At 49.0% G+C, this 115343-nt stretch carries 101 protein-coding genes and 6 pseudogenes (2 of these 107 running past the window's edge); 44 read left to right on the plus strand and 63 right to left on the minus strand.

Features of this window, described 5'->3' with window-relative positions; genetic code table 11:
• From AC6I8W_RS25615 to mdtJ, 10 genes are all read right to left on the minus strand, one after another.
• Positions 1–581 carry the beginning of a type VI secretion system Vgr family protein gene (locus tag AC6I8W_RS25615; RefSeq protein WP_497839365.1) on the minus strand. It extends 1771 nt beyond the left edge of the window, so only the first 581 of its 2352 coding nucleotides appear in the window; the start codon lies at positions 579–581; its stop codon lies beyond the left edge, outside the window.
• Entirely contained in the window at positions 578–3232 is a 2655-nt protein-coding gene (tssH, locus tag AC6I8W_RS25620; RefSeq protein ID WP_497839366.1) for a type VI secretion system ATPase TssH, read from the minus strand. The genes AC6I8W_RS25615 and tssH overlap by 4 nt, the downstream gene beginning before the upstream one ends.
• A 174-nt stretch (positions 3233–3406) precedes the next feature.
• Positions 3407–3898: a type VI secretion system effector Hcp gene (hcp, locus tag AC6I8W_RS25625; protein ID WP_024558534.1), complete on the minus strand. Its 492-nt coding sequence runs from the start codon at positions 3896–3898 to the stop codon at positions 3407–3409.
• A 4-nt stretch (positions 3899–3902) separates the two neighbouring features.
• Positions 3903–5615: an OmpA family protein gene (locus AC6I8W_RS25630; protein WP_497839367.1), complete on the minus strand. Its 1713-nt coding sequence runs from the start codon at positions 5613–5615 to the stop codon at positions 3903–3905.
• Positions 5612–6301: a type VI secretion system protein TssL, short form gene (gene tssL, locus AC6I8W_RS25635; RefSeq protein WP_497839368.1), complete on the minus strand. Its 690-nt coding sequence runs from the start codon at positions 6299–6301 to the stop codon at positions 5612–5614. The genes AC6I8W_RS25630 and tssL overlap by 4 nt, the downstream gene beginning before the upstream one ends.
• Complete coding sequence (gene tssK, locus AC6I8W_RS25640) at positions 6298–7638, minus strand: type VI secretion system baseplate subunit TssK (protein ID WP_497839369.1); 1341 nt, start codon at positions 7636–7638, stop codon at positions 6298–6300. Before tssK ends, tssL begins: the two co-directional genes overlap by 4 nt.
• Positions 7639–7655: 17 nt before the next feature.
• Positions 7656–9203, minus strand: coding sequence for a type VI secretion system contractile sheath large subunit (gene tssC / locus AC6I8W_RS25645; protein ID WP_497839370.1), 1548 nt, complete (start codon positions 9201–9203; stop codon positions 7656–7658).
• 33 nt (positions 9204–9236) lie between these two features.
• On the minus strand, positions 9237–9734 hold the full coding sequence (tssB, locus tag AC6I8W_RS25650) for a type VI secretion system contractile sheath small subunit (protein WP_497839371.1): 498 nt from the start codon (positions 9732–9734) through the stop codon (positions 9237–9239).
• A 701-nt stretch (positions 9735–10435) separates the two neighbouring features.
• Positions 10436–10765, minus strand: a complete 330-nt coding sequence (gene mdtI, locus AC6I8W_RS25655) for a multidrug/spermidine efflux SMR transporter subunit MdtI (RefSeq protein ID WP_497839372.1) — start codon at positions 10763–10765, stop codon at positions 10436–10438.
• Positions 10752–11105, minus strand: coding sequence for a multidrug/spermidine efflux SMR transporter subunit MdtJ (mdtJ, locus tag AC6I8W_RS25660; protein ID WP_497839382.1), 354 nt, complete (start codon positions 11103–11105; stop codon positions 10752–10754). Before mdtJ ends, mdtI begins: the two co-directional genes overlap by 14 nt.
• Before the next feature lie 673 nt (positions 11106–11778).
• Between mdtJ and AC6I8W_RS25665 the strand changes: the two genes are divergently transcribed.
• A complete protein-coding gene (locus AC6I8W_RS25665) occupies positions 11779–12225 on the plus strand; it encodes an SgcJ/EcaC family oxidoreductase (protein WP_497839373.1) in 447 nt (148 codons plus the stop codon).
• An 84-nt stretch (positions 12226–12309) separates the two neighbouring features.
• Here the strand turns inward: AC6I8W_RS25665 and AC6I8W_RS25670 are convergent, their stop codons facing one another.
• Genes AC6I8W_RS25670 through AC6I8W_RS25685 form a run of 4 tightly spaced genes read right to left on the minus strand, consistent with a single transcriptional unit; the run spans position 12310 to position 18457 of the window.
• Positions 12310–14037 carry a polyurethane esterase gene (locus AC6I8W_RS25670; protein ID WP_497839374.1) on the minus strand — a complete coding sequence of 576 codons (1728 nt, stop codon included), beginning with the start codon at positions 14035–14037 and terminating at the stop codon, positions 12310–12312.
• A gap of 28 nt (positions 14038–14065) precedes the next feature.
• Entirely contained in the window at positions 14066–15391 is a 1326-nt protein-coding gene (locus AC6I8W_RS25675) for a TolC family outer membrane protein (protein WP_497839375.1), read from the minus strand.
• A 41-nt stretch (positions 15392–15432) separates the two neighbouring features.
• Positions 15433–16761, minus strand: coding sequence for an HlyD family type I secretion periplasmic adaptor subunit (locus tag AC6I8W_RS25680; protein WP_497839093.1), 1329 nt, complete (start codon positions 16759–16761; stop codon positions 15433–15435).
• Positions 16748–18457 (minus strand): type I secretion system permease/ATPase, encoded by a 1710-nt coding sequence (locus AC6I8W_RS25685; protein WP_497839094.1) that lies wholly within the window; start codon positions 18455–18457, stop codon positions 16748–16750. Before AC6I8W_RS25685 ends, AC6I8W_RS25680 begins: the two co-directional genes overlap by 14 nt.
• Before the next feature lie 855 nt (positions 18458–19312).
• Here AC6I8W_RS25685 and AC6I8W_RS25690 point away from each other — a divergent pair.
• Positions 19313–20653 (plus strand): gluconate:H+ symporter, encoded by a 1341-nt coding sequence (locus AC6I8W_RS25690; RefSeq protein ID WP_497839095.1) that lies wholly within the window; start codon positions 19313–19315, stop codon positions 20651–20653.
• A gap of 644 nt (positions 20654–21297) precedes the next feature.
• On the opposite strand, the gene AC6I8W_RS25695 is transcribed toward AC6I8W_RS25690, so the two are convergent.
• The 8 genes from AC6I8W_RS25695 to AC6I8W_RS25730 form a co-directional block, all read right to left on the minus strand.
• The gene (locus AC6I8W_RS25695) at positions 21298–22038 is read right to left on the minus strand and encodes a carbonic anhydrase (RefSeq protein ID WP_497839096.1); all 741 of its coding nucleotides are present in this window, start codon (positions 22036–22038) and stop codon (positions 21298–21300) included.
• Between the two features lie 490 nt (positions 22039–22528).
• A complete protein-coding gene (locus AC6I8W_RS25700) occupies positions 22529–22705 on the minus strand; it encodes a hypothetical protein (protein ID WP_497839097.1) in 177 nt (58 codons plus the stop codon).
• A gap of 633 nt (positions 22706–23338) precedes the next feature.
• On the minus strand, positions 23339–24034 hold the full coding sequence (gene aqpZ / locus AC6I8W_RS25705) for an aquaporin Z (protein ID WP_497839098.1): 696 nt from the start codon (positions 24032–24034) through the stop codon (positions 23339–23341).
• Between the two features lie 336 nt (positions 24035–24370).
• The gene (locus AC6I8W_RS25710; RefSeq protein ID WP_497839099.1) at positions 24371–24706 is read right to left on the minus strand and encodes a hypothetical protein; all 336 of its coding nucleotides are present in this window, start codon (positions 24704–24706) and stop codon (positions 24371–24373) included.
• 1156 nt (positions 24707–25862) lie between these two features.
• Positions 25863–26177 (minus strand): hypothetical protein, encoded by a 315-nt coding sequence (locus AC6I8W_RS25715; protein WP_497839100.1) that lies wholly within the window; start codon positions 26175–26177, stop codon positions 25863–25865.
• Between the two features lie 246 nt (positions 26178–26423).
• Positions 26424–26639 (minus strand): YgdI/YgdR family lipoprotein, encoded by a 216-nt coding sequence (locus tag AC6I8W_RS25720; protein ID WP_497839101.1) that lies wholly within the window; start codon positions 26637–26639, stop codon positions 26424–26426.
• 94 nt (positions 26640–26733) lie between these two features.
• Positions 26734–28974, minus strand: a complete 2241-nt coding sequence (locus tag AC6I8W_RS25725; RefSeq protein ID WP_497839102.1) for an autotransporter outer membrane beta-barrel domain-containing protein — start codon at positions 28972–28974, stop codon at positions 26734–26736.
• 994 nt (positions 28975–29968) lie between these two features.
• The gene (locus tag AC6I8W_RS25730; RefSeq protein ID WP_497839103.1) at positions 29969–30328 is read right to left on the minus strand and encodes a hypothetical protein; all 360 of its coding nucleotides are present in this window, start codon (positions 30326–30328) and stop codon (positions 29969–29971) included.
• A 1723-nt stretch (positions 30329–32051) separates the two neighbouring features.
• Between AC6I8W_RS25730 and AC6I8W_RS25735 the strand changes: the two genes are divergently transcribed.
• The 4 genes and pseudogenes from AC6I8W_RS25735 to AC6I8W_RS25750 form a co-directional block, all read left to right on the plus strand.
• A complete protein-coding gene (locus AC6I8W_RS25735) occupies positions 32052–32588 on the plus strand; it encodes a fimbrial protein (protein ID WP_497839383.1) in 537 nt (178 codons plus the stop codon).
• 242 nt (positions 32589–32830) lie between these two features.
• Positions 32831–33330: pseudogene (locus AC6I8W_RS25740) on the plus strand (transposase); the annotation flags it as partial.
• Between the two features lie 50 nt (positions 33331–33380).
• Positions 33381–34409 carry an IS110 family RNA-guided transposase gene (locus AC6I8W_RS25745; RefSeq protein ID WP_497839104.1) on the plus strand — a complete coding sequence of 343 codons (1029 nt, stop codon included), beginning with the start codon at positions 33381–33383 and terminating at the stop codon, positions 34407–34409.
• 186 nt (positions 34410–34595) lie between these two features.
• Positions 34596–35210: pseudogene (locus AC6I8W_RS25750) on the plus strand (integrase core domain-containing protein); the annotation flags it as partial.
• Between the two features lie 54 nt (positions 35211–35264).
• Here the strand turns inward: AC6I8W_RS25750 and AC6I8W_RS25755 are convergent.
• Positions 35265–35389, minus strand: a pseudogene (locus AC6I8W_RS25755) (IS3 family transposase); the annotation flags it as partial.
• A gap of 529 nt (positions 35390–35918) precedes the next feature.
• Here AC6I8W_RS25755 and AC6I8W_RS25760 point away from each other — a divergent pair.
• The 5 genes from AC6I8W_RS25760 to AC6I8W_RS25780 all read left to right on the plus strand — a co-directional run bounded on the left by AC6I8W_RS25760 (position 35919) and on the right by AC6I8W_RS25780 (position 41821).
• Positions 35919–36452 carry a fimbrial protein gene (locus AC6I8W_RS25760; RefSeq protein ID WP_497839384.1) on the plus strand — a complete coding sequence of 178 codons (534 nt, stop codon included), beginning with the start codon at positions 35919–35921 and terminating at the stop codon, positions 36450–36452.
• A 68-nt stretch (positions 36453–36520) separates the two neighbouring features.
• Positions 36521–37273, plus strand: a complete 753-nt coding sequence (locus AC6I8W_RS25765; protein WP_497839105.1) for a fimbria/pilus periplasmic chaperone — start codon at positions 36521–36523, stop codon at positions 37271–37273.
• Positions 37248–39812 (plus strand): fimbrial outer membrane usher protein, encoded by a 2565-nt coding sequence (locus AC6I8W_RS25770; RefSeq protein WP_497839106.1) that lies wholly within the window; start codon positions 37248–37250, stop codon positions 39810–39812. The genes AC6I8W_RS25765 and AC6I8W_RS25770 overlap by 26 nt, the downstream gene beginning before the upstream one ends.
• A 4-nt stretch (positions 39813–39816) precedes the next feature.
• Complete coding sequence (gene stbD, locus AC6I8W_RS25775) at positions 39817–41142, plus strand: fimbrial usher protein StbD (protein WP_497839107.1); 1326 nt, start codon at positions 39817–39819, stop codon at positions 41140–41142.
• Positions 41108–41821 carry a fimbria/pilus periplasmic chaperone gene (locus AC6I8W_RS25780; RefSeq protein ID WP_497839108.1) on the plus strand — a complete coding sequence of 238 codons (714 nt, stop codon included), beginning with the start codon at positions 41108–41110 and terminating at the stop codon, positions 41819–41821. Before stbD ends, AC6I8W_RS25780 begins: the two co-directional genes overlap by 35 nt.
• A 103-nt stretch (positions 41822–41924) precedes the next feature.
• On the opposite strand, the gene AC6I8W_RS25785 is transcribed toward AC6I8W_RS25780, so the two are convergent.
• The 4 genes from AC6I8W_RS25785 to AC6I8W_RS25800 all read right to left on the minus strand — a co-directional run bounded on the left by AC6I8W_RS25785 (position 41925) and on the right by AC6I8W_RS25800 (position 45649).
• Positions 41925–42413 carry a FidL-like protein gene (locus tag AC6I8W_RS25785; RefSeq protein WP_497839109.1) on the minus strand — a complete coding sequence of 163 codons (489 nt, stop codon included), beginning with the start codon at positions 42411–42413 and terminating at the stop codon, positions 41925–41927.
• Positions 42410–43207: a winged helix-turn-helix domain-containing protein gene (locus AC6I8W_RS25790; RefSeq protein WP_497839110.1), complete on the minus strand. Its 798-nt coding sequence runs from the start codon at positions 43205–43207 to the stop codon at positions 42410–42412. Before AC6I8W_RS25790 ends, AC6I8W_RS25785 begins: the two co-directional genes overlap by 4 nt.
• A gap of 1175 nt (positions 43208–44382) precedes the next feature.
• The gene (locus tag AC6I8W_RS25795) at positions 44383–45003 is read right to left on the minus strand and encodes a helix-turn-helix transcriptional regulator (protein WP_497839111.1); all 621 of its coding nucleotides are present in this window, start codon (positions 45001–45003) and stop codon (positions 44383–44385) included.
• 25 nt (positions 45004–45028) lie between these two features.
• Positions 45029–45649 carry a hypothetical protein gene (locus tag AC6I8W_RS25800; protein WP_497839112.1) on the minus strand — a complete coding sequence of 207 codons (621 nt, stop codon included), beginning with the start codon at positions 45647–45649 and terminating at the stop codon, positions 45029–45031.
• Between the two features lie 1414 nt (positions 45650–47063).
• On the opposite strand from AC6I8W_RS25800, the gene AC6I8W_RS25805 reads away from it, so the two are divergent.
• Entirely contained in the window at positions 47064–47306 is a 243-nt protein-coding gene (locus tag AC6I8W_RS25805) for a hypothetical protein (protein WP_497839113.1), read from the plus strand.
• 144 nt (positions 47307–47450) lie between these two features.
• Here AC6I8W_RS25805 and AC6I8W_RS25810 read toward each other — a convergent pair whose 3' ends face one another.
• The 7 genes from AC6I8W_RS25810 to AC6I8W_RS25840 form a co-directional block, all read right to left on the minus strand.
• A complete protein-coding gene (locus tag AC6I8W_RS25810; RefSeq protein WP_497839114.1) occupies positions 47451–48599 on the minus strand; it encodes a mandelate racemase/muconate lactonizing enzyme family protein in 1149 nt (382 codons plus the stop codon).
• 6 nt (positions 48600–48605) lie between these two features.
• A complete protein-coding gene (locus AC6I8W_RS25815) occupies positions 48606–49955 on the minus strand; it encodes an MFS transporter (RefSeq protein ID WP_497839115.1) in 1350 nt (449 codons plus the stop codon).
• A 74-nt stretch (positions 49956–50029) separates the two neighbouring features.
• Positions 50030–50662 (minus strand): 2-dehydro-3-deoxy-6-phosphogalactonate aldolase, encoded by a 633-nt coding sequence (locus AC6I8W_RS25820; RefSeq protein WP_497839116.1) that lies wholly within the window; start codon positions 50660–50662, stop codon positions 50030–50032.
• Complete coding sequence (locus AC6I8W_RS25825) at positions 50655–51587, minus strand: 2-dehydro-3-deoxygalactonokinase (protein WP_497839117.1); 933 nt, start codon at positions 51585–51587, stop codon at positions 50655–50657. Before AC6I8W_RS25825 ends, AC6I8W_RS25820 begins: the two co-directional genes overlap by 8 nt.
• A gap of 49 nt (positions 51588–51636) precedes the next feature.
• Positions 51637–52308: an RraA family protein gene (locus AC6I8W_RS25830; protein WP_497839118.1), complete on the minus strand. Its 672-nt coding sequence runs from the start codon at positions 52306–52308 to the stop codon at positions 51637–51639.
• Positions 52292–53323, minus strand: coding sequence for a C-terminal binding protein (locus tag AC6I8W_RS25835; RefSeq protein ID WP_497839119.1), 1032 nt, complete (start codon positions 53321–53323; stop codon positions 52292–52294). Before AC6I8W_RS25835 ends, AC6I8W_RS25830 begins: the two co-directional genes overlap by 17 nt.
• A gap of 172 nt (positions 53324–53495) precedes the next feature.
• Entirely contained in the window at positions 53496–54188 is a 693-nt protein-coding gene (locus AC6I8W_RS25840) for a GntR family transcriptional regulator (RefSeq protein WP_497839120.1), read from the minus strand.
• 321 nt (positions 54189–54509) lie between these two features.
• On the opposite strand from AC6I8W_RS25840, the gene AC6I8W_RS25845 reads away from it, so the two are divergent.
• Positions 54510–54902 (plus strand): nuclear transport factor 2 family protein, encoded by a 393-nt coding sequence (locus AC6I8W_RS25845; protein ID WP_497839121.1) that lies wholly within the window; start codon positions 54510–54512, stop codon positions 54900–54902.
• 78 nt (positions 54903–54980) lie between these two features.
• Positions 54981–55373, plus strand: a complete 393-nt coding sequence (locus tag AC6I8W_RS25850; protein ID WP_497839122.1) for a putative quinol monooxygenase — start codon at positions 54981–54983, stop codon at positions 55371–55373.
• A 117-nt stretch (positions 55374–55490) separates the two neighbouring features.
• On the opposite strand, the gene AC6I8W_RS25855 is transcribed toward AC6I8W_RS25850, so the two are convergent.
• The 6 genes from AC6I8W_RS25855 to AC6I8W_RS25880 form a co-directional block, all read right to left on the minus strand.
• Entirely contained in the window at positions 55491–55841 is a 351-nt protein-coding gene (locus AC6I8W_RS25855) for a helix-turn-helix domain-containing transcriptional regulator (protein ID WP_497839123.1), read from the minus strand.
• 132 nt (positions 55842–55973) lie between these two features.
• Positions 55974–57293, minus strand: coding sequence for an ATP-binding protein (locus AC6I8W_RS25860; protein WP_497839124.1), 1320 nt, complete (start codon positions 57291–57293; stop codon positions 55974–55976).
• Positions 57290–58021, minus strand: coding sequence for a response regulator (locus AC6I8W_RS25865; RefSeq protein ID WP_497839125.1), 732 nt, complete (start codon positions 58019–58021; stop codon positions 57290–57292). Before AC6I8W_RS25865 ends, AC6I8W_RS25860 begins: the two co-directional genes overlap by 4 nt.
• 3 nt (positions 58022–58024) lie before the next feature.
• The gene (locus AC6I8W_RS25870) at positions 58025–61153 is read right to left on the minus strand and encodes an efflux RND transporter permease subunit (protein WP_497839126.1); all 3129 of its coding nucleotides are present in this window, start codon (positions 61151–61153) and stop codon (positions 58025–58027) included.
• Positions 61146–62222, minus strand: coding sequence for an efflux RND transporter periplasmic adaptor subunit (locus AC6I8W_RS25875; protein WP_497839127.1), 1077 nt, complete (start codon positions 62220–62222; stop codon positions 61146–61148). The genes AC6I8W_RS25870 and AC6I8W_RS25875 overlap by 8 nt, the downstream gene beginning before the upstream one ends.
• Before the next feature lie 23 nt (positions 62223–62245).
• Positions 62246–62500 (minus strand): EF-hand domain-containing protein, encoded by a 255-nt coding sequence (locus tag AC6I8W_RS25880; RefSeq protein WP_497839128.1) that lies wholly within the window; start codon positions 62498–62500, stop codon positions 62246–62248.
• A gap of 230 nt (positions 62501–62730) precedes the next feature.
• Here AC6I8W_RS25880 and AC6I8W_RS25885 point away from each other — a divergent pair, with 230 nt between their 5' ends.
• On the plus strand, positions 62731–63303 hold the full coding sequence (locus tag AC6I8W_RS25885; RefSeq protein ID WP_497839129.1) for a flavin reductase family protein: 573 nt from the start codon (positions 62731–62733) through the stop codon (positions 63301–63303).
• Between the two features lie 183 nt (positions 63304–63486).
• Here the strand turns inward: AC6I8W_RS25885 and AC6I8W_RS25890 are convergent, their stop codons facing one another.
• Entirely contained in the window at positions 63487–63999 is a 513-nt protein-coding gene (locus AC6I8W_RS25890) for a hypothetical protein (RefSeq protein ID WP_497839130.1), read from the minus strand.
• Between the two features lie 416 nt (positions 64000–64415).
• Here AC6I8W_RS25890 and AC6I8W_RS25895 point away from each other — a divergent pair, with 416 nt between their 5' ends.
• From AC6I8W_RS25895 to AC6I8W_RS25925, 7 genes are read left to right on the plus strand one after another with little or no spacing between them, the layout of a single operon-like run.
• Positions 64416–65948 carry an ABC transporter substrate-binding protein gene (locus AC6I8W_RS25895; RefSeq protein WP_497839131.1) on the plus strand — a complete coding sequence of 511 codons (1533 nt, stop codon included), beginning with the start codon at positions 64416–64418 and terminating at the stop codon, positions 65946–65948.
• 11 nt (positions 65949–65959) lie between these two features.
• The gene (locus AC6I8W_RS25900; RefSeq protein ID WP_497839132.1) at positions 65960–66877 is read left to right on the plus strand and encodes an ABC transporter permease; all 918 of its coding nucleotides are present in this window, start codon (positions 65960–65962) and stop codon (positions 66875–66877) included.
• A gap of 9 nt (positions 66878–66886) precedes the next feature.
• A complete protein-coding gene (locus AC6I8W_RS25905) occupies positions 66887–67810 on the plus strand; it encodes an ABC transporter permease (RefSeq protein ID WP_497839133.1) in 924 nt (307 codons plus the stop codon).
• Between the two features lie 12 nt (positions 67811–67822).
• Complete coding sequence (locus AC6I8W_RS25910; RefSeq protein WP_497839134.1) at positions 67823–68818, plus strand: ABC transporter ATP-binding protein; 996 nt, start codon at positions 67823–67825, stop codon at positions 68816–68818.
• A complete protein-coding gene (locus AC6I8W_RS25915; protein ID WP_497839135.1) occupies positions 68815–69666 on the plus strand; it encodes an ATP-binding cassette domain-containing protein in 852 nt (283 codons plus the stop codon). Before AC6I8W_RS25910 ends, AC6I8W_RS25915 begins: the two co-directional genes overlap by 4 nt.
• Positions 69667–69671: 5 nt before the next feature.
• Positions 69672–71066, plus strand: coding sequence for a M20 family metallopeptidase (locus AC6I8W_RS25920; protein WP_497839385.1), 1395 nt, complete (start codon positions 69672–69674; stop codon positions 71064–71066).
• A gap of 15 nt (positions 71067–71081) precedes the next feature.
• Positions 71082–72014 (plus strand): LysR family transcriptional regulator, encoded by a 933-nt coding sequence (locus AC6I8W_RS25925; RefSeq protein ID WP_497839136.1) that lies wholly within the window; start codon positions 71082–71084, stop codon positions 72012–72014.
• A 90-nt stretch (positions 72015–72104) separates the two neighbouring features.
• Here AC6I8W_RS25925 and AC6I8W_RS25930 read toward each other — a convergent pair whose 3' ends face one another.
• Positions 72105–73121 (minus strand): 1-aminocyclopropane-1-carboxylate deaminase, encoded by a 1017-nt coding sequence (locus AC6I8W_RS25930; protein WP_497839137.1) that lies wholly within the window; start codon positions 73119–73121, stop codon positions 72105–72107.
• 386 nt (positions 73122–73507) lie between these two features.
• Between AC6I8W_RS25930 and AC6I8W_RS25935 the strand changes: the two genes are divergently transcribed.
• Entirely contained in the window at positions 73508–74419 is a 912-nt protein-coding gene (locus AC6I8W_RS25935) for a DMT family transporter (RefSeq protein WP_497839138.1), read from the plus strand.
• An 8-nt stretch (positions 74420–74427) separates the two neighbouring features.
• On the opposite strand, the gene AC6I8W_RS25940 is transcribed toward AC6I8W_RS25935, so the two are convergent.
• Positions 74428–74925, minus strand: a complete 498-nt coding sequence (locus AC6I8W_RS25940; protein WP_497839139.1) for an Lrp/AsnC family transcriptional regulator — start codon at positions 74923–74925, stop codon at positions 74428–74430.
• A gap of 138 nt (positions 74926–75063) precedes the next feature.
• On the opposite strand from AC6I8W_RS25940, the gene AC6I8W_RS25945 reads away from it, so the two are divergent.
• Positions 75064–75276, plus strand: a complete 213-nt coding sequence (locus AC6I8W_RS25945; protein ID WP_497839140.1) for a helix-turn-helix domain-containing protein — start codon at positions 75064–75066, stop codon at positions 75274–75276.
• 55 nt (positions 75277–75331) lie between these two features.
• On the opposite strand, the pseudogene AC6I8W_RS25950 reads toward AC6I8W_RS25945, so the two are convergent.
• The 7 genes and pseudogenes from AC6I8W_RS25950 to AC6I8W_RS25980 form a co-directional block, all read right to left on the minus strand.
• Positions 75332–75439, minus strand: a pseudogene (locus AC6I8W_RS25950) (helix-turn-helix domain-containing protein); the annotation flags it as partial.
• The gene (locus AC6I8W_RS25955) at positions 75426–75776 is read right to left on the minus strand and encodes a type II toxin-antitoxin system RelE/ParE family toxin (protein ID WP_497839141.1); all 351 of its coding nucleotides are present in this window, start codon (positions 75774–75776) and stop codon (positions 75426–75428) included. The pseudogene AC6I8W_RS25950 and the gene AC6I8W_RS25955, both read right to left, overlap by 14 nt.
• Positions 75773–76036 (minus strand): type II toxin-antitoxin system ParD family antitoxin, encoded by a 264-nt coding sequence (locus AC6I8W_RS25960; protein WP_497839142.1) that lies wholly within the window; start codon positions 76034–76036, stop codon positions 75773–75775. The genes AC6I8W_RS25955 and AC6I8W_RS25960 overlap by 4 nt, the downstream gene beginning before the upstream one ends.
• Positions 76037–76163: 127 nt before the next feature.
• The gene (locus AC6I8W_RS25965; RefSeq protein ID WP_497839143.1) at positions 76164–77024 is read right to left on the minus strand and encodes an NAD(P)-dependent oxidoreductase; all 861 of its coding nucleotides are present in this window, start codon (positions 77022–77024) and stop codon (positions 76164–76166) included.
• Positions 77025–77075: 51 nt separating this feature from the next.
• Entirely contained in the window at positions 77076–77381 is a 306-nt protein-coding gene (locus AC6I8W_RS25970; protein ID WP_497839144.1) for an EthD family reductase, read from the minus strand.
• 13 nt (positions 77382–77394) lie between these two features.
• The gene (locus AC6I8W_RS25975) at positions 77395–78345 is read right to left on the minus strand and encodes an alpha/beta fold hydrolase (RefSeq protein WP_497839145.1); all 951 of its coding nucleotides are present in this window, start codon (positions 78343–78345) and stop codon (positions 77395–77397) included.
• A gap of 43 nt (positions 78346–78388) precedes the next feature.
• On the minus strand, positions 78389–79600 hold the full coding sequence (locus tag AC6I8W_RS25980; RefSeq protein WP_497839146.1) for an MFS transporter: 1212 nt from the start codon (positions 79598–79600) through the stop codon (positions 78389–78391).
• Between the two features lie 192 nt (positions 79601–79792).
• Here AC6I8W_RS25980 and AC6I8W_RS25985 point away from each other — a divergent pair, with 192 nt between their 5' ends.
• From AC6I8W_RS25985 to AC6I8W_RS26020, 8 genes are all read left to right on the plus strand, one after another.
• Positions 79793–80398, plus strand: coding sequence for a TetR/AcrR family transcriptional regulator (locus AC6I8W_RS25985; protein WP_497839147.1), 606 nt, complete (start codon positions 79793–79795; stop codon positions 80396–80398).
• Positions 80399–80719: 321 nt separating this feature from the next.
• Positions 80720–81706, plus strand: a complete 987-nt coding sequence (rhaS, locus tag AC6I8W_RS25990; protein WP_497839148.1) for a rhamnose ABC transporter substrate-binding protein — start codon at positions 80720–80722, stop codon at positions 81704–81706.
• Between the two features lie 53 nt (positions 81707–81759).
• On the plus strand, positions 81760–83271 hold the full coding sequence (locus tag AC6I8W_RS25995; RefSeq protein ID WP_497839149.1) for a sugar ABC transporter ATP-binding protein: 1512 nt from the start codon (positions 81760–81762) through the stop codon (positions 83269–83271).
• Positions 83271–84275 (plus strand): ABC transporter permease, encoded by a 1005-nt coding sequence (locus tag AC6I8W_RS26000; protein WP_497839386.1) that lies wholly within the window; start codon positions 83271–83273, stop codon positions 84273–84275. The genes AC6I8W_RS25995 and AC6I8W_RS26000 overlap by 1 nt, the downstream gene beginning before the upstream one ends.
• Positions 84272–85276: an ABC transporter permease gene (locus tag AC6I8W_RS26005; protein WP_497839150.1), complete on the plus strand. Its 1005-nt coding sequence runs from the start codon at positions 84272–84274 to the stop codon at positions 85274–85276. Before AC6I8W_RS26000 ends, AC6I8W_RS26005 begins: the two co-directional genes overlap by 4 nt.
• A 390-nt stretch (positions 85277–85666) precedes the next feature.
• Positions 85667–86695 (plus strand): tyrosine-type recombinase/integrase, encoded by a 1029-nt coding sequence (locus tag AC6I8W_RS26010; protein ID WP_497839151.1) that lies wholly within the window; start codon positions 85667–85669, stop codon positions 86693–86695.
• 222 nt (positions 86696–86917) lie between these two features.
• On the plus strand, positions 86918–87994 hold the full coding sequence (gene fic, locus AC6I8W_RS26015; RefSeq protein WP_497839152.1) for a protein adenylyltransferase Fic: 1077 nt from the start codon (positions 86918–86920) through the stop codon (positions 87992–87994).
• A 212-nt stretch (positions 87995–88206) separates the two neighbouring features.
• Entirely contained in the window at positions 88207–89409 is a 1203-nt protein-coding gene (locus AC6I8W_RS26020; RefSeq protein ID WP_497839153.1) for a multidrug effflux MFS transporter, read from the plus strand.
• A gap of 187 nt (positions 89410–89596) precedes the next feature.
• On the opposite strand, the gene AC6I8W_RS26025 is transcribed toward AC6I8W_RS26020, so the two are convergent.
• The gene (locus tag AC6I8W_RS26025; protein WP_497839154.1) at positions 89597–90646 is read right to left on the minus strand and encodes an alpha/beta hydrolase; all 1050 of its coding nucleotides are present in this window, start codon (positions 90644–90646) and stop codon (positions 89597–89599) included.
• A gap of 171 nt (positions 90647–90817) precedes the next feature.
• Here AC6I8W_RS26025 and AC6I8W_RS26030 point away from each other — a divergent pair, with 171 nt between their 5' ends.
• From AC6I8W_RS26030 to AC6I8W_RS26060, 7 genes are all read left to right on the plus strand, one after another.
• Complete coding sequence (locus AC6I8W_RS26030) at positions 90818–91510, plus strand: heavy metal response regulator transcription factor (RefSeq protein WP_497839155.1); 693 nt, start codon at positions 90818–90820, stop codon at positions 91508–91510.
• On the plus strand, positions 91503–92948 hold the full coding sequence (locus AC6I8W_RS26035; protein WP_497839156.1) for a heavy metal sensor histidine kinase: 1446 nt from the start codon (positions 91503–91505) through the stop codon (positions 92946–92948). Before AC6I8W_RS26030 ends, AC6I8W_RS26035 begins: the two co-directional genes overlap by 8 nt.
• Positions 92949–93013: 65 nt before the next feature.
• Positions 93014–93481 (plus strand): (R)-mandelonitrile lyase, encoded by a 468-nt coding sequence (locus tag AC6I8W_RS26040; RefSeq protein WP_497839157.1) that lies wholly within the window; start codon positions 93014–93016, stop codon positions 93479–93481.
• Positions 93459–94208 carry a carboxymuconolactone decarboxylase family protein gene (locus tag AC6I8W_RS26045; protein WP_497839158.1) on the plus strand — a complete coding sequence of 250 codons (750 nt, stop codon included), beginning with the start codon at positions 93459–93461 and terminating at the stop codon, positions 94206–94208. The genes AC6I8W_RS26040 and AC6I8W_RS26045 overlap by 23 nt, the downstream gene beginning before the upstream one ends.
• 31 nt (positions 94209–94239) lie before the next feature.
• Entirely contained in the window at positions 94240–95289 is a 1050-nt protein-coding gene (locus AC6I8W_RS26050) for an alpha/beta hydrolase (protein WP_497839159.1), read from the plus strand.
• A 125-nt stretch (positions 95290–95414) separates the two neighbouring features.
• Positions 95415–96266 carry an aldo/keto reductase gene (locus tag AC6I8W_RS26055; protein WP_497839160.1) on the plus strand — a complete coding sequence of 284 codons (852 nt, stop codon included), beginning with the start codon at positions 95415–95417 and terminating at the stop codon, positions 96264–96266.
• 107 nt (positions 96267–96373) lie between these two features.
• Positions 96374–97363 carry an aldo/keto reductase gene (locus AC6I8W_RS26060; protein WP_497839161.1) on the plus strand — a complete coding sequence of 330 codons (990 nt, stop codon included), beginning with the start codon at positions 96374–96376 and terminating at the stop codon, positions 97361–97363.
• A 34-nt stretch (positions 97364–97397) separates the two neighbouring features.
• On the opposite strand, the gene AC6I8W_RS26065 is transcribed toward AC6I8W_RS26060, so the two are convergent.
• Entirely contained in the window at positions 97398–98291 is an 894-nt protein-coding gene (locus tag AC6I8W_RS26065) for a LysR family transcriptional regulator (protein WP_497839162.1), read from the minus strand.
• Between the two features lie 149 nt (positions 98292–98440).
• Here AC6I8W_RS26065 and AC6I8W_RS26070 point away from each other — a divergent pair, with 149 nt between their 5' ends.
• Positions 98441–99226, plus strand: coding sequence for an SDR family oxidoreductase (locus AC6I8W_RS26070; RefSeq protein WP_497839163.1), 786 nt, complete (start codon positions 98441–98443; stop codon positions 99224–99226).
• A gap of 29 nt (positions 99227–99255) precedes the next feature.
• Here the strand turns inward: AC6I8W_RS26070 and AC6I8W_RS26075 are convergent, their stop codons facing one another.
• From AC6I8W_RS26075 to AC6I8W_RS26085, 3 genes and pseudogenes are all read right to left on the minus strand, one after another.
• Positions 99256–99447 (minus strand): helix-turn-helix domain-containing protein, encoded by a 192-nt coding sequence (locus AC6I8W_RS26075; protein WP_497839387.1) that lies wholly within the window; start codon positions 99445–99447, stop codon positions 99256–99258.
• 70 nt (positions 99448–99517) lie between these two features.
• Positions 99518–100669, minus strand: a complete 1152-nt coding sequence (locus AC6I8W_RS26080) for a Fic family protein (protein ID WP_497839164.1) — start codon at positions 100667–100669, stop codon at positions 99518–99520.
• Positions 100670–100919: 250 nt separating this feature from the next.
• Positions 100920–101402 (minus strand): annotated as a pseudogene (locus AC6I8W_RS26085) (LysR substrate-binding domain-containing protein); the annotation flags it as partial.
• An 18-nt stretch (positions 101403–101420) separates the two neighbouring features.
• Between AC6I8W_RS26085 and AC6I8W_RS26090 the strand changes: the two are divergent.
• Positions 101421–101823, plus strand: a pseudogene (locus tag AC6I8W_RS26090) (MFS transporter); the annotation flags it as partial.
• A gap of 57 nt (positions 101824–101880) precedes the next feature.
• Here AC6I8W_RS26090 and AC6I8W_RS26095 read toward each other — a convergent pair.
• Positions 101881–102510: a DUF2913 family protein gene (locus AC6I8W_RS26095; protein ID WP_497839165.1), complete on the minus strand. Its 630-nt coding sequence runs from the start codon at positions 102508–102510 to the stop codon at positions 101881–101883.
• A gap of 531 nt (positions 102511–103041) precedes the next feature.
• Between AC6I8W_RS26095 and AC6I8W_RS26100 the strand changes: the two genes are divergently transcribed.
• On the plus strand, positions 103042–103443 hold the full coding sequence (locus AC6I8W_RS26100) for an H-NS family histone-like protein (protein ID WP_497839166.1): 402 nt from the start codon (positions 103042–103044) through the stop codon (positions 103441–103443).
• Positions 103444–103841: 398 nt separating this feature from the next.
• Positions 103842–104450, plus strand: a complete 609-nt coding sequence (locus AC6I8W_RS26105; RefSeq protein WP_497839167.1) for a hypothetical protein — start codon at positions 103842–103844, stop codon at positions 104448–104450.
• Positions 104451–104464: 14 nt separating this feature from the next.
• On the opposite strand, the gene AC6I8W_RS26110 is transcribed toward AC6I8W_RS26105, so the two are convergent.
• From AC6I8W_RS26110 to AC6I8W_RS26140, 7 genes are all read right to left on the minus strand, one after another.
• On the minus strand, positions 104465–105241 hold the full coding sequence (locus AC6I8W_RS26110; protein WP_497839168.1) for a MipA/OmpV family protein: 777 nt from the start codon (positions 105239–105241) through the stop codon (positions 104465–104467).
• Between the two features lie 82 nt (positions 105242–105323).
• On the minus strand, positions 105324–106598 hold the full coding sequence (locus AC6I8W_RS26115; RefSeq protein WP_497839169.1) for a sensor histidine kinase: 1275 nt from the start codon (positions 106596–106598) through the stop codon (positions 105324–105326).
• A gap of 4 nt (positions 106599–106602) precedes the next feature.
• The gene (locus AC6I8W_RS26120) at positions 106603–107304 is read right to left on the minus strand and encodes a response regulator (protein WP_497839170.1); all 702 of its coding nucleotides are present in this window, start codon (positions 107302–107304) and stop codon (positions 106603–106605) included.
• Positions 107305–107444: 140 nt separating this feature from the next.
• On the minus strand, positions 107445–110822 hold the full coding sequence (locus tag AC6I8W_RS26125) for a UvrD-helicase domain-containing protein (RefSeq protein ID WP_497839171.1): 3378 nt from the start codon (positions 110820–110822) through the stop codon (positions 107445–107447).
• Positions 110823–111104: 282 nt separating this feature from the next.
• Entirely contained in the window at positions 111105–112253 is a 1149-nt protein-coding gene (gene galK / locus AC6I8W_RS26130; RefSeq protein WP_497839172.1) for a galactokinase, read from the minus strand.
• 2 nt (positions 112254–112255) lie between these two features.
• A complete protein-coding gene (galT, locus tag AC6I8W_RS26135; protein ID WP_497839173.1) occupies positions 112256–113302 on the minus strand; it encodes a galactose-1-phosphate uridylyltransferase in 1047 nt (348 codons plus the stop codon).
• Positions 113303–113375: 73 nt separating this feature from the next.
• A complete protein-coding gene (locus AC6I8W_RS26140) occupies positions 113376–114485 on the minus strand; it encodes an ABC transporter ATP-binding protein (RefSeq protein ID WP_497839174.1) in 1110 nt (369 codons plus the stop codon).
• Positions 114486–114837: 352 nt separating this feature from the next.
• Between AC6I8W_RS26140 and AC6I8W_RS26145 the strand changes: the two genes are divergently transcribed.
• Positions 114838–115343 carry the start of an extracellular solute-binding protein gene (locus AC6I8W_RS26145; protein WP_497839175.1) on the plus strand. 730 nt of this gene lie beyond the right edge of the window, so only the first 506 of its 1236 coding nucleotides appear in the window; the start codon lies at positions 114838–114840; its stop codon lies off the right edge, out of view.

Raw genomic sequence — 115343 nt, forward strand, 5'->3', positions numbered from 1 at the left:
TTCAGGCGGGTATCAGTGGTAAAGCGGAACCAGATACCCACCTCCCCCAACAGGCGGGTAATAAAGTGCAGGTCGTCCTCGCCGTACTGCATCACCTGCTCACGGCGCGGGTACTCTTTTGCAAGCGAGAACAGAAAATCCTGACCGCGCATGTTATGACGCTCGCGCAGGATTTTTTCCACGATTTGTGGGACCGACATGTCCTGATAAATGGCGTTCTGGTGCGAACGGTCAAGTAGCGCCAGGCGTGGCTGGAGCGTCAGAGCATAATGGGTTTCATCCTTTGAGGTGTTGAGACGTTCAAAGCCGCTCACCACCCCCTGAAGAGTACGCACGGCCTGCTGCATTTTGATGCCGTAACCCTGATCAACCGGGGCCTGCAGCGTCAGGGAGGCTGCTTTCATCAGCATCATTTCTTTGCTGATGGCATGGTCACCGCTGGTAAATTCAATCCGGTAGCGGAACGGCGTGCTCAGGGCTTCATCGCCTTCAAACGCCAGCACATCGAGTTCTGCTTCACATCCCTTCACCGACAACTGGTGATGGTTGTGGCTGAATCTGATCGGGGGATTACTGCTCATGCGTGCACTCCTTGTGTACGGTCAAACTCCAGCCCGATACCCTCTTCCTCACTCCAGCTAAGGCGTAACGACTGTGGTTTCTGTCTGGCGGCCATGTGGATCAGCAGCTGCTGACTCAGAACCGGCAGAATTTGTTGATTGAGCAGGCTGTCGACGTTGCGTGCGCCGGTATCCGGCAGCAGGCAGGCGACGGTCAGCGCGTCATACAGGCTTTCGTCAATATGCGTGGTCAGCCCGTAGTGACGATGCAGGCGTTTGCTGACCTGTGCCAGTTTCATTTCCACAATGGTACGCATCGCAGCTTCGGCTAATGGGCGGTAAATCACTGTCTGGAAGCGAGCCAGCAGCGCCGGCTGGAAATGGTCGCGCAATATCGGGCGCAGCAGTTCGTGCAGGTCGCTTTCGGGAGCGTCCGGGTTTTCATCCAACAGCTGCATCAGGTGATCGCTGCCGAGGTTGGAGGTCATCAGGATGACCGTATTGCGGAAGTCGATTTCACGCCCCTCGCCGTCACGCATAAAGCCACGATCGAAGACCTGGTAGAACAGGTTCATGACGTCGCGGTGAGCTTTCTCCACTTCATCCAGCAGCACCACGCTGTACGGGCGCTTGCGCACTGCCTCGGTGAGGATACCGCCCTGACCGTAACCAACGTAGCCCGGAGGCGAGCCCTTCAGCTGGGAAACGGTATGCGGCTCCTGGTACTCGGACAGGTTAATGGTAATCAGTGATTTTTCACCGCCGTACAGCACGTCCGCCAGCGCCAGGGCGGTTTCCGTTTTGCCGACACCACTCGGGCCAACCAGAAGGAACACACCCTGCGGGCCATTCTCTGACGTCAGTCCGGTCTTCGCCGCGCGCAGTCGCTGGGCGATAGCCTCAAGGGAAACATCCTGGCCGACGACACGCTTACCAATTTCATCATCCAGCGTCAGCAGTTCGGTCTGCTCGTCTTTCATCAGGGAAGACAGCGGCACGCCGGTCCAGTCGGCAATCACGTTGGCAACCGTGCGGGTGTCCACATCCACCTGAACCAGCACATCGCCCTGTTGTGCCTGTTCGAGCTGCTGTTGCAGGGCAGAGATTTCAGCCTGGTTGCTGATATCCTGGCGGCTGGCTATCAGCTGCTGTGCCAGCAGTTTTTCATCGGTGAAGCGAGTTTCCTGCAGCAGCAGGGTGCTTTCCAGTTCCGCACGCTGTTGTTCAATCACACTCAGGCGGTTGCCATGACGGTTGCCGCCGGCGGCGATATCTTCCAGCAACGCCAGCTCTTCCAGTTCGAGTGCGATCAGCTGTGCTTTCAGGCGCACAATTTGTTCAGGTACGGTGTCGAGGCTCATACGCACCCGCGCGGCGGCCGTATCCAGCAGGTCAACCGCCTTGTCCGGCAGCTGTCGACCCGTCAGATAACGACGCGACAGTGTGACTGCGGCACGAACGGCGTCATCGGTGATATGTACGTTGTGGTGTTCTGCGTAGCGGGATTTCAGGCCACGCAGCATCAGACACGCCGTGTCATCGTCCGGCTCGTCCACCTTCACCATCTGGAAGCGACGTTCCAGCGCGGCATCGCGCTCGAAGTACTGCTTGTATTCGGACCAGGTGGTCGCGGCGATGGTGCGCAGTTCCCCGCGGGCGAGTGCCGGTTTCAGCAGGTTCGCGGCATCCGCGCCACCCGCCTGGTTACCTGCACCGATAATGGTGTGGGCTTCGTCGATAAACAGCAAAATTGGTACCGGTGACTGCTGCACCGCGTCGATGACGTTTTTCAGGCGCTGTTCAAATTCCCCTTTCACGCCTGCGCCCGCCTGCAACAGACCGAGGTCAAGGGTTCGCAGAATCACCGGCTTGAGAGATTCCGGGACGTTGCCCTCGGCAATACGCAGCGCCAGGCCTTCGACCAGCGCAGTTTTACCGACGCCTGGCTCACCGACCAGGATCGGATTGTTTTTGCGACGGCGCGAGAGAATGTCGACCATCTGGCGGATTTCCGTGTCACGGCCGAACACCGGGTCAATCTTGCCCTCTTTCGCTTTGGCGGTGACATCGAGAGTGAATTTATCCAACGCGTTCTGTAGCGCCGGGTTCAGTTCACCCTCTTTCAGCTCTGCACCGACCGGGCGGCCAACAAACACCACCTCACTGCCATGCTCCTGGGCCAGTTCAGTCTCAAACTGCAGCTCCGGGCGTTCATCAGATTGTGCATCCAGCAGCGGGCGTAGTCGGGAAAGCTGACTCATCCCGAGTGTCAGCAGTGGCCACAGACCGTCGCAGTGAGCAAGTCGTGGGTTTTCCGTCAGCGCCATCAGCAGGTGCACGCTGCGGATACTTTCCTCTCCGGCAAGTGAGGCCTGCATCCAGGCTTCCTGCATCAGTTTCTGAATATCCGCGGACAGCTGCGGGCGGCTGCGAACCGAACGCGGTTGATTATCCAGCCAGCCGAGTAACGCCTGCCACAGTGCATCCATATCCCACTCGTAGCGGCGGGCCAGCACCGTCAGGTCGCCTTCCCCCTGTTCGAGCAGCTTCAGCAGCCAGTGCTCCGGCAAAATTTCCGCATGGGCACGGGTCTGGCAGAGCGACGCCGCCCCTTCCATCGCACGGGCACAGTAAGGGTTCAGACGTCGCAACAGGATGGCTGGATTTTCCATGAATCTCTCTCTTTGTCGGTTCCTGGACACGCTACCGCCCATCGCTGTTTCCCGTGAAGGGGACCAAAGCGCATACGGTCAGGCTGGCAGTTTGTGGTTTTCTTTGCTGAAAGCTCGTTTCAGACAGGCTCTCAGCAAAAAAACTGCGGACAGGAAACCCCGTCCGCATCAGGCTTACGCGGTGGCGCGTTCGTTCCAGGAGTCGGAATGAATGATGTTGCCGTCTTTGTAGGTCCAGGTAATTTTTTCGTAACGCAGTTCAATGCGCTCAAGGTGGTTGTGCTTCTCTTTAGAAGGATCCTTGATGTCATACATTTCAGGATTCACTTTCACCACTTTCACGTTTTCCAGTTTGGTGTTGAAGTACTCCACTTCCTGGCCCGCGTCGTTGATTTTGTACCACTTGAATTCCGCAGATTTGAGGGTCTGACCGGTGGTCACAGCCTTGTACAGGTACGGACTGGACGAGTCGATTTCCTTGGTAAACAGGAACGGGGTGTGGATACGGGTACCGGTCAGCTTGCCGGTATTGTTGTCGGTCGGGATGTACAGGTTATGTTCCTGAGCGACAACCTCGATGCTGCCTTCACGATCCTGAACGTCCACAGAACCTTTAATGTCCGCGCCGCCATCGTCTTTCAGCCAAAGATAAACAGGAATTGCCATGGAATTACTCTCCATTGTGTTGTGATGCGTCATCATCCTGCGATGACGCCTGGGTGTGGCCCGGTATCTGGCAGGCATCGGCCTGTGGTACCAGACTGATTTCGACACGGCGGTTAAGCGCACGGCCCTCCGGGGTGTCGTTGGTTGCGACAGGACGGCCCTCGCCATAGCCCTGCACCGCAAAACAGCTTTCCGGCACGTCACCGGTGTCACGCATCCAGTCGCGTACCGCTTCGGCACGTTTCAGGGACAGCGTCTGATTGAGTTTTGGATTGCCGGTGTTATCGGTATGGCCCGACACGACAATCAGCCAGCCGGGTTTCGCTTTGATGCCGACCAGTGAGTTGACCAGCATTTTGGTGGAACCTGCCTTCAGCAAGGATTTGCCGGAATCGAACAGCGACATGCTGTCGAGGCGGACAATTTTCGGTACCGGTTTGGGTTTCGGCTGTGGTTCAGGTGGCGGTGGTGGAGGCACATAAGAACGGATCGCATCCAGCACAGGCATTCGCAGACGCTCACCCTGATACAGACCCAAGCCCATCCGCATCGGTACGCCATTGCGCGCCAGGTCATCCAGCTCTGCCGCATCGTCATGCAGGATGGCAACGGCGTCGGCTTTTGGGCCGAAATCATGCATCGGGATACGGTCATAGCGGGCAATATCAAAACTCACACGCTGCAGCAGCTGGCGATTGTTCCAGCCACTACTGAGCAGCGCAGCAATGGCTGCCAGCGTGAAAATCCCGAGCGCACAACGGAAGGCTCGCCCACGCGGCGTCAGGCCTCGCCCTTCGGGTAGCAGCGGCAGGATAAAATCCGGGAAGGGGGATATAACCGTACTGTCCGTTCCCACCGGCTGCCAGCCCGCCACCTGCGGCATCGCAGTGTGACGGGAAAGCCATGCCGTCCAGGCAGACGTGGCCAGACTTCCGGCCAGGATCGGTCCCATTCCCCACAGCACCGCAACAGGTGCAATGACAGGAACATCGGGGTTCTCATCCATAAAGACAGCTTTGACATGCTGATGGAACCAGCTCATCAGGCTGTTCATTAGTACTTGTTGCTGCATCGCAGGCGACCCGCCGGTGGTGACCCATGCAGCGATTGAACCCGGCGCTGAAGACTCACGCCAGACCCTCACCCCTTCCCCCGGGATAGCCGCCTGCCAGAGCAGATCATTCGTCATCGCGCTGCCAACCTGACCATTCAGAACCAGCGGCACAGAATGACCCGTTTCTATACGCAACTGACTGATTTGCCAGCGCAGGGCCAGCAGACGACTGGTAAGCGCTTCGCTGTCGGCGTGTTTCTGCGGACAGACGCTAACCATCACCGACAGCTGACGCCCCCAGTCCGGGCGCAGCCACAAAACCTGGCGGGCGACCTGTTCCAGATCCTGATAGTCTTCCACCCGGATCCAGCAACCCTGCGTCACCGTCAGCACCTGAGATGCCTGCGGCCAGGCCAGCGGCAGATCGCCACAGACCAGCACCACGGGCTGACGGTAAGTGGCTTCCGGGAAGTCATCCAGACGCAGGGTGACGTCATGCTCCGCACGACGCCTGCCGACAGTCCAGAACGCCAGAATAAGCCCCAGCATCGCCAGCAGAACAAGCACAGAAACCAGTCGGGATACCGGCAGGAAACCCAGGCAGACCACTGCACTCAGCAGGGCGGCCCACAGCGCAAGCCCGCGCTGTTGTGCGGGACTCATTTCACAGCTCCTGGCAACAGGGTCAGCAGTGTCTGATCCAGCCAGTGGCTCAGTCCCCACCACAGCGCGGCAACCACCACCACGCTCAGGCCAATACGCACGGGCCATGACGCCAGCCAGCCGCCCATTCCACGCCCGGTACGGCTTTCCGCTAGCACCGGATGGGTTTGTGGATAGCTGAACGGCGTGACATGTTCACTGAGCGCGTTGACGAGTTTCTGCCGCTGCGGATCGTTCAGAGAGCGGAAACTGCCGAGGAACCCCAGCATCATGACCCGCTGGAAGCAGGTCACAACAGCACAGTCAGGCGCCGGTTCACGCAACACATCGCGCATCCGATCGCACAGGGTATCACCGGCATCCATGGTGCCGAGAAAGTGTCCCTGCAGGGGAATGTCATACCACTGCACGCAGGCATCATCCTCCACACCACGACCTTTGACGGCTTCATCAAGCAGCGCACACTGTGCAGTGAGAATATGCTGACAGCTGGCTTCATCGAGTTCGCTCGCTTTCAGCTCACGCTGTACACGTTCGACATCAGCAATGCAGCGCTCCCACAACGTGCGCCCTTCTCCATCCTGAAATTTCGGACCGTGACGGAGGCTTATCACCTGCAGCCAGGTGTCCTGCAGCAGGGTGTCGATATCAATGGACGCGGCCGCGCCGCGTTTTCGCTCACTCATGTTCTCAGTACCGCAAAGAGTTCAAGTTCAGGCTCGCCGAGCATGCCCGGAACGTAAAACATACAGGTGCCACCCTGGAGCATTTCGGTGGCCAGAGGATGAGAGACATCGAGGCTGAAATACTGGTTTTCCAGACGCAGTGGAATGGCGGCCGGCACATGACGCAGCGGCGTCAGAGGCACACCCACCCGTGAAGAATTGACGATACTCCTCACATGATCGGGACTACCGACCTTGCACTGACGCGGGAACTTTTCCTGCAGCTGTGCCACCGGCATTGGCGAACGCACGGAGAGGTAGTAATCCGCCCCTTCACGCAGGCGTGGGTCATGCAGACGGGCCTGCCAGAAGTGAAGCCGGGCATCGTGCTCAAGCTCAATCGCCACCACTCGCGACGGCAGGCTGGCTTCCAGCAGGTCGCCCAGTAAGTCAAACAGCGGCGGAAAGACGTTATTCAGCTGCTCATGCTGCCAGACAGGAATAGCACTCACCTGGTGTTCCAGTGAGAAGGTCAGCAGGCTGCCCGCAAGGCGGGTCAGTTCCGGGTACAGACGCTCCGGTGGACTTTGCGGGTGGCGCTGAAACTGTCCGAGCACGGGTTCTGCGCTGTTCAGGGCATTGAGCAACCAGAACAGAGACACATCCGCCACGGCAAAATCGGCCATGCGCGCGTTACTTTCACGACGCATGTCCATCAGACGACTCAGTCGGGCACGCAGTTGCGTCATCAGTTGTTCCAGCTGGGTCACCAGCCAGTGACTGCCCTGGATGGTAAGGAGCGGTGGGAGAAACGTCTCATCCAGTTTCCATGCACCCTGCGAATCCTGCTGCAGGCGGGCAACCGGGCAGGTCAGGTAATCACTGTTGTTCTGATGGGCAAACCGCAGCGTCAGCTCCGGGCGCATCACTGCAATCTGGCGGGTATCGTCCCCGAAGGTATTGCGGACATCCTGCCAGCGCTGGCGATAGCGAACAGGGCGATCGGCCACCTCATCAGGTTTAAGACAGTTGCCGCCATTCGCCCGAAGCAGCGGAAGTGCCAAAACCACCACCACGTCCTGTGATTCACTCTCAAGTGCCAGCACTGGCGGCAGATCATCGGCATTATCTGTGTCGATAAGCGTGCCGTCGGGGAAACGGATGTACAGATGACGGGCCTGCAGACGGCCCAGTTTCAGTGCATCCGGTTCGAAAGTGGCATCAATCATCCCCCAGGGTTGGGAGAGGCCCAGTCGGGAGATGCATTCCGCAGACCAGGCCGCATACGCGACCTGTTGCTGGAAGTGCTGAGGAGAGACCATCTGGCCCCTACCCCATAACGGTTGTTCCGTTTTCATTGGCTTCCTGCCTTAGCTTACGATTTGGCCTTCGGCATCTGGGAAACCAGTGACAGGTTGACGTCCATACCCTCCACCTGGAAGTGCGGCACAGCGTACAGCTTCACGCGGAAGAAGCCCGGATTATCCTCAATGTCTTCCACCACCACTTTCGCATCACGCAGCGGGTGAGAGGCCTGCAACTCATCGCCCGGGTCAGTCATTTCGGTGACCAGACTGCGAACCCAGGTGTTGAGCTCAAGTTCCAGCAAACGACGGTCTTTCGTCGTACCGATATTCTCCCGCTGAATGAGCTTCAGGTAGTGGGCGATTCGCGACAGCAGGAAGATGTACGGCAGACGGGCATTGATGCGGCTGTTGGCCGTTGCATCGGCGGTTTCATACAGGGCCGGTTTCTGCGTGGAGTTCGCGGAGAAGAAACAGCTGTAATCGCGGTTCTTGTAGTAAGACAGGGGAATAAATCCCAGATTCGCAAATTCAAATTCGCGGGTTTCCGGGATCATCACTTCTGACGGGATCTTCACCTGATTACCGGTGCCCAGGTCATACAGGTGAATTGGCAGATCCTGAACGGCACCCCCTGCCTGCGGGCCACGAATTTGTACACACCAGCCGTTATTGATAAAACTGCGTACCATGTTCGATGCAAAGGCAAACGAGGCGTTGGTCCACAGGTATTTGTCATGATCCGGGCCTTTCACTTCTTCAATGTAGTTGAAGCTACGAACAGGCACGGTGTCCGGGCCATACGGCAGACGCCCAAGCACGCGCGGCATCACCAGACCGATGTAGCGGGAATCGTCCGTCTCGCGGAAGGATTTCCACTTGATGTATTCAGCGCGGTCAAAGTAGTTACCGATATCTTTAATGGCGGCCACATCCTCCATCGAATCCTTCAGGAAGAATTTAGGGCCAGCAGAGCCGATAAACGGCATATGCGCAGCAGCAGACACTTTAGAGATGTTGCGCAGCAGGGCAATATCCTGCGCAGACGCATCAAATTCGTAAGCGGAAATCAGCGCAGCAATTGGTTCTCCACCCGGAGTGTCATACTCATCAATATATGTATGTTTATACAGTCCGCTCTGGATGATTTCCGGGCTGTCTTCGAAATCCTGACGCAGGTCTTCTTTAGACATATCCAGCAGCTCAACTTTCACGTTCTGGCGGAAATCAGTTTTGTCGACAAGAGATTTTAACCCGCTCCACAAACTTTCTACTGCCTGAAAGGCCTCATGGTGCATGACTGCATCAAGCTGACGACTAATCTGGTAGTCCAGCTCAGCGATATGATGGTCAATCAGGTTTTTGTCGAGTTTTTCAATTTTTGAACCCGATTTTGTCAGGCACTCCAGAAATACCTGCATCCCGGCCGTTAAACGTTCATCCGCAGTCGCATCCGACATCGCCTGCGCGTCCTGCCAGATGTCCAGCGCACTCAGCTCAGAGACCGGGTTCAGGTTGATTTTCTCAAACAGGGACGCATAAACCCCACCTGCAGCAGGATGTTCCAGCACCACACTCTCGCCGCCAGTCGCATTCTCATTTTTTACCGACATCAGCATCTTCCTTATTAATCCGTTAAATCATCGTGACCGTTATGGCTGTTTAGGAGCCAGGGCTGAAAGTTCGGCTCTGAGTTCTGCGCTTAAGGCCGGGTCGAGCAGAATTTTTTCCAGCTCCTTTCGGAAAGCCTGATTGTCCAGCAGGTTAGCTTTTAAATCGCGAAGCAGATTGCGCATGGAAAGCATCGCCTTCAGCTGAGGGATCTGCCGGGAAACCTGCTCCGGGGTGAAATCCTTCATGCTCTGGAATGTCAGACTGATATTTTCTTCGCTACCGTCACCAGCAAGCGTGTTTTTAACGGTCAGGTTTACTTTTGGGGAATATTCGGAAAGCACTGAGTCAAAGTTATTTTTGTTCAAGTTAACTTTTTTGCGCTCAGACAGTGGTGCAGACTCCTGGCCATTACTGAAGTCACCCGCCACCAGTAATTTCAGGGGGAGCTCCGTTTTCTTGCTCGCGCCCCCCGTATGCAGGTCAAGCTTTAGATTAATACGTGCCTTTGGCACCTCATTCTGGAAACTGTCAGCCATCTCATCATCCCTCGTTTTATCGCTGTGTATAGTTTTCACACTACATTTCTTTACACTCGATAATAGAATAATGATCGACATAAGATCAAATATACCGATCATTAATCGGCAACAATAAAATTATTAAGAATTTTCTGCTAAATATTAATAGTGAATAGCACTGACATGTCAGTAAAATGTACTACCTTTAGCACACCAAACGGACATTTGTGCCGTAATAGTTAAGGCAAAAGGAAAATTGTTAATGAAATGATCTTTAATTGACCCAAATCAATATATTGACATTAAATATATTCATTCATTTTCAGGTATATAGTTCAGAATAGCTGGAGAGAAAAAATGAGGGGCATAGCAGGAAAACTGAATTTATAATCTTGCAGCCGACGACAATGCCTTTCCACAGCGTTTACGCAGGAATCCCCATGAGGAAGGTACAAAAACTTGGGTTATATCTGACCTGGAGCCCGATTTGCTATCAGGGCAATAATGCTCCGAGTTGGTTGAAGCATGACGGCAGGAAGTGCGTGGGCCCGGAAAACCGCCATACAGGCTGACTGAATCGCCACGGGTTTAACAGACACCTCAGGGTCACTCCATTTTGGCACAAAGTGGGGTCCAAACCTTTAACATCGGGTCGGGAAGTAATTGATACATGAAAGACCCGTTTTACGGGTCTTCCGTTGCCAGGATTGATCAGGCTGTCATGCGAATTTAATCAATACCATACCCATCAATAAAAATCCCATACCTAGCCAACCGGTGCGACTGAGACGTTGTCCAAACAGTATCCAACCTGCCCCGACCGTTGCAACCAGACCAAATCCACCCCACAACGCATAAGCTACTGATAAGTCGATGCCCTTCACCGACTGCGCTAATGCACTAAACGCGGCCAGCACTGCGACGAGGGATAATACGCCATACATGGGGCGGCGAAAACCATCCGAGAATTTAAGAAAAATATTCGCAGCAATTTCCAGCCCAATAGCAAGCGCCAACCAACTAATGTGCAACCAGTTAAATGTGTCCATCGGTGGTCTCCCTGCAATTCACAGTACCCGATTTAATCAGGATGATACCAATGATTAATGTCAGTAATCCGGCGATCTTCATCACCGACAATGCTTCTTCAAACAGGAGTACGCTGAACAAAGTGATAAATAAAATACCGATGCCTTCCCACATCGCATAGGCCACACCCAACGCGATGCGTTTCACTGCGAAAGAAAGAAAAATATAAGACGTCGCAATCATCACTAACATGATGATATAGCCCGAATTATTTTCGTTAAGGCTGGCCCATTTCATCGAAATAGTGCCTGTTATTTCGGCGATGATTGCCAAGGCTAATAATATCCAGTACCACATAATTTCTCCTCAGTGAGAAATGCTCTCAAACAACACTAAAATAGACAAAGTCATAAAAAATAAAAAAGATGAGGAGAAACGATACTAAAGCGCAAAGCGCCAGTGCTGATCGCAGATTGTAATGCAGGATAACGAAGAGATTAACACCATCAGTCGAGCTAACGTTTTTTTCATGATTGTACAACTTATCCACGCTGTTGCTTATCTTCGGTGTGGATTAAAAAGTCCTCAGTGGTTACACACAGATGTATTTTGGCATGTGATTCTAAATATTAATTGTGATTTGCATATCTTTACATTACAAGAAATTAAAGGTCTGGATTTAGCCAGGCCACAAAATGTCATAAGAAAGGTTGTTGTATAATGAAACGTTGCAAACTTACGCGCACATAACATTAAGTGTCAAATGGGAATAGAAAACATAACGGTCTTTCAGGTGATCAACATTGACCAGACGTGAATGAAAACTGGTCTGTGACAATGATAATTAACATTTGTTACGGCGAAAATTATAATAACATGGATTGTTTTACATATTACTTTCAATCTTATGTGTTGTGGTTTGATAACCACTATTCTCATTTGACACCCATTCATTGCATATGCTCTGACATTGTTTAGCCTGCATTTATCGCTACCTGGCTATCATAAGTATTAATCTGAAACGAGGTTATAAATGAAAAAAATCTTACTTGTCGCGTCACTTTCTTTAATATCTGTCCAGGCATTTGCCAATTCTGAGGTGTCTTGCCAAAAAACAAATGAAGACCAGATAGCTAGCCTGTTTGATAAATGGAATGATTCGTTAAAAACCGGTAACGCAAAGACGGTTTCCGAAAACTACGTCAGTGATGCGGTTCTTCTTCCTACCGTATCTAATCATGTACGTCTTACTGATGAAGAACGGATTGACTATTTTGAACATTTTCTTCAGAAGAAACCACAAGGGAAAATAAACAGTAGAAATATCCGTATTGGTTGTAATAAAGCTATTGATACTGGTATTTACACCTTCACCTTTGTTGATAAGTCTGAAGTACGTGCCCGCTATACTTTCACTTATACCTGGGATGGTAAAGAATGGAGAATTTCTACTCACCATTCGTCTGCCATGCCGGAATAATATACAGGAATTAATAAAAATGGCCTCCGCTTCCAGGAGGATCTCCAGTGAATGTAAGCCCGCAGCAATGCTGCGGGCTGTTTATCAGGCAACCATGATATGCATATCCGTTAGCATATCTGCGTTTACACCGACTAATGTCACACTGCTGTCACCAAAGGTAAGTAATGCATCATTGTTTATGAATGAGAGATGATTCAGGTAACTGTCATTGTCCTGAATATAACTGTTAGCCATGAAAACTAAACTGTCGGTACTGGTCATATTGTAAATAGTATCATTGGCAAAATCACCATAGAATAACACCGTATTATCACTCCCGTTCAGATAGATAGTATCATTGCCTGCACCGGTAACAACATTGCTACCCTGTGCGTTACTGCTGATATTACTGCCGCTATCACCTGAGAATAACCAACTATCATCATCATTAGATGCAATCGTATAGTTATTATCGATATTTGCATAATAGCTGCTGGCGTAGCTATATGAACTTAAGCTTCCTTGCAGCCCTGTATCGGTAACGCTATACTGCTGATTAATATTTACATCGAAACTGAAAATACTGAAAAGCGTATGATCGGCATTTACATATTGGATGTTTTCAGCTTTGGTAATGTCACCGGTTGAGTATTTAAAATAAAGTGACCCATTGGTATCGCAACTGAATGAAAAATCTGAGGTACTGCATTCAGTATAGTAAGTGTTTGTTCCTTCTCCACCGTAAATAATATTATAACCGATGTGGTCTTTAAAAGAGTCATCGCCTGCGCCACCGCAGAGATAGTCCGTACCTGAGCCACCTTGCAAAAGATCTGCGCTTTCGGTTCCGATGATAAAAGTAGAACCCGTATGATCAATGGATTTATTTAAATCTGAAACCCATGTGGTCGACCGATTCTCTTCGGAGAGGTTAGAGACAATGATATTGGAGTTTTGATTGGTAAAGTCATAGGCCTCAGAGCTAATGATACGCATGACACCATCATAATAACCATTTCCATTGTGTGCAGCCCAGGCTGATGGATTCAGCAGGGACATAAGGCTGCACTCACCGGTCAAGCCTGCGTAATAATCATTGAAGGTAACGATGTTATTTGTACAGGTCTCAAGTGGCGAATCGTGATTAAAAAAACTTTCAAGTGACAAGCTGTGGCCTTCAAGAACCCTGAACACCGGATCGTTTTCATAACCAATGTTTAAGACAGAATCACTCGCCTGATTTTGGGTGGGTGAGGCAAACGCAACGTAACTGGAATCTTGGAAGAAGCCATCCCAGGCTCCCTCAGAAGCGAGGGTAGCCATACTGTTTACAGCCAGGCCGCCAAGGCTGTGCCCGCTGAAAATAATATCACTGCCGTTTAATCCATTAGCTTGTGCGAGCGTCGCAACGGATGACATCAATTTGCTGTAAGCATTCAGAATGTAGTTATCTGCATATCCATCTACAAATGCCGATAACACATCGCTGACTCCATCCAGTAGAGTATTAGTCAAATCATCAGATGCACCAGCATATGTTCCCGTTCCCCAGAAGCTAACCCCAATGTTTGTCAGATGACCCTGTTCATCGTATTTACCCAGGACACTACATTCTGCACTACTGAATAATAGAGACTCACCATAAAATGCTCCGTATGGATTGCTGCTACCATCGTAATTTAACGTTGAACCATCGAGTATTTTCCAGCCATCATCGCCGGAGAAACTATAGTTACTATCTGTAACCGCTCCAAAGTTTATACTATCAATAGTAAGTGCATCTTTAATTAACTGTGCGTCGTTCTCGCCCTTATATGAAAAAACCGACATAATAACTCCTTCATTTTGCATTATTGAATTACCCGGAGAAATAGCTATCTATCACCGCTAAATCACTATAGGTTATTTCACCGGATTGTGAGAGCAATCCAAACCATGCCTTTATATGCGCATTTTTCTCTTCAGAAAGCTCAAGCCTGCTTTTATATAAATCTTTCTCTGCGTTAAGCAGATCACTGTTTTGTTTTTGTCCCGCAACAATACTTTTCCGAGTCGCTTCAACCTGTTTAAGTGTAGCCTCAACAGCATGAGAATACGCATTTATTTTACTTGGCGCGTTACGGCATTTATTTAATAACTTCTTTATTTCATTTGAGGTTTTTATATATTGTTCATCTTGTTTATATTGTGCCTGCTCATATTTTGCCGTTGATTGACGAAGATGTGCTGAGTCGGCACCACCTGAATAGAGATCCATACTTAAACGAACACCGATACTGTTGGTGCGATATTTCTGGTTGACAGTATTATCACTGCTCGAATCATTTTCTGAGTGCATAGCATAGAGCTGGATACGAGGCAGAAACCCGGCACGATTGACTTCTATCTCGCGACGTTTAGTTTCCACTTCCTGGCGGGCTGTGATCATATCCGGGTTATGTGCATACGCTTTTTTAAGCCAGTAACCATAGTCAGTTGATGCTAACGGCAACAAAAGCGGTTTATCAGTAAGGATCGGAATTCCTTGCAGTTGTGACACATTCAGACCAATCAACGAAGCCAAATTATCGCGAGCGGTCTCCTGGTCATCAATAGCTTCCTGCTCATCAGCGATAGCCATACTCAGTGCAGCATCGGTCTCGACAATATCTGTTACAATCCCGTCTCCCGCTGTAAAACGCTTTTCATTGAGCGTCCGCAGGGCTTGCAAAGTTGTCTTACGAAATGTGGAAAATTCAAGTCGTTGCTGTGCTTGAGTTAACGTAAGCCAAGCGTCAACTAAACGTGTTTGCAGGCTCAAAAGTTCACTGCGATAACGCTCATCCGCTTGTAATTTTTGCAATATACCAATGCGGTAGCGGGAATATGCCTCGTAATCAAATAAAGGTTGTACCAATGTAATCGAAGCAGAATAACTGTCATAATTCTGATGGGTAGTCACATCGGTTTTCTGTCCATAATAATTAGTTTGACGATATTGTTGCTTCTGCCTGTTATGCGGTGTGCGCTGATAACTCGTTGAGACTTTCGGCAGTAATCCTGCCCGACCAATTGCAATATATTCCTGACCTGCCAGTTTCTCTTTTACCGCAGCAAGATATTGAGGATCATTATCCATCGCCATAAACCATGCCTGAGATAATGTTAAAGCATTCACATTAACGGGTAAAATTAAAGCGATCATGATACTCAGCCATATCATTAACTCTCTTCCTGAAAACACGACTATTCCTCAATAAATGAACGTGACAGACGATCTTTGATCGGTCTGATTAAATAACTCAACAGTGTCCGTTCACCTGTTTTTATAAATACTTCAGCTGACATGCCTGGTTTTACCTCTTCATCACTCAACATTTTCATTCCTTCAGGTGTCACCGCCACCTGAACTTTATAATAAGGCTTATGTGTTATCTGGTCAGTTTGGCGGTCTGCAGAAACAAGGATAACTTTTCCAGGAATTCTCGGGGTTCGCTGGTGATGAAAAGCTGTAAACATCAAAGTGACGGGCAGGTCATTATGAACCTGATCCCGCATATTCACATCCAGATGTGCGTCTATAATTAGCGTTGCATTTTGGGGCACAAGTTCCATTAATTGTTCGCCCTGAGAGACAACTGCACCATCGGTAGTGAGATTAAGCCCGAGGATCACACCATCGTGGGGTGCTTTAATTGTGGTCTGAGCAAGCTCAAACTCTATCAGAGATAATTGCTTACGGCTCTCGCTAATTTTAAGATGGATCTGGTCCAACTGAGTTTCGACATCTTTGTCATATTCAGCGCGGTGTTGTCGGATTCGAAGATTAATCTCCTCCATCTGACTTTTCAGTTGTGCTATACGCCCTTCGGTTTCGTTAATATCAGCAGCAAGGGAAGATTGCTGCTGTTCTGAATCCAGATAGCGGTTGTGTGGATAGTATCCCTCACTCATCAATGGTTGAAGATTTTTCAGTTGTTGAGCCAGCCATGACATACTTTTGGTTTTATTCCTGTTCGACTGAATAAGGAAATTAACCTGTTGATTGATTCCATGGATGGATTGTTGTAAGCCATCCATATCTTCTTTTAAAGCACTCTGCCGGGCATGCATCAGCATGGTCTGCTGTTGTAAAATGCGATCCAGTTCCACTTTTGGAATCAATGATTCTGGCAACTCAGGTAATGTTATTGTGTCAAGCCCTATACGTTCAGCCTCTAAGCGTTGTTTTGTCAGAATAGAGGTAACATACATAAGACGAATTGCATTTAGCTGGGCCAACATCGGGGTCTGGCTGAGAATGGCAAGAGTCTCTCCTTCCTGGACCTGCATCCCCTCTCTGGCGGAAATTAACGTGATGACACCACTGACAGGTGCCTGAATTACTTTACGATATCCTTCAACCATGACAGTTCCGGGTGCGACAACGCCTTTCTCCAGGGGAGCAAAAGTTGCCCAAAGAAAAAAACTCCCTGCGCCTGCCAGCAATACGAGCCAACCGAAAAATATATAATGATGCTGGTTGACCGTGGACGATTCGTTTTCTGGTAATTCGAGGTAACTATGATGCGACACACTCCCCCCTTGAAATTTCTTTTCCGTGAGGAGTGAGTTGTTGTAAAACCTGTGATGTAGGACCATGCGCGCGGATTTTGCCATCACTCAACAGCATCAGATGCGTAGTCAAAGGCACAATGCCTGGGCGGTGCGAAATAACCACCACACTTTTATTACGCACTTTCAGTTGTTCCAATGCTTTATGAAGTGATTTTTCTCCAGCGTCATCCAAACTAGCATTCGGTTCATCAAGTATAATGAGAGCAGGATCGCCATACAGTGCCCTGGCCAAAGCAATACGTTGCTTTTGTCCGCCAGACAGGCCGATACCTTGTTCACCAATAATGGTGTTATAGCCTTCAGGAAATCGAAGGATCATTTGATGTACACCGGCCATTTCGGCAGCGCCAATCACCTGTTTTTCATCGATCTCGCTAAAGCGTGCAATATTTTCAGCAATGCTCCCCGAAAAAAAGATCACCTCCTGTGGAAGATAACCGATGCCAGGTCCGGAAGATTGCTTATGCCACAGGAAAAGTTCGGCATCATCCAGTCTGACCGACCCCTTAATTGGGAGCCAAATCCCCGTAAGGGCACGAGCAAGGGAGGATTTCCCCGAGGCGCTCGCACCCACAATACCGAGCACTTCCCCCGGATTAACAGAAAAGGAGATATGCTCAAGGATAATGTGCTCATCATTATTAGGGGGCGTGAGCGTGATGTTTTCTACAGTTAATCGTCCTTGTGGGGGGGGTAAAGACAGACCAAGGGTTGGGGCTGGAAAATCGACTAATAAACGGGTTATTCGGTTCCAGGACAATCTGGCAGACCGGAAGTTACGTGCAACACCAATTAACTGTTCAACCGGTGATAATACGCGCCCCAGTAGTATGGAACCTGCGATCATCATCCCTGGGGAGATATCACCGCGGATGGCCAACCAACAACCCAGGCCGAGAATCAAGGATTGCAGCGCCATACGACAATATTTAGTGATTGCCACCATCAAAGAGGCATGTTCGCTGGCCTTGCTTTGATGAAACAGAAACGACTGATGCATGCGATTCCATCGCGTTCTGAGATTATCCAGCATTCCCATTGATACGATGATTTCTGCATGTTGTAAGCTACTGTGCGCTTGATGATTGGATATAATCGAAAGATGGTTGGCCTGGCTAAGCAGTTTATGAGTCAGTTTATTATTGATTAACGCGAGGGCAATGAGTAAGAGTACGCCGCCAAGTGCAAATACACCCATCCAGAAGTTAAATAAAAAAATAACCAAAATATATAATGGAAACCATAGTGCATCAAAAAATGAAAACAATGCTGGTCCGGTAATAAACTGTCGTAGGCTTGTCAGGTCATTGAGTGTCTGAGATGCATCGCCACCATTTTTTGCCAGGTTTTTATTGCAGGCTGCTGTGAAAATTTTTCCTGACAACGCATTATCAAATTGATTTCCTACTCTAATTACGATCATGCTTCGGCTATATTCCAGTAGAGCCATGATAGCGAACATAGCCAGAACAAGTACAGTCAACATCAGCAATGTGTTAGTATTCCCTGAGGTCAAGGCACGGTCATAAACCTGAAGCATATAAATTGATGGAGCAAGCATCAGCACGTTGATGACTGAAGAAAAAATAGCTATTGAAAATAACGTCCACTTACTGACATCAAGGAAATTTTTAATTACATGCCTTGATAACATTCCACCTCCACACTCCAATATGATAATCTACATTGTTGCAATGATTCTAAATTCGCTAATTTTATCTCGTAGCGCCTACGCTGCAAAAATTCACCCTCTGAATACCCCATTGCTAAACCCCGCTCATCAAGTGCAGTGATTATACACAATGGGAATTAACTGATTCAGCATCGAGTTTACATTTATTCAATAAATGGTGTCATATGATAACAATTGTATGTGTTAAAGTAATGAAGTCATTATGCTAAAGGTGTTTTGTTTAAATAAATGATCGTTCTTTGATTGTGAAATGTTTCATTTATCATAATTAATGATGGTATGTATAGAGATTTGTTATGTAACGTGACCCAATCAAGTTTAAAAAAATCGCTTTCAATTTGATAAAAATCAATTTTTACCGAAAGAACTCTTCGGGGTTGATGTTTTTTTATTGAAAATCAATGTACTGAGTTCCAATCAGTCATGATGTTAACGATTTCCTAACAAATAATGTGGATTTTTATTAAAAAAGATAGAAGAGACTGGCGGGTGAGTTCGAGCTGACCTGGCGCAGGCTGGAGGAAATGAAAAGTAACGAGTAAGGCATTGGCACAGATGAAAGAAAAATGATACTGCGTGAGGAATTCCGCCTGGCCTGATAATAAAACTGAATTATCCACCTTATCTGACCATTAAGTCACTAAATCAAACAAAAGTGGATTTACAATCGCACTAACATCCTTTGTCATATGAATCTACTCAGCAGAGAGAATATGGATATTTTTCAACACGATTATGAAGTGTGAACTAACGCATAAAAAAAAAGATGCTTGCTGGTATGGTAGAAGGCCAACTCATCTTGATAAGGATTTTAATATGGCAGAATCACTCTCTTTGATATGGGTGTTGCTGGGTATTGGATTATTGATACTACTCAATCAAAAATTTAAATTTCACAACATTTTTTCTTTGCTTATTGCTGGAATTTTTGTTGCTGTAATGGTCGGAATACCTATTGATAAAGTTGTCCCGCTAGTTCAAAACGGACTCGGGAGCATAATGGGGCATCTTGCGCTAATTATAATATTTGGAGCTGTAATCGGAAAATTCATGAGTGAATCTGGCGCCAGTCATGTTATTGCCGAAACTGTTTTAAGGTATTGCGGACAAAAATACTTACCTTTCGGATTGCTCCTTATCGGGGTGATCTTCGGCATGGCAATGTTTTATGAAGTTGCTTTCCTTATTGCAACTCCATTGGTATTAAGTATTGCAAAAAAATCAAATATTCCTTATATGAAACTGGTAATACCGGTTGTAGTAGGAGCCACGATGGGACATAGCATTTTCCCTCCTCAACCGGGACCGGTAGCTCTCATCACTGCTTTTAACGCAAGTATTGTGCAAGTGTATGTTTATGGGGCTCTCATACTTATACCCTCATTGCTGTGCGCAGGCATCCTTCTACCAAAATTTTTGCCAGGAATTAAGGATATTCAGCTTAATTCAATGATTAAATTATCTCCAGACGTAAACTTTGAATTCCTTCCTTCTTTTAAAACAAGCATAGCAATCCCTCTTATACCTGCAGTACTCATGATTCTAGCTTCAATAATTAAGACGGTCAGTCCAGAAGAGTCATTTTTTTATAAATTATTTAGTTTTATTGGTAGTGCAGAAATTAGTATGCTTTTGGCAACTATTGCTGCAATTTGGCTTCTGGGAGTAAAAAGAAAATTAACTTTTGAAAAGATCACTGCAGATGTTTCTGACTCAATTTCACGAATTGCGAATGTACTCTTTGTAATTAGTGCAGGCGGCATATTAAAACAAGTAATTGTTGATTCAAACGTTGGCGATAGCATTGCCTTACTAATGAGCAAGTTAGACATATCCCCATTTTTAATTGCATGGCTTATAACGGCTGTAATACGTATTCTCACTGGCCAGGGTGCTGTAGCTGCAATTACATCCGCTGGTATTGTAGCTCCAATGATTGATGCCTTCGATTTGAACCCTGCAATGATGGTACTTGCGGTAGCATGCGGTAGTAATACTATTACTTTAATGTATGATGGTGGCTTTCTACTTTTCAAAGAGACATTTGGAATATCAATGAAAGATACATTTAAAACTTGGGGGTTATTGGAGTTGATTAACTCTGTTGTAGGTTTATTTTGTGTTATTGTTTTAAATTATCTCTTCATGATTTTATAGGCACTAGCCACCGATCGAGTAATTGAAAGACAAAATACTCAATCCTGTGGCAGCTTAAATTTTAATGATAAAAATAACGAGGAGTTATATCAGACTCATAAAAGCCATCAAAAGCCAATTCACATTCATTTAAAATCAGCACGTTCTTTTGTGTTCGATAATTAAAGCCGGTAATTAACCGGTTTTAATTATTGTTATTGCGGTTATCCAGAATAAAGTGCAGAAAAGCACCATTAAAATCCATACTGACCGTCGAAACATTTCCTTCTCTCTGCCTTTAATTTCCCTTGTGACCAGAAACTATATCTCTAAAAACAAAATTTAAAGTGGTTTTACAGATTAATTTCCTATTCCCGGAACTGCGTTATCTTAAAACATACAAGCACGGAACATTCGTAAAATAATCACAATCAAATGGCTATAATGATATGTTTTAACACTGTTTTTATAAATGAAAAATTACTCATACTCTATGAATCATTTAACACTAGCTAGTTGCTTGAAGGGAAAATCACGGGAAGGGTAAGAGTGGTTGGTGAAATTGATCGTGATGATGGCCGGGTGGAAATTGACTCTGACAGTATTTAGATAATGAAATAGCCCCTCCAAAATCACAGAGGGACTTATTTCAATGTCAGCTTAACTTATTCAACTATAACCCTTCCGTTTAATGGCTGTAGAGGTCTGTTGTTACTTGTCCTAAGTGCTTGCTGAATTTTTTCAAGCTGTGCCTGAGATAACTCGACAGTGTTCTTCATCACTATCCAGCGTAATCCTTCGCTACAGGGAGGTGTGGTCAGTGAACCGCTATATCGATAGTAATGCTTATCCTGTGGGAATAGAGGGCTTAAATCTATTTCATTCTTTACTTTTACTTCCTGGTTAATTTTTTTGGGTAAATCAGAAAGAATAGAGCTTATTACTGAGTTCTCTTTCCCTACTGTAAACATAACAGCTATGACAGCCACGTCGCCAGTTTTGTTACTATGTACGAAATGTGCCTCCAGTGGAAAACTTTTTCCTTCAACCATATTTTCACTAGGTGTGTGAAAGTGAAACTGTTTAAGCTCAAATTTCTCACCGTCAATAATGAAATCGTCCTGATCTGTTACGTTGACCTGCAAAGTATGCCCGTTATTTATTATGGATTCTGGAGCAGTGTGAAAATCAATTTTAAGAGGAGGAAGACCTCCCTTAACGGCATTTCTGATGTCTATAGGTGACTGAAACTTGCCATTGTGACATTCTTTATATTCACTGCCTAAATCCCCCCAGTGCTGCGGCCCAGCTTTGCCCTCATAGTTCCAGTGAGGAAGAGAGGCATAACTCAATGACACTCCACTTACGAACAATGTAATACCAAAAATCAGACGACAATATTTCATATAACCTTCCATTAGTTGATTTTCTATATAAAACCATCAGCACTATAAACGCTCATAAGCTTTTCCATAAATACATAAAAGTCACAAACTATAGGTTCCTTAATGCGTGTCAATTTTTTGCAAGATAACTTCTCGCTTTCATTTTTTCAGAATAAATAACCGTATTAATCTCCAGTACAATAATTACCTTATTAAAGTTCGCTGCTCGCCGTCGGACCAGCAACGGGATAGCATGACTGCAAGAAAAAGTGGCTGCATAGCGCGGCAGAACCATACATTAGACATGTGTGGCCGATGACGACAGAGACGCATAAACATAGCGCGGCCATCACTAAACTTTCGGCGGTGCTGATACCAGCCGCCGCCGTGGGGCAACGCAGCATGGTGAGGTAAGGCTTTTCCCGATCGCCCTCTTCATAATTCAGTATTCCAATAATCCGACTCACTTCATTTCTTCTTCTCTAGCGACCTGTTTTACCCTGCACGCCCTTCACGTGGCAGCGAGATCAGGCAAGACCTGCACTTTGTAGCCGGAGATGATGTCACTACTGGCGCGATTATTAGTGACGCAGGAAGAGATCTCGCCAATGAGGGATTTCCAAAATAGCGCCACCCCTCTACCACTCAGCACCAGCGTATCGATGCCGGTGGTCAACGTTTCAGTCATGACTGGCCACGCGGTCGGTACTTTTGTGCCTGCAGCGCATCTCCGTCTACGGCATGGCCCGGAGTGGTTTAAAAGCCCCGGAGGGAAGAAGCAACTGGGGGGGTGAATCGCAGTACGAGAAACCCGTACAATTGGTTAAGCAATTATTGATCTGAGGCGTAAAAAAAACCTGCTTTCGCAGGTTAAGAGTATATAGCTATTTTTAATAATGACAGGCATAAGGCTTAACGATTAAAGCGTGTCAAATTCGCGTTTAACACGCCTGTGATATTAAATTAATGTGACTTTCAATATTTGATTAATGTCAACTTACGCACTTTAAATGACATAAAAACAATGTCATATGAGAAGATATGTTGGTTTATATTCTCTGGTATCAACTACTGCAGTGTCGGGTGCCTCTCGCTAGTTAAGGCAAGTTAGCAACCTGAACTGCTCGCCTTACATTGATAGCCCCGTTGTTTAGGGGGATTCACCTCAGCGCCCATATAAGGGCCAATTCGTAAAAACATAATTTTCAGAGGTAAAGTTACCAATCTTGGAATGATCCTGGTTATTTTAACAAAACACGGGTTCAGAAACGTTAAAACCCGCACATTGGCGGGCTTTTAACATATTCTGACTGTTCAGATGTTAGTCTTTACTCTGAAAAAGGAAGCGATAAATCAACCCACCAATAACGCCTCCAGCCAGTGGAACAGCCCAGAATACCCAGAGCTGCTGCAAAGCCCAGGTTCCCTGATAAATGGCAACAGCAGTGCTTCGCGCCGGATTCACAGATGTGTTAGTTACCGGAATACTGATAAGATGAATAAGTGTTAGCGACAGACCAATAGCAATCGGTGCGAAGCCAGTCGGGGCTCGTTTATCAGTAGCTCCATGTATAACAATCAGGAAAAATGCTGTCAGGACCAGCTCAATAATAATGGCAGCCTGAAGAGAATACCCTCCAGGAGAATGGTCACCAAACCCATTCGATGCAAAACCACTGACTGTCACATCGAAATCAGACTTTCCACTTGCTATCAGATACAGAACACCTCCAGCAGCTATTCCACCAATAACCTGAGAAATGATGTAAGGGATAACAACTTTGAACGAAATTCTGCCACCAGCCCACAATCCCAGTGTTACAGCCGGGTTAAAATGAGCGCCAGATATATGACCAACAGCAAATGCCATTGTTAAAACTGTCAGGCCGAAGGCGAGTGCTACCCCAGAGAACCCGATACCAAGCTGGGGATAGGCCGCAGCTAACACAGCACTCCCGCAACCACCAAATACCAACCAGAACGTACCAAAGAATTCAGCAACATTTTTTCTCAACATCCATAGTTCCTTCTATTACTCGTTAATGATTAACAGCTTTACATAAAACGGGATTATGATAATCGATATGCCGCAGAAGGAAACGAAATTTATATTTTCACGAAAAATAACCATCAAATCGCCGGTATTAATAAGATATTTCTCACACATCAGTAGGCGCTATCTTATTTTAAGCCGGAAACTTCATTCCGCCGCACAGATAATACAAAAAATGGCTGGGCGGCGGATTGATAATTTTCAGATAACGTAATGCGGCGTTATGACAGTAGTGCTGATACATAGTATCTCGCGAATACCCTCGCCGTATCGCCCGAAAGCAAAAGAGTGACAATAAAACTATATTTTCTGTAATCCGTAGGGGCAATCTTTGAACAGACACCTTTTGTTAGAGAGGCAAATGCTATTTTTATGCCCGCGCCCTGGGCACTCGCACTCTTTGTGAATTTCCCCCCAGACTTCTGGCCGAAAAGGGTGTATCTTCAGAATATCCAGAAATTCTCCATTCCTGATGTTTAATGCCATAAAATCCAGAATGTGTACTTCATCACACATCATTAGTATATGATGATTCGTACTCCAGACAATCATAAACTCATCCCTATCTGAAAGCATTATTGTAAAGAAACTTCCAGTTGATGAACAGGCTAAACTCTCTATGACTTGAAACATCATATCATCACTCCTTGTTAATAAAGAAACTGCAATTAGCCTAATTTCAATAAGTTATGATTTTTAAAAGGAATAGTATAAATACATATAATTCACTAAAGGGGTGTATTTTAATGCAACATAAACCCCAAACTTTCTTTGTCCTCTTTCAATTACTATGCAATAGTATATACATATAGTCAAAAAAACACTTACATATTTAACTTGTTGTTTAATGCTCTCTTTTGAAGTTAGTCGAAAAATAATACTTGAATCTTGCGATAGAATACACAAATAAACTACTCGCACCAAATTCTTTTATCTTCTTTAAGTTGGCATTACAGATTGATTATACTTTCCATGCAAATTATTTTCAGTAAGGGAATATGTAGTGTTTCACTCCACTGCAAACATCACAAATTACTGATCGTCTGTTATTTATGGTAACTATCGGATTCGAATCGTTCCGATATTAAGTTTTCTTGAAAGAAAATTATTGTATGCATCGTGTAGAACGGTAAATTCATTCATCAGTCCTCGACTCGCCGCTACTTTTAGTGAGTTAATTAATATCGATAAATGAACTACTGGTGGGTGTTTTTATAAAAGGTGTGCGTGTTCTAATTTGACGTTACATTCTTTTAATTTTTCGCAAGATTCACAGCATGCTGTGCTGCACCTTATATATATTACAAATATAGCCAAAATGGACCATATTTTAAGCTGTTTTTAAACGTTTTAATGTGGAAGAGGTCTTCTGTCCGTAGTTGATATATCAACCATGAATAAAAATAGGATTTTTTGTCTATGGTATTGATTATGTGTTTAAGTGAACTGTGTCAGAATTTCTTCCGTGAGTTAGTGCATAACTTACTTCCCATACAATCTTTAACCTTCATTTTCATATTTAATCGATTCTCGATAACGCCCTGTTCTTTGGGCGTTTTTTTTAGACTTTAACCTCCAGTCAGGAAAACAGAACTGCTATTGGCCCGGTAATGTGGCCTGAATACCAAATGCAAATAAATAAAATAGCGGGTGCAGTAACTCTGATAGCGATGTGGGAAGCTATTTGTCTGACATTCTCAAATGAGATTAAATATTTTAACGCCGCCAGGCGGCGTACTTGTCATTTTTTCAATTGTGTATTAGTAATGTCAAATGGATATCATTACCCTTTTCAGATAAGCGCGGACATCATCATGCTGACAAAACCAGTCGCCGCCAGCGGCATCAGTGCTGCGCTGATGTAGCATACTGTGGCATTCAGAGTACAGCTGCGGGCGGCATCAGCATAAATACATTCCATATTATCGGCCTTCGTATTCTCTGTTTCGGTGTTATTCCGTATATGCTCTGCCAGCAGGTTACGCCAGAACTTCGCATCCGTATTGAATATCTGTCCCCAGAATGCAACTGCCAGGCTCAGTATCAGCATTAGAACGGCAATCGCTGGCACAAGGATGCGGGTGTGGTTAAAGAAAATGATGTCCATCAGGGTCTCTCTGGGTTGTCAGGAACGGTAAGGCGGTGCTGGCTGGTGATTCAACTCGGAGAACCTGCGCGATGTCAGCGTTATTATTGGTGGCCTGATAACAGTTTCTACCCTGCTTTTATTCAGTGTCTTAACTGCCGGAAGGGACAAAAAACGACTTATGCAGATTTCTAAGCCCCCTTTCCTTCAGGGAAAGGGGGAGCCAGGCATTTTCCGTTTTTACCGTGATTTTCGGCTAACAGAACTCTATTTTTCGACCATCTGTTGTATCTGGTCACGGTTGATTTCGTGCTTATTCCCGCCTGCATCCTTGTATGTCACAAGGCCGGTAGCTTTGTCGGTTTCGGGTTTGCCTTTCGTAACAATCATATCCCCGCTGCGGGTCTGAATAACGTAATCACTGGAACAGCCGGTCAGTAACGCTGCTGCGGCGAAAATCGTAAAAAATGCGTATTTTTTCATGGTGTTTCCCTTGTTTTTCCGGGGTATCCTGCAGAAACAGTACCAAAAACCTGAACCGCTCGCTGCAGGACCGGCAGTTCAGGTTATATTACCGTCAGAACTGGTAACGCAGTCCCAGCATCCCTTCCGTATCGCTGTAACCTTTACCGCCCATCACCTGAGCCACGCTGGTCCAGACGGTCATTGCCTGAGATACTTTCCCTTCCAGCCCGGCTTTCAGCTCTCCGGCGTTACGCGCCCCGGTCACGTTATCTTCTGTACCCCCGAGTGAGGCACCGTACTGCTTCGTGTTATAAATCCAGTTGGCTTCAATAAAGGGCTGGAACTCCCGCCCAGTATCCTTATCCAGTGCACTTTTCCCGTTGAGGTAGGTGCGCATGCCAAGCTTAAGCGTCACGTTATCCTGGCCGGAGGACTGCACCTGCGTACCGTTGCTTTCCATGTGGTCGTCCGCTTTGATACCACTCCAGATAATCTGTCCATGTGGCTGGAGCCATAAGGTGTTTTCGAGGCCGCTTTCTGTCGTCCACCCTGACACCTGCCAGTCGTAGCCGGTCTCTGCCGACGCCATCAGCCCTTTGCTGTTATAGGTTTCCGGTGAAAGATCCTGTCCTTTCACTTCGTTGTCGAACCACGCATATTGCAGCCAGCTGTCGACATACAGGCCACCTTTCGCTTCAGGATCCTGATACCAGGTCGCGTACAGACCTGCACTGTAGCCGTCCACTGAGCCTTCAGAGCGGTAGCCGGTCAGTGAATTTCGCGTTTTACTGTTCTGATCGGCGTAGCCGCCCATCACGCCCAGGCGGAGTTTTCCTGCATTCCCCTGCGACTGCCAGACATCACCACCCAGCTGAACGACATAGCGGTTGGCCGTGGTTTTATTCTGTCCGTCAGACAGTGAAGCCTTATTACGTCCCCCGAGTTGTCGCAGCCACAGGCTGCTGGTTTCTGTGTTGCCTGTCAGCGGGTCAACGTATTGCGTTTCTCCGGCGCGGTCGTGCAGGCTCATTGCAAACATCGTGCTGGCTGCCTGGAGGTTGGCGGTGTAACTGCCCGTCTCAGGACGCACGGCCCGGACGGTATCTGTGCCGGAACTGTCTCCGTCGGTCAGATACGAAGTAAGATACCAACCTGATGTGTCGGTGCCGGAGGTGTTTCCCTTCTGCAGGCTGTAGTCATAGGCACCGGCAACCACGCGGTTGCCTAACGTGAAGTCAGCACCGGACGTACCGTCCACTTCAATCAGCTGAATGCCTTCCAGCGTCTGCGCGCCTGATCCGTTTTCGTTGGTCACGTACAGTGTGCTGCTGCCGCTGGTATCGCCGGTAATCACCAGGCGGTCGGTCAGCGAGTCATCCCCGGCCAGCACCGAGCCAAGCGACACAGAACTGCCAGCCGTACCGGTGTAATCGCCGTTAATGGTCAGCGTATTGCCCGCGCTGGTGTCTGTCGGGTTTAGCACCAGTGTGCCGCTGTTGACCAGGCTACCGTTTAAAGTTGAAGAGGTATTGCTCTCATCACTGAGTGAGACCGTCCCGGTATTGGTCAGGTTGCCATTCAGTACCGAGCCATTGCTCAGTATAAGGCTGCCACTATTACTGATGGCATCGGCAGCAGTGTCGGTGGCCGTCCAGTGCGTGTTATCCGCCAGGGTGAGCGTACTGCCCGTCGCCACACTTATGCTGCCGACGGTGGCCGCACTGGCTGTGGTGTACGCGGTAGCATCACTGGTCGTGCCGATGCTGACAGACGAAGTGTCGCTGCCGGTAATGGTGCCGGAGACGGACGCTGCACTGCCTGCCAGGGTCATTGCCGCATCGCCCAGCGCGACATTTCCGTTAATGATGCCATAGTTCAGGATACCGCCGCTGATGGTACCGGTGTTGTTGATATCACCGTTGAGTGTGCCACTGTTCGCGATACCCTCACCGATTGTTCCTGTGTTGTTGATATTGCCGGTAATGGTGCCCGCATTCGTTACGGCACCGCTGACAGTGCCCGCATTCTCGATGGCATTTTGGGCGGTAAGGGTTCCGCTGTTGTTAACGGAACCGACGGTACCTGTATCAGTGATTTCGAGTGCCGTATTGGTGGCCGTAACCGTTCCGAGGTTGCTGAAACTGGCAACGTCACCGCTGAATGTCAGGGCCGTGGTCTCAGAATTCATCACCATACCGGCATCATTAACCACGTCCCCGGTACTGGCACCGGCACCGACCCAGAGGATCCGCCCTTTCCCGGAAAGCAACGGTATATCATTTTCCCACCGATAGAATGATGAGCCGGAGGCGAGATAATAGAGATAGTCGCCAAAGTTATAAACAGAAGTCAAATCACCTGGAGCACCGGTCTGTCCATTGTTAATTGCATTTGAGGCAAATCCATTGCCAAGGTAGAAGCCATTAAGGCCGTATAAATCGAAATCGGTATATTTGTCCGAGCCTTCTCCGGATAATAATCTTGGTGTCGCTCCGCTCGATAATGAGTCTATGTAGACGACAGTATCGTAAGCTGATACCTGTGCCGAAGTTGGGGTGGTAGTTGAATCACCTGTTAACTGGCGGTTAATGTAGTTTTCAGTAATGGCGAGTATATTTTTACCGATTGGAGCAGTCGGTGTCTGTGGCTCGCTCCAGCCCACCACTGGAAACATTAGTATGAGATGCGGCAGTAGTTTTATCTTCATTCCATCACCTTGAAACAGTAAGCTTAACATTATGATTTCGATAAGGTTATATTATGATGAAAATTAAATGCTTGTAAGAAAGTTACAACTTTTGTTTAGAAGCGGTTGACGTGTATTAATGTAGCCTGGGTTTGCGTTTAGCACAAAAATAAAAACAAAATAGTCATATGGATCAATTTTTTGCCGATGTTTCTTTTTAAAAAAGGATTTTATGGTTATCAATTCATTAAAATTAAGATTTTTCCTCAACAAAATTATTGGACTTTTGCATTAGCAAGCCAAAGGAGTTAGGCAGTTCAGGTTTTTATTCTGAATTTCTGTGTCCCGGTAAGCGTTTACTGAAGAGAATACTTAAGTAGTAAATGCTTCACGGCTAATCACCACATAATTTTGACGAGACATCCAGCTCAACCTCTCCGAAGAATGGTATGCTGGCTGGAGGTTGTAATCCGGCGCTGAGACTTAGAATGAGAATCGGTGATGAAGATGACTCGAAGAAAAAGGAGTGGAAGCGAAGGATATCCACTCCAGTAAACGGCAAGATGCATCGGATACATACCCATTTTATTATCCTGCTACATTGCCAGGAATTCCACAAAGCTGGGGCGAGTTTAATTTTCCAGTCTCAAATGAGACTGATTTATCCAATGTATTTTTTACAGTATCCGAGAATTCCTTCAACATCATTCGCGGTGTTTTGATCCCGTTGGTCATACATGATGGTGATAGTGGTAGAATTGCTCATCCCCTGAACGTCTAATGTGACTGTCGGTTTACCACCCACTTTTCTCAGCGTATAACGGTCTACTACACCAATATGATCACCTTTTTCAAGGAAGTAGTCTCGCCGTGTTGCGGCAGTGTCAAGGCAGTTGATGGTGTATGTTTGTTTGGCGGGAAATGAAACATTCGTAAGTTCAGTGTTTTTTATCTTATCGACCATGCCTGAACATCCGGTCATTGAAAAAAAAGTAATAGCAATAAAAATTTTTTTAATCATCGCAGTCTCCTTAATAGAGATGAACCCATCATTGCTATGAGATTGTGTATAATAATTAAACCTTTTCACCCTGTGCTGGCAACTGTGTCAGTGTTAACTGTTGGCCCGGATCACGATAAAAATCATGGACCGGATATCCTGGTGTGTCTGCCAGGCGGGAAAAACCTTTCCTCGTTTTGATGGTTTGCAGCAAGACTATATACCAGTGTTTTAACTATGAGATAGCGCTGCGTGGAGATCTCGCATTGTTACTGCGAAATGCGATCAACGCACCATAACGCTGTAAACAAAAATAATGTCTCTGGGAATCAGAGGCATCCACATTGTGGAAATCTGGCGCAGAATTTCAATCCCAAACTTCGATTTAACAGATAAATAGTGCTGCAATGCCGGGTGCCTCCCGGTGAGTCAGAAAAGCCATATTCTGACTCGCTTTAGCTGAATTAACTGATACAGGAGTAATGGCTTAGCCCCGCCGCTGAGGGGGATTCACTGCAGCCGGAGAATCATAATGTGGAAACACTAAACAAATATCAACCGTAACATCAAAATATGTCTTTTTAGGAATTATTGAAGTGACTGTGCGTGAAGATTAACAATTCAGAGTATGCAGATAAAAAATATGACTAAGGGAGGTCATAGCTTTATCGACATAACATCATTCAACTATCCAAAATTGCGCTAGATCAAAAGGAATAGAAGATTTAACGGCAGGCGTGTTTTATATGTGTCATTGTTTTACTAGTGTTTAACTATTAAGGCTTAATGTGATTTTCTGTTTATCAATTTTTTATTTCTAGTGCCGGGAGGTTCAAATGAATTATTTGCGCGCAAACGTATTTTTAGGGGTGTTTTTGTTTTGTTTTTCTTTCTGGATTGTTATTGCCTGGGAGGTTATAAAGTGAGATTGTATTTCTAATTAATAAAAACAATGAATCATAGCCAACTAACTAAAACCTCATAACAAATGAGTGAGTTTTTGTATTAAAACTTATCATTTAACCTAAAATTCTAAGTTTTATTAATGACCGAAGATATTTATAATATCTCCAGTGAGCTAGTGAACGAGCTTGCCCACTGGAGTAATTTGAATATTTCGTATGTAAACTCCTCATTCGGCCAGGTACGCTGCTACGGACATCGGCCTGGTTATTCCATAGGAACTGCTTTAATTGGCTCCATTAATGAAATATATGGGCAGATAGCTAATTAGTGTCTTTAGTGTTAATTTCAGTTGCTTCCACATGCAGACTAAAAGATCTACTTACATATTTATATTTTTTCAAAGACATAAAAGTAAATATTAGGTAACAATTCTCAGTGTCGCAAGCTTCACCAAAATTTCCTTAAAAACTCTCTGAATACAGGAACAACTTTTGGGCATGAGTGCCCCCAAGCCAACAGTCGCATTACTTGGATGGCCGAAGCTAGATGACCGGGCCAAAGAGAGCTTAATGGCCTGAACCATCTCGATGATGGGGACATATCAACATAGTCACAGGAACTTGCGGGCTCGTAACGATGAATAGACAGTATATCAACGTGTTATAAGTAGTGAATGTTTAATATAATTAATGAGTAAGAACGTTTTTCTGAATTCATTAGTCTATATGTTTATTGTTTAAAAGCGAATGTATACTCATATAGCGAAATACGAAAACAGTAGATGTAGGTAAGCCCTCATAAGGGATTGTGTTATAACTAAGGATTGAAAATGAACTTTATGATGAAAAAAAATCAGATTGTATTAATGCTCAGTAGTTTAATTTTCGTAAATGTCGCTTCAGCTATGTCTGATAATTCAATTTCTTTTCAGGGAGAACTCACCTCCGAGACATGCTCGGTAACGATAGACGGTAATGCAAATTCCCCCGTTGTTCCGTTGCCAACTGTCACTGCGACTCGACTCTTGACAAGTGGTTCAACAGCCGGTGAGACAAGTTTTGAAGTTGGTTTATCTGGTTGCACTGGTGATTCGGTTAATGCAACCACTGTTTCAAGCGTATTTGTAGGTAACAATTTAAGTAACACTGGCAATCTTGGAAATTCTGGTACTGCATCAAATGTTGAAGTCCAGATCCTGGATATATCTGGTCAGGCAATAGACTTGAGTAATGGCTATACTGCTAGTGGTGACTTAACTCTTGCAGCAGGAGAGACGGCATCTAGTGCAACCTATGCTGCTCAATATTATGCAACTGGTGAGGCAACGCCCGGAACAGTTACGGCGTCATTACAATATGCAGTGACTTACCAATAGTTTATAAACTCAGCATGATTTCATGCTGAGTAAAATACAAAATCTTAATATTTGTCTTTTCAGGCTACAGGCTGCTGAGGCAATCTCCCATATCTTCTGGCAATGTATCTATCCTTTTCTAAGGATGGACTTTTTTATTGAGAGCTTTTTCTCATTTGTTCTGACCTGCCCCTGACCTGCCCCCGTTGATTAATACACCGCGATGTTAGTAATGTCTTCATTAGTCACATGAGGACATCCCCATGAAGAAGCGATTTTCCGACGAACAGATCATCAGTATCCTCCGCGAGGCCGAAGCTGGGGTTTCGGCCCGGGAACTCTGCCGCAAGCATGCTATTTCAGACGCCACCTTTTACACCTGGCGCAAGAAGTTTGGCGGCATGGAAGTTCCCGAAGTGAAGCGGCTCAAGTCGCTTGAAGAGGAGAAAGCCTGCCTCAAGAAGCTTCTCGCTGAAGCCATGCTGGATAAGGAGGTGCTTCAGGTGGCTCTTGGTCGAAAGTTCTGAAGACAGACCAGAAGCGGGAAGCCGTGGAAGTCATGTGTGAGAAAACAGGTCTGTCGCAACGCCGTGCCTGCAGGCTGGCCGGTCTCTCCATTTCAACCTGCCGTTATTCGGCTCAGCGCCCGGCTGCTGACGTGCAACTGTCTCTTCGCATTACAGCGCTGGCACTTGAACGTCGCCGCTTTGGCTACCGACGCATCTGGCAGCTACTGCGCCGGGAGGGCCTTCACGTCAACCACATGCTGTAATCTTAAAACGATCCCGGTCTGTGATATTTGAGGTGACTGCCATGAAAACCTTCGTTGGACTTGATGTTTCTCAAAAGAAAACAAGCATCTGCGTTATAGACCATAACGGCAATAAAATTCGTATGGCTAACGTCGATACGCATCCCGGTGTTATCGCCGATTATCTCTTTTCTGAAGGATTTGATAACTCGAAAGTGGGTCTGGAAACAGGACCACTTTGCGTCTGGCTTTACCATTCACTCAAGAGTTTTGGTTTAGACATTGATTGCATCCATGCCCGCCATGTTCATGCAGCATTGTCGATGCAGTTGAACAAAACCGATCAAAATGACGCTTTTGGTATTGCCCGGCTGGTCCTTTCCGGATGGTACAAACCAGTACATGTCAAAAGCCTTGAATGCCATCAGCAAAGACTCATTCTGACCAGCCGGGAAAAACTGGTTCAGCTCAGGGTTGCCGTAACTAATCAGATCCGCGGGCTCCTGAAAACATTCGGTGTTGTTCTTCCCCCCGGAAAAAACAGTGTGTTTGAGCGTTCTGTACTTGAGTCATCACCTTCACTGGAAACCGTTAAACCCGCAGTGATTATGTTGCTGGATACGTGGGAACATCTTTCTGATCAGATAAAAAAATTTAACTCCATGCTGGAAAAACTTGCCCGAAAAGATCCTGTTTGTCAGATATTACGATCTATTCCAGGTGTGGGTGTTCTGACAGCATTAAGCTTTAAAACATCAATTGATGATCCTTCGCGTTTCAGACGAGTAAGTGATGTCGGCGCTTTCCTCGGATTAACGCCAAAAAAGTACCAATCCGGTGAGGTAGACAGGAATGGGGGAATTTCAAAACAGGGCAACAGAATGACGCGCACACTTCTATACGAAGCAGCATCCTGTCTGTTGACGCGTTATGGCACTGATACAAGCCTGGCCATATGGGCAAATGAACTCCGGCAAAGAATGGGTTACAAGAAAGTTATTGTTGCCCTAGCTAGAAAACTTACAACATTGATGCTAAGTATTTGGAAATCAGAGACTATTTATATTGAACGGCTTAAAGCTATAAATTAAGAAGTGAAAAGTCACAATCAAATCAGACTGAGGCCGTCTTAAACTTCAATTCCGGGACTCGCTTTGCAGGGTGAAAGCCTTGCGGGAATCACATAGGAATGAAGACGACGTCTTGCAACATGTTGTAGCATTGAAAAAATGACTACGAAGACGACAAAGACTCCATCTGATCCTGATATTGACTGATTAGACGACAAGCGGGTATACCGCATCTATCATCTCAACCCCGGGTGTAAAGCGCAGGCGACGCCATAAGGGGCTGGCGCGCTTCTTCGTCCGGATGCACCGAACCTGACATGGCCGATGGATTTTGTCATGGATGCACTTGTCAGCGGCCGCCGGATTAAGTGCCTGACCTGTGTGGATGATTTCACGAAGGAGTGCCTGACGATCACCACGGCATTCGGGATTACAGGTGTTCAGGTGACACGCATTCTGGACAGCATTGCGCTGTTTCGTGGCTATCCAGCGACGATAAGAACCGATCAGGGGCCGGAATTTACTTGTCGCGCGCTCGACCAATGGGCTTTTGAACATGGTGTTGAGTTGCGCTTAATTCAGCCGGGCAAACCAACTCAGAACGGATTTATAGAGAGTTTCAACGGTCGCTTTCGGGATGAATGCCTGAATGAGCATGGGGTCAGCGATGTTCTTCATACCCGGAAAATCATTAATGACTGGCGGCAGGACTATAACGAGTCCAGACCTCATTCATCGCTGAATTACCAGACGCCGTCTGAATTTGCTGCAGGCTGGCGAAACGGGAAACATGAAGAAAAAACAACCGACATTACTAAGTGAAGGTTGTATCTAATACTGGGGCAGGTCACTGATACCAGAGGTTTCCTTACATCAGTACTTAGATTTCCCGTTGCAGCAGGTAGTTTCGTAGACACTGGTATCACGGCAGGCATCTTTCACAGTTCGTCCGCCTTAATCACAGTGATGCTTTTATGCTCAGTAAAATGGGCTTTACGAATGGCGAACTCATTCGTTGTCAGAATGAGAATGCTGGCAGAGTTCTAAAATTGTATGGCACGATTATGCGGATTACTTACGCCCTGGTAAGGAATTCTTAATTTCAAAAATAAAAATAAATAATTCTATGAAAACGAAATTCTATATGCACAAGGGGGGGGGGGATGAAATTTATGATATTTCTTTTAACTCAAAGATAATATTCATTTTCAAATGACATTGATTGTTATCTGGTGGTTGGGTTTTTCATCTTTATTTTTGTGAAATGTAACAACTCTAAAGTTGAAATATTTTAATGATTTGACTATCGATTCTGAAATAAATGTGAAGGACTTTTCTGTTTAGGCTAAGTGTAGAATAATGGATGTCGCCAACAAATTGTTAAGAGACAATATGTTAAGCAAGAAAAATTAGCATCGTTGCAGATGTCTAATTCATGACAAACAATTAATAAGCAAACAAAACTGACAATATAAGGAATTATCTTATTTTGTTGGGATACACTATATAGGATTAAAAATGATTTCTAAAATGAAGAAAAGCCACGTTGCACTGATTTTGGGCAGCATTCTTTTTGTAAACTATGCATCAGCAGCATCAGATAATACAATTTCATTCCAGGGAGAAGTTGCTGCCGAGACCTGTTCTGTAACTGTAAATGGTAACGCTTCTTCTCCAGTTGTGCTGCTACCAACTGTTAGTACATCTGATCTCGAAGCTAGTGGTTCTACTGCAGGCCAAACCACTTTTGAAGTTGGTGTGTCAGGCTGTACTGGCGACTCTGCAAATGCAACTACCATCTCAAGTGTCTTCGTAGGCAATAACGTAAGCACTAACGGTAATCTTTCAAATACCGGTACTGCATCAAATGTCGAAGTACAGATTTTGGATACGGCTGATGCGGCAATTGATTTGACCAGTGGTTACACTGCGAGTGGTGACTTGACGCTTGCAGCGGGTGAAACTTCATCTTCTGCTACCTATACTGCACAGTATTATGCAACAGGCGCGGCTACTTCAGGTACCGTCGCTGCTTCCTTGCAATACGCAGTTACCTACCAGTAATTAATAATACCTGCACGACAGTTATTTTTCTGTCGTGCAGTTTTATTTATTGAACAATGGCATCTATCATGAAGAAGTCTTTTATTTATAGAATGTTATGCACATATATTTTTTGTGTCGCGGTAATTCCAGTGGTTAGCTGGGCAAGCGTCACTATGATTGGCAATCGAATAATTTATCCTTCTGATGCCAAATCGGTAGATGTGCAGATGAAAAACAATGATGATTTCCCATATGTTGTACAAACCTGGTTTGATAATGGTGATATAAACTCTCAGCCTCAAAAAAAGAATAATGTTCCAATGATATCAACCCCACCTGTTTTCCGGATTCAGGGAAAATCAGGGCAGATAGTGCGTATTATTTATGATCAAGGAAAAGCACTTCCAACTGACAGGGAAACACTTTATTGGTTTAACTCTTTACAAATACCACCATCAAACGTAACTGCAAGCGGAAAAAGTAACGCAATGTTGGTTATGTTACGTAATCGGGTAAAGGTTTTTTTCAGGCCAGCTTCTTTAGGAAAACCTGAGAACATTCTCAAAGGAATAAAGATTGAAGTAATCAGAGACAAAGTTAAAGGTAACGGGATTAAAATCATTAATCCGCAGCCCTGGTATGCTTCTCTAACAAATATCTCCATTCCTGGCGGTGATAAAAAAATAAGAATACCAGCTGAAATGATAGCACCATTTTCAGAGGGTATTGTTTGGATGCCGAAAACGAGCGTTTCAATTTCAGGAGAAAAAGAGGCTTCGGTTACTGCGATAAACGATCAGGGAGCGATGATAAGTGAGAATTTTAAAGTTACGTTCTAATGGATTCAGGCTCAGCTTTGTATTTATTTCTCTTCAAATGGCAATTTTAAGTAAGGCGCATTCAGAGGATTATTTTTTTGATCCAGATCTCTTTCAGGGGTCTGCTTATGGACAGGGTCTCGAGCAATTTAATGGGAATGTTACTCAAACGGGAAAATATCTCGTTGATGTATATCTAAATGGTAAATTATTAAAAGATGGAGCAAAAATTGAATTCATCAGGCAGGGTCAGTCTGACGTAGAACCCTGCATACCTTATCAAATAGTGAATATTTTTTCACTAAAAAAAGAACCTGTGGTTACTAATAGCCATGAGTGTCAACCTTTAAAGAAATGGGTTGAAAGTGGGAGTTGGCAGTTTGACCAACCCAATTTAAAACTGATGCTGAGCATACCATCAGCCGAACTAAATACCAAACCTAAAGGCTATGTCGATCCATCAGAATGGGATGATGGGACGACTGCGCTCTTTATTAAACACAATACCAATTATAACTGGACTGAGAGTGTAGGCACTGGCTATAAGTATCAATACTTATGGAGTGGCATAACTGGTGGCACGAATGTTGGGTTATGGCAAATAAGACATCAGGGGAATATACGTTATGTAAATTCAAACATTAGTGGCAGTGCTTATCACTATAATAGTGTACGTACATTTGTGCAACGACCCATTGAACAAATTAATAGCATTGTAGTGTTAGGTGATAGTTATACAGAGAGTAGTCTTTTTGGCAGTCTTGCTTTTAATGGAGTAAAGCTAAGTACTGATGAAAAGATGTGGCCGCAAAGTCGACGTGGGTATGCTCCAGAAGTACGAGGCATTGCCTCTTCAGACGCCCGTGTTGTTATCAAACAATTAGGTAAAACCATTTATGAGACAACTGTTCCACCAGGTCCATTTTTGATTAACGATCTGAATAACACACGTAATCAGGGAGATCTTGAAGTTTCTGTTATTGAGGCAAACGGTAAGACCTCGACCTTCACTGTACCTTATGCTTCTGTTCCCGACTCAGTTCGACCAGGGAATTTACATTACTCCATCGCGTTGGGTAAAGTACGGCAATATTACAGTGTAAATAATACATTTTTTGAGGGAATTCTTCAAAATGGCCTGAGCAATAGTATTACCGCTACAGCAGGAGCTCGTTTGGCAGAGAACTATCAGGCTTGGTTATTGGGAGGTGTGTGGGCCACTGAAGTGGGCGCTTTTGGCTTGAATTCTACATTCTCAGATGCCACTGTTGAAAATGATGAGCGAAAACAGGGGTGGCGAGGTGAGATAAATTATAGTAAATCGTTTAACTCAGGTACAAACCTCACACTTGCAGCTTATCGTTACTCAACAAGAGGGTTCCGCGATCTTCAGGATGTTTTAGGCGTGCGGAGACAAGAGAAAAGTGGAACAACTTACTATTCTGATAGCTTAAATCAACGGAATAGACTCTCAGCAACATTAAGTCAAAATATGCATGACTTTGGTGTGTTGAGTCTTAGTGCAAGTACTGCGGATTATTATAATAATCAATCTCGAATTACACAATTGCAGATGGGATACAATAATACATGGAAGAAAGTGAGTTATGGTATTAATGTGGCCAGACAGCGAACTAGTTGGGATTACAGTAGATATAATATAAATGTTAATGATTCAAATGATGATAGCACTAAGAAAAAATATACAGAAAATGTAATTTCCTTGAATATTTCTATGCCATTAAATTGGCGGGATACAACGTCGACTGTGGCCTATAATTATAATCAATCTAAAGAAACAAATTCTTCAACGGTATCACTTTCAGGAACGACTGGTCAGAAGAGTGACCTTTCATATTCTGTTTACGGAGGTTCTGAGAAGTATAAAGATGGTTCTGATAATAACTCAACAACATTTGGTGGAAATCTACAGAAAAATACCTCTACCGGTGCCTATCGTGCCAGTTACGGTCAAAGTAACAACTATAAGCAGGCGACATTAGGAGCATCTGGAACCATTGTTTTACATAGTGGCGGTATAACTGTTGGGCCTTATGCCAGCGACACCTTTGCACTAATTCACGCTGATGGAGCCTCAGGCGCTGTGGTAAATAATGGGCAAGGAGCCGTCATCGACCGATTTGGCTACGCTATTTTGCCTTCCTTAACTCCTTACCGGGAAAACAATGTCAGTTTAGATACGTTGAAAATGAGCCGTGATGCAGAGTTAAATGGAGGTAGCAAACGCGTAGTTCCTTATGGTGGAGCCATCGCTAAAGTGAACTTTACTACCTTGAAAGGAAAAGCGGTGTTGATTAACCTGGACTCAAATGCAGAGTCTTCTCCTCCTATGGGTGCTGAGGTCTATGATAAGGATAATGTCGTAGTAGGTGTTGTCGGGCAAGGTGGCCAAATTTATGCACGTGTACCAGATGCCTCTGGTGTACTCCGTGTTATCTGGCGTGGGCAACACGAAGAGCATTGCAACGTGAACTATTCAGTTTCTGGTCGCGATAATGAAGATATCGTTTTGTTGACTAGTAAATGTTTAAAGGGATGATTTTGTGAAAAGATTATACATATTGTTGTTTCCTTTACTTGCTTCATTTTCTTTACCAGCATTAGCGAATTGCTCCAAGGTAGAAAGTACTTCATATCTATCAGCAGCAGCAATAGCAGCTGGTTACACTGCTTCATCTTGGTCTGGCGCTTATGATTCGAATTTTGGGACGATCGGTTTGCCTTCGATCATTACATTAAGTAACAGTTCGAGCTTTCAACCTTCGGGTACCCTTTTAGCAAGCGCGGTGGGAAACTTTTTAACGTCAGGGTCAAGTTCAGGTTATACGAGTAATCAAGTTCTGTTCAGATGTGATGTTAGTGATGCCGATAGCTTATATGAGATGTATTCGAGAAATGGTGATGATGATTATACTGGGAAATATGCGGCATCAGAAATAGATGGTGCGTACTATGATAATGCAAAATATGTTGCTGTAAGACTCACCAATCTATCAACTGGAGAATATTACAGTCGCTATTGGAAAGAAAGGAAGTTGACATCAGATAGTTGGTATTCTGACGGTACTTATATATATGTTCCTGCAAGTGCATTTAGTAATGTTCTATATGAGGTTTTTAAGATCGATGGTACTGAGCATTACACTAACTCTGATACTCGATGGACAGATTCGCGTGGTCAACCCAGAGGTTATATTACAATGCGTGGGCCTGGGTTAGATACACAAAACCTTACTGCCGGACTTGACCACGCAAGCCGCTATGATGGTTGGTATGGCGTTTGGCCTGGGAACTGGAATTCATCTGGCACTCAGACATATGTCCGAGGCTCTGCCTGTACAGTCACTGATTATCCTTCAATTGTGCTATTACCAACAATTAGCATTTCTTCTTTGTCTGATGGTGGCAAGAGTCAAGCTGCATTCCATATAGGTCTACAATGTGAAGAAGGTGCAGTTTCAAGTACCAGTACATCCACCTCTAGTTCAGCGAATGTAGCGATGGGTTTTCTAGTGAATCAGTCGAATGCGGTTAGTCAGGCCACGAGTTTGGGCCTTGTCACTTCAGGTGGCGGATTGACATGGTTACTTGATACTAATTATGGTACAAGCGGAGTAGCTTCTGGCGTAGGAATAAAGATATATGACAGTAATGGGACAGCTATAAATTTATTGCCTGCAAATTCAGGTAATGGTAATGGTAACTCATATGGATGGTATGGTTTTAAAGATCTAACCAGTCTTGTTTCTTCAGGATCTGTTGAGAGTTATAGTGGTGATTTTACCGCCTCTTTAGAAGCGATAGATGGTCAAACCGTTACAGCAGGAACAGTTAATGCTCAATTACAAGTACTTATCGATTTTCAATAGTATCTTTTTAGCTATGTCTCTGTTGACGACTTATTCGGCTAATGCATTCGTGAATGTTAATAAATCGAGAATTATTTTTTCGTCAGATTCGGCTGCTCAGTCTATTTCTCTTTCAAATGACAGTGACACTCCTGCTATGATTCAGGTCTGGGCTGATGCAGGGGATGTGACAAATTCTCCTGAGGAGAACAAAACCCCAATTGTTATTTTACCACCTGTATTTAAGATGTTTCCACATGAGATTCGGTCACTACGCCTTTTAATGACATCTAGAAAAGGACAGGCTATTGATAAAGAGAGTTTATATTGGCTGAATATATATCAGATTCCTTCAATGAGCGAAGCACAGAAAAATGCACCAAAAAAAATACTTTTACCGCTAAGACTTCGTATGAAGATTTTTGTGCGACCACAAAATTTAAATGCCCCAACGGCTGAAGATCCCAAACGATTAGAGTTCAAAAAAGTGGGGGATGAGCTTAAGATCACCAACCCTACTCCATGGTTTATGGTATTGAGCATTTATATGGGTGAGGATAAGCCAATACAGGTTGTGGCATCTCCTAAGACAGATACAACATTGAGAGTGAAAAACATTAAATTATTAGGAAGAAAACTTTCTTTCACGAATATTAATGATGATGGACAAGCTTTATCTTATGATGCAGAAGTAAAATAGGTAAGGAAAAATATTCCATCATGACACTTTATGGCTGATTATTGAACAGGGTCAGCCTTTTTAAGCAGTAATCATAGTTAAACTTGTTATGTTTTGTTGTCTGCTAATAACGTTTACAAGCAAAAATAAATGATACAGGAGTTCCTACTATCCATATGTCGTCATCTATTTTTATGATATCTAACGCAAGTGTATTGTTTGCAGCCGATATTTCGTTAAGGAGAATATTAAACATAGCATCAGGTGTTGTGTCTGTTGCAGACTTACTTATTTCGCTTATTTTGTAATTTACAGTCGAACTCTCAATTATAGAGCCATTAACTAGTGCAATTCTTCTGTCCAGAACTGTGTCCACTCCATCTTTGTCCGATGTGGTTCCCTTAATGATAATATATCCACTTTCAAGGCTTGGTAATCTGATTTCTTGAGCTACTTTAAAGGTTATTCTTTCGCTTTTTTTGTTTAGTGCATAAAGACTAAAAGACGTGCAATTAAAAGGTATTAGATGTGTGGAAGGGGATATCTTGAAGAATGCAACTGGTGTTGCAACCAAACACAGAACAGCAAAAATATAAATGTGTATTTTTTTCATCTCCACACCTTCGCATTATAGTAAATATTATCACAATTTACGATCTCGTTATCACTTCCAATCCTACAATACGCGATAAGAGTCCTGCCAGGATTATTGGGTGAAAGTGATGGATAATAATCAAAAACAACCATTCTTTTCGAGGTGCATGACAGCTTATTATCATTTAAGACTTTTATGACTTGATCATCTATTTCATGTTGATCAGAAGCACTGTAGTTCTGAAGGTATGTAATATCACATTTTTCTATTAGGTTTTTGCTATGAGGACTAACTTCCTTCAACGAAAAATGGTCGAGCATGAATGATGAAATGAAAAAAATAATTATCATTACCAATGACAGGTTTACGAAAGGTAATAGCCTTACACAGGCTTTTTTAACCGAAATAATGGAATGATGTGTTTTTTGGGGCGTTGCTGTGTCAGAATGTTCTGCTTCAATATTAATACTTTGAAACTCCTTAGAGTCACAGGCTATATCTATATTTGATGATATTTTGAAACCAGCTTTTGGTATGGTAATTATCGCATCACTTATCCCAAATGAAAATAATACTTTTCTAATGTTACTTATGTAATTGTTCAGATTGCTTCCTGAGCCTTTTAAACCATGTTTATCCCATACTTCTGTTAGCAAATAATCGCGTTCCAGGATTGAGCCATTTGAGTTGATCAATATTTCGAGCAATCTACTGGCGGGCAAGGTTAACTTTACCTCATCGCCTGTTTGTACGTGGAGCAATACACCATCATCGGTATTGAACATCAATATGCCATTGATATAGTAAATCATAATGCGCCTCAAAATACTGACTAGTTCTGGGATTATAATCCCTAACAATTAAAATTAATGACCTCAACTTAAGTGTTAGTAGGTCATTGATAATTCTATTGTTTTTTAGGTTATGACAAAAATTTTACCAGTAAATTTCAAACTTTACCAAGTTCATGAGTGTTTGAGTAGGCAGATCTGCAAATTTACCTTTATCTTTCATTGTTCTGATATGAAAATATACTAATCCTTCATGATGCAATTTTCAAAGTATTTCTTTACCTAACGCAATTGAAGCAAAGGTTTTATGTAAGATTAACGTAATTCCTTATCCTTTAACCCAGGGGCAATAGCATTACTAACTATCTGTTTAGAAAAACATGATCAGTTAACTTCATGTAGTAATCCATGGTGTAAAAGCATGTTATTTTCTCATCTAAACTATTACTTTCTCCTAAATTGAATCTAATAATAATTTCTAGCGTTAGGAGATTTTTTAACCATACCCATGCTTCAACACGTAACATTATGACTATGCATAGCATGGGGGCCAAATGAAAAAGTAATAAATTATGTGATTATTACTATCATTTGACTCCAATTATTTTCTTTTCTTAAAACAAACATGGGTAATAGAGTTTTTTTATGTTGTAAATCAATAAATTCAGGAAAAATACATAATAAAATACCTGCATATTTTAAGGGTGTTTTTTGTAAGTTTTGCAAAACAGGAGTGTGAGCTGTGAAGCTAGTTGCGCTTTCTTTATTATTTTTAGAGTTAATCGCATTGTTTTTATTGTTTTCTTCTTCGGACAGTTCACATTCGATGGTTCTATCCTTTCTTTCTATGAAATAAAAGACAAAAGTTTATCTTTCCTTATTGAAAAAACTATTAAGTAATCATAGTTTACACTAAGGAAAGGTGAAAAAAGATCACGATTGGCCAGGGCAGTGATGGCATTTATCTCGATACTAAAAATTTCAAATTTCGATACAAATGCGATCGAGAACATATTGATTATAGTCTTCTGAATTTCACAATCATTATCTATCCACCGTATGAATTGTTATAAACTGAAATTTAGCGGTAAGAATAACTCAGCATGCGAACATTTATATTAATTCATTGAATTAATAATGAATATTCTTCATGCTAAATTCACCTGTTGGATAAAAATAATATCCGTAAAGAATATTTATTCTTTTATTAGAGGCAGTGAGTGTATTAACCTTATGCCACGAAGAACGGCAAATAACTCTTGATCAGTCTCTATATCTAATGCTCTCATTACCCTTCTCTTCTGACTATGTATCGTCTTCAATGATAATTTAAGCGCCCAGGCCATTTCTTTTAATGTTAACCCACTCATAAATCCGTACGCAACTTTAAGCTGCCCTGGTGTTAAATAGATGCACGGGCATCCATGGCATGCTCGATATTCATTTCTATTACATTCTGAAAAAGTTGAAATTTCTTTGCATGATGCAATGTTACAAGCAAAATCAAGTATATTAATCCTTTTATCAATAAATTTTACGCCTTTAAAACAGTATGGCAGCTTTCCTGTGCTCGCTATGATTTTTTTCTCTGTTAAAAAGAAAAGATTACTTCCATTCTTTCGCCCCCTGAAATGTGGGTTGCAAAAATATTGTTCTCCGTTATCAATATCCATAAAAATGATATCAGCATCACTTATTTGTGAGTAACCAGCTTTTTTCATTATTTTAATATCAGCTGATTCGCATATTGCCTTCCGGATGATGCTACAAATAGCTATAATTTGATACGAGTTTTCAGAAATAATTAAAACATTCATATAATAATACCACTTGTTAGGGAGTTTATCTGGTTACTACTTGCTGTTCGTTGTATTCTTTAATTTTTCCATTTATCAGAGTGATTTCCTTGTCATTCTTAAGCTCTCTTAATGTCCTACTAATCGTGCTTTTGGAAAGATTTGTACTCAACTCAAGTAAATGGAGTAATGAATAACCTTTAGTTATCCTTTTTGGTAATGATTGCCAGTATTCAATATTTAATTTGATTTCGTTATGCGTGTCTTTATCTCCTCTTAAATATGCATTAATCAATTCATTATAACAGTCATTTATAATATCTTTCGCCTCATCCTCTAAATGGTTTAGTCTTATTAACTCCCAGAAATAGTCAAATTCTATTTCGTAACATTTTCCATAATCAGCTTTCTCCAGGTAAAGGGAAGAACGCCCAAAACATGAGGATGCACCAACAATGGAAGGCTCATAAAAGACACTTATTATTTTATTAAATTGCTTGGCTCTTAGAAAAAAATCACCCTCACTAATTATGTATACCTTTTGTTGAGTATCTTTGATGAAGGAATAACGACGTTTGCCTTTATATACTTCATCTGGTTTTGCTATGGTTGCATGCTCGATAATGGCATCCATTACTAACATCTGAGAAGAATTTGCTTTCACCATAATTTACCTATAACAAAAAAAAATTCGAATTCTTGAAGACTCATACACAATAACTCTCAATTGTAAATTAAGTTTCTTATTAAATAGTAAAGCATTGAAAGAAAATGCTTACTTCTAACTAAAAGGAGGGATTTTATATAAATCCTTACTATAGTCCAGCCGCCAAGGTGAATAAAATTAAAATTATCAGTCCTATTTGATAGGATATGTTAATGGCATTCACATTTATAATCATCTTACCTCCCCCCCGAGAGCTAATAGACATGCGCATTATTTGAGTCGGGTGTTATATAGGACTAGATGTTAACTCATGCATCCTCAAATGGAACTATATATCATAGAATATTTAATATATAGATTTATATCCTTCTATATGTTATATTTGTATGATTTAATTCTACTTTCTCGCAGGTTGCACTTGGTGCTGTTTTTCGTACGTTAAAGTCAATTAGGAAATCTTTAGTTAAGTAAGACTAATCTTAGTGATATGTTTTCAATATAATATTTAACTCGCATCTATGTTAGTAATGCTTTTGTTGGTGGTTGTCTGTGCTTGTATATTTCTATAAATTAAAATAATGCTAATTAAAAAGTCACCATCGAATTCTTTCATATCTTTGATGTCATTCATGATGCGAGTTATGTAGTGAGGGTTGATGTTTTAACGTTATCACTGCTGATTTTAACATGAAGGGATATTATTTGTTTCCAATAATGTCTTTTTAGGTCTTTGTTGAAGAACATCTGTGATTTTCATAATGACTTATTTTTGATGTTTTAATATAACTATATCTTTTACATGAATTAACTTGCTAAAAGGTCATGCTTGAATGTATCAGCATTCTGTTGAAATCACATCCGCTTGTACACACCCCATCACTTGTTTTATATTGACCTCTAATCATTCTTAATGAAGTGTTCCTGCCTAATATACCAACTCATTTGATAATTCATTTTTATTATCATTTAACTTATATTTTCTAGCTTATTAAGAATATAACTCAGCGTATGTCTACTCATGATGACTGCATTAGCTAATCTAAATGAGATGGTTATTATTTTTGACTCATGTATATTTGGTGTCGTTCCTGGAGTGGATTGCTGCTCTGTCTTACTTCTCGTAATAATATTAATAGATAGGTAGAATTTCCCGACGCTTGTATCCCCCTCTGTGGTCACAGCGGCGTATAACTGATTTTTCTGGGATCAACTTCATATATGAATCCAGGATTCTTAAGAAGATTCCCCGTATCATCGGTTCTGGCCGACGGTATCCGATACTGAACGGACGATGGATTGGAGTCGTGCTCGTAAAACCGGCGTAGCTGTGTGAAATCTGCAGGACATTACCCCGTCGGTTTCTACAGAATTCACACAGCTACGCCTACGAAATAATTATCCGGAAAAGGAGAATATGACGGAAAATTCACCTGCAACAGCCCTGCTTGCCCACGGCAACGGTGATATTGCCGATCCTCTTCGCGACTATCTTCTGCACCTGCAGGCGATAGGACTTTCCCCTTCCACCATCGGTGCGCATGCCGCTCAAGTCTGTATGTTACACTGTAACTTTAACAGATCAAACTACCTGCTGACTGCGCTGCTTTTTCCAGTAGCGTCAGGTCCTGTATCGCGTCCCCCCAGAATTCCGCCATAACTCTCCAGGTTATTCTGGACTTTTATCTGTTCAGAACGCTGAATGCAGCACGGGAAATCGCAGAGCGCGTGGAAATAAAAGCTGTCTACTTACAATCTATGCCTTATCTTCGTTAACATCTGCTGATAATTAGCGGTAATGAATTTAATCAATCATCGCATTTTCTCGCAGGAATTCTCTGTCAATGGTGAAACCAAGCCCCGGTTCCTGCGGTAGCGTTAACCAACCCTGTTGATGTTCAAGCGGATTCTCAACCAAAGCTGTACGGAACGGATGTGATGATGTGTCATATTCGAACAGCGGTTGGCTGGCATACAACGCATAGTGAGTGACCGGTGTTGAGGCGATCATATGCAATGATGCATATTGCCCAACGGCTGTCCCCCAGACATGAGGATTGACCTGAACGCCACCGGCCATCGCAAGGACATTTATATGGCGCAGCGCAGTCACCCCACCCGCCAGGCAGATATCTGGCTGTGCAATATCAATAGCCTGCGCTGCAATGAGATCGCGGAAGCCAAACAATGAAAACTCTGCTTCCCCGCCAGCAATCGGGATATCAAGTGCATCCCTCACCCGACGGTAAGCCACATAATCTTCAGGAATGACCGGTTCTTCCATCCACAGCAAATCGTAATCGGCCAGGGCGCGTCCAAGGCGAATGGCATCATTGGCACCGTATCCGTGATTCACATCGATCATAAACTTGCTGCGTTCGCCAACGGCTTCCCTGATGGCAGACATGACTTTTACGTCATCATCCACACCAAAACCGAGTTTCACCTTCATCAGGGAGAAACCGGCTTCACTGTGTCGTACCGCCTCACTGGCCATGGCATCAGCCTGGCCTCGCCCTTCCGTGCGGAAAAAACCTGTCGCATAACATTGCACACGCTCACGAAACGCACCGCCAAGCAGTTGCCATAACGGTAATCCTGCTGCTTTACCACAGATGTCCCACAACGCAATATCGACCGCGCTGATGGCACCCAGCACCACACCCTTTCGGCCGTAATCGCGCGTTTTGACATACATGTCATGCCACAACACTTCGGTATTGCGCGGATCTTTACCGATAATCAAGGGTTTCAGGGCACTGTTGATGGCGGCAGCAGCGATTTCTGGCGGTTGTAAGCCGACACTGAACGTCTCACCCCAACCCTCAAGGCCTTCATCGGTGGCGATGCGCACAAGTACCGTAGAGCGCCCCTGTACCCAGCCTTGCGAGTAGGCAAACGGACGATCCAGTTTGCTCTTCAGGATATAGGTTTCCACTTCAGTAATTTTCATATCAGATTACTCCTGCGCAGCTTGTGTCATGAGGGATGAGGTTTTTTCTTCACGGATAATGGGTTTACCCACGAACCAGAAATAAATGCCCGCGCCAATCACCGAGACAACCGCGGAGATCAGAAAGACCAGCGTGAAACTGTGTGTGGCATCGACAATTGCGCCAGCAACCAGCGGTGAAACCGTCGCACCGAGAAAACCGCCAAAATTCTGCACTGCGGCGACCGAAGCTACCGTTGAGGGGGCCGTGACTTCAGCCGGAATCGACCATGCATGGGCCACCACGCCGCCATTAAAACCGAGTGCAAAAGCCATTAAAATCACCGCGACCGTCAGGCCCGCACCTGCACCAAACATGCCATTAAAGGGCAACAGCGCCAGGACGATGGCCTGTAACACTAACGCACCAATGATGGTGACTTTCTTGGCTTTCAGTGTGCTCCAGCCAGCGCGTTCTGAGAGTTTGCCTGAAATCACACCGCTCACGAGATCACCAATGATTGCACCAATCCACGGAACACTGGCGACGAGGCCCAGAGAGGAAAATTTAATACCAAACTGGCTAATAATATAAAGCGGGATAAAGACCAGGAAAATCTGATAAACCCACATGTTACAAAAGAAACCCGCCATCATGCCCCACATCGTTTGATGCTTGAATAATTCCCTCCAGGGCAAATTGTTTTTTGTAATTATTGGCGTGGCATCATGTTGGATATATTCTCTTTCTTCTTTTGTCAGGGATTTATGCTTTTCAATATCCCGATAAAAGGTGAAAAAGATGATCGCGGCTATGATGCCTGCCCCGCCGGCAATAAAATACATTTCTCGCCAGCCAATCTCTGAAACGATCCAGATCAGTAAAAAGGTAAAGAACGCCGGACCCACTTTAAGTGCGGCATCCCAGCTGGCATTGGCAATGCCCTGCTCTTTTTTGGGGAACCAGCGGGTCACGATCTTATTGGTGGCCGGTAGGGACGGTGCTTCTGCCAGGCCTAGCCAGATACGGGCGAGGATAAAGCCCGTCAGCGTGTAAGACAGACCCATCGCGACAGTCGCCGCGCTCCAGATGATCACCGACGCGCCCAGCAGGATACGCGGGCTGAAGCGATCGACAAGCCAGCCTGAAGGTAATTGGCCGAAGGCATAAGCCAAAGCAAAGGCACTGCCGAGCAGGCCAATATCCGTGGCGGTGATATGCATTTCGGTTTGCATGACCGGCGCAGCGATGGAGAGCGTCAGGCGGTCGATATTATTAATGATCGCCAGCAGGCAAAGTAATCCAAGAACTCCCCAGCGTTGGCGTCCTTGCGGCTTCATGGTCGAACTTTGTTTTGACAGAGTAAATCCAGACATTTATTTTCTCCTGCAGGGTAGAGAGAATAAGGCCACGTTCTTTACGCCGTAGCCGTTTTATTACGGGGAAATCGTTATTGGTTTTTTATGGCGTCCCAGGCGTGCACCAGATTTGTTGCTCTTTGTGATACGGTCCGTGCGTTATCTCCGGCTTTGTACAGGTTGCTGCCAAGTCCGAAAAAATGAATCCCGGCTTGGTGATAATCATTAAACTGCTCTGCTTCAACCCGGCCCACCGCGCCTAATGGAATGTCGGAGGGAAGAACTGCACGTAGCGCCTTCATTCCACTGGCCCCCATCACTGATGCAGGAAAGAATTTAAGACCGCTGGCACCTGCGGCAATGGCCTGAAAAGCTTCGGTTGCGGTAAACACACCGGGTAGCGATAGCATGCCCCGTGAGCGGGTTTGCTCAATGACCGCTTTATCGACATTCGGACTCACCACGACTCCGCCACCACAGTCTGCCAGCCGGTCAACATCATGCGGGTTCAGCACCGTGCCAGCACCGATCAGAATGTCCGCAGGTAATGACTTTCTCAGACGAGATATGGACTCAAACGGTGTCGGTGAATTGAGGGGCACCTCAATGATCGTGATCCCCGCCTCGACCAGCGCATAGCCAATCTCCACCACCTCTTCCGGCTTAACACCACGCAGGATGGCGATCAGTCCCCGTTTAGCGCCCAACCATCCTGAATCAGACATGATGTGCCTCCTCCTGCCGTTGCCACAGGGTTTGTACACTCTGGAACAGCCCGGCGCGTACCGCTTCGTCAGCATCCAGCACGCTGACATCAAAGCCCGCCAGTGCTAAAGCCTTGTGATAAAGCGCGGTAAGGGAACCTGACGCGATTAATATCACCTGACGCAGAGACGTCTGGTGATAGCGAGCCGCTACCTCTGCACCAATCAACAGTCCCGACAAGCGCGAGAGGCTTTCGGCTGGGGTGCAATCACTCAGCAAGGTGGTTGAGCGAACCGTGAACAACTGATGGCTGAGCGATGCGCCACTCAGCATCACGTTCACTGCGGAGATAAACGCCGGGGCGTTTGCATCAATGTCTCCGGCCACATCCGCTACCGCATGGCGCAGAATTGAATGTGTGCTCATCAGGCTGAACAGTTCCCCGGTCATAAAGGTGCTGAAACCGGTGACAACCGCATTCTCCAGCGATACCCATTTGCTGTGGGTGCCGGGCATCACGATCAATCCGTCCTTGAGCTGTCTTGATCGCACCGCTCCCAACAACATGGTTTCCTCGCCGCGCATGACATCGTAAGCAGGAGAAAGTTGGCACACGCCTGGCAAGATGCGGATGTCTCTTGCGCCAGCAATCCTGATCGGTGAACGCAGCAGTTCGTTCACCGTCACCGGGACGGTACTGTAACCGGCGTCCTGCCAGCCCTGACGCGAACCCGCCATACCACAAATCAACACCGGCAGGTCGGCTGAAGCCCCAAGTTCCGTCAGATGCTGTTCCAGCAGGGGTGAAAACGCCTTGTCAGCCACACTTCCCAGTCCCTGGTGGGTACGCACCTCACTCAGGGTTTGGCCCTTCCCGTCTACCAGCCACAGACGAAAACTTGAGGTGCCCCAGTCACAGAGTCCAAATTCCGCTTTGTTGCTCATCTTTATCTCCAGATAAACACGCTCTGCACCCGAAGTGCAGAGCACAGGGTCAGATACGGCCAAACTCTGCCAGCAGGTCTTCGACGGTTTTGCCTTGTTTCACCCATTCGCGCGTGGCCTGTTCACGCTCGACCTGTTCCTTCGCCAGTTTTAAAACTTCGTGCGCGTTTTCCTGGGGAATCACCACTACCCCCATCAGGTCAGCCACGATAAAATCGCCCGGCTTGACTAGCTGGCCGCCGACCGCGATGGGAACGTTGATGGACAGTTCCTCTTTACGCCCGGAAAACATGGTGTGGGTGCCGCGAGGAGTGATCGCCCGGCTCCAGATGGGCCAGGTAATATCTTCCAGCTCATCCGTATCGCGTCCGGCACCGTCGATGATCATGGCGCGAATCCCACGGTTCTGCGCCAGGCCGCCCATCAGGCCACCGCAAACCGAGGTATTACAATCCCCGCCCGCATCCACCACGATCACATCGCCGGGCTGCCCCATCTCCAGTGCTTTCAGTGGATCAACAAGATCGCCTTTAGAAAGTTGCACGGTAATGGCCTGCCCACAGGCTTTGGCGCGGAATGCAGGCTTAATGCCGCTATCCATAACCCCAGTGCGGTACTGCACATCGGCAAAAACCGCTGCAATCGAATAGCTCTGCAACAAAGCGTCAAATTGAGCCAGCAGCTCTGGCTGGCGGGTGAAATCATTAAACTGCTTCAGCATGGTCATTTGCTCCTTTGCTGCGAAGCGCCAGGGCTGCGCCATTAACCGGGAATCGCGGTGTTTTACCTGTCAGCACGCTGGCAACTTCAGTGGCCGCCAACTGACGTGCTGCACGAATGGATTCTTCGGAGTAGTAGGCCGAATGGGGTGTCACGATGACATTTGGCAGAGAGAAAATCGGATTATCCGCAGGATTCCATTGCGCGCGTTTTGCTGGTTCTTCCTCGGGATCATCCAGCGCCGCACCGGTAATCCAGCCTTCATGCAGCGCGCGGTACAGCGCCTGATTATCAATAGTGGGACCACGTCCGGTGTTAATGATTAACGCCCGGCGCTTCATGGCTCTGAATTCTGCTTCGCTGAGGAAATGACGGGTATCCGCAGTCATCGGCACCTGCATCATGAAAATGTCGGATTGCGCGATGAGCGTTTCCTTGTTGACCAGCATCACCTGGTGTTGCTGCGCTAATGCCGGATCGATGTAAGGATCGTAGACAATGACATTTACGCCAAAGGCGCGAGCGCGTTCGGCAATGGCCTGCCCGATGCGTCCGAATGAGACAATCCCCATAGTTTGTCCACGCAGGCGATAGACGGGAGCGCCGGATTGCCACTGCCAGATGCCCTGATGTGTGGCGGTGTTGTAAGCAAACAGGTTACGTGTCAGAGCCAGCCACATGCTGATGGCATGGTCGGCGACTTCTTCGGTGCAGTAATCACGCACATTTGTTACTAGAATGTTGCGTTTAGTGGCGGCATCCACATCGACGATGTCGACACCCACTCCGTAACGAGCAATCACCTTGCATTGCGTCATGGCGGAAATCACCTTAGCGCCGACGCGGGCATATTGATTCATGATGGCGTCGCAATCACGTGCCATCTCAACCAGCTCATCCTCTGATTTCGCTTGCAGACCAATGACATCCGCACCAGCGGCATTGAGGATTTCTTCTTCAATGGCGATATCGCCGTAATCGTAATCGGTAATCACCACCTTAAATCTTCGACTCATCAGACGCTCCTTTAACCAGATTGAGTAGTTTTCGCCACCGTCAGCAGCAGCGGGTTTGGAAAAAACTAACTGAGATCTGGTATACCAGTCAAAGAAAGGTTAAGGAAATGTGACCAACATTGGCTTTTTAGTGATTTCGCAGAAAAGGGCCAGGGATCCCTGGCTCAGAAGATCAGGAGGAGGTTGTCAGGGAAACCGCGTCGGCGGCGGCGATATCTTCAACGCCAATCTCATAGGTTTCACGGGTACGGCCCAAGTGGCGTTCGAGGATGGTCAGTACTTCCGCGTGGGCATCATTTCTGATAGCAGCAACAATTTCGCCATGTTCCTGATAAGAAAGCGATGTATGCTGTGGTTTTGCAGCGAGATGGGTACGTAATGCCGCAATTTTGGCTGCGTAACGCACGTAAGAATTGGTCAGGTAAGCGTTGTCACAGAAATCAAAAAAACGCTGGTGGAAATCATTATCCAGCTCCAGATAGCGGCGAAAATCACCTTCACTCTGGGCGACGTCCATTTGTTTAACCACCACATCTAACGCATCAGCCAGCCTACTGGCATTCTGCTGCATCGCCAGTGTCAGTGCCGCCGTTTCAAGCACCTGTCTGAAAGCACAGATTTCGCGCACTTCCCGCGCGCTCAGGGTGAACACCCGCACGCCTGATTGCGGCTTGATCGTGACCAGTCCTTCAATACTGAGTTGGGCAAGCGCTTCCCGGACCGGTGTTTTTGAGACATTCAGCTCAGCGGCAACGGTGCGTTCGCTGATAGCTGCGCCAAGTGGAATATCGCCATGGACTATCAGCTTGCGAACATGGTCTGTTACTACCGCTGTCAGTGACTTAGGTCGCTCAAAATCTGCCACGGATGACTCCCTGTTGATGGACGAGATGCCACATTTTAACGAATCAACTCAGGACAACAATCCCCTCATTACACCCACCGCACGCAGCCACCCGTTAAAAGTGAGGGTGCTGTCTGACTTTTTTGCCAGACACCTCAGCGAATCCGAATGGCGCAGGGCACCCTGAGACCCTCTTCTCCTGCCCTGACATGTCGTCTACCATTGCAATTTTGAAATGATGAGTTTCATTCTTTGCTATTTTGCTACCTTCTGCCTTTGTTTATTGTTACTGCACGCCAACGATACGGGTCTGGCACCGACAACGACAGGAGCACCCTCAACATGAAAACAGCCGTGCAATTGCTTCAGAACTACCTCGACAACATTCAGGATCCTAAAACCGCTGCTGCACTTTTTGCGGCAGATGGCGTGCTGGAATTACCTTACCTGCAAACGCTGGGATTACCGCATCGGGTCCAGGGGCCGCAGGAAATCGAGGCATTCATCGCCGGGTTATTGAAAAAGGTGCCGGATTTTCGCTTTCGCAATATCCAGTTTTTAATCGATACGCCGACGCAAGCATTCGGCGAATACAGCGTCGAAGCTGAAATAACCGGCACTGACCGTCTGTATAAACAAACCTACGCCGGACGCCTGGTGGCCGAAGAGGGAAAAATAAAACTGCTACGTGAATCACTGGATACGCTGGCCGCCTGGCGCGCGTTTAACGGCTAACAATCCGCCTGAAGCGGCAGGTTGGCATGAGTTTTTGCATTAATCACATCAATTATCAGAGCATTTCTGGAGAGAAAAATGAGTACCAATACCCCCGATGCACGAATCTCGTCTGCGGGCGATCATGATAAAACGCAATCCACGGAAATCATTGTCAGCGCTTATTATCGCGTGCATCCGGATGACCGCCAAACGTTTATCGATGCGGTAAAACCTGAAATGCAGGCCGCACAACAATTGCCGGGTTGCGTCTTCTATGCATTTTCTCAAGACCTGGTAAACCCGGATGCCTTTCATTTGTCCGAAGGATGGGCTGATATTGACGCCTATGAGCGACATGAACACTCCGCAACGTTTTTACAGGCGCTGGCAACGGTCGTTAAAAACGTGCGTATTCTGCATCGCGAGGGCATCCGGTATGACGTGGCAAAACAGCATATTGATGATCCCCGAGGAAAGGTTTCGGCGTGACGCTGAAGTGATGAAGGGTAGATCAGTGTGACGCCGTCACTTGCCCGATGCATCTGGCTATCGGAGATTTGCCCCAGGTGTCGCTGGCATTGACACAATGGGAGAGATTAACTCCTGTTAATGCTGTGGTTTACTGAGTGTTAGCTGCAACCCTGCAACAGCTGCAAGCTGTGCAAGAGTCGTGATCGTCGGATTACCATTAGCTGATAAGGCGCGGTAGATGCTCTGACGGGCAAGACCGGTTTTTTTGGCGGCCTCAGTAATACCACCACGCGCTTCAATCACCTTTCGTAATGCGACAAGAAAGCCGCCTAAACCACCAGGCTCGTTAATCTCTTCCAGTGCAGTGGCAAGGTAAGCATTCGCATATTCGGGGTCGGCACGAAGTTCTTCAATCATTGCTGCATTATGATCCACCGCTGCTGGATGGGTAGTTGTAGGTCTTGTTACTTTTTTAGTCGTTGTCATTTTTTCGACCTCATTTTGAAATCTTGTAAATAGTTAACTGCGTTTTCTAAATCAGCTGTTTGTGTTTTTTTACTTCCACCGACCAACGTTACAATGAATCAATTGCAATCATCACTTAAAAGTGACAATCATTTATTCTGATACATGTGCCAAAGGCAGCGTCACCACCACCGTCAATCCACCGCCCGCCCGCTGGCTGACACTGAGATCCCCGCCATGCTGCTGAGCAATCTGGCGCGCGATGGCTAATCCGAGGCCAGAACCATTGTGTCGGGCGGCTGCGCCTTTTCCCCGGTGGAAAGGCTTGGTTATCAGCAACAATTCTTCATCTGAAACGCCGGGACCGCGATCCTGTACCGCAATCTTTGCGACATCGCGCTCCCGCCAGCTGGCAACTTCCAGCCCCGTCCGACCATATTTGGCGGCGTTCTGCATCAGGTTGGTCAACAGACGCATCATGCTGACCGGACGAAAAAGGAATACCGGGAGTGGGGTCAGGGCCAGGCTAAAATTCTGCCCCAGTCCGGTAAAGTCATGATTCAGCTCGGTAATCATCTGATTAATGTCACCGGGTTGGCTCTGCTCGGTGGTGCTGCCGCGGGCATAATCAATGAATTGTTGGAGAATCGTATCAACATCCTCGAAGTAGCGGCTAACGTCGTCCTGGTTCGAGGCGCCCTGCCCGCCGATTGCCATCGCCAGCCGCAGTTTGGTCAGCGGCGTGCGCAGGTCGTGAGAGATACCGGCCAGCATTTGCGCTCGGGTATTTTCCATCTCGGCCAGACCATCCAGCATACGGTTAAAGGTCAGGCTGACCGTCCTGATCTCGCTCGGGCCTTCCGGCGATAACGGGCGTGGCCATCCCCCTTTTCCGACGTCTGTGGCCGCCTGCGCCAGTGACGTCAGCGGGCGGTTGATCCGTCGTTGCAGGCCATAAGCAGTCAGAAGCGCCAGCAGGGCCAGGCAAACAGACAGCAAAAGCGCACTGATCAGGCTGGAAAGGTGATTCGAAGGCTCTACTGCCAGTGCGACCCAGTACGGCTGACCAGCGATTTTTACCTCCACCCATAATTTTTTCTCAGGTGCCTGTTCCCAGCGCAGTGGAATCCCTGCCGGAAGTTGCTGATGCAAGCTATCAAGGAAGACTTTCAGATAATAACGGCGATAGAACCCCGCCACGCCCAGGGTGGGAATTTCTATCAGATGCGCCGGTGGCACCACTACACCCTGCACCGCCTGCACATAACGATCGCGATCCGCTGCCGGTACGGTTGCCAGCAGCTTATCGAGCATAATGATCTGTGAGGCGATGAGCGAAGCGGCATCATTGACCCGGGGCTTCTGGATAAAAACCAGAAACACCGTGAAGGTGGTGATTTGCGTCAATGTCACCAGTAAGATCAGCAGGACGCTGTTGCGTGCCAGCAGCGAGCGGGGCCAGAACTTTTTCACGTTTCGCTATCTACAATCAGCATATAACCCATACCCCACACGGTCTTCAGCCAGCGAGGCTCGGAAGGTTGCGCCTCAAGTTGTTGGCGCAGACGTAACATTTGCACATCGACGCTTCTGTCCAGCGCTGCGTATTCACGTCCTCTGGCGCGGTTCAGCAAATTTTCGCGGCTGACAGGCCGGTTAGGTGTGGTGGCCAGTGCAATCAGCAAATTCATTTCAGCAGAATTCAGCGACAGCAACTGGTCTTCACGGTAAAGCGTTTGCCGCGTGATATCCAGGCGATAAGGGCCAAAACGAACCTCTCCGGCACCGCCAGGCGTTTCACCCTGCTGCAATGCTTGACGCCGGAAGATCGCTTTGATGCGCGCCACCAGTTCCTGCGGCAGGAAAGGCTTGGCGAGATAGTCATCGGCACCGGTTTCCAGACCAATCACCCGATCTACCGGATCACCACGCGCCGTCAACATCAGGATCGGCAACGTGAAGTTTGTCGCCCGCAGGCGGCGGCAAACAGACAGGCCATCTTCCGGTTCCATCATCAGGTCGAGCACCAGCAGATCAAAGGGTTCACGTTGCAAATAGCGATCGAGTCGGGCGCTGTTTTCCGCCGTTCTGACGTCAAATCCCTGATCGCGTAAATAGCGTTGCAGCATGCTGCGCAGTTCATTTTCATCGTCAAGGATCAGAATTTTCTTCGCCTTAGGCTCGGTTTTCACGTCACTCATAGGTTATTCACCCCTGGACCTATGCGCTTGCCAGGCCTCTTGCGCTCGTTGCAAAACGACATAGAAACAAGGGACTAACAGGATGGCAAGCAACGTTGCTGACAACATCCCCGAAAAAACGCTAATCCCCAGTGATTTCCTGGCACTGGCGCTGGCCGCGCTGGAAAATATCAGCGGTATGACGCCCAGCGTAAAGGCCAGCGAGGTCATGATAATCGGGCGGAAACGTGTCCTGGCCGCCGTCAGGGCGGCATCAATGATGCTGCTACCAGCCAGACGTTGCTGGCGGGCATATTCGACAATCAGGATCGCATTTTTGGCAGCAAGCCCGGTCAGCAGTAGCACGCCAATCTGCGTATAAATATTGTTAGCGATATTCAGCGCTAACAATGTGATCGCCGTTCCTGATAATGCAAGCGGGACACCGAGAATCACGCTGACGGGCAACCAGTAGCTTTCATATTGTGCCGCCAGCACCAGATAAACCAGCAGCAGTGACATGACGAACGCAAGATAAATGCTGTTTCCGGCCACTTTTTCCTGATACGACATATCCGTCCACGACAGACTGATATCCGGCGGCAGTGTGGCTTTTGCCAGCGCTTCCACGGCCTGCATTGCCGCGCCAGTGCTGTAACCCTGGGCTGGCATCCCATTGAGGGTGGCAGACGGATTGAGATTATATAAAGAGGCAACTGCTGGCCCCTCTGTCGGGGTGAAACTGACCAGCGTCGCCAGTGACACCGGCTCGCCGCTGGCATTTTTTACCGTCAGCGCGGAGATTTGCTGTTGCAGTCGGCGCTGGTCAGACTGAGCCTGCACATACACTTTCACGTTATGGTTTTCTCGGGTGATTTGATTGACATAGCTGGCACCGAGATATTGCTGCATCGCATCAAAGGCATCACCCGGCGAGACCCCCATGGCTGCCGCGCGCGTTCTGTCTAACGTGACATTAATTTGTGGGACGTTGGCACGCAGCGTGCTGAACATCCGCGACACTTGTGGCAGGGCCATCGCCTGCCGAACAAAATTGTCACTCACCTGCTGCAAATGCGCATAGTCACGTTGCCCGTCATTTTCGCTCAGGACCATCTGCATCCCACCACCGTTACCCACGCCCTGAATCGGCGGAGGCACAATTACCAGCGCATTGGTATCGGGAATACGCGCCAACTGTTGGTTCAGGTTGCTATAGATTGAACGCAGATCCTGGTTCTTGCCACGCTGGTTCCAGGGTTTCAGGGTGACATAAATCAGCGCCGCGTTGGACAAGGCCGCATTGTTGTCGAGCGGTGAAAGCCCGCCAATGACCACGGCATGATCCACGCCAGGCTGCTGAGCCAGCACCTGTTCAACTCGCTGGGTCACGCTGGCGGTTTTTTCCAGCGACGCAGCGTCTGGCAGTTGTAGCGACACCAGCAGGTAGCCCTGGTCTTCCAGCGGGATAAATCCGGTCGGTATGCTGAAAAAGGCCACTAACGTCAGAGCGATGACCCCCAGACCGCCGATAAACACCGCCTTGCTATGGCGGATTAAGCGGCGAATACCGTTGAGATAGGCGTTTTCCAGCCAGCTGAAAACCTGGTTGAACTTACGGTAAACCCAGGGTTTGGTGCCATTTTTCACCGGTCGCAGCCACTGTGCGCTTTGTACCGGTTTCAGCGTCAGGGCATTGAGGGCGCTGAGCAAGGTAGTTACGGCGATCACCAGCGCAAACTGACGGTACATCTGGCCACTGAGGCCGGGTAAGAAGCTGGCCGGAATATACACGGCGACCAGCACCAGCGTGATAGATATGATCGGTGGCAGTAGCTGACGCATGGCTCTCAGCGTCGCCTCGCGCGGTGCGTATCCCTGCTCAATATGGTGACTCACCCCCTCAACCACCACGATCGCATCATCGATAACGATACCAATCGCCAGCACGATGGCAAAAAGCGTCAGCAGATTGATGGAAAACCCCATCAGATAGATGGCACCGAACGTCCCGATAAGAGTGACCGGCACGGTGGTGGCAGGCACCAGCACCGCACGCCAGTTTTGCAAAAAAATCACGATCACCAGCAAGACCAGCAGCCCGGCAATCAGCAGGGTGCTGTAGACATCATTGACTGAACTCTTGATAAAGGTGGTGGTGTCGAAAGGCAGCGAATAGTGCATTCCGGCTGGCATCCGGGCAGACAACGTCTGCATCTCGGCAGCGACCGCCTTACCGACTTCAAGTGCGTTAGCATCCGGTAGCTGTGAAATAGCAATCCCTGCCGCCGGTTTACCGTCCATGGTGAAAAACTGCGAATAGCTCGATGAACCCAGCTCCGCATGGCCCACATCCTGTAAACGGACCAGCCTGCCGCCGTCCTGGGTGCTGCTTTTGATCACGATCTGATTGAACTGGCTGGCATCACTCAGCAGGCCATTGACGTTGAGCGTCAGTTGCATCTGCTGACCACTGTTGGCTGGCGGTGCGCCCAGCTGTCCGGCGCTGACGCTGCGGTTTTGCGCCTTAATGGCGTTGATCACATCATCCGGCACCAGGCCATATTGCTGCATACGCGCCGCATCCAGCCAGAGGCGAATGCTGTAATCTCCGGTGCCAAACACCGTGACATCACCCACGCCGGGGATGCGCGCCAGTGAGTCGCGCAGATGGTTGGTGGCATAGTTGCTTAAAAACAACGTGCCCTGGTTCGGGTCAGAAGATTGCAGACTGTACAATTGCAAAATTGCTGTCGATCTTTTTCGCACCGTCACGCCCTGCTGCTGCACCACATCTGGCAACTGGGAAAGCGCCGCCTGGACACGGTTCTGTACCAGGACCTGTGCCTGGTTGCTGTCGGTGCCGATGGCAAAGGTGATATTCAGGGTGTAGGTGCCATCATTTCCAGTGGTCGATTTCATATACAGCATGTTCTCGACACCATTCACCTGCTGCTCGATCGGGAACGCCACCTGATCCTGCAAGGTTTGCGCGTTAGCACCGGGATAATGCGTCACCACCTGAACCACCGGCGGCGTGATGGGAGGATATTGCGATACCGGCAACGCCCACAAAGCAACCGCGCCAAGGATCAGGATGATCAATGACAGCACATTGGCAAAAACCGGCCGGTCGAGAAAGAACTTAATCATGCTGGCTTTGCGCCTCGTTGCTGACGTTGACTTTTTTGCCGACCAGATCCGGGCGGGCAAAGGTCAGGACAGGTTGTGTGCTGTCATTGCCACTGAGTAAAATGACATGCTCATCGCTGCCGGGAGCAGTTTTAATCCTGAGCTGGCTGACCGTGCCATCCGGGGATACCGGGAAAATGCTGCCGTCCTTCACTGCCGTCACCGGAAGCTGCAATTGGTCCACAGGCGCTGCCGCATGCAGGGTGACCTGGACAAACATGCCCGGCAGCAGGTTGACCGGCGGCTGGTGCAGGGTCGCTCGCAGGGTGATATTGCCGCTGGCGCTGTCGAGCTGGTTATCGACAAAATCGATGGTGGTATGCAGAGGCTCGCTCAGACCAGGAACCATGATATCCACCGGCTGACGCGGGATGGCATTATCGCTGCGTGCAGCGATAATGCCAAAACGCGTGGCGTCTGACTGGTTAAGGCTGAACGTGACATACAGTGAGTCGATTTTATTCAGTGTAGCTAACACGGTGTTACCGCTACTACCGACCAGATTACCCACATCGACCGTGCGCCGCCCGATGCGTCCGGTAAAGGGGGCGGTAATCCGTGTATAGCCGAGATTAATTTGCGCAATATCCCGCTGTAACTGCGCCTGATCTCGGGCTGTCTGTGCATCCTGCAAGGCAGACAGCGAGATAACATGTGACGGATAGAGCGCCTGGTCCCGGTCAGTTTCACGCTGAGCATTCACCAGCGCGGCTTGGTCCGAATTAAACTGCGCCTGCAAGGCGGCCGAGTCCAGTGTGAACAACACCTGCCCGGCATGAACGATATCGCCATCCCTGAAATTGATCGATTGCAGCGTCGCGGCGACACGCGCCACAATCTGCACCTGCTCGGAGGCGCTCAGTGTGCCCGTCACGGTGATTGACGGATCAAACGTGAGTTTCTGCGGCACACTCACCGACACGGCAGGAACCGGCTGCGGGTGAGCATTTTGCTGTGGCTTGCAGCCCGCCAGCGCACAGCCTGCCAGCACCAGCAGCCCATACCGGCATGCCACACTGCGTATTTTCATGGATAGCGCGTTCATCAGGTAGGTTATTTTTTCGCAGCCATAAATGCGCTGAGTTGCGCGAAGGTGATATAGCCTTTTTTCGCCGTATCTATTTCAGAAAAATGCTGCGCAACCCGAGGCATACCGGCCTGTGCTTCTGCCAGGGTCAGCTTGCCATCATGATTGGTATTCGCTGCATTGAAGCGATTTTGCATCAGTTGCGCGAATGCGGCGGTGGGTGCGGCGCTGGCAGCGCTGATAATCGCGAAACCGGCGACCAGAATCAGAAACTTTTTCATTTATTACCTCGATTAACCGTTGATTAAAGCGTAAAGGGACAAGCAGAAATTCACGGGAAAGAGGATATAAAAAAGCGGCGTCGGCAGGGGTTATCAATTGTTCCAGACTTATGTCATCGCATGTCATGGCGGGGGCTACAAACACTTTTGAACTGCTGTTTTGCCGGGGAAAATGTAAAATGACTCAGGCCGTTATCTTATTTTTCCGCCAACAATAACAGGAAGATGCAATGAACCCGTATTTCACAGCAGTCGAGCTAGAAAAGGCCTGGCGCCTGATCAATCATGGACCTACAACACTGGTATCCGCCAGCCATGATGGCATTGAAAACGTGATGGCTGCGTCATGGGTTTGTGGACTGGATTTCACACCGGCCAAACTGACGGTGGTACTGGATAAATCGGCTTATACCCGGCAGTTAATTGAGAAGAGCAATAAGTTTGTTATTCAGGTGCCGAATGCCAAACAAGCCGAAATGGTGCATTACCTTGGAACCCATTCCAAAGCCACAGAGCAGGACAAGCTTTCACACAGTGATGTTGAATGTTTTTATGTGGAGGGGATTGATCAACCTTTTGTCAGCGGTTGCTCTGCCTGGTTGTATTGCGAACTTATCCCACTGGAAGCGAATCAACGCGATCACGATCTGTTTATCGGCGAAATCAAAGCGGCATGGGCCGATAGCCGTATTTTCCAGCACGGACACTGGTTGTTCGAATCGGCTGGGGATGAGTGGAAAAGTTTGCACTACATCGCGGGAAAACACTTTTATAAAATTGGTGAGGTTCTGGACGTCGAGTAGCCAGACATCTTTTGCCTGACGCAGACCTCGCCAGACTGGCTGGCGAGGACGTCAATGTACGCGACGTACACCACCAGTCCCTCTTTCCATGCCAGATAGACAACTCACTGGAGCCTTTAACCCTGATAATGTGTTGTCGCAAGATTTCCTGTTCCGCGCACCATTAAAATGGCGTAATGAGTCTTAAGGGCTTGTTACGGCATGAGTCACAACGACACCCAGCGAGTTAGTTCGCTTAATGATCGCAATGGTTTTGTCGCCATACATATTACCTGCGGGATGACACACTTTTATCTCTTTCTGTAAATCAGGATCATAAAGGCGGGCACCTGAACAACCATGCCGCCCGGCGGAAGAGTATTCATAAGGGGAAGAGTAAGTGCTGATTTCTCCCGGCAGTAACCATGTGAGTGTCGTAAGAATCCCGTAACTGAGTACGAAGGCGATGAGCAGCAAACCGACATACAGTAAAAAGTGTTCTTTGATAGTTTGCGGCTTTGGCCCTTTTCCCCATTTGATAAGCGCCAGGAGCATGAGAACGGCTAAAAACAGATTGGTAAAAAGCATGAGCCTGATTGTGGATGAATTCAGGAAGGTTTCCTGTTCAATCTCATATCGCCAGGCGAGAAAGGCGAAGATGCACCCCAGAATAACCAGGGTGATGGTAAATAATTTCGGATAGGAGGTTTTTCCCATTTTTCCTGATACCTTCCATGATCATGAAACGACTTATATTTTTAGATGTTACAATATCATCGCTGATAAAAGAAATGCGCAATAAAGCCAGGTACTTATTCACCGCTTTCACAAAAACAGAAGGTGACTTGCACAAATAACGTTCACACAAAAAGTGCAGGTATGAACGTTTCTGCACCATCGCAATACTCAGCCGTCTGCATAGTGAGCAACGTAGTCTCCCTGTATTGATATCTTCTTCTCCCCCTTAAACCTTATTTATATCGCTGTGATGTCTGTCTGCTCTGGTGTTTCTCATTTTGAGAAATCGGTTATCGAAAATCGGTAACGGCAAATAACGGGCATTGGCGCTGCTCTTGCTACATCAGTGCCATCTGCTTTTGTTGTTAACTTTTCATTGATCGCTGGAGAACGGTATGGCTCGTTACAAGACAAGACAGATTCACAAGTATGCTTTTACTGCATTATTGTTGTGCTGCGCTTCTTACAGCTATGCAGGTAAACAGAACGACACGCTGGTTTATGCCTCAGATAATGAAGTGGAAAATATCAGTCCTTATCATAACACCCTGCGTGAAGGCGTTATTCTGTCGCATATGGTGTGGGACACACTGATTTATCGTGACCCGAAAACCGGCGAATATAAGCCGGAACTTGCATCGGACTGGCAATGGGAATCCCCGACGTCGCTGTTAATTCATCTGCGCAAAGACGTTAAATTCCATAATGGCGATCCCTTTAGTGCGGATGATGTGGTCTACACCTTCCAGAATATCGCTGGCCCCAATACCGCCTCCGTGGTGCCGCAAAGTGTCGACTGGATCGATCATGTTGAGAAAGTCGATGACTTCACCGTTCGTTTGCACCTGAAACAGCCCTTCCCGGCGGCGCTGGAGTACCTCTCCGGCCCTACACCGATATATCCGGCGAAATATTTTCAGCAGGTGAAACTCGAAGGCTTCAGTAAAGCCCCGATCGGCACCGGGCCTTATAAGATCGTGAAAGTGATCCCTGGTCAGGGTGTTGATATGGTGAAAAACCCGGACTATTTCAAAGAAAGCCCACAGGGACAGCCGCACATCGGTAAGGTGCAGTTTGTGGTCATCCGCGACCCGGAAGCGCGTGTCGCCCAGCTGATGACCGGCCAGGTGGACTGGATCTGGCGCGTGGCGGCCGATCAGGTTGAGCCGCTTTCGGCCATGCCTAATATCGCGGTGAAAAGCGGTGAAACCATGCGTATCGGTTTCCTCGCCCTTAACACCAACGCCACCGGGTCAGAAGCGGCTCCGCTAAAAGATCTGCGCGTACGACAGGCAATTAACTACGCCATTAACCGTCAGGGCATTGTCGATAACCTGGTGCGTGGTGGTAGCAAACCGGTTTACACCGCGTGTTTTCGTACCCAGGTCGCCTGCAACGACAGCAAGGTGATTAAGTACAATTACGACCCGGCCAAAGCGAAGCAGCTGCTGGCAGAAGCGGGTTATGCTAACGGTTTTGACACCGACCTGTGGGCCTATCGCGAGCGTGACTACGCGGAAGCGATTATCGGCGATCTGCGCAAGGTGGGGATTCGCGCCCGCCTCCACTATGTCCAGTATCCGGTGATGGCGACCGCCCTCAGCTCCGGCCAGGCACCGATGGCCTTCAACACCTGGGGATCGTTCTCCATCAATGATACCTCGGCCTTTACCACCCCTTACTTTGGCGGCAAAGGCAGCGATATCTGGAAGGATGCGACGCTGACCGCGATGCTGAAAAAAGCCGATGCCACCGTCGATTCTAAGCAGCGCAATGAAGAATACGGCGAGGCGCTGGGGCGCATCTCTGCTCAGGCTTACATTGCGCCGATGTTTTCCTACTCCACCCATTACGCCTTCAATGCTGATCTGAACTTCCAGGACTGGCCGGATGAATTGCCGCGCTTTGCCCAGTCCAGCTGGAAATAAGGAGCCGAGTTATGGTGCGCTTTATCATTAACCGGTTGCTGGTGGCGCTGGCGGTGCTGTTTACCGTGGCAGTAGTTAGCTTTGCCCTGCTGCATCTCTCGGGTGACCTGGCGATCGCCATTGCCGGACCCGATGCCAGCGCGGAAACCGTGGCACAAATCCGGGTGCAGAATGGACTGGACCAGCCGTTGCTGGTGCAGTTTTCGCACTGGTTCTGGTCGGCGTTGCACCTTGATTTTGGCCGCTCGTTCTATTTTGAGAACACCGTAATGGAGCTGGTCGGTCAGCGCATGCCCATCACACTTCAGTTGGGTGGTGTAGCGCTGCTGTTGGCGCTGGTGGTGGCAATTCCTCTTGGTGTGGTGGCGGCGGTGTTTCGCGACAGTTGGGTCGACCGCTGCGCGATGTTTATCTCGGTGCTGGGTCAGGCGATCCCCAACTTCTGGTTTGCTCTGGTGTTAATCCTGATTTTCGCGGTGGGGCTGAAGTGGCTGCCGGTGGCCGGTAACGGCAGCTGGCAACATTTTGTGTTGCCCGCAGTAGCGTTGGGATACTACGCCATGCCGTCGCTGATGCGTCTGACGCGTTCCGGCATGCTGGATGTGCTGGGTGCGGATTATATCCGCACCGCCCATGCCAAAGGATTAAGTGCCTTTAAGGTGGTGGTGAAGCATGGTCTGCGTAACGCCATCATCCCGGTGGTGGCGCTGGCAACGGTGGAACTCGGTTTCATGCTTGGCGGCTCGGTGGTGATTGAATCGGTGTTCTCCTTGCAGGGACTGGGCCAACTGGCATGGGACTCCATCTCCCGTAACGATTTCCCGGTGGTGCAGGCCATCGTGCTGATCATCGCTATCTTCTACATCGGGTTAACGTTCCTCGCCGATGTGCTCAATGCCGTGCTCGATCCCCGTTTGCGTAGCAAATAAGGAACCTTAATGAAAACGACTATGGCAGGAACCATGAAAAACGTCATTAGCCCGGAAACCGGCCTGCTGCCGGAACCCACGGCCTGGCAGCGCCTGTGTCGCCGCGTCTTCGGCCATCACAGCATGACGCTCGGCGTGGTGATTCTTGGGACCATTGTTTTGCTGGCATTGCTGGCCCCGTTAATCAGCCCACACGATCCCTTTGCGCAGGAAGTCAGTCGACGCCTGGTGCCGCCGGTGTGGTTTGAGAAAGGTGAATGGACGCATCTGCTGGGCACCGACAAACTTGGGCGCGATTATCTTAGCCGCCTGTTGTATGGCGCTCGAGTATCCCTGGTGATCGGTCTGGTTTCGGTGCTGATTTCCGCGCTGATCGGCGTCACGCTCGGTGTGCTTGCCGGTTACTTTGGTGGACGGGTTGATGCGGTGGTCAGCTACCTGCTCACCGTCCGACTGGCGATGCCGGTGATCCTGGTGGCGCTGGCGCTGGCCTCGCTGATTGGGGGTTCGGTAAAGGTGGTGATTATGTTACTTGGCCTGCTGTTGTGGGATCGCTTTCTGATTGTCTCCCGCTCCGTCACCCGCCAATTGCGTGAGGCCGAATTTATCGCGGCAGCGAGAACGCTGGGTGCGTCCTCGCTGTTTATCATGCTGCGCGAAATTTTGCCGAATCTGCTCGGGCCGCTGACCGTGGTGGTAACGCTCGAAATTGCGCACGCCATTTTGCTGGAAGCCACCCTGTCGTTTCTGGGACTTGGCGTGCAACCCCCGATGCCCTCCTGGGGACTGATGGTCGCAGAAGGCAAGGCCTATATGTTCTTTCAGCCCTGGGTGATTGTGATCCCCGGTGTAGCACTGGCGTTGTTGGTATTGAGTATCAACCTGGTGGGTGATGGTCTGCGCGATATCACGGCACTCGACGGTCGCAACTAAGAGGGAAATGACATGAACCAGACTGACGCACCTCTGCTGGAAGTGAAAAATCTGCGGGTGGATCTACAGACGCCGCGTGGCACGCTGCACGCCGTACGCGGCATCGATTTCAATGTCAATCGCGGCGAAATGCTATGCCTGGTGGGAGAATCCGGCTGTGGCAAATCCATGACCTCGCTGGCGATGATGGATTTGCTGCCGCGCAATGCCCGCCGCGAGGCTGACAGCCTGCGTTTTAAGGGGCACGACCTGCTGGCACTCAACCGACGCGAACGCGCCGCGATGCGCGGCAACAGCATGTCGATGATATTCCAGGAACCGATGACATCGTTGAATCCTTCCTGGACGCTTGGCGAACAGTTATGCGAAACCCTGCTGGCCCATCGTAAGGTTTCACGGGCGCAGGCGCGGGAACGCGCGGTTTATCTGATGGAACGCGTTGGCATCCCACAGGCGGCGGATCGACTGAAACAGTATCCGCATCAACTTTCTGGTGGCCTGCGGCAACGCATTATGATCGCAATGTCGCTGATGTGTGAACCTGAACTGATCATTGCCGATGAACCGACTACCGCGCTGGATGTCACCATTCAGGCGCAGATCCTGCGGCTGCTGCGCGAGCTGCAACAGGAAATGGGTCTGGCGGTGATCTTCATTACCCACGACCTCGGCGTAGTGGCGCGAATCGCCGATCGCGTGGCGGTGATGTACGCCGGGCAGGTGGTGGAAACCGCGCCAGTCAATGAACTGTTTCGTCAGCCGCAACATCCCTATACCCGTGGTCTGCTGGAGTGTATTCCGGTGGCGGGTCGCACTCAACCGGGGCAGCCTCTGCCTACCATTCCGGGTGTCGTCCCTAATCTGACCGGTCCGCAGCAGGGTTGTGCGTTTCGCAACCGTTGTAACCAGTGTCAGGAGGCGTGTAACGAGAATCCGCCTTATCAGCCGCTCAATGCACAGCATCAGGTGCGCTGCATTCGTCCTTTAACCATCCGGGAGGCGCTATGAGCAACCTGACACCACCGCATATTGCTGGCAATGAGGATATCGCGCTGGAACTCTGCGCGCTGACTCGAACTTTCCGTCTCAATCGTGGCCTGTTTAAGTCCCCTGCTGAGATCCGGGCGGTAAACAATGTTTCATTGCGCATTCGGCGTGGGGAGACGCTGGGACTGGTGGGTGAATCGGGCTGCGGCAAAAGTACCCTGGCGAAAATGTTACTGGGTTTGCTGCCACCCACCACCGGCAATGTGCTGATTGAGGGACGCGAAGTGGATGCCGCCGATCGGCGTAAATTGAGCGCACGTATTCAACCCATTTTTCAGGATCCCTACTCTTCTCTTAACCCTCGGCGCACCGTCTCGGATGTCGTCGAAGTGGCCTTGCGACTGCATAACATTGGCACGCCAACTGAGCGCAAAAAACAGGTGCGGGAAATGCTGGATCTGGTGGGGATGCCGTCACGTACCCATAGCCAATATCCGGGGCAGCTTTCTGGTGGTCAGCGTCAGCGCGTCGCCATTGCCCGCGCGTTGATTTTGCGCCCGGAAATTCTTATCTGTGACGAACCCACTTCGGCGCTGGACGTCTCGGTACAGGCGCAGATCCTCAATCTGTTGCTGGCGCTGAAACAGGAATTTTCCCTGACTTACCTGTTTATCAGCCACAACCTGTCGGTCGTGGAGCATCTGGTAGATCATGTTGCGGTGATGCGCAAAGGCCAGATCGTTGAACAGGGAACGCGGGAACAGATCTTTAACCAGCCGCAACATCCTTATACCAGGGCGTTGCTGGCATCAGTGATGACCCCGGAACCGGGTCTCGGCATTCCAGAAATTGAAGGAATCGACGGATAATGACTATCACACGTGAAGCGACCTTACAGGCAGCGCTGGACCATTTTCACAGCGGTGCCTTACGTGAGACCCTGGCGCGCCGGGTAACCTGGCGGACGGAGAGCCAGCATCCACAGCAGATGGCTTACCTCAAAGAAGAGATGATCCCGTATCTGACCGCGCTGGGATTCAGTTGTCAGGTGGTTGCCAATCCCGAGGCGGGAAAAAGTCCTTTTCTGCTGGCGCGCCGCCTGGAAGACGATGCCGCCTTTACCCTGCTGACGTATGGTCACGGTGATGTGGTGCCAGGGGATGAAGCTAACTGGCGCAGCGGCCTTAATCCGTGGGAGCTGAGGGTTGAGGGTAATCGCTGGTACGGACGCGGGACTGCCGATAACAAAGGCCAGCACAGCATTAACCTGGCGGCGCTGGCGTTGGTACTCAAAGCGCGTAACGGACGGCTGGGCTATAACGTCAAAATGATTCTGGAGATGGGTGAAGAGATCGGTTCGCCGGGACTGGAGACGGTTTGCCAGCAGTATCGCGACTGGCTGGCCGCCGACCTGTTTATCGCCTCGGATGGTCCTCGCGTGACAGCGTCACGTCCTACCTTGTTCCTCGGTTCGCGCGGCGTATTCAATTTCTCGTTGCAGGTGACATTGCGGGATGGCGCACATCACTCCGGCAACTGGGGCGGCTTGCTCAGCAACCCCGGTATCCGGCTGGCCCATGCGATTGGTAGCCTGGTGGACGCCAATGGCCGCATCTTACTGCCTGAGTTGTTGCCGCCACCGTTATCGGAGAGCATCCGTCATCATCTGACCGATCTTGAATTGGGTAATGCCCCCGACGATCCGCAAATCGCCCCGCAGTGGGGAGAACCCGGCTTAAACGCGGCAGAGAAACTCTATGGCTGGAATACTCTGGAGACGCTGGCGATTATTAGCGGCAACCCCGATAAACCGGCACATGCTATCCCGCCCACCGCGCTGGCGCATTGCCATATGCGTTATGTGCCGGGTAGTGATGTCGACAACTTTGCCAGTCATATTCGCCAACATCTTGACCGGCATGGTTTTCACGATGTGGATGTGGTGGCACCGGTGAACTGTTTTAAAGCGACGCGTATTGATCCTGAAGACCCGTGGGTCGGCTGGAGTGTCGCCTCCATTCGGCGCTCAACCGGGAAGGACGCCGCAGTGCTGCCAAACTTCGGCGGTGGCTTACCCAATGCGTGTTTTCTTGATACTTTTGACGTGCCTACGCTGTGGCTACCGCACTCGTATCCGGCATGTTCCCAGCACGCTCCCGATGAGCATCTGCTCGCCGATGTGGCCTGTGAAGCGCTGCAAATCATGACCGGCCTGTATTGGGATCTTGCTGAGCAGGGCCGGGAGGTACTACTCGAACGGCAAGGCTGACATCAGGGAGGTCCTGTGCACAACACTGAGATTCGTTACTTTATGGCGGTCGCAACCACCGGCTCGATCAGCGCCGCCAGCCAGCAACTGTTTGTCGCCATCTCAGCTATCAGTCGGCATATTCAGCGGCTGGAAACCCGGCTGGGGGTGACGCTGTTTGAACGCAGCCCACGCGGGATGCAGCTCAGTGACGCCGGGCATATTCTGGCAAACCATGTCCGCCGCAGCATGGCGGATATGGAGTTGGCCCTCGCGGAGCTAAAAGGTATCAAAGCCGCTGACCAAACCACTATTCGGGTGGTGTGTACCGATGGGCTGGCGTTTAACCTGCTGCCAAACCTGATGGCGAAGTTTCGTCTGCTCCATCCCCGCGTCAGTTTTATTCTTACCGTCGGCACCGGCAGGCAGGTGCCGGAACTGGTGCGAAACGGTGAGTGCGATCTGGCTATCCGCTTTATCCTGTCTCCTGAGTCCGGTGTTGAAGTGCTGGCGTCATTCCCCTCGCCGGTGCTGATATTTATGAAGGACGATCATCCGTTAGCGCAGCGGGATATTCAGTTGGCGGATCTGAACGCCTGGCCCGTGGTGTTGCCAGATCAGTCAGCGACCATTCGCCAGCTGTTTGACCTTTCCTGCCGCATGAATAATGTGTTTATCGATCCTGTCTTCACCTGTAACCACTTCTCCACGCTGTACGAATTTGTCTGCCAGACGCCGGGTGCCATCAGCGTCAGCAGCCATTATTCGATTATGACGCGTGCGCGGCAGGATGGCCTGATCATCAAGACCATTAACCGCGACCAGTTAAGCCAGCGCAGCCTGCAATTGCAAAGTGAGATGGGGAAACCGCGCAGTGCGATGCTGGATGCCTTTTTTGTTTTTCTGCGGGAGGAAATTCAGCAGCGGGATCAGCAGTGTCGGAAAGAGTTTGATTTGCAGTTTCGTTGAGTCAGGTCGGTAGCGGCGCGATTTATCGCGCGGTTTTAAAACAAAAAAACAGCGCGATAAATCGCGCCGCTACGAATGAATACCGAGAGATTAGCCGTTACGGAAGATATAGCTGTAGGCGCTCAGGGCTGGCGCGCCGCCCAGGTGGGCATACAGGACTTTCGAGCCTTCCGGGAATTCGCCATTACGCACCATATCAATCATGCCCTGCATGGATTTCCCTTCGTAAACCGGGTCGGTAAGCACCCCTTCGGTGCGGGCGCACAGGCGAATCGCTTCCAGCGTGCCTTCGCTCGGTAAGCCGTATTCCGGGCCGCCGTAACGGGTATCCAGCACCACGTCTTCTTCGGTGATTTCACGTCCCAGTTCCACCAGATTCGCCGTGTTTTGCGCAATGCGCAGGATTTGCGCTTTGGTCTGTTCGGGTTTGGCTGAAGCATCAATGCCAATCACATTGCGTGAGCGACCGTCAGCGGCAAATCCCACCACCATACCCGCCTGGGTGCTGCCGGTGACCGAGCACACCACGATGTAATCAAATTTAAAGCCCAGCTCTTTCTCTTGCTGACGCACTTCTTCGGCAAAGCCGACAAAGCCCAGGCCGCCGTAGGGATGCTCTGAACATCCCGCCGGGATTGGGAATGGTTTGCCGCCATTTTCAGCCGCTTCTTCCATTGCCTGCTTCCAGCTTTCGCGGATACCGATATCAAAACCGGCAGCATCAAGGCGTACATCGGCACCCATAATGCGTGAAAGCTCGATATTGCCGACGCGGTCATAGACGGCATCGGAATAGTTCACCCAGTTCTCCTGCACCAGAACACACTTCATCCCGAGATGAGCAGCCACCGCGGCAACCTGACGCGTCTGGTTGGACTGCACGCCGCCAATGGAGACCAGGGTGTCACATCCTTGCGCCAGTGCTTCCGGGATCAGATATTCCAGCTTACGGGTTTTGTTGCCACCAAAAGCCAGGCCGCTGTTACAGTCTTCACGTTTGGCATAAAGTTCCACTTTGCCACCTAACTCCGCACTCAGACGTTTCAACGGGGTAATCGGCGATGGACCAAACGTCAGAGGATAACGGGGGAATTTTTCAAGATTCATAGCTTCTCTCCGGGATAAATGAAGTCGCACGCCTTAAATTATGCTGCGCTGTTGATATTGGTTTGCGAAATAACGATATCCCATCAGGATAATTTTTCATATTTCGTTTTATGTGTCATTTTTATAATAAAAATAGATCACAGGGTGATTTTGTGATTAAAAATTACATTTTTCACTCTCATGACGAAATAAAATTAACAACCACCTTGTCTGGCTTTAGGTGGGTTGTGATTATTTTGTTAATTATCAATTGGTTATGATTTTTGTGCGATTACTGCCAGCCTGGCACAGTACGTCTCTCTACGCGAACGCCCTCTATTGAACTGCTACGACTAATAATGCTATTTCTTTGCCCACCCCTCCCCATGTTAATAAAGAATGATCACATGACTGAAAATTACCAATATGCGAACCATGCAAGGCAAGGGATGTTAAAAGGCATTATTTTATTAGTCGTTGCGATTGTCTTATGGGGTTGTAACTGGCCGGTAATGAAAGCGGGGCTTTCTCATATCACGCCATTGTGGTTTTCTACGTTGCGTTTTTCTACCAGTGCCGCAGTGCTTTTCTTATTGCAATTATCGACAGGAAGGATACGTATTCCTGGTCGTCGAGAAATTCCGGTAATATTCAGCGTGGGCTTACTACAGATGATGGCCTTTACTGCGCTGGGTTGTATTGCGATGAATTACCTGCCAGCCGGGAAATCCGCGGTGCTGGCTTATACTACGCCTTTATGGGTGGTGCCAGCTTCGGTGATTCTCTTTAAAGAAAAATTATCAGCTTTCCAGTTATCTGGCGCGTTAATTGGCATTATTGGTATCGTGGTCTTATTTAATCCCCTGTCCATTGACTGGCACGATCACTGGCAAATTATCGCTAACGGGCTGCTGTTGCTGGCCTCACTTTGCTGGGCAATCTGCATTCTGCATCTACGCCACACCAGATCCCGGCTTAATGCCTTTGAACTGGCCCCGTGGCAAATGTTGCTCGCAACCCTCGTGCTACTGCCGCTGGCGTGGGTGTTTGAGGGCAGCTGGAGCGGCGATAATACCCGCGAGCTGTTAGCTATCACCTTGTTTGTCGGGCCGATAGCCACGGCTTTCTGCTTTTGTGCGGTCAATGCCGCCAGTGCATGGTTATCCGGCGTCACCCTTTCATCCATGATGTTACTGGTGCCGATTACCGGCCTGCTGGTGTCAGTGCCGGCTTTGCATGAAGAACTGACGTTGCCGCTGGTGGCGGGCGCGTTGCTGATTGCCCTGGGTATTGCGTTACTGACGCGAAAAAAAGCGTGATGGCCGTTTTATAAGGGGATTTGCGTAGTGGAGAACACCTCGCGCAAACCCATAAAAGAACGGATCTGGCGTACACCGGGGAGAAATAATAATTGCTCAGCGTGGAGTTTATTAAAGCTCTGGTTATCTGCCGTGCGGATTAACATAATATAATCGAACTCCCCACTGACCATATGGCATTCCATGCAGCCGCGTATTTTACCCGCTTCACCTTCGAAATCTTTAAATGATTCTGGAGTAGAGCGATCGAGAACAATGCCTATTATCACTACCAGGCCTGCATTCAATGTTTCCGGGTTGAGCAAGGCAACAGTGTTTTTAATATATCCTAGTTTTTTCAGACGTTCGACACGACGTAGACAAGCGGGAGGACTGAGGTTGATTTTTTCAGCCAGAGTGACATTCGCGATTGAACTGTCGCGCTGTAAAATTCGGAGTATTGCCATGTCAAAGCGATCGAGTGTTTTATCACCACTTGTGACGTCTGGATTTTTTTTCTGCTCCATGAACTCCGCCTTGTATAATATGAATATCTTATTTTTATCATAGCCTGAGCTTATATTTTTAACGGCTACAAGAATGACTTGTTTGCATCCTTTCATTGGAATATAAAAAAATCAACTCCAGTATTGATGAAGGTACAAATGGCTTCGATTGATATCTATATCTCTGAACGCTTACGACAATTGCGCAAAGCGCAGGGCTGGAGTTTGAGTGAAACAGAGAGAATGACCGGAGTCAGTAAATCGATGTTGGGTCAGATCGAGCGGGGAGAATCCAGCCCGACGCTGGCTACCATCGAAAAAATCTCCACTGGATTCCGGCTCACGTTGAAGGACTTTCTGAATCTGTCTTAAAACCGGAGCCTACGGACTCTTGCCGAGCGCTTTCGCAAGCTGAGTTTGCGGCACTTCTGGTTTTCTCCAAGGCGATTTCCTGTCTAATTTCTGCAGTACGTGCAGCGATGCGCTCCTGGCTTTCCGGGGAGCGTTTTTCGAGCAATTTTTTATACGTTGCCATTGTCTTGTACTTCCGGTGATTCCTGATGTGATGCGTTCTTAGTATCTGCTTCGACAAACAGGCTGTTGATATCGCGTGATCCATGCAGCATTCGTTCTATTCGGATGTCCATATCAAGGATTCTGAATACGATGATATACCGACCGTAAGCACAGATTCTGACGCCTGGCCCAATCTCCGGCCTTTGCCGGTAGATAACGGGAGATTCGGCAATCAACAGGCACTGTTGGTAAAGTTCTTCCGTGAAGCTGGCTGCACGCACCGGATTATCCTGTGCGATATAGTCACCGATGGCTTCGATATCCTGTTCTGCCAGGGGCGATATCGCTAATTTCATTTCATCAGCTTACCTTCTGCCATCTGCCGATATTTGTTCGAAAGCCGCCCGAATACCTCTTCAGCTGTTTTGTTTTCTCCGCTGTTGATTCCGGCAGTGATCGCCTTTTGCAGGGATTCAAGTTTTGTATGTTGCTCACGTTCTTCCAACGCCCGAAGTCCGGCACGGATGACTTCACTGGTATTGTTATAGCGTCCACTTTCTATCTGCTCACGGATGAATGCTTCGAAGTAGGGACTGAGCGCGACACTGGTTGGCATGATCGTGTCTCCAACTGAGATTACTATTAGTTAATAACTATTAGTATAACGTCTTTTTTTTCACCGGCCAAATACCGCTATATCGTGCCCAGCTACCATAGGACTGGCAATCGTTGTGGTGGCAGGCTTAGTCCAGTTTGTTCACTGATCGAATTGTATAATCCGCGATTACCGACCAGTCCTTATTACCTCCATCCGCATCAACAGCTCGAGCCATTTGCTCGTACACGGCTGTCAGCATCGGCAAGTCGGCCCTCAACGCTGCGGCGGCTTCTCTGGCAATCTTTAGGTCTTTGAGGCCCAGACTGGCTTTGAACCCAGGTTCATAATCCTCTTCAATGATTTTTCCTGAATAGACCTGGTAACTACGACCACCAAACAGCGTATTGAGAATGAGGTCAAAGAATTGTGTACGATCCAACCCATTAGCTTCCGTTAGCACCACGGCTTCCGCCATGGCTTCAATCGCCATGGTGATCATCATGTTGCAGGCTATCTTCGCCGCATGAGCGGCACTGGGTTTATCTCCCATCTGCCACACGCGTTTGCTGATGGCTTCCAGTACGGGCTTCACTCTGCTCAGCGCTTCTGGCAGCCCCGCAGCAAGTACGTTCAGCTCTCCACGGGCTGCCACATCAGGCCGACCTAGTACCGGAGCCGCGACATAAGCGATACCCGCTTCCTCGTGGAGGGTGGTCAACTGATGCGAGAACCCCACGGAAATGGTGGACGAAATGACATGTATCAGCTTTGGGTTTGCCCTGGAAAGGAGCTTGCCATCAATGATGACCTGCTGGATTGCTGCATCGTCAGAAAGTAGCGTTATCGCGACATCTCCTGATAACGCCTGTTCAGGCGTATTGACGGAAGTGACACCCGCTATCTCGCGCCCCGATCGGCTCCAGGCCGATACACGGTGTCCGGCGGTCACTAAATTACCTGCGATGGCACTGCCCATCGCGCCAAGTCCAATGATGCCAATGTTCATGATGTTGTCTCCTGATTGATGCAGCGTCGACGCGCTGCATCCGGGGATCGATTAGATGAGGCTGGCGCGTACCCTTACCGGTGCGATATCGGTAAACTGTCCGACGTCTGCCATAACCGCCGTGGCTTCCGGAGAAGAAAAAGAAGCCTCGATAGCGGATTCATCACGGAAAATGCATTCGCAAATAGCGATGGTTCCAGGTTGTTGTAGCGCCGGATAAAAAGCTGCGACGCTGAGCAGGCCATAGCGGGCAAATGACGCCGTCACCAGAGCCAGGTGTTTGCTGTTGTAGTACTCACGGTCAAAACGGGACTCCGGACTCCCCTGATATGTCACGTATAGGGTTACTGATTTCATGGTTATCTCCTGATTAAGGCACGCTGAGGAATTTGATCACGGCCGCGTTCAACGCTGCGGGGCACTCTTCAGGCAACCAGTGCCCACAGCCTGGCATGACCAGCCCGGTTACGTGGTTTGCGAAGTGGCGAACTTGTTTGATCTGGAACTCGCCCATCCCGCCGTGACCACCGCCACCAATGGCAAGCACCGGCACGGTTATGGGGGTGCGGGACAGTATTTTGTTGTCCTCAACGTCCTGATTCAGCACGCGGTAATATTCAAATGCCGCATGCAGGCTGTGTGGCTTGGCGTATGAACGCGCATATAAATCAAGAAGTTGAGGGGTAAATACCGACTGATTAGTGGCGTGTTCTTTAATGAAGTGAGCGAAAAACACCGGCTCTTTCCCGGCAATCAGGGTTTCAGCAAGATTATTCTTCGCAGCGAAAAAGCTGAAATGCCAGACCAGCGATTCACCTTGTGGGGTAAATGCCGGAAAGGTGTAGATGCTCTCATCCGGGATCGGCGCTTCCATAAAGACGACCCGGCGCAGATCGCGCTGGTTTTTAACAACCAGCGGATAAGTATTCCAGTTGCCGATATCGTGCGAGACCAGATCAAATGGCTTACCCGCGCTGAATTGCAGCGCCAGCTTGTACAGCAAGGGTGCAACATCGGTGGCCCGATAAGAACGAGGAACGTCTGACTGACCCAGTCCGGGCAGATCCGGAGCGACAACCGTGTGGTTTTTGACTAACTCAGGCATTAACTGGTGCCATTCATACCAGGTCTGCCCAAAACCATGCACCAGATAAACCAGTGGTCCCTGCCCTCCTTTCACATAGTGAAGACGCACGCCATCAACCACCTGATATTGACTGCTGAAGCCCGCAGGCATGGGGAATTCATCCGCAGCAACTGCCGGGATTCCGGCGCACAGCGTAAGCAGCAGAGCCAGAGACGAAATGATCCTGTTTAGCATCGTTTTTCCTGTCTAAAGAAATGAAATGATGAATGGTTGGTGTTTAATGCCCTGGCCGGACACCTGCTTTGAAGCCCTGTTTATCCGCCCGCCATGTGATAAGGAATGCGATGATCAGCAACAGGATAAGTGCGGGTGGAAATGCCTGTGCGCCCCAGTTTTTCAGCAGAATTCCGCCTGCAACACCGCCGAGGGCAATCGCGCCATTCCAGGCCACCACATTCATCGAAAGTGCGATATCTGCACCCTCGCCCGCCGTATCGGCCAGCGCGGTTTGTAGCAGCGTTGCTGCCCCACCGAAGGTGAAGCCCCATATCGCCACACCGGCATAGATCACCGCCGGAATCTGCGAAAAGGCCATGAAGGCCGCAGAGACCAGGGCGAAGATGGCAAGACTACTCAGCACGCAGGTACGCAGATGGCGATCCACCAGGCGTCCTGTCACTGCTATCGCCAGCAAAGCAGCGAGTCCAAATGTGAGCAGAATGATATCTGTCTGTGAAGCGAGACCGGCCAAATCAAGGAAAGGCGCGATGTAGGTATAAAGAATGTTGTGAGCCAGCATCCAGGCGATAACCACGCTGAGGACCGGGCGTACACCTTTAGTAGTCAACACCCGCAGCAGAGGCTGGCGTTCGTGGCGTGACTGTCCCGGATAATCAGGTACGCTGGTCAGCACCCATATCACCAGGATAAGGGTCAGGGCAGAGATTCCGGCAAAGGCACTTCTCCAGCCGGTTATCCCGCCCAGCCATGTCCCTAGTGGCAGGCCCAGTGAAAGTGCGACCGGGGTTCCGACCATGGCAATCGCCATCGCTTTACCCTGCTGGTGGATGGCAACCATACGGCGCGCATACCCGGCCAGCAAACTCCACGACAGCCCCGCCGCTACGCCAGCAAAGAATCGCGCCGTGAGAGTGAGCCAGTAGTTTGAGGACAGCGCAGTAACCGAGTTGAAAATGAAAAAACCTGCGATAGCGAGCAACAGAACGTTTCTGCGTCGCCAGCTTTGCGTGGCGATGGTTAGTGGTATTGCAGCCAGCAACGAACCAAGTGCATAAGCGGTTACCGTCTGCCCCGCCAGGGAAGCTGAAATACCCAGACCTGACGCGATTTGGGGCAGCAACCCGGCTGGTAAGGTTTCCGTGATGATGCAGATGAAACCGGTCATCGCCAGTGCCAACAGCGCGGAAACCGGCAGCTTCTGTGTTGACACGTTTTCATCCGAGTTTGTAAAGGTGATCTGTTTCTCCATAATCCTTTAGCGCCTTTTTATACCAATCGGTACATATTTATGTGTGAGCATTCTCCCCTGCGACAGCGATTGTAAATACAGGGTTTTCTTTTGTGTATCGATCGTTACATTAGTGGGCAGAAATTTCTTTGTCAACGATATATGTATCGATTAGTATGTTATTCATTGTTTCGCGTGTGACAGGAGAGAGATATGGCGACCATGGGCCGACCAAGAACATTTGACAGGGATAAGGCAATCGAAGATGCCATGTTTCTTTTCTGGCAGTATGGCTATGAATCAACGTCACTTGCCCAACTGAAGTCAGGGATCAATAACGGCATTTCGGCACCCAGCTTCTATGCAGCTTTTGGCTCAAAAGAAGCGTTGTTCCGCGAGTGCGTCCAGCGTTATATCTCCAGCTATGGTCAGGTGACGGAATTCTTATGGGATACCAACCTGTCCCCGCGCGAGGCGTTAGAAACCACACTGCGCCGCTCAGCGAAGATGCAGTGTGAGCCGGGGCACCCAACGGGTTGTATGGTGGGACTGGGTGTAATGAGCGCCCCTTCTGCTGAGAATGCTGCGGTCGCTGCGCCGTTAACACGCTCACGTGACCGCACCCGGGCAGGGATGGCCGCGACGATTGCGCGTGGTGTTGCGAGCGGACAGCTTTCTCAACACGCGAATGTTGATGCGCTGGCAACGATGTTCAGTACCTTTCTGTTTGGTATTTCAATTCAGGCACGGGATGGCGTCAGTATTGATGAGCTGAACAGCGCTATCACGCAGATGATGCAAATTTGGGATGGCAATTAAGACGTTCATCTTCCCACCTTATGCGGTGTTAACAGTGAAACCGTGACCTTTCTCATTATCACCTTTGCTTTCTTGCCAGGCGGCAATCCCCTCTGTCAGTAGTGACAAGGTGGGCGAATGATGACTTTTTTAGACTGCATACAGCGTGACATCGCCGCCGATTCAGACTGTTATCAATAATGACATCGCGCCCCGCTCATAAAGAAGGGGTGAACTCTGCCACCTGAACACCATCCCCTACGAATTTCCCGTTACAGAAAGCCAAAGCTTCTGCAAGGTGAAAGACGGTGGGAACTCACTCAATTATGTGGAGTAAAAACAATGAAAATAAAACTAAGCTTGAGTCTCACCATTGCCGCCCTGGCGCTGTCCGGTTCTGCTTTAGCTGAAGTTAAAATCGCACTCGTCGCAAAATCATTAGGAAATGGTTTCTTCGAAGCGGCTAACGTTGGCGCACAGGAAGCGGCCAAAGAGTTAGGTGATGTCAAAGTTATTTATACCGGCCCGACTACGACCACCGCCGAAGCCCAGATAGAGGTTGTCAATGGCCTCATCGCCCAGGGGGTGGATGCAATAGCCATTTCCGCCAACGATCCTGACGCTTTAGTGCCAGTGCTGAAAAAAGCGATGCAACGCGGCATTAAAGTGGTGTCCTGGGATTCTGGCGTCGCCCCGGCTGGCCGCCAAATCCATCTGAATCCGTCTAATAACGCATTGATTGGTGAGACCAATGTCAAACTGGCAGCCGATGCGCTAAAAGCCCTGAATGTTGAAAAAGGTAATGTCGCTATTTTGAGTGCCACGCCGACCTCGACAAATCAGAATATCTGGATTGATGAGATGAAAAAAGTGATGCCACACTACCCCTCAATCAACCTGGTGACTGTTGCTTATGGCGACGATCTTTCTGATAAGAGCTATCGGGAAGCTGTGGGTCTGCTGAAATCGAACCCGGATCTTAAGGTTATCATCTCTCCTTCATCAGTGGGTATTGTCGCGGCTGCGCAGGCGGTCAAAGATCAGGGGGACATTGGTAAGGTATATGTAACCGGCCTTGGGTTGCCGTCGGAAATGGCTGGGGCAATAAAATCTGGAGCCAGTAAAAGTTTCGCCATCTGGAACCCCATTGATCTTGGTTATGCCGCCACTTATCTGGCCAATGATTTAGTCAAAGGGACGGCGACGAAAACCGAAGCCGATATGGGGAAACTGGGCAAACTCAAGCTGGATGCAGACGGTAGCGGGGCGATGGCCAAGCCGTTTATCTACGATGCCAGCAACATCGATAAGTTCTCAAAGATTTTCTAATCACCTGCCCCTGCCGGTTTATTTCGGTTCAGGGGCATTTTTGGATATTTATCATGAACTCATCCACTCCGTTGCTCTCACTAAAGGGTATCACCAAGATCTTTCCTGGTGTGCGCGCGCTTGAGAACGTTCAGCTCGACCTCTGGCCTGGCAAAGTCACCGCTTTAATCGGTGAAAATGGTGCCGGTAAATCAACGCTGGTCAAAGTGATGACCGGTATTTATCAACCCGAAGAGGGCGAAATTCTTTATAAAGCAATCCCCATTCAGCTCGCGACCCCGGAAGCCGCCCATAAGGTGGGGATTACGGCAATCCATCAGGAAACCGTGCTGTTTGACGAACTCTCGGTTACGGAGAATATTTTTGTCGGCCAGTATCTGTATAAGGGCCTGTTTAAGAAACTCGACTGGCGCGCGATGGACCATAAAGCCCGTGAAATCCTTGACCGGCTTGAAGTGCAAATAGATCCGCGTGCAACACTGAAAACACTGAGTATCGCCCAACGTCATATGGTTGCAATCGCCCGTGCTCTCTCTTTTGATGCGCAGGTGGTGATCCTCGATGAACCCACCGCGGCACTTTCCCGACACGAGATTTCCGAGTTTTATCAAATCGTTGAGCGTCTGAAGCAAGACGGGAAGGCTATCCTGTTTATCTCGCATAAGTTCGACGAAATCTTCGCACTCGCAGATTATTACACCATCCTGCGTGACGGTGTATACGTCAGCTCCGGCGCTATTCAAGACATCACCGAAGAACAGATGGTCTCGATGATGGTCGGCCGTACTATTACGCAAACCTATCCGAAAATCACCTGCATGCCAGGTGAAACGGTGCTGGAGGTAAAAAACCTCTGTCATCCAACGGAATTCGCACATATCAGCTTTACCCTGCGCAAGGGGGAAATCCTTGGCTTTTATGGTCTGGTCGGTGCCGGACGCACTGAGCTGATGCAGGCGCTCTCAGGGGTAACCCATCCCTCGGCAGGTGAGATCGTACTTAAGGGGCAAAGAAGGCACTTTCGACAGCCTGCCGACGCGATTAATGCCGGAATTGTCTGCGTGCCGGAGGAACGACAGAAACAGGGGGCGATCACAGCCCTGTCGATTGCGCAGAACATCAGTTTGCCGCAATTACATAAGTTGAATCCCAATGGCGTACTGGACGCTGAGCGTGAATGGCGGCTGGCGGACCAGTACGCATCGCGTTTGCAGGTTAAAGCGTCCAGCTGGCGGCAAACGGTGGAGACGCTCTCAGGCGGCAATCAACAAAAGGTGGTGATCGGCAAATGGCTGGCGACCCACCCGGAGGTGATAATTCTTGATGAACCAACGAAAGGCATTGATATCGGCTCAAAAGCGGCGGTACACCAGTTTATGTCCGAGCTGGTCAGCCAGGGGTTGGCGGTCATTATGGTCTCTTCAGAGTTGCCTGAGGTGATGGGAATGGCTGACCGGATAATCGTGATGCATGAAGGATTGGTAGCAGCAGAGTATCGCGCCGGAGAAGCCACAGCGGAAACCATCGTCAGCGCCGCCAGTGGCTTGAATCAGGAGGTAGCGTGATGTGGCGACATTGGATGAAACATCGTGAAGCATTGCTGGCGGCGGTCATCATCCTGATGATCGCCGCTATTGGTAGTCGGATACCGGCATTTATTGCGCCGGGCAATCTGGTGGAGATCTTTAATGACACCTCGATTCTGATCATTCTCGCTCTCGGTCAGATGCTGGTGCTCTTGACGAAAGGTATCGATCTGTCGATGGCCGCTAACCTTGCGTTAACGGGCATGATCGTTGCCATGCTTAACGCTCACTATCCAGGCATTCCGGTATGGGCGTTGCTGCTGCTGGCGACCCTGCTTGGCCTGCTGATGGGGGTGATTAACGGCCTGATGGTCTGGCGGTTGGGCATTCCGGCTATTGTGGTCACACTTGGCACCATGAGCATTTATCGCGGTATCATTTTCCTGCTTTCTAACGGTGGTTGGATCAACTCATACCAGATGAGTGCCGATTTCCTCGGTTTGCCGCGCACTGTGCTGTCAGGACTCCCGATACTGAGTTGGATCGCCATCGCCGCACTCGTGCTGTTGGGTTATTTTTTACGTTACAGCCGTACCGGCCGGGCGCTTTACGCCGCTGGGGGCAACGCCACGGCGGCGTATTACACAGGGATTAACGCCGGAAAAATGCAGTTTATCAGCTTCTGCCTTTCCGGGGCGCTGGCGGGCTTCTGCGGCTATTTGTGGGTCTCACGCTTTGCCGTTGCCTACGTTGATGCGGCGAATGGCTTTGAACTACAAATCGTTGCTGCCTGTGTGATCGGTGGTATTAGCACCATGGGGGGCATTGGTCGCGTGGCGGGTTGTGTGTGTGGCGCATTGTTCCTTGGCGTAATCAATAATGCGTTGCCGGTGATTGGCATCTCGCCATTCTGGCAAATGGCGATCTCTGGCGCGGTTATCGTGATTGCAGTCTTACTTAACGAACGTGGCAATAAAAACCAGGGACGGTTAATCCTACGCAACGTTGCGTTAGCACGACAAAAACTGACGGTGAAATCATGAGCAAAATGATGATGTCCGAAGAGATGAAAAGCACACCGATTACGTCGTCTCCGCTGCGCCGCCTGCTGTGTTGGGAGGGATTCTTGCTGGCGGTCACTCTCGCGGTATTCGCGGTCAACGCCCTGGCTTCGCCCTATTTCCTCAATATCTGGAACCTGTCGGACGCGACATTTAACTTTACGGAAAAGGCGATCATCGTATTGCCGATGGCGATGCTGATTATCGCCAGGGAAATTGATCTTTCGGTGGCTTCAACGATGGCACTCAGTTCAACGGCGATGGGTTTCTGCGCTGCGGCGGGTATGGATACACCGCTGCTGGTCATCGTTGGTCTTGGTGTGGGTCTGCTGTGTGGCTTGTTCAACGGCATTCTGGTGACGCGTTTTAATTTGTCATCGATCGTCATTACCATCGGCACGATGAGCCTGTATCGCGGGATTGCCTATATCCTGCTGGGTGACAAGGCACTTAACAGTTACCCTGCCAGCTTCGCCTGGTTCGGCCAGGGATATGTGTGGGGGGCGCTTTCTTTCGAGTTTGCGCTGTTTATCCTCCTTGCCATTGCCTTTACCTTTCTGTTGCACAAGACCAATTTTGGTCGCCGTACTTACGCGATTGGCAATAACCCCACAGGTGCCTGGTTTTCCGGGATCAATGTGAAGCGTCACAATCTCATACTCTTCGCGCTGGTGGGATTGATGGCGGGGTTGGCGGCGGTATTACTGACGTCTCGGCTTGGCAGTACACGACCAACGCTGGCAATGGGGTGGGAGCTGGCTGCCGTCACTATGGCGGTGCTCGGCGGTGTCAATATTCTCGGTGGTTCCGGTAGCATGGGCGGGGTGATTATCGCCGCCTTCCTGATGGGACTTGTGACATTTGGTCTGAGTCTGCTGAATGTTCCGGGCATCGTGATGTCAATTATCATTGGCGTGATGCTGATTGTGGTGATTTCGCTCCCCATTATTGCCAGAAAGGTGATCAATCGACGATCGATTTAGCCATAGCTGGCGACGTTGCAAAACCCTCGCCCTTACGGGCGGGGATTTAATGACTGTAAATGGCAAAAACATTGGAAACTGGTAGTGGCCTGTTGACCAAAGCCAGTAGCCGATGGGTGCCAGGATGATTTCTTGATAATCAAAGCCCTATCTTAAACAGCTAACCTAATATAATTGTATTTATATTAGGTCAGGACAGCGCCATTGAAAGCCTGTATCATGAGGATCCGCCTCAGATCCTCGGGTAAAAACTCGCATGAGACCTGGAGAACAGAAAAAAAGCATAAAAAACAGGCGCTGGTACGTGAAATCTGACGCATAACTCCCCTGCTCTTTTGACAGATTTTACGTAGCGCGATCTCCTTCTTAACGGACGAAAATTAAGCAAAAATGACCGAGATGATCGTGGCCAATCCGCTGCTCGCGCAGTTCAGCGCCCCCGACGATATTTCAGCAAAGCTGGCTTCCTTCGTCCGTGATCGTGAGGCTTTCTCTTCCAACACTTGGCGGCAGCTGCTCAGCGTCATGCGGATCTGCTGGAGATGGGCCGAAGAAAACCACCGCTCTTTTCTACCCATGACAGCGGAAGACCTCCGGGATTATCTGTTGCATTTGCAGTCTATCGGGCGGGCGTCTTCCACCATCTCAACGCATGCTGCACTTATATCAATGTTACACCGTAACGCCGGGCTGGTGCCGCCTAACGTTTCTCCCGACGTTTTCCGTGTGGTGAAGAAAATAAATCGCGCTGCGGTGATCGCGGGTGAGCGTACCGGGCAGGCCGTCCCCTTCTGCCGACAGGATCTGAAAAAACTCGATGCAGCCTGGCAGGGTTCACCTCGGTTGCAGCAGTTGCGCGATCTTGCCTTTATGCATGTGGCCTACAGTACGCTGCTTCGTCTCAGTGAGTTATCACGCCTGCGGGTACGCGATATTTCCCGCGCGACTGACGGCCGAATTATTCTGGACGTAGCCTGGACAAAAACCATCGTTCAGTCTGGTGGCATCGTGAAGGCGTTGAGTACACAGTCCAGCCAGCGGCTGACCGATTGGATCGTCGCGGCCGGACTGACCGGTCAACCGGATGCTATTATTTTTTGTCCTGTCCATCGTTCTAACCGGATGACGAAACCAATTTTTTCACCGATGAGTACACCCTGCCTCGAGGAAATATTTCTTCGCGCCAGGGAAGCGGCGGGTGTGGCGGCCCTCAGCAGAACCAATAAAGGAAGGTATGCCGGATGGAGCGGCCACAGTGCCCGCGTCGGTGCAGCTCAGGATATGGCAAGAAAGGGGTTTTCAGTAGCGCAGATTATGCAGGAAGGCACCTGGACCCGGACAGAAACAGTCATGCGCTACATACGTATGGTTGAAGCACATAAAGGGGCGATGATCGGGCTGATGGAAGAAGACGAATGAGCCATGACAGCACTTTGTCCCATCATGTGTTGTAGGTAAATACGCTTGAGGATATGTTTAATAAACCCATTATTTTAAACATATCGCCCCAACATGTTTATGCTATCGACACGTTAAGCCTATATGTCGATAAAAACGCTTTTTTTAAACATGATAGCGTGACATGTTTATGGCATCGACATATTATGGCTATATGTCGATAAAAACGGTTTTTATAATCATATGCGCTGGAATCCCGAAATACCCTACAACAACCTTCCGGTCCTGCCTCCAGACCTCGAAAACATTGAGACACGCCGTGTTCTTAAGGCATGCATCAACGCACGTGCGGCGATCGCCGAACTGAAAACCGCAGGAGAACTGATTCCTGATCAGGGACTGCTGATAAATATCCTGCCAATGATGGAAGCAAAGGACTCTTCCCGCATTGAAAACATCGTGACAACAAGCGATCAGCTTTTTCAGTATGCGGATCGTGCAGAGAACGCTGATCCGGCCACAAAAGAAGCATTACGTTATCGTACTGCTTTGTACGATGGCTTTCTCCAGCTGGAAACGCACCCTCTTTGTACAAACACAGCGATAGCCATTTGCACCAAGCTGCGGTCTGTTCAGACGGATATCCGTAAAACACCCGGAACTGTATTGCGGGATCAAAACAACGATGTAGTGTACACGCCCCCGGTCGGTGAAACGGCAATTCGTGATTTACTGGCGAACTGGGAACGCTTCATACATGCTGAAGATGACATCGATCCGTTAATAAAAATGGCTATTTCACACTACCAATTCGAATGTATTCACCCTTTCCCCGACGGGAACGGGCGAACTGGGCGTATCGTGAATATTCTGTATCTGATTCAAACAGAATTGCTGTCATTACCCATTCTCTACCTTTCTCGATTTATCCTGGAAAGACGTGACGATTACTACACCTTATTACGTGGTGTGACCGCTGATGGCGACTGGGAATCCTGGATTCTCTTCATGCTGGAAGCGGTAGAGAAAACAGCCAGCTGGACAACGAAAAAAATAGCGATGGTTCGTGAGCTTATGGCAGAAGTAACTGAATATGTGCGCGAAAAATTGCCAAAAATATATACGCACGAACTCATGCAGGTACTCTTTGCACAGCCCTATTGCCGCATTGAAAATTTGGTTGAACGAGGCATAGCAAAACGCCAGACGGCTTCAATCTACCTTAAACAACTGGTTGAGATAGGCGTGCTGGAGGAGATAAGTTTGGGGCGAGAGAGGTTATATCTCAACACCCGGTTATTGACCGAGTTAAACCAGTAAACTGCAATTAACAGCGAACGTCTTCATTACCTCGTTAACTTGAAGGTTATCTTCCATATATTTTTTGAGGTCTCCTCAATACCGGTACGTCAGTGCCGGTAATGCAACAAATTAATGAATAAAATTCATAATCCCTATCCCGTTACCTGACATTATCTCACCGCTTAAACCCGTTAACATGCACCTCTCTCTTTGTCTTCAGACGGGTCACCATGCTTAATTTACAGGCACGAACGCAGTCAGCGATGGTTAACAAAAGCAGCCTGACATTTGTTCTTATTCTCAGCGCATTGATGGCTGTTACCTCCTTATCAACGGATATCTATCTTCCCGCCATGCCCCTGATGGCAAAGGATTTGCAGGGCGATGCGGAACTCACCATCACAGGATTTTTAATTGGCTTTAGCATTGCACAGTTGATTTGGGGACCGATTAGCGATCGCTACGGACGCCGCCTGCCGCTATTCATCGGTATGGTGTTATTCGTGATAGGTTCTGTGGGCTGTGCGTTATCAACCGATATTGTGCAGATCGTCTTCTGGCGCGTCTTTCAGGCGTTAGGTGCCTGTACCGGTCCCATGCTGGCGCGTGCGATGATTCGCGATCTGTTTAGTCGCACGCGTGCTGCGCAAATGCTCTCGACCCTGATGATCATCATGGCAATAGCACCGATTGCCGGGCCGCTACTGGGCGGACAAATGATTAAGGTCACGTCGTGGCATGCCATTTTCTGGCTGCTGGCACTGATCGGCACGTTGATGTTGTTTTCGTTATTCTGGCTACCAGAAACGTTAGCTGAAGATAAGCGTTCAGCAGCGTCCGTATCCAGTGCCTTTGGCAACTACTACGCCTTACTGACGAATGGCAAGTACATGCGTTTTACGCTTTGCCTGACGTTCTACTACATTGCCGCTTATGCCTTTATCACCGGATCCCCGTTTGTTTACATCACCTGGTTTGGTGTGGACCCACAGCATTACGGGTGGCTGTTTGCCGTTAATATCGTTGGATTGATGGCGGTGAGCATGGTGAACCGACGCCTGGTTCACCGCTTTCCACTGGAAGCCTTACTGAAAATTGCCGTATCCGTGGCAACTCTTGCCGCCATAGTGCTTGCCGTCGCAACTGGATTGGGTATTGGCGGGATGGGCATGATTGTGGGGAGCGTGTTTGTCTTCTTCTCCATGAATGGCATCATCGCCGCAACGTCTACGGCATGCGCGCTCGATGCGGTTCCCAATGTTGCAGGCTCGGCATCGGCGTTGATGGGGTCGCTTCAGTACGGCAGTGGCATTGTCTCTTCACTATTACTGGCGCTGTTTAGCGATGGCACACCCTGGACTATGGGCTGGATCATTGCTGTGTTTACGCTAGCCAGCGCCTTGATAGTACTGACGATTCAGGTGAAAAAATAACGTTTATTACTGCGCCCCGTTAAATTTAATTTATGAATTTAATTCATAGAGTCTATTCGGCAGGCGCAATTATCTTTTGAACCTGCCAGGTTAATCTGCCTGTTAATCCGTAGCGGCGCGATTTATCGCGCTATTTACAACCCGCGCGATAAATCGCGCCGCTACGAGGACATAAAGGCTTCAGGTTTTAAATATTCTTATCGAAGAAGGTATCTAACTTGCTCATCGCCTGGTCAACGTAGCGTGGCACCCAATAGGTTTCTATATGGGTGGCACCCTCGATCAGGAACAGTTCTTTATTCCTGGTACCCGTGGCCATTTTGAAGGCACTTTCGGTCATATAACGCGAGTCCGCTTTAGTACCGGCCATCATTAACAGTGGCTGATTGATCAGGTCCATATTGCTTTGCGCATCAAAACGCATCAAATCGAGCAGGCTGCTGGTGGTATAGCGGAATGTTGAGTTCGGGTGAGCATGGGTTTTCCAGTAGTACTCGTAGCCCTGACGGTAGAGATCGAACGGCAGTTTCGCGATCTGGTCATCTGTCAGGTTAGCATCGCCGGAATAACTGACTTCACCGGCTGCGGCTTCTTTCGCGCGCGCATCGCTGGCCTGTTGCAGACGCGCCTGAATGGTGGAGATCTGCGAGTCCTGATAACCATTGCGACGCACACGACCAGAGTCAAACATACTCAGCGTCGCCAGCGCTTTAAAACGCTTATCAGTTTGAGCGGCTTTTAATGAATAACCGCCACCACCACAGATGCCCAGCAAGCCAATGCGGGCGGTATCAACCCCAGGGTACTGGCTGATGTAGTCAGCCATGCCATGAATATCCTCGATGCGGTTAGCCGGTTTATCCACGCTACGAGGCATACCGCCACTGGCGCCTTGATAAGACGCATCGGCGGTGATGGTGATGTAGCCGTGCTCGGCCAGACGTTGCGCATACAACCCGGCAACCTGCTCTTTAACGCCGCCGTTCGGATGGGCAACCACAATCGCCGGATATTTTTTCGCGGGATCGTAATTGGCTGGTGTGTAGACATTCGCGGCAATCTGAATGCCGTGAAGATCGTATTTGACCGGATGGATATTGACCTGCCCCTGGACATTCGCGGTGATGGCACCGTCATACACGAGGGTGAACGGATTCTTTTTGTAATCAGCCGCCTGTACGGAGGCGATGCCGGCCATGGCGGTAAGCAGCATTGCATTTAACAGCGTGAATTTCATGGTATCTCCCGTTTGTCAGGCTCGTGAAAGCAAATATGCGCGGCCAGATTAGGGAGGAACGGCTGTCAGCAGGGTGACGGGTGAATAACATTTTTGTCAGGAAGCCGTCAGCGTGGTGTTGGCAAGTCAGGGGCAGAATGTCCCCATTTATGTTCAAGAGGAAAAAGCGTTATGCGCCTGTTGTTAGTCGAAGATGAAGAAAAAACATCAACCTATCTTCGTCGTGCTTTGGGCGAGTCCGGGTTCACAGTGGATGTCTCGGCGAATGGTGCTGAAGGGCTGTATTACGCGCTGGAGTTCGACTACGACGCGATCATCCTTGATGTGATGCTGCCGGGAATGGATGGCTATCGGGTACTGGAAGCTGTGCGATCCAGCAAACAGACGCCGGTGTTGATGTTATCTGCACGGGGATCGGTTGATGAACGCGTCAAAGGGCTACGGCTTGGCGCAGATGATTATCTCCCCAAACCCTTTTCGCTGATTGAGTTGGTCGCCCGCATTCAGGCGCTGGTTCGTCGCCGTTCAACCGATGGCGCGGATATCACACAACTGCATATTCATGATTTGCAGGTAGACCTGCTGTCCAGACGAGTATTTCGTGCGGATATCCGGCTGGAACTGACAGCGAAAGAGTTTGCCTTGCTGAGTCTGCTGGTCCGCCATCAGGGGGAAATTTTGTCGAAGATGATGATCGCTGAACAGGTATGGGACATGAATTTTGACAGCGACGCCAACGTGGTTGAGGTCGCGATAAAACGCCTGCGTGCCAAAGTTGATACCCCGTTTGAGGTCAGGCTACTGCATACCGTGCGCGGGATGGGGTATGTCCTTGAAGTCAGACCGGGAGATCATCATGTTTAAGCGATCCATCTCGGTACATCTGGCATTGATGTTTGCGTTATCCGCGCTGTTGATTGTCTCCGTGATTGGCATTTTGTTACGCGGCTCGTTGCATGACTCGCTGCAAAAACAGATGCACAACGAACTGTTGTTCCGGCAATCATTAATGAGTCCGTGGATCACCGCGCGAACCTCAGCGAATGACTGGTCTACGCTGGCGAATAAATTCACCGTGTTAGCCAACTCCGAGGGGGAACGCGTGCGCTACTGGATAGTCAGCGCCGACCCGCGCTTTAGTGTCGGTGGCGCGCCACCGGTGGGCGTTCAGTGGTCCTCTTTGCAGGAGGGTTTTAACAAGATGCCCGGTGCATCGGACGGCGTCTGCTCGCTTTTCCTGTTGGTCAAAACCATCCCTGCTAATGGTGAGAGGCCGGCGTTGCGCTATATCGTTGCCATCGACTCCACACCGTACATGGGCACATTGGATGCCTTCACCCGCACGCTGTTGATTATTGCCGTGGTGGGCGTGTTGATCGTTGCGTTACTGGGATATGGCGTCTCAAGAATTGGTCTGCGTCCGGTGGGCGCGCTGAGCAAGCAGGCGCAACTGCTCGCACCGGGCGATCATGGTCAACGGCTGGATACCACCGCCTTACCTGGAGAATTGCAGCAGTTGGCTGCATCATTTAACGGTGTCCTGGCGCGTCAGGAGATTGCCTGGCGGCAGCTCGAAAGCTTTAACGCGGACGTCGCGCATGAACTCCGCACGCCGCTCACCAACCTGATTGGTCAAACGCAATTGGGTCTATCACGTCGACGTTCACAGGATGAGCTGGAAGAGTTACTGGGTTCCAACCTTGAAGAACTTGAGCGGATGACATCCATCGTTAATGACATGCTGTTTCTGTCCCATGCGCACGCCGGTGAACATGCGGCTCAGCTCACGCAGGTCTCACTACGCGAAGAAACGTTGAAAACAGCAGAGTATGTCGAACCCTCATTCGCGGAAAAACAGCTTTCTCTGGCAGTACAGGGTGATGTCACGATCGATATTGATCGGCGGTTATTTCACCGTTCGCTGGCTAATCTCCTGGAGAATAGCGCAAGGCATGCGCCAGACAACAGTCAGGTGACCGTTCAGTTAAGCGAGAACAATAATCAGGCCCGTGTTGCGGTTTCCAATCCGGGTGATCCCATCGCACCGGAGCAGTTGCATCGGCTTTTTGAACGCTTTTATCGGGTTGACTCCTCTCGCACTCGCAGCGATACCCATCACGGGCTGGGCCTGTCGATCGTCCGTGCCGTGGCAATTATGCACCGGGGGGAGGTCTTTGCGCACAGTGAAGGCGGCATCAATACCTTTGGGCTGACATTCGCCAGGCAACCTGATACGGAGCGAAGCGCTATTCCACTCACGGGACGCTTCCCTGACAAAATTGTCAGGGAAGCGTCAGTCTGACGACATTTCACCCACGTTAGAATCATGGCTGGCTATCCCCTTCATCAATGAAAAGGACGCTCAACATGACCGGAAAAATACGTTACCTCGGGCTGTTACTGCCCCTCTTCACTTTTGCGTCCTCGGCGGAGACGCAAAATCTGACCCTCGCAGGCAGTCAAAGTGCGGTTTATGGCGCTGCAGACAACTTTACCGGACGAGTGCGGGTTGATCCGCTATTCAAATCCGATAAGGACATCAATGTTTCGGCGGCGTATGTCACCTTCGAGCCTGGTGCTCGCTCCGCGTGGCATACGCATCCGGCAGGCCAGCGGCTGATCGTGACCGCTGGCGTGGGGCTGACGCAGCAGGAAGGCCAACCGGTACAGATCATTCGTGCGGGTGATGTCGTGTCATGCCCGCCTGGCGTCAAACATTGGCATGGTGCCGCCGCTGGCAGTGCCATGACACACCTGGCGATAACCGGGAATGTCAATGGCAGCAACGTTAAGTGGATGGAGAAGGTGACTGATGAACAATACCACGCCCGTTAAAGTATTGACCGCAGCGGTGTTACTGATGCTGGGTTGCAGTCTCACGGTGAATGCAGCGCCCGTGGCGACCGAACAACAGGAACAGGCTGTATCACCCACGTTGTCGCCACGCCAGCAGGCCATTCCGTTGATTGCCGCGTATATGGCAACCAGCCAGATGGAAAAACTGAATGCTGCACTAAATCAGGGGCTGGACGCCGGGCTGACGGTTAACGAAATCAAAGAAATTCTGGTTCAGCTGTATGCCTACACCGGCTTTCCGCGCAGTTTAAATGCGTTAACTGCCCTGATGAAGGTGGTTGAGACGCGTCAACAACGCGGAATCCAGGATATCAAGGGTAAAGAGCCAACCACACCCATTCCGGTCGGGGATGAACTGCGACGCATTGGCATCGCTAACCAGACCAAAATCTCCGGAGCCCCCGTTCAGGGGCCATTGTTTGATTTCGCGCCGGTCATTAATCAGTACCTGCAAACCCACTTGTTCGGGGACATTTTTGCCCGTGACAACCTCGACTGGCAAAGCCGCGAACTGGCAACCGTCGGCGCATTAGCCGCCACACCCGGCGTTGAGGCGCAGTTGTTATCTCATATGCGCGCCAGCCAGCGCGTCGGCCTGACGGCAGGACAACTGCGCCAGTTGGTGCAGTTGCTGCGTGAACACGGCGAACAAGGCGCAGCCATGCGGGCTGAGCATGCGCTGCAACAGGCACGGATTGAACCGTGATCCGCAGCAACCCTTCACAGAGGAGATAACCTTGAAGACCCTTTTAACCACGCTGCTGATGTGCATCATGGTTCAGTCCGTGCAGGCCGAGCCACTCGTTATTCAGGAGCAAGGAAGTTTTGCCGCTGGTGGCAGCGTCATCACTGCCCCTGGCAAATTTGAGACGAAAAATCCGCTGGATTCTGCCGGTCAAACTTATCATGGCGATCATGCGCAAGTGTTCTACCAAATCCCGGTAAATCCCCACAAATACCCAATTGTCATGCTGCATGGCGCGGGACAGTTCTCCCGTACCTGGGAAACAACGCCGGATGGTCGCGAAGGCTTCCAGAATATTTTTCTACGTCGCGGTTTTTCAACTTATCTGGTTGATCAACCCCGTCGGGGAGGCGCCGGTCGCAGCACTGTCGCAGGCACCATCGCACCCAAGCCGGATGAGCAGATGTGGTTTAATCAGTTTCGCCTTGGCGTCTGGCCGAACTATTTTCCGGGCGTTCAGTTCTCTCATGACAAAGCGGCCCTGAATCAGTATTTCCGCCAGATGACGCCGAACACCGGGTCATTTGATGTCAATGTTATTTCTGACGCCATGTCAGCTGTGGTGGATAAATCCGGTCCGGCTATCCTCTTCACCCACTCTCAAGGTGGTGGTCCTGGCTGGTATACCGCGATGAAAAACCACAAGGTGAAAGCCATTGTGGCTTTTGAACCGGGTAGTGGCTTTGTTTTCCCCGCGCAAGAACTGCCCGCCCCAATGCCGAGCGCCTTCGATACGTTGAAAGGTGAAGCCGTGCCATTGGCACAGTTTATGGCGCTGACCAAAATCCCCATTCTGATTATTTATGGCGACAACATACCGGATAAACCGGTTGCTCTGCCCGCGCAAGACAGCTGGCGCGTCCGTCTGGCCATGGCCAGAGCCTGGCGTGATGTGGTGAATAAACACGGAGGGAATGTCACCGTGATCCATCTCCCGGAGGCCGGGATCACGGGCAATACTCACTTCCCGTTCTCCGATCTGAACAACGTGCAGATCGCGGACCTGGTCAGCCAATTCATCCGGGATAAACACCTGGAGTAGTGAACAAGCGTAGAGGTAGGATTTATTAATGAATCCTGCTAATTAACCCTAGCTGATTGCCCCCTCTAATCAGATAAATTGCGCTGCGTTATGCTTGTCACACATCACATCTGAAGGACAACCTCATGCAAACAGTAAAACTAAATAACGGTATCGAAATGCCCCTGCTGGGCTTTGGTGTATTCCAGATGACGGATGCCGCCGAGTGCGAGAAAGCGGTTATTGACGCCATCGAAACCGGTTATCGCCTGATTGATACCGCGGCATCCTACCAGAATGAAACTCAGGTCGGGAACGCGCTGAAGCAGAGTGGCATTGCCCGTAACGAACTCTTCGTCACCACCAAACTGTGGTTGCAGGACACTAATTACGCAGGCGCTAAAGCGCAGTTCGAGCGCTCATTGAATCGACTGCAACTGGACTATGTTGACCTGTATCTGATTCACCAGCCTTACGGTGATGTCCACGGTGCCTGGCGCGCTATGGAAGAACTGCAACAGGCAGGGAAGATTCGTGCGATTGGCGTGAGCAACTTCCACCCGGACCGACTGGCTGATCTTATCGCTTTCAATAAAGTAGTTCCGGCCGTAAACCAGGTTGAAGTCAACCCCTTTACCCAGCAGCTGCATGCGGCACCGTGGATGCAAAGCCGTGGTATCCAGCCTGAAGCCTGGGCACCTTTTGCCGAGGGAAGAAACGGTTTGTTCCAGCATCCTGTATTAACAGCGATCGGTAGCAAGTATGGCAAAAGCGTCGGTCAGGTGGTCCTCCGCTGGATCCTTCAGCGCGGCATCGTTTCGCTGGCTAAATCAGTGCGCAAAGCGCGGATGGAAGAAAATATCAATATCCTCGATTTCGCGCTGAGTGATGAAGACATGCTGCAAATTACCGCGCTCGATACGGCAACCAGCGCATTTTTCTCCCATCGTGACCCCGCGATGGTGGAATGGCTGACTGGCCGCAAACTCGACGTTTAAGTCTCAAGCGTAGCGGCGCGATTTATCGCGCGAGTTTAAACAGCGCGATAAATCGCGCCGCTACGAATTTTTTGCAGACACAATGACCTTTCAAGAGGGACAGATTAATGCAGACACGTTTTCTCGGTAAATCCGGACTCGAAGTGTCGGCGCTTGGACTGGGTTGCATGGAACTGAGCCACGGCTACGGCCCGGCTACCGATACCCGTCAGGCTGTCGAACTTATTCGCGCTGCCGTTGCACGTGGCGTCACCTTCTTCGACACCGCCGAAGTGTATGGCCCGTATCTGAATGAAGAAGTGGTGGGTGAAGCTTTAAAACCGTTGCGCGATCGGGTGATTATCGCCACCAAATTTGGCTTCACTTTCGGTGATGACAACAAGCAGCAGATTTTAAACAGCCGTCCTGAGCATATTCGCGCAGCCGTGGAGGGATCATTACGCCGCCTCAAAACCGACGTGATTGATCTGTTATATCAACACCGCGTTGATCCCGACGTGCCGATTGAGGATGTCGCCGGTACGGTGAAAGATTTGATTGCTGAAGGCAAGGTCAAACACTTCGGCCTGTCCGAAGCCGGTGCGCAGACCATTCGTCGTGCGCATGCGGTACAACCCGTCGCCGCGTTGCAGAGCGAATATTCAATGTGGTGGCGTGAACCTGAACAGGAGATCCTGCCACTGCTGGAGGAGCTGGGCATTGGTTTTGTGCCATTTAGCCCGTTAGGTAAAGGCTTCCTGACCGGCGCCATCAAGGCGGGGGCGAGCTTCGGTGAGGATGACTTCCGCAGTAAAGTCCCGCGTTTTGCCGCAGAAGCTCTCGAAGCCAATGAAAAGCTTGTCGCACTATTGGGGGCGCTTGCCGCAGAAAAAGGCATCAGCCCTGCGCAGATCGCACTGGCATGGCTGCTGGCACAAAAACCGTGGATTGTGCCCATTCCCGGCACGACCAAGTTGCACCGGCTGGAGGAAAACCTGGCGGCTGCGGACCTGATCCTTGCACAGGATGATTTACGGAAAATCACTCAGGCGCTTGAAACAGTAAAAATCGTTGGCGAACGTTATCCGGCATCTTTACAGGCCAGGGTCGGTCGTTAAGGCTTAAGCTGGCCTGTTGTACCAGGCAGGCCAGTTATTCCGCGTAACGCAGTGCATCTATCATCAACGCAAAGGCGGGTGGGTGCTGTTTACGGCTGGGATAGTAAAGATAGTATCCGGGGAACGCGGGACACCACTCCGGCAACACCTGAATAAGTTCACCTGATGCGATAAAGCCCTGCACCATATTCTCGGGCACACAGGCTATACCGAATCCGGATAGCACCGCATCGATCCTTTCCGCCAACAGATTAAATGTCAGTTGCCCCTCCACCCTGACGCGCAGCGGTTTCCCTTCCCGTTCAAATTCCCAATGATACAGGCCACCGGCTGTCGGCAAACGCATATTGATACAGCGATGATGTTGCAGTTCATGGGGGGTATGAGGAACTGGGTTTGCAGCAAAATATGCCGGTGCGCCGACCACAGCCATCCGCATATCCGGGCCAATTCTCACGGCAATCATGTCCTTATCAACGCTTTCACCAAGGCGAATCCCGGCATCAAAACGCCCTTCCACGATATCGACAAATCCGTTATCTACCACCAGTTCGACATTGATTTCCGGATATTCCCTGAGGAAAGGTTTCAGCCTGGGCCATACCAGGGTACGTGCAGCATGCTCTCCGCATGATAAGCGAATATTACCTGTGGCCGTACCATCCAGTTGAATCAGCGCCTCCAGCTCCTGCTCAAGATCGGCGATACGTGGCTCAAGGCAGGCAATAATTCGCTCTCCAGCCTCGGTTGGCGCAACACTGCGGGTGGTACGGGTCAACAGACGGATGTTCAGGCGCTCTTCCAGCGCTTTTATCGCATGGCTAAGTGCCGACTGTGAAACACCCAGCTTCGCGGCTGCTTTGGTAAAACTTCGTTCTCTTGCCACAACCAGAAAGATCTGCAATTCATTGAAGTTTTCTTTAAGCATCGGTTATTTCCTTATTCATACCCGACCCTTCAAACAATATTTATGAAGGGTATTCATAGACGCAATCATTTCAGCCTTATTACTGACCACAATGATAATTGATATTCTGTCTGCAACAAAAATATATCTAAGAAAACAGAAGGTTTATCATGAAAATACTCGTTGCCGGGGCAACAGGCAGTATTGGTCTTCATGTAATGAGGACCGCGATAGAAATGGGTCACCAACCCACGGCACTGATCAGAAATCAGCGTAAAGTAAAATCCCTCCCGCATGACGCCGAGATATTTTACGGTGATGTTTCTATGCCCGAGACATTAACTGACGTTGCTGAGAATATTGATGCCGTCATTTTTACGCTGGGTTCTGATGGACAGGGACGTATCGGTGCGAGGGCTATTGATTATGGCGGCGTGAGAAATATTCTGCAAATGTTGCGCGGTACGCAGGTGCGCATCGTGTTAATGACAACCATTGGCGTCACAGAACGGCTCAGTACATGGAATCAACAAACAGAGGTCCACGACTGGAAAAGGCGTGCCGAGCGATTGGTCAGAGCAAGTGGTCATCCTTATACTATCGTCAGGCCGGGCTGGTTCGATTATCACAATGATGATCAGCACCGACTGGTCATGCTTCAGGGGGACCGTCGCCATGCCGGAACGCCTGAGGATGGTGTGATATCGCGCGCGCAAATTGCCCGTGTACTGGTCACGGCCCTGACCAGCGATGCCGCAATAAATAAAACGTTCGAACTGGTGGCGGAACAGGGGGAAGAACAAAAAGATCTCACGTCTTTGTTTGCTGCCTTGCAGTCTGATGATCCAGAAAGAAATGAGGGTATTTTAGATATGAATAATATGCCGCTCAATGAAGAACCCGAATGCATTATTAGCGAGTTAAATTCATTTTCAAAACAGGCTGAATCAATTTGAAAAGATTGAATAACACGGGTCTGGATTTTTTATCGTAATTGCACAGGCGAATTGCCAAAGCGGTAACGGAATCTCTCGGTAAAATGAGATGCCGATTTATAGCCGTATGCCTCAGCAACCTGGGTAAGGTTCCAGTGTGTCGTTTGGATCAGCATCAGGGCATGATGCATACGAATACTCAGGATTTGCCTGTTGCGACATTCAACGGAACGTAATTGAATTCAGGCAAACCTGGTTTGATATGGCTAAACGATTAAGACGCTGTGCATCACATAATCGCATAATGATTCATTAATCATTACGAAGGATATCAACGTAATTTTGATAGACGAAGCTTCTGCTGCGAGTTTTTCCTGTCGTTTCAACGAGAACTTCTGCTGCGACAAGTCCTTGTACAGCAGCATTAGCTGTGGGGTATGAAACGCTTAGCAATGCCATCGCACGATCAACCGTTAGCTTTGGCATGGTGGGTAAAAACTCAAAAAGGCGCATCGTATGTATGGTTAAGGACGTCATCCCAAGAATTTTTTTCCTGTCCTCAGCGATGAGTGTGGCAATCTTGATGATGCTTTTTTCAGCTTCTTCTGCGGAAAGCTGAACAGCTTCCAGAAAGAAATCAACCCATTGTTCCCAATTACCATTAGTTCTGATCTCCATCAGACATTGGTAATAATAAGCTTGATGCTGCTTCATATATCCTGAAACGTACAACAACGGCTCCCTCAGCAATTGCCACTCTTCGAGGAGCATGGCAATAAGCAGGCGTCCAATTCGGCCATTACCATCAAGGAAGGGATGGATCGTTTCAAACTGAGCATGTACCAAGGCAATTCTCACTAATGGAGGTAGAGTTGGCGTTGTCTCATGAATAAATTTCTCCAGGTCAGACAGCAGATCTACCACTGTATCTGGCGGAGGAGGCACGTAGGCAGCATTCCCCGGTCTTGTCCCACCAATCCAGTTCTGAGTGCTTCTAACTTCGCCGGGCTGTTTTGCAGCTCCTCTCGCTCCAGATAGCAGTACCTCATGTGCTTTCTTCAACAAACGAACACACACAGGAAGTCCATTAGGCGAGCTCAGTTGTTCACGAACAAATTTGAATGCCTGCAGGTAATTCGTTACTTCCTCTACATCTTCAACGTTAGTTACGGTAAGGCCCGCTTCATCATCAAAGATGTCAGTCAGGGTCGCCTGTGTCCCTTCCAGTTGAGAAGTTAGCAATGCTTCTTTACGAATTGCGCTATAGACCAGCCACTCGCTTGAGGCTACCAGCCCAGACATGCCGGATAATCTGGCCAAGGCTTTTTCTGCTTTTATGTTTATTACAGCAAAGGAAGCAGGATCAAGCACAGGTGATGAGGGCGGTAGTGGATTGGGAAGAAAAGCTTTTACTGCCTCATCATGGCTTGTGGTCACTATGAACCGTCCAGAAGCGCGCCCCATTTACACCCCTTATTTAACTTTATTAAAGCATTCTTTAATAAGCTCAAGTGTCATTAAAATCCTTTTAAGCACAGTGAACATTATTAAAGATAAGTTTAACACCATCCGAAGTTATTAAAGAGTTATTTAATAGCGTAAGTGCTAATTGAAGACGCTTTTAGTAATGAACGGGTTGTTAAAAATCACTGAACAGCGTCTGCACAATGACGAAAAACACTCCACTTGCCACTGTTCGCCGGACAAGCGCCATCTATCTTTTGACCACACGGCGAGGTTTAGTCTTGGGCATTTCAGAGGAAAGCGGAAACACCCGAGAGCTAAGGAAATCGACGAAAGCCCTGACCTTCGGCGAGGGATGTTTGCTGGCAGGCCAGAGCACATGAAAAACCCCCGTGCGTTCTGCATACTCGGTCAGAACGGCACACAGCCGTCCATCTGCCAGCAGCTCCCTGATCGCAAACTCAGGCAGGTAGGCGATACCCAGCCCCTGCAAGGCGAAGCAAACGCGTGTCTCGATGTTGTTGCAGATCATTGAGGTTGGCAGCGTCAGCCGGGGTTCATCGGCAGTGTGGCGCAATACCCACGGTTCCAGCTTGCCGCTGTTAGGGAAGCGATAGTACAGGCAAATGTGATCCAGCAGATCGGACGGCTTTTGCGGCGTGCCTCGCTGTGCCAGGTAGTCGGGTGACGCCACCAGAAGCGAACGGAAAGTACCGAGTCGGCGAGCAGACAGTAGGATCGCCGGTCCTGAATCGCGCCTTACCTGACGAAGGCAGACATGGCCGAACGCACGGATCTGGTGTTGCTGGTATTCGGTGTCGCATCCCTGCCGTGGTATACATCGCGGTGGCGGCATGGGGGCTGGCTTTCGGCGGTGCCGCAACCCTGTTCCAGACGGCATTGGCGAAAACAACCGGAGAGGCCGCGGATGTCGCGCAGTCGATGCTGGTTACGGCCTGGAACACGGCGATAGCCGGAGGTGGTATTGTCGGTGGCGTGCTGCTCGAACAACGGGGGCCAACGCGTTTGTGCCGACTATGCTTGTATTGCTGTTAGCGACGCTGGAGGTAGTATGGCTGGCGAAACGACATGGTTTTCCTTCAGCAAAAGGAGTAACGAGGCCATGTCAGGTAACAGATGAAGCTGAGATCTGACGGAAAAAATACATGCGGTGGGTGCCGGTGCGAGTGATAGAAGGTACCCGCCCCAGCTTACTGCTCGATAGCACTTATCTCTGGTTGCCTGGTGTCCAGGTTTTCGCAATCGACCATCAGAAAAAAATGAGAAGTGAGGTTAGTGTTGATAGTCACCTCTGCACGCCAACCACATCGCTTCAAGAGTTTCTCCAGCACAGGCAGGTTGCCAGTGAGTTTTGCCACCAGGGGGGCAATCTGCCTACCCTCATCACTAAATGCTAAATCAATCGAAGTTCGTGAGATATAGATCCCATCGACGTTTGCATTAATTACCAGAGCATGACGCCCTGACCATTCTCTATCGCTAAGCAACCGGTATACCCATTGCATTCCCTTCGCAGTTTCGATGGCATAGGTGAGTCGAAATAAATCGTTTTGCTTTGACAGATCGCCTGAGCAGGAACGCCAAAGATAATCAAGTTTATGTCGCAATCTTGCTCTGGTGCCGAACATCCGCCCCTGCTTCAGTAACCACTGTATATCTGTTGCAACTTCGCGCGGAAAACGATGCTGTTTAAGCGCCGTTGCCAGCCAGCGGGTAAGAAAAATATTTTCCTGGGATTCTGAATTTACCAGACCATCATGTTTGGCAAGTTGAAGCGCAATCAAGGCACACCAGGCAAGATGTCCCGACTTCGCCGTCATTGTCTCAGTTATCACAAAAACATCATCCTGTAGTCGAAAGGCATTCCTTCATCACCCAGTAAAATACATTGGCCGCATATTGTAAATATACTGTTAGAGTGAAATGCGATAAAGGCCACGGATAGCCAAAAATAGGCTAAAGAGGATTCTGTAAGAGGATAAGCCAGGATCCAAACGATCATATTATAAATCGATACCGCACTATTGATGCGAACGATCCACTTCCTGCTACGCACGGTGATTAGGTAGACATACCATTTTAGGTTCAGATGGGGACCATAAGAAGTCACGCCATTTCCTGAAGCAGGATCGTCAGTGTTTTGAAAGGAGACGATTACTGAGTTTTGTAACGGGAACTATTAAAAATTCGCTCAGTGAATTGGGTAAATTAGGAATTTTTCCTGCTTCATAATCAATTTTTGCTTCTTTACATATTCGTGTCTGTATATACATAGTCAATTTCATGTAGTATTGTGACATCATCATAAAGCAGTCCACTAACAGCATATACCCAAACTTTTGGAGATCTTCATGAGTGAGTCACTTAAGGCGTTAAATAATATTCGTACACTTCGTGCGCAGGCTCGTGATTTGGCCTTGGCTGATCTCGAAGAGATGCTTGAAAAATTCAGCGTAGTTGTTGCTGAGCGTCGTGAAGATAGTCACGCAGAAGAAGCAGCGGTTCGTGAGAAAACTGAAAAACTGGCTAAATATCGCGAATTGCTGTTGAAAGAGGGTATCGATCCAACCGAATTGCTGGAATCTTTGCAGGGAGCAGGTAAACCGCGTGCCAAACGTGCACCGCGCCCTGCCAAGTATAAGTACACCGATGAAAATGGTCAGGAAAAAAACTGGACCGGTCAGGGACGTACCCCTGCTCCGATTAAAGCAGCCATCGACAGCGGTAAATCGCTGGATGACTTCCTGATTTAATCAAGCTCGGTTTAAACGTATCAGTTGAGAGGATGACATATTCTCTCAACTGGATATGACCAAGAGGCGCCTGTCCCGTCTTTCATCTCCACTATATAGGACTTAAGTCCAGTCCGCATTACCTCGGTGTTGCTTTCACTACCACTGAATCCAATATTACTCCGGCGATATGTGAGTTCATGACTTATCCTGGCCGTGATGCCTGCGCAACCCCGGCACCTGAACGTCAGCAGAACTCCCCACATAATGCCTTATGTCAAATTTACGTATATTAACCATCGCATTTCATTAGCATCCATAATAATTTTTATGGTTATGATTGCTATACATAAATTAGACAGATACTTTATATCTTTCTGATAAATTTATCGCATTCGATTCTCAAGGATGGTTACATAGTGAAATTAATAAAACAATTCACCCTCGCTGCTGTGGCATGTAGTCTTCTGTCTGGTTGTGTCTCACCGATGAGCACATCAGATCTGCAGAAATATAGAGGTTCATCACCAGAGGCATTTTACGGTGATCAATGGTATATCAATCAGTTAGGAACAGGTCTGTTCGTCTTTGAAGCTGCCTTATTAAAACAGGATCAGGTAGAAAAAACAGCCAATGACTTGAAAGCGCTATGCCGTATCAGCGGTGGTAACCCGATTTTTACTCCGCTAACCGTGGAGGTCGTTGATGATACGATAACCACACTGAATCAGAGTCGTTCTCCTGATAAATATCGCCCTTCATTAAGTGGCAACAAAATTATCTATTCTGCGAATTTTGCGAGGCAATATACAACCAGGAAAGTTTATAGCTTCAATCGTGACCATTTTGTTGATCAGGCAATGAAAAATTATGTCAAAGAAAATGATTTTGGCACAATCAGTTGTAAAACTAACGAGTCAACACTATGGATAACTGATGTTGTTTTTGGTGATATTTATACAGATAGCTCGGGTGTTGTAAGTCTTCCTGTGTTTATTCAAACCCACCAAACAACATCAGCAGGATAATCTCGAAAGAGAGATTAAAAACGCCAGACAAGTAATACGGCGTAACTGAGTTGCTGCTTATCCTGAGTCAGCGGGCTGTCGGCTGCGTCCCCTTCGAGACGTTGTGCCATAACACGAGCGGTCACCCGCCAGGATGAGGTAAGGTCATAATCGACACCGGCCTCCCATCCCATTTTCTCCAGGCCCGCGCCTGCATCATAGCGGGCTAAACCACTGCGTGATGACTGCTGGGAAGAGACACCATGCTGGGTCTGCATATAATCGCTATCTGCCCAACTCAGGCTTGGGCCAGTAAACAGACGCAAATCTTCATAGGGACGCCATGACAGATTGGCGTAAGTTGTGAGCAGAAATCCCTGCTGATTTCCCCCCACATCCTGTGAAAGGATCATTCCAGCATTGAGGATATCATTGCGGTAAATTGCCGAGGTAAATGCGCGCGGCGAGGTTTTAATATCGCCCATGCCACGCAGATATTCGTCATCGGACTCCTGGCGTGGCGAGAGATCGACGCCTGCACCCAGGGCGAAGGTCCAGTGCTCAGTTTTGGCAAACTGCCAGCCTAGTGCCGTCAGGGTATCAACTCCACCAATAAAATACGGGCCGTAGTTCACCCTCACTGCCGGAATAAAGGTTGTATCGTTATGTTTGGCCCCTGAGTACTTCGGTTTTACGCCGACGCCAGCACCGACAAAACCACTGAAGGCATTGTCTGATTCCTCCGCGATGACGGGAAATGCCGCAGACAATATCAACAGCAGCGGAAGAGACTTCACGGAAATAAAGGGCATGGTACTAAATCCTTTTCGTTACAGGGGCTGGCGGAAGTGTTGTTATCCATTACAACAGCCGCCTGTAACGCCTCTTTTTACCTCAGGTAAAGTTATGTAACAGCGGAATGCGTACTTTGAAGCTGGCACCTCCGCCTGTGCGATTATTTGCACTCACCGCACCACCATGATATTCGCTAATCGAACGTACCAGGGCCAGCCCTAACCCCGTCCCGTTATCACTGCGGCTCAGACGGAAGAAAGGCTCAAATATTCGTGCCATTTCTGACGTGGGAATACCTGGACCACGATCATCCACTGTCAGCAAAAAACTCTCAGGATCCGTTCGGTATAAACGCATAACCACTTCATGACCGGCATAGCGCAACGCATTTTCAATCAGATTGCGCATTAAACGGCGCATCAGGCGAGCATCAACCTGAGCAATAATATGTTCAGCGACCAGATCGATCTCAGCACTTGCACACTCTTCGGCAGCCAGAGCCGTGATATCGGTGGAGATAAATTCTCCCGTGATAACCTTCTGCGCCATTTCCAGTCGACTCAGGGTGAGTATCTCTTCAACCAACGCGTCCAGTTCTGCCACGCTACGTTGCAGTTCACTTTGTGCCTGTGAATGTTCACCCGAGAGCAGCGCTGAGGCCATCTGTATGCGCATCAACGGCGAACGTAATTCATGGGACGCATTAGCCAGCATGGTTTTCTGAGACTGCACCAGCGTCTCGATTTGCGCCGCTGACCGGTTAAAGCTGGCGGCCAGTTGACTGACTTCATCCTTCCCTGTCACCGGTACACGCTCGGACAGGTTGCCCCTACCCAATGCTTCAACACTTTGTTGCAGGGATTCCAGACGCGCAGTCAGTCGGCGAATCACCGGAAAAGCCATCAACGCGACTGCGCCAGCCATTGCCAGCAGCATAATGATAAACATCCAGGGACGTTCCAGCCGATCAGTACTGAACTGAATGACCAGCAGGCGCTTGTCCTGGAGTTGCCAGACAAAACGCGTTCCGTACCAGTCATCAAAGTATCCCCCCGCCCTGACCTGTTTTGGCATGGGGATCTCAGGCGATAAAGGTCGGCTCAACAGCCTCCCCTGCGCATCAAATAGCGCGAAGCGTGCATGCGTACGCTGCATCCAGTCATCTATCGCAGCAGATTGTGCACTTTTCATCGCCGATGCGGGTGGCAGGTTTTGTTCGACCAGTTCGCTGAAGGTAGCAAAGGCACTGAGATGGCGGTTGTTATCGTCGCTCCATAGCCACAACACAATGGTACAGAGTACGACCAGCGCGATGGCGCTGAGCACAGCAAAAAAAATCTGCAAATGCATGGGAAAATCTGCGATGCGTTTCATGTGCTTAACGTTCTGGTAAAGCAGCAAACACGTAACCCACACCCCGTACCGTGATAATGCGCTTTGGTGCGCGCGGATCGTCCTCGATCAACTGGCGGATACGCCCAATATGCACATCAATAGCGCGGTCAAAATTGTCATAGCTCTCCCCGCGTACCGTCTGCCATATTTGCTCGCGATTCAATACCCGGCCAGCCTGGCGAGCCAACGAAACCAGCACATCAAATTGCAAAGAGGTCAGGACACAGGGCTGTTGTCGCAGTGTTACGGTGCGTGCAGCGGTATCGATCTCCAGCTCGCCCGACTGGATCACGCTGGTTTCACCTCGGGGGGAACCCGGACGCAGACGACGAAGCACAGCCCGCATCCGTGCCAGCAGTTCACGTGGTTCAAAGGGCTTCGGCAGATAATCATCTGCTCCAACCTCCAAACCGATAATCCTGTCCGCCGGGTCACCCCGCCCGGTGACCATAATAATCGCCGGGTCGTTGTGAGACTCAGCCCTTATCTGGCGGCACAATGCCAGACCATCGGCATCGCCAAGCATCAGGTCCAGTAATACAACATCAAAATCCCTCATTTTCATGCGGGACTGCGCATCGATAGAACTGGCGCTATGAAGTACATCAAACTCATATTGTTTCAGGTAAGGCACGATCATCTGCGCCAGCCTGATATCATCCTCAACGAGCAATACTGTCGTCATGTCGTTAATATTCCGGTTAAAACGAAGCGGAGCCATGAACAAAAGACAGCAGAAAAGGAGATGAGTTTCAGCGTTTGGTTAACTCATCGCGGGCGGGTGGCTAAATTCGTCTGAGGCCAGAGATGGCTATATTTTATGTGCTATTTTTTATCCTCAGGTGAGAAAGGCGGCAAACGCAATGATGCCATATATCTTTCTCCATTCAGCTCGCTAAGGTTTTTCGTGAAATATCGATGTAGGCTGGTGTCTGCGGTAAGTTGTGCATGAACAACCGATAAAAATGCCTCGCGTTCCTTTCGCAGGCGTTCAACGATTGGCCCCACAGCCGCTTCAGCTACTGGATCGGCCTGCCGTACGAACACAGGTATGGGTCTCCCGGTGTCCCTGGCGTCACGTTGATGATTATCTACAGAGGATGACAGGATTTTTTGCAGTCTCTCATAATTAGCTCTAAATAACGGGTCTTTCATTTTTACCTCAACCCGGAGATCAGATTGACTCATGGTCAACGCGGCTTCGATAGTGCGACGTTCCTCATTGATGCGAAGTTTTAGTTCGGACGTGGCATTTTCAACGAGCAGGTGCTGGTCCAGGTTTTTGTTAATGTCGGCTAAAACGTTGATGAACGATTTGCGAAAAGAGAGTTTTGGTTGAACATTGGACTTCTGAACTGTTGCAACGGATGGCTCGGATACAGGTGCCGGTCGGGGTCGCAAACCCATATTGTCTCTTTTCTGGGCAAAAGGGGATGCTGCCTGCAATTGGGATGGGTTTCGCTTATTACTTTTATATCCGCAATCCGGAAAGTTTGAGCACGAGTGGAATTCCCCATATGGACCAGAGCGAAGCACCATGACACCCTGTTTACAGAGCGGACAACCCTCCTCCTGAATCGCTTTCCCATCGACATCAGTAATCGAAATCTTTCCGTCCTGTTTAAGTTCCCGTAGAAAACTGGAGTGTTTCCCTTTCACGGTAAACATTGCCACACTGCGTCGCGCACGGGTCATGGCGACATAAAACAACCGGCGTTCTTCACCCAACGGGAATTTATCGCCATCAGGCATGGCCATAGCGAGGATCGGGTCATCAGTACGTGTGTTAGGAAAGCTACGCCCCCGCGCGATGCTTATCATTTCTGGCAGGATCACGTAGTCAGCTTCACTGCCTTTGGAACGATGGATAGTCAAAAACGACACATTGACCCAGCGATCAAATCGGCTTACCCGTGACGGTAGGTATTGGCGATCGCTGTTATAGCGTCCAAGGATGAAGACGGACACCTTACCGTCGCGCCCCGGGGGAATTGAGCCATGACGTACGCTTTCCGCCAGTGTCATGACAAACTGATCGACTGCATCAGCCAGCTTATCTTTGCTGTCTGCCTGGAATGCCTGAAGTACCGGCCCATGAGCCGGTGTGGCGGAATAAACCGATTTAGCGAGCTGCGCCGGATTTTTAGCGATGAAGGTGCTGGATATATCGCACAATGCCTGCGGACAGCGGAATGTCTGCTCAAGTTTCAACACCTGCCCGTGGCCGAACCATTGTTTGAAACCGGTCATTACCGAAACATCGGCACCGGCAAAGCGGTTGATAGACTGCCAGTCATCGCCTACCGCGAAGAGAAATCTGTGCGGTTTTTGTACCAGCGCACGGCACAAACGCGCCCGCGCCCGAGAGGCGTCCTGGAACTCATCAGCCATCACCAGTTCATAGGGGGCTACGTAGCGACCACTCTCCAGATGGCTTGCCGCCAGATTGAGCATATCCTCGAAATCGATACCCCCTTCCGCCCTTAACGCTGAGTCCCATGCTGCAAGGATAGGTCCAACAATATCCAGGAACATTTGATAGCGATTAACGAATGTGCCCCCCGGTAAATCTTTCAGCCGGTGGCGTAATACGTTTATGGTCAGAGAATTACTTTTTACATGGCTGATGAAAGTCCGTACCAATCCAACCAGTTCCACGGATTCCATTGGCTTCTGCCCTTTCGGAGGAATTGGCCGGTCCGGATTAGGGTCAAGAATTATCCCGAGAGAGGTAAGTTTGGTTGCAAGGCGCTGTAAATCGTTACCCTGGCGCAGGCCGTACGAGGTGGTTTCGAACAGTGATGTGCCCATATCATAGTGCAACTGCCGCTTCCAGTGGACGCCTTCCAGATAGCCTTCGAAATTCGGTGGCGGTAAACCCTCTGCGTTCAGGGCGAAATGTTCGTGGTAAAGCTCCAACTCGGGATAGTAGAAATCCGGCCTATACTGACGATGGTCTTCATCAGCAGTGTCATGTTGGTAACTGCCTTCGTAGTGGTATTCGACCCCCTGATAGAAAAGCCAGTCAGCAATTATCTTTTCTTCCAGGCTCTTTACTGTCTCGCCATTGGCCGTGCGCAACCGCCCTGTCCCCTGAGCATCCCATGCGTCAACGATGTCAGCGCCGCCTGGTGCTGGCAGGTCTCTGGCGAAAACAAAGCGGAACAAGTCCCATTGGGTACGGAATGTGGATGAGCCATCTTTCAGCTGATCAATAAGATCAGTCAGCTTACGGAAGCCACGAACGGTGTCTGTCGCCCAGTCAGGAATGTCAGGTTTACTGCCGGTGGCTTTGCCAATAATGCTCAAACCCAGAGCGTGGAAAGTGGATGCGGCAACCTTTACACCCGGCATACCCAGTCTTTCGAATGATTTCTCAGCGCGCTCTTTCAGTTCTTCTGCTGCCTGCTTGTTAAACGCCATCATCACGATGCGATCAGGAGCCACGAAACCACGATGGATGGCATAGGCGGCCTTAGCGACCATCGTGGAGGTTTTGCCTGAGCCAGCCGATGCCACAACCTGAACTCTGTTGTCGAAACAGATAACCGCGCGGGCTTGTTCCTCAGTCAGAGGTTTACTTTCGACACGATCAAAAAGGTCCTTACAGGACTTCAGTTCAAGTTCGGTATGCGCGTTGTTCAGCGCCGTCCATGCAGGAACGGGATCGGTTTCCCAGTCGACGAGCGATTGTTTCAACTGTTGAGCTTTTTGCCCCAGTAACAATGTCACACCCGGTTTTTTTAATCGTTCCCGGATTGCATCAGCATCTAATACCGGGCGGCTCGCCATAATCGACGTTTGTATATCATGGGTTAACCATCGGTGATTAAAGACGCAGTGCTTCTCCTGCCCTGATTTATGTTCCAGCCACGTTGAGAGTTGGTGATGAACGTTTTCAAGAAATGCGACTTCATCATCCAGATGCTTTTTGTCCAATGCGGCGTTAAGAACATGGGTCAGTGCTACCCCGAGCGGATTTGGCAGGCCATCAACTTTCAACTCCCGCTCTTTGCCGGGGAATAAGGTGATGTCAGTCCAGAGATAACCCTGACGGATACGATAATCTGCGTCGCTGGCGACCTTAATAACATAGGAACGCTGATCTACAGTCAGGACTAACTCAAGTCCTGTACAGCGCAAATGCCAGGAAGACGAACCGGTTAACCGTCGCCCTAAGAATGAAGGACCAAATTCTGCCACTACTTCGCTGACCTCCACCAGAATGTCGGCTGAGCATCAGAGGATCAAACCGAATCCGGGTATCCACTTATGTGAAGAGTTTACCTTGTTGGTAGGAATCATCTGACATTGTTGATTGAATTTCTACTAAAAACATCATGATGTAATTTAGATTCGGATTGGCGAGGTTGTATCGCGCGAGGAGGCCGTGGTTGTTCTGCAACACCCTGTTTATGGGTAAATGCTGAGGAAGTGATGTGGGCGAAGCGCCCACATCACTTCATTTTTCGGATATGCCCGTTTTTAAACCAGCCCTGCCCCTGCAAAAGGCTTGCTGACATAGAAGGTTTCTTTAATACCGGTTTTCGCTTCATATTGTGATTCCACCGCAGCTTTCACGGCTGGCACCAGTGCTTCGGGAACCAGCGCGACGATGCAACCGCCAAATCCGCCACCGGTCATACGCACGCCACCTTGCTCACCGATGGTCGCTTTGACAATCTCGACCAGCGTGTCGATTTGTGGCACGGTGATTTCAAAGTCATCGCGCATCGAGGCGTGCGATTCAGCCATCAGTACGCCCATACGTTGCAAGTCACCTTTTTCCAGCGCACTGGCGGCTTCAACCGTACGGGCGTTTTCGGTCAATACGTGCCGGACACGTTTGGCCACCACCGGGTCCAGCGTATGGGCGACGGCGTTGAACTGCTCGATATTCACGTCCCGCAGCGCTTTTTGCTGGAAGAAAAGCGCACCGGCCTCACACTGCTCACGGCGGGTGTTGTACTCGCTACCCACCAGTGTGCGTTTAAAATTGCTGTTAATGATGACGATGGAGACATCGTTCGGCATGGAGACTGCTTTGCTGTCCAGTGAGCGACAGTCGATCAACAGCGCGCTGCCTTTTTTACCCAGAGCGGAGATCAACTGGTCCATAATGCCGCAGTGACAGCCGACAAACTGATTTTCCGCTTCCTGTCCGTTCAGGGCTATTTGCGTGCCGTCGAGCGGCAGATGGTACAACTGCTGGAAAGCCGTACCGACAGCCACTTCCAGCGAGGCGGAAGAACTCAGACCTGCGCCCTGCGGAACGTTGCCGCTGATCACCAAATCCGCCCCGCCAACGTTCTTGTTACGCATTTGCAGATGTTTCACCACGCCACGCACGTAGTTTGACCACTGCTGGGTAGCATGGGGCGCTATTGGGGCATCCAGAGAGAATTCATCCTGCTGGTGGTCATAATCGGCGGCGATAACGCGCACGGTCCGGTCCGGGCGCAATGCACAGCTGATCACAGTCTGGTAATCGATGGCGCAAGGCAACACGAACCCGTCGTTATAATCAGTATGTTCGCCGATCAGGTTTACACGCCCCGGAGCCTGGATAGTGTGTGTGGCAGGGTAGCCAAATTTGTCAGCAAACAGGGACTGCGTTTTTTCTTTCAGGCTCATGATTAAGCTCCGGATTCGCGGAAATGGATGTCACTGACCGCGCGCAGACGCTCAGCAGCTTGTTCTGCCGTAAGGTCACGCTGTGCCTCAGCCAGCATTTCGTATCCGACCATAAACTTACGCACCAGGGCAGAACGTAATAACGGCGGGTAAAAATGGGCGTGCAATTGCCAGTGGGTATTTTCTTGTTGAGTGAAAGGCGCACCGTGCCAGCCCATTGAGTAGGGGAATGAGCACTGGAACAGGTTATCGTAGCGGCTGGTCAACTGTTTGAGTGCCAGCGCAAGGTCGCTACGCTGCGCCTCGGTTAACTCGGTGATCCGCTGGATATGTGCTTTTGGCAGCAGCAGTGTTTCAAATGGCCAGGCCGCCCACCAGGGCACCACGGCTAACCAGTGTTCTGTTTCGACGACGGTACGACATCCCTCTTTGCGCTCGCGCTCGGCGTAATCGACCAGCATGGGGGAACCGTACTGATTGAAATACGCTTTTTGCAGTCGGTCTTCACGTTCGGCTTCATTGGGCAGGAAGTTGTTAGCCCATACCTGACCATGTGGGTGTGGGTTCGAGCAGCCCATTGCCGCGCCTTTATTCTCAAAAACCTGCACCCACGGGTAAGTCTGGCCCAGCTCGGCGGTCTGTTCCTGCCAGGTTTTCACGACATTTTCCAGCGCGCTCAGGCTGAGCTCCGGCAACGTTTTGCTGTGATCTGGTGAGAAGCAAATGACGCGGCTGACACCGCGTGCGCTCTGACTGCGCATTAAAGGATCGTCGCTTTCCGGCGCATCCGGTATGTCCGTCATCAATGCGGAAAAGTCATTGGTGAAGACCCAGGTACTGGTGTAATCAGGATTTTTTTCGCCAGTGACGCGTGTATTCCCCGGACACAAAAAACAGTCCGGGTCATGGGGAAGCAGGGTCTGTTTAGACGGAGTTTCCTGCGCGCCCTGCCAGGGGCGCTTCGCACGGTGTGGAGAAACCAGAATCCATTGTCCGGTAAGAGGGTTGTAACGGCGATGCGAGTGATCGGCCGAATTAAATTTCGTCATGATTTACCTTATTTAAATGCCCCCTATGCAGCTCGCGGATGTCCCGTCTGAGCCGCTCGCGCTATTTACAGCCTTACGCATCATTTGGCAGGGTAATATCCTGGCTGACACGCAGCTCCTGATTGTCAAAAATCATGCAGTGCTGGCTGTCAAAAGAGAGCGTGATTTTTTGCCACGAGCGAAAATGCACATCGCCGGGCAGGAGGATTTTGATGTTGTCGTGACCATAGCACTGGCCGAACAGATAGGTACTGTTGCCGAGTCGCTCCACCACTTCGCACTGGAATTCCAGTTGCGTACCGCGCGTGGCATCCGTAGAGAGATGTTCCGGGCGGATCCCCAGCGTTACTGTTGTGCCAGGCTCAAGGCGCGAAGTGTTGATTGCCAGTGTTAACAGTTTCCCTTGTGCGAGCGCGACCGTCAGCTCGCCTGGTTGCCACGCTTTCACCGTCGCAGGCAGGAAATTCATTTTCGGCGAACCGATAAACCCGGCAACAAACCTGTTTTTCGGGTTGTAATAGAGGTCCATCGGAGAGCCCAGTTGCTCGACATTGCCATAATTCATCACCACAATTTTATCGGCCAGCGTCATCGCTTCTACCTGGTCATGGGTGACATACACCATGGTGGTTTTCAGTTCCTGATGCAGACGAGCGATATGCAGACGCATCTCAACACGCAGCTCGGCATCGAGATTGGAGAGCGGTTCATCAAACATAAAAACACGTGGGTTACGCACAATCGCGCGACCAATCGCCACGCGCTGGCGCTGACCGCCGGAGAGCTGTTTCGGTTTTCTGTCCAGCAGATGGCCAAGCTGTAACGTCTTGGCGACCATATCCACCTGACGACGGATCTCCTCCTTAGGCACTTTGTTCACCTTCAGTCCGTAGCCCATATTTTCCGCCACGGTCATATGCGGATAAAGTGCGTAAGACTGGAACACCATTGAAACACCACGATGGGCTGGCGAGACATCATTCATCACCTCATCGCCAATCAGTACTTCCCCTTCGGTCACCTCTTCCAGACCGGCAATCATGCGCAGCATGGTCGATTTGCCGCAACCTGACGGGCCGACAAACACGGCAAACTCGCCATCTTCAATCGACAGATTCACATTGTTCAGCGTCACCGTGTCGCCAAACCGCTTGGTGACATTCCTCAGTCGTATATTGGACATCAACGTTCCCCGAAATTCGTAGCCATTATGTACTGCGATAAGCGTGCTGTTGAATGGATTTGTTTTACGTATAACAATCACAAGGCAAAGCTGCTCAACCGCGAAAATTCATGCTCAGACTATAACTTCCAGTCTTTACGCACCCTATATCGATTTTCAATTTCTGTCGTTCGTGTCACACAACTGACAGTTAATTCTCGTTTTATTAGCCACTCAAGCGTAGCGTATAACAAATTCGATAAGGCACATGAATGCGTTTAAGGCCTTTAATATCAGGTGATATTTAAACTACCTCATCGGATGTTACGCCATAAAAACCACTAAAATGTTATACCTTGACATGAGGGTGATAATGAAAAAGAGAACACTTGCCGCACTGATCCTCTCCGTACTGGCCGCTGGCCAGCTTATTAGCCTGTCAGCGCATGCAGCAACCAAGCAGCTTAACGTCTGGGAAGACATCAAAAAGTCCGTCGGCATCCAGGATGCCGTCAAAGATTTTGAGCAAAAGTACGACGTTAAAGTGAACGTTCAGGAGATGCCCTACGCACAGCAATTGGAAAAATTACGCCTGGATGGCCCGGCAGGAATCGGTCCGGATGTGCTGGTTATCCCCAATGATCAGTTGGGTGGTGCGGTGGTGCAGGGGCTGCTGACCCCCCTGAATCTGGACAAAGAAAAAGTTGATACCTTTACCCCCGCTTCCATCAACGCCTTTCGCCTGGATAACACACTGTATGGCGTGCCGAAAGCGGTAGAAACGCTGGTACTGATTTACAACAAAGATCTGATCGACAAGCCACTGCAAAGCCTGCCGGAGTGGCTCGACTACTCGAAAAAACAGCGTGAACAGAACAA

It is taken from the genome of Pantoea sp. X-Soil-TKNS-1211 (genome assembly GCF_059730495.1).

Coding starts and splice junctions, on each gene's coding strand:
- AC6I8W_RS25980 (WP_497839146.1), bottom strand. CDS start 79,600: ATGGAGAAACAGATCACCTTTACAAACTCGGATGAAAACGTGTCAACA.
- AC6I8W_RS25810 (WP_497839114.1), bottom strand. CDS start 48,599: ATGAAAATTACTGAAGTGGAAACCTATATCCTGAAGAGCAAACTGGAT.
- AC6I8W_RS26030 (WP_497839155.1), top strand. CDS start 90,818: ATGCGCCTGTTGTTAGTCGAAGATGAAGAAAAAACATCAACCTATCTT.
- AC6I8W_RS25955 (WP_497839141.1), bottom strand. CDS start 75,776: ATGAAATTAGCGATATCGCCCCTGGCAGAACAGGATATCGAAGCCATC.
- AC6I8W_RS25785 (WP_497839109.1), bottom strand. CDS start 42,413: ATGAAAAAAATACACATTTATATTTTTGCTGTTCTGTGTTTGGTTGCA.
- mdtI (WP_497839372.1), bottom strand. CDS start 10,765: ATGGACACATTTAACTGGTTGCACATTAGTTGGTTGGCGCTTGCTATT.
- AC6I8W_RS26055 (WP_497839160.1), top strand. CDS start 95,415: ATGCAAACAGTAAAACTAAATAACGGTATCGAAATGCCCCTGCTGGGC.
- AC6I8W_RS25820 (WP_497839116.1), bottom strand. CDS start 50,662: ATGTCTGATTCAGGATGGTTGGGCGCTAAACGGGGACTGATCGCCATC.
- tssH (WP_497839366.1), bottom strand. CDS start 3,232: ATGGAAAATCCAGCCATCCTGTTGCGACGTCTGAACCCTTACTGTGCC.
- AC6I8W_RS25880 (WP_497839128.1), bottom strand. CDS start 62,500: ATGAAAAAGTTTCTGATTCTGGTCGCCGGTTTCGCGATTATCAGCGCT.
- AC6I8W_RS26020 (WP_497839153.1), top strand. CDS start 88,207: ATGCTTAATTTACAGGCACGAACGCAGTCAGCGATGGTTAACAAAAGC.
- AC6I8W_RS26120 (WP_497839170.1), bottom strand. CDS start 107,304: ATGACGACAGTATTGCTCGTTGAGGATGATATCAGGCTGGCGCAGATG.
- AC6I8W_RS25685 (WP_497839094.1), bottom strand. CDS start 18,457: ATGTTATCAAGGCATGTAATTAAAAATTTCCTTGATGTCAGTAAGTGG.
- AC6I8W_RS25735 (WP_497839383.1), top strand. CDS start 32,052: ATGATGAAAAAAAATCAGATTGTATTAATGCTCAGTAGTTTAATTTTC.
- AC6I8W_RS25885 (WP_497839129.1), top strand. CDS start 62,731: ATGAACCCGTATTTCACAGCAGTCGAGCTAGAAAAGGCCTGGCGCCTG.
- AC6I8W_RS25800 (WP_497839112.1), bottom strand. CDS start 45,649: ATGGTGAAAGCAAATTCTTCTCAGATGTTAGTAATGGATGCCATTATC.
- AC6I8W_RS25745 (WP_497839104.1), top strand. CDS start 33,381: ATGAAAACCTTCGTTGGACTTGATGTTTCTCAAAAGAAAACAAGCATC.
- tssB (WP_497839371.1), bottom strand. CDS start 9,734: ATGGCTGACAGTTTCCAGAATGAGGTGCCAAAGGCACGTATTAATCTA.
- AC6I8W_RS25795 (WP_497839111.1), bottom strand. CDS start 45,003: ATGAATGTTTTAATTATTTCTGAAAACTCGTATCAAATTATAGCTATT.
- AC6I8W_RS26060 (WP_497839161.1), top strand. CDS start 96,374: ATGCAGACACGTTTTCTCGGTAAATCCGGACTCGAAGTGTCGGCGCTT.
- AC6I8W_RS25865 (WP_497839125.1), bottom strand. CDS start 58,021: ATGAGTGACGTGAAAACCGAGCCTAAGGCGAAGAAAATTCTGATCCTT.
- AC6I8W_RS25900 (WP_497839132.1), top strand. CDS start 65,960: ATGGTGCGCTTTATCATTAACCGGTTGCTGGTGGCGCTGGCGGTGCTG.
- AC6I8W_RS25910 (WP_497839134.1), top strand. CDS start 67,823: ATGAACCAGACTGACGCACCTCTGCTGGAAGTGAAAAATCTGCGGGTG.
- AC6I8W_RS25995 (WP_497839149.1), top strand. CDS start 81,760: ATGAACTCATCCACTCCGTTGCTCTCACTAAAGGGTATCACCAAGATC.
- AC6I8W_RS26110 (WP_497839168.1), bottom strand. CDS start 105,241: ATGCCCTTTATTTCCGTGAAGTCTCTTCCGCTGCTGTTGATATTGTCT.
- AC6I8W_RS25780 (WP_497839108.1), top strand. CDS start 41,108: ATGCTCAATTACAAGTACTTATCGATTTTCAATAGTATCTTTTTAGCT.
- tssC (WP_497839370.1), bottom strand. CDS start 9,203: ATGCTGATGTCGGTAAAAAATGAGAATGCGACTGGCGGCGAGAGTGTG.
- AC6I8W_RS25890 (WP_497839130.1), bottom strand. CDS start 63,999: ATGGGAAAAACCTCCTATCCGAAATTATTTACCATCACCCTGGTTATT.
- AC6I8W_RS25975 (WP_497839145.1), bottom strand. CDS start 78,345: ATGCTAAACAGGATCATTTCGTCTCTGGCTCTGCTGCTTACGCTGTGC.
- fic (WP_497839152.1), top strand. CDS start 86,918: ATGCGCTGGAATCCCGAAATACCCTACAACAACCTTCCGGTCCTGCCT.
- tssL (WP_497839368.1), bottom strand. CDS start 6,301: ATGAGTGAGCGAAAACGCGGCGCGGCCGCGTCCATTGATATCGACACC.
- hcp (WP_024558534.1), bottom strand. CDS start 3,898: ATGGCAATTCCTGTTTATCTTTGGCTGAAAGACGATGGCGGCGCGGAC.
- AC6I8W_RS25970 (WP_497839144.1), bottom strand. CDS start 77,381: ATGAAATCAGTAACCCTATACGTGACATATCAGGGGAGTCCGGAGTCC.
- AC6I8W_RS25665 (WP_497839373.1), top strand. CDS start 11,779: ATGAAAAAAATCTTACTTGTCGCGTCACTTTCTTTAATATCTGTCCAG.
- AC6I8W_RS25850 (WP_497839122.1), top strand. CDS start 54,981: ATGAGTACCAATACCCCCGATGCACGAATCTCGTCTGCGGGCGATCAT.
- AC6I8W_RS25825 (WP_497839117.1), bottom strand. CDS start 51,587: ATGAGCAACAAAGCGGAATTTGGACTCTGTGACTGGGGCACCTCAAGT.
- AC6I8W_RS25765 (WP_497839105.1), top strand. CDS start 36,521: ATGAAGAAGTCTTTTATTTATAGAATGTTATGCACATATATTTTTTGT.
- AC6I8W_RS26040 (WP_497839157.1), top strand. CDS start 93,014: ATGACCGGAAAAATACGTTACCTCGGGCTGTTACTGCCCCTCTTCACT.
- rhaS (WP_497839148.1), top strand. CDS start 80,720: ATGAAAATAAAACTAAGCTTGAGTCTCACCATTGCCGCCCTGGCGCTG.
- AC6I8W_RS25690 (WP_497839095.1), top strand. CDS start 19,313: ATGGCAGAATCACTCTCTTTGATATGGGTGTTGCTGGGTATTGGATTA.
- AC6I8W_RS25715 (WP_497839100.1), bottom strand. CDS start 26,177: ATGGACATCATTTTCTTTAACCACACCCGCATCCTTGTGCCAGCGATT.
- AC6I8W_RS25730 (WP_497839103.1), bottom strand. CDS start 30,328: ATGATTAAAAAAATTTTTATTGCTATTACTTTTTTTTCAATGACCGGA.
- galK (WP_497839172.1), bottom strand. CDS start 112,253: ATGAGCCTGAAAGAAAAAACGCAGTCCCTGTTTGCTGACAAATTTGGC.
- AC6I8W_RS25790 (WP_497839110.1), bottom strand. CDS start 43,207: ATGATTTACTATATCAATGGCATATTGATGTTCAATACCGATGATGGT.
- AC6I8W_RS25930 (WP_497839137.1), bottom strand. CDS start 73,121: ATGAATCTTGAAAAATTCCCCCGTTATCCTCTGACGTTTGGTCCATCG.
- AC6I8W_RS26095 (WP_497839165.1), bottom strand. CDS start 102,510: ATGACGGCGAAGTCGGGACATCTTGCCTGGTGTGCCTTGATTGCGCTT.
- AC6I8W_RS25965 (WP_497839143.1), bottom strand. CDS start 77,024: ATGAACATTGGCATCATTGGACTTGGCGCGATGGGCAGTGCCATCGCA.
- AC6I8W_RS25905 (WP_497839133.1), top strand. CDS start 66,887: ATGAAAACGACTATGGCAGGAACCATGAAAAACGTCATTAGCCCGGAA.
- AC6I8W_RS25700 (WP_497839097.1), bottom strand. CDS start 22,705: ATGACTGAAACGTTGACCACCGGCATCGATACGCTGGTGCTGAGTGGT.
- AC6I8W_RS25760 (WP_497839384.1), top strand. CDS start 35,919: ATGAAGAAAAGCCACGTTGCACTGATTTTGGGCAGCATTCTTTTTGTA.
- AC6I8W_RS25830 (WP_497839118.1), bottom strand. CDS start 52,308: ATGCTGAAGCAGTTTAATGATTTCACCCGCCAGCCAGAGCTGCTGGCT.
- AC6I8W_RS25815 (WP_497839115.1), bottom strand. CDS start 49,955: ATGTCTGGATTTACTCTGTCAAAACAAAGTTCGACCATGAAGCCGCAA.
- AC6I8W_RS25805 (WP_497839113.1), top strand. CDS start 47,064: ATGACGGAAAATTCACCTGCAACAGCCCTGCTTGCCCACGGCAACGGT.
- AC6I8W_RS26115 (WP_497839169.1), bottom strand. CDS start 106,598: ATGAAACGCATCGCAGATTTTCCCATGCATTTGCAGATTTTTTTTGCT.
- AC6I8W_RS25915 (WP_497839135.1), top strand. CDS start 68,815: ATGAGCAACCTGACACCACCGCATATTGCTGGCAATGAGGATATCGCG.
- AC6I8W_RS26035 (WP_497839156.1), top strand. CDS start 91,503: ATGTTTAAGCGATCCATCTCGGTACATCTGGCATTGATGTTTGCGTTA.
- AC6I8W_RS25675 (WP_497839375.1), bottom strand. CDS start 15,391: ATGATCGCTTTAATTTTACCCGTTAATGTGAATGCTTTAACATTATCT.
- AC6I8W_RS26070 (WP_497839163.1), top strand. CDS start 98,441: ATGAAAATACTCGTTGCCGGGGCAACAGGCAGTATTGGTCTTCATGTA.
- AC6I8W_RS25630 (WP_497839367.1), bottom strand. CDS start 5,615: ATGAGTCCCGCACAACAGCGCGGGCTTGCGCTGTGGGCCGCCCTGCTG.
- AC6I8W_RS26100 (WP_497839166.1), top strand. CDS start 103,042: ATGAGTGAGTCACTTAAGGCGTTAAATAATATTCGTACACTTCGTGCG.
- AC6I8W_RS25845 (WP_497839121.1), top strand. CDS start 54,510: ATGAAAACAGCCGTGCAATTGCTTCAGAACTACCTCGACAACATTCAG.
- galT (WP_497839173.1), bottom strand. CDS start 113,302: ATGACGAAATTTAATTCGGCCGATCACTCGCATCGCCGTTACAACCCT.
- AC6I8W_RS26140 (WP_497839174.1), bottom strand. CDS start 114,485: ATGTCCAATATACGACTGAGGAATGTCACCAAGCGGTTTGGCGACACG.
- AC6I8W_RS25870 (WP_497839126.1), bottom strand. CDS start 61,153: ATGATTAAGTTCTTTCTCGACCGGCCGGTTTTTGCCAATGTGCTGTCA.
- AC6I8W_RS26080 (WP_497839164.1), bottom strand. CDS start 100,669: ATGGGGCGCGCTTCTGGACGGTTCATAGTGACCACAAGCCATGATGAG.
- AC6I8W_RS25835 (WP_497839119.1), bottom strand. CDS start 53,323: ATGAGTCGAAGATTTAAGGTGGTGATTACCGATTACGATTACGGCGAT.
- AC6I8W_RS26065 (WP_497839162.1), bottom strand. CDS start 98,291: ATGCTTAAAGAAAACTTCAATGAATTGCAGATCTTTCTGGTTGTGGCA.
- AC6I8W_RS25945 (WP_497839140.1), top strand. CDS start 75,064: ATGGCTTCGATTGATATCTATATCTCTGAACGCTTACGACAATTGCGC.
- AC6I8W_RS25695 (WP_497839096.1), bottom strand. CDS start 22,038: ATGAAATATTGTCGTCTGATTTTTGGTATTACATTGTTCGTAAGTGGA.
- AC6I8W_RS25710 (WP_497839099.1), bottom strand. CDS start 24,706: ATGATGTTTCAAGTCATAGAGAGTTTAGCCTGTTCATCAACTGGAAGT.
- AC6I8W_RS25895 (WP_497839131.1), top strand. CDS start 64,416: ATGGCTCGTTACAAGACAAGACAGATTCACAAGTATGCTTTTACTGCA.
- AC6I8W_RS26025 (WP_497839154.1), bottom strand. CDS start 90,646: ATGAAATTCACGCTGTTAAATGCAATGCTGCTTACCGCCATGGCCGGC.
- tssK (WP_497839369.1), bottom strand. CDS start 7,638: ATGAAAACGGAACAACCGTTATGGGGTAGGGGCCAGATGGTCTCTCCT.
- AC6I8W_RS26010 (WP_497839151.1), top strand. CDS start 85,667: ATGACCGAGATGATCGTGGCCAATCCGCTGCTCGCGCAGTTCAGCGCC.
- AC6I8W_RS25670 (WP_497839374.1), bottom strand. CDS start 14,037: ATGTCGGTTTTTTCATATAAGGGCGAGAACGACGCACAGTTAATTAAA.
- AC6I8W_RS25720 (WP_497839101.1), bottom strand. CDS start 26,639: ATGAAAAAATACGCATTTTTTACGATTTTCGCCGCAGCAGCGTTACTG.
- AC6I8W_RS26045 (WP_497839158.1), top strand. CDS start 93,459: ATGAACAATACCACGCCCGTTAAAGTATTGACCGCAGCGGTGTTACTG.
- AC6I8W_RS25940 (WP_497839139.1), bottom strand. CDS start 74,925: ATGGAGCAGAAAAAAAATCCAGACGTCACAAGTGGTGATAAAACACTC.
- AC6I8W_RS25985 (WP_497839147.1), top strand. CDS start 79,793: ATGGCGACCATGGGCCGACCAAGAACATTTGACAGGGATAAGGCAATC.
- AC6I8W_RS25935 (WP_497839138.1), top strand. CDS start 73,508: ATGACTGAAAATTACCAATATGCGAACCATGCAAGGCAAGGGATGTTA.
- aqpZ (WP_497839098.1), bottom strand. CDS start 24,034: ATGTTGAGAAAAAATGTTGCTGAATTCTTTGGTACGTTCTGGTTGGTA.
- AC6I8W_RS26005 (WP_497839150.1), top strand. CDS start 84,272: ATGAGCAAAATGATGATGTCCGAAGAGATGAAAAGCACACCGATTACG.
- AC6I8W_RS25960 (WP_497839142.1), bottom strand. CDS start 76,036: ATGCCAACCAGTGTCGCGCTCAGTCCCTACTTCGAAGCATTCATCCGT.
- AC6I8W_RS26000 (WP_497839386.1), top strand. CDS start 83,271: ATGTGGCGACATTGGATGAAACATCGTGAAGCATTGCTGGCGGCGGTC.
- AC6I8W_RS25875 (WP_497839127.1), bottom strand. CDS start 62,222: ATGAAAATACGCAGTGTGGCATGCCGGTATGGGCTGCTGGTGCTGGCA.
- AC6I8W_RS25855 (WP_497839123.1), bottom strand. CDS start 55,841: ATGACAACGACTAAAAAAGTAACAAGACCTACAACTACCCATCCAGCA.